Source organism: Paenibacillus sp. Negev47, from assembly GCF_058313655.1.
In genome coordinates, this window is sequence record NZ_CM177754.1 from 5995304 (window position 1) to 6110646 (window position 115343).

A 115343-nucleotide genomic window follows, 5' to 3' on the forward strand; every position below is an offset into this window, starting at 1 on the left:
CGAGCAACTGATCGACTTTACCTTTGATCGCTGCATCTGTCAGTACACGTGTAGTTTCTTGGAACGAAGCCGCCGAGAGGAAGGAGTCTGTTTCCAGGGATGCTTTCGTAATACCGAGCAGGATTGGTTTAGCAACCGCTGGCTCTTTATCACTAAGAATCGCAATTTTGTTAGCTCTTTCGTACTCATGCGTATCTACGAACGATCCTGGCAACAGCGTTGTATCCCCTGCATCTACGATGCGGATTTTACGCAGCATTTGACGGATCATAACTTCAACGTGCTTGTCATTGATTTCTACGCCTTGGTTACGGTATACGCGCTGTACTTCCTGCAAAATGTAGTTTTGTACGCCACGTACGCCTTTAATGCGCAGCATTTCTTTTGGATCGATGGAACCATCTGTTAACTCATCGCCTGCTTCAACTTCCATGCCTTCACTTACACGTACACGGGAACCGTAGGTAACGGAGTAAACTTTGGATTCCGCCTCACCTTGAATTTCGATTTCACGACGATCTTTCGCTTCGCGAATCTCTTTAACTACACCATCAATCTCACTGATTGTTGCTTGACCCTTAGGATTACGAGCTTCAAACAACTCCTGGATACGCGGCAAACCTTGCGTAATATCGTCTCCGGCTACACCACCGGTGTGGAATGTACGCATTGTAAGCTGTGTTCCCGGCTCACCAATGGATTGTGCTGCAATAATACCAACTGCTTCACCAATCTCCACGTGTTTACCAGTCGCGAGGTTGCGACCATAACACTTCTTGCAGACACCATGACTTGCACGGCAGCTGAGGACGGAGCGGATTTGCAATTTAGTAATACCTGCTTTGATGATCGCTTCTGCTTTATCGGAGTCAATCAATTCATTGCGACCTACAATGATTTCTTTCGTTTCCGGATGACGAAGAGTCTCGAAGCAGTATCTGCCTTCAATACGGTCGTAGAGATCTTCGATAACTTCTTTACCATCCTGGATACGACTTACCGTAAAGCCTTTATCTGTACCACAATCATCATCACGCACAATTACGTCTTGGGCTACGTCTACGAGACGACGAGTCAGGTAACCTGAATCGGCTGTACGCAGGGCTGTATCCGCCAAACCTTTACGCGCTCCGTGAGTGGAGATAAAGTACTCGAGTACCGTCAGACCTTCACGGAAGTTCGATTTGATTGGGAGTTCGATAATACGACCGGATGGGTTGGCCATCAGACCACGCATACCGCCCAATTGGGTGATTTGCGATTTGTTACCCCGTGCTTTGGAGTCTACCATCATCATGATCGAGTTGTATCGATCCATGGACTTCATCAGAATCTCAGTGATGTCATCTTTGGATTTTGACCAGATATCAATGATACGGTCATAGCGCTCTTCATTCGTAATCAGACCACGACGGTACTGGTTCGTAACGATTTGTGCCTTTTCCTCAGACTGTCTAAGAATTTCAAACTTCTCAGGCGGAACGATAACATCAGATACCGCAACCGTAATACCGGCACGAGTAGAGTATGTGAATCCGAGTTGTTTGATTTTATCCAAAATAACGGCTGTTTCCGTTGTGTGATAAATTTCAAAACAACGTGCAATGATGGAGCCGAGGTATTCTTTGCCGACACCGCCAGCCAGAGGAGCATTCATAATAGCTTCTCTGAGATCAGCACCTTTTTCATATACAAATGAGTGATCTGCTGTACCTTGGTACAGGTTCGCACGAGTCGCGTCATTGATATACGGGAAGCTTGCCGGGAAAATTTCATTAAAGATAATTTTACCAACAGTTGTCAGCAACATTCCTTCTTGCTGTTCATCCGTGAAGCTTGTTTTACCAAGCGCCTTAACCGGAATAGCCACACGTGCATGCAAACCAGCAGTACCACGTTGGTATGCCGATACAGCTTCGTTAACTGTACGCAAGATCATACCTGTACCCTTTTCTTCCTTGTTGTCCATAGTGAGGTAATAAGAACCAAGCACCATATCCTGGGAAGGAGTAACAACCGGTTTACCGTCTTTCGGGTTCAAAATGTTACCTGATGCGAGCATCAGGATACGCGCTTCCGCTTGAGCTTCAGCGGACAACGGAACGTGCACGGCCATTTGGTCACCGTCAAAGTCGGCATTGTATGCCGTACATACGAGTGGGTGAAGACGAATTGCTTTACCTTCAACGAGAATCGGTTCAAATGCTTGAATACCGAGTCTGTGAAGCGTAGGGGCACGGTTCAACAGAACCGGATGCTCCTTGATTACTTCTTCAAGAACATCCCATACTTCAGGACTTACACGCTCAACTTTACGTTTTGCGCTCTTGATGTTGTGGGCAAGGCCTTTATTAACGAGCTCTTTCATAACGAAAGGCTTGAACAGTTCCAGTGCCATATCTTTTGGCAGACCACACTGATACATTTTCAGGTAAGGTCCGACAACGATAACGGAACGACCAGAATAATCAACCCGTTTACCCAGCAAGTTCTGACGGAAACGTCCTTGTTTACCTTTCAGCATGTGGCTGAGGGATTTCAAAGGACGGTTACCAGGACCCGTTACCGGGCGTCCGCGACGACCATTATCGATCAATGCGTCAACAGCTTCCTGCAACATCCGTTTTTCATTTTGCACGATAATATCTGGCGCGCCCAGATCAAGCAGACGTTTCAGACGGTTGTTCCGGTTAATTACACGGCGATACAGGTCATTCAGGTCAGACGTTGCAAAACGTCCACCATCCAGCTGTACCATTGGACGAAGTTCCGGCGGGATAACAGGAAGTACATCCATGATCATCCACTCTGGCTTGTTGCCGGAGTTGCGGAATGCTTCGATAACTTCCAGACGTTTGATCGCACGATTACGACGTTGTCCTTGTGCAGTGCGGAGCTCTTCCTTCAGGAATTCAAGCTCTTTATCTATATCAAGGTCTTGAAGCAGTTTTTTAACCGCTTCTGCGCCCATGCCAGCCTGGAAACCATATCCGTATTTTTCACGGTAGCTGCGGTATTCTTTCTCGGACAACAGCTGTTTTTTCTCCAGTGGAGTTTCTCCTGGATCAGTTACAACATATGATGCAAAATAAATAATCTCTTCGAGTGATCTTGGAGACATATCCAGCGCAAGACCCATACGGCTCGGAATACCTTTGAAGTACCAGATATGCGATACCGGAGCAGCGAGCTCAATATGGCCCATCCGTTCGCGGCGTACTTTCGCACGTGTTACTTCAACACCACAACGATCACAGACAACGCCTTTATAACGGACGCGTTTGTATTTACCGCAATGACATTCCCAGTCTTTTGTAGGGCCAAAAATCTTTTCGCAGAACAGCCCTTCTTTTTCCGGTTTCAACGTACGATAGTTGATCGTTTCCGGTTTTTTCACTTCTCCGCGGGACCAAGAACGAATTTTCTCTGGGGAAGCAAGCCCGATCTTCATGTATTCGAAATTGTTGACGTCCAACAAGGAGCAACCCTCCTTAACCAATTCCTGTATTCTAGGTTACGCCCTCTCCGGCCGAAGCCGGAGCGAGACGCGAGCCTGATGAAAAACGCCGGTCATCATGCGCTCGAAGCGGTTATTCCGCTCCGACCTCTGTACCCTCAAGGTTGAGGCTGAGCTTATCGCTCGCAGCGTCATCTTCATCGTCCATTTCTCTCATTTCAATCTCTTGCTCATCTTCACTCAAAATCTTAACGTCCATACCCAAGCTTTGCAGCTCTTTGATCAATACTTTGAATGACTCAGGAACGCCTGGTTCCGGAACATTCTCGCCTTTGACGATGGATTCATACGTTTTAACCCGACCAACAACATCATCGGACTTAACAGTCAAGATTTCTTGCAGTGTATAAGCCGCACCGTATGCCTCAAGCGCCCATACTTCCATCTCCCCGAAACGCTGTCCACCGAATTGGGCTTTACCACCCAATGGCTGTTGCGTAACAAGTGAGTAAGGACCCGTGGAACGGGCATGGATTTTATCATCAACCATGTGTGCCAATTTGATCATGTGCATGACACCCACAGTAACTTCACGTTCAAACTCTTCACCTGTACGACCATCATACAGGACGGTTTTACCATTACGTTGCATACCTGCTTCTTCCATCGTATCGAAGACGTCATACTCCTTCGCTCCGTCGAATACAGGAGTTGCTACGTGAATACCCAGTTGCATCGCAGCCATACCCAAGTGAACCTCGAGTACTTGACCGATGTTCATCCGGGAAGGTACGCCCAGTGGGTTAAGAACGATCTGAACAGGTGTACCATCTGGCAGGAAAGGCATATCTTCTTCCGGCAAGATGCGGGCCACGACCCCTTTGTTACCGTGACGTCCGGCCATTTTGTCACCCTCGGAGATTTTCCGTTTTTGAGCGATATAGACACGAACGAGTTGGTTAACACCTGGAGGCAGCTCATCACCGTTTTCACGGGTAAATACTTTCACGTCTACTACGATACCGTCAGTACCATGTGGTACACGCAAGGAAGTATCACGTACTTCACGTGCTTTCTCACCGAAGATCGCGTGCAAGAGACGTTCTTCTGCAGTCAGCTCCGTTACACCCTTAGGCGTTACTTTACCAACCAGAATGTCGCCAGCGCTAATCTCAGCACCGATGCGGATAATACCGCGCTCATCCAAGTTACGCAACGCTTCTTCCCCAACGTTAGGGATATCACGTGTGATCTCTTCAGGTCCGAGCTTGGTATCACGTGCTTCTGACTCATACTCCTCGATATGGATCGATGTGTATACATCTTCCTTAACGAGTTTTTCACTGAGCAAGATCGCATCCTCGTAGTTGTAACCTTCCCAAGTCATGAAGGCAACAACGACGTTACGTCCCAGAGCCAATTCACCCATTTCCGTTGAAGGACCATCAGCGAGGATATCGCCAGCTTTTACAGCGGCACCTCTTTTGACAATCGGACGCTGGTTAATGCATGTTCCTTGGTTCGAACGCATAAATTTGTGTAATTTATATTTAACGATATCGCCTTTGACTTCCTGACCGTCCACTTCTTCAACACGACGGAGCCAAATTTCGTTCGCAGAAGAACGTTCAATAATTCCGTCATAATCGGAGACAATACATACACCAGAATCTTTTGCAGCTTTGTGCTCCATACCTGTTCCTACAAGTGGTGCTTTAGGAATCAAGAGTGGAACCGCCTGCCGCTGCATGTTGGATCCCATGAGTGCACGGTTGGAGTCATCGTTCTCAAGGAACGGGATAAGCGCTGTAGCGACGGATACAACCTGTTTAGGAGATACGTCCATGTAGTCAACTCGCTCACTCGGCATCGTAAGGATGTTATCCGACTGTTTGTTGTAACGTACAATGATCGCTTCTTCTTCAAATGTACCGTCTTCGTTCAACTTCGCATTCGCTTGCGCGATGACATAGTTGTCCTCTTCGTCCGCTGTCAGGTAATCAATTTGCTCAGTTACAATACCTGTCTTCGGATCAACCCAACGATATGGAGCTTCAATGAAGCCATATTCATTCACACGGGCGAACGTAGACAAGGAGTTGATCAAACCGATGTTTGGTCCCTCTGGAGTCTCGATTGGACACATCCGGCCATAGTGGGATGGATGGACGTCACGCACTTCCATACCTGCGCGCTCACGTGTCAAACCACCGGGTCCGAGTGCGGACAAACGACGTTTATGTGTCAACTCACCCAGTGGGTTCGTTTGATCCATAAACTGTGACAACTGGGAACTACCAAAGAACTCTTTAATCGATGCAATAACAGGACGTATGTTAATCAATGCCTGTGGTGTAATTACGTTAGCATCCTGAATGGACATTCTCTCACGAACCACACGCTCCATACGGGACAAACCGATACGGAACTGATTCTGCAGGAGTTCACCCACCGAACGCAAACGACGGTTACCCAGATGATCGATATCATCCGTGCTACCAATCCCCTGCAGAAGGTTAAGGAAATAACTGATGGAGGAAATGATATCCGCCGGCGTCACGTTTTTAACGGACTTGTCAATGATTCCATTGGCAATCAGTTTAACCACTTTACCATCTTCAGTTGGTGAGAACACATCAATCGTTTGCATAGGGATATCATTGGCATCCAAAACGCCGTTACCCACGTGATACGTGCGGAACCCAACGCTTTTCTCAAGATACGGCATGATTTCATCCAACAAGCGACGATCAACCATTTGACCTGCTTCAGCGATGATTTCACCTGTTTCAGCGTCCACAAGTGACTCAGCCAAACGCTGGTTAAACAAACGGTTTTTGATGTGAAGCTTTTTATTCATTTTGTAACGACCTACATTAGCCAGGTCATAACGTTTTGGATCAAAGAAACGCGCTACGAGCAAGCTTTTCGCATTATCAAGCGTTGGCGGCTCGCCCGGACGAAGACGCTCATAGATCTCAATGAGTGCTTTCTCCGTGGAATCCGTGTTGTCTTTGTCCAGTGTGTTGCGAATATATTCGTCATTACCGAGCAGATCCAGAATCTCAGCATCTGTGCCAAAACCAAGTGAACGCAGGAGAACCGTAACTGGTATTTTACGTGTACGGTCGATCCGGACGTAAACAACATCCTTCGCGTCCATCTCCAGTTCCAGCCAAGCGCCGCGGTTAGGAATAACTGTAGCGGTATACGTTTTTTTGGCATTTTTATCTACTTTGGTACTGAAGTAAACGCTAGGAGAGCGAACCAACTGGCTGACAATAACCCGTTCCGCACCATTAATAATAAATGTGCCCGTGTTGGTCATCAGCGGGAAATCTCCCATGAATACTTCCTGCTCTTTGACTTCGCCGGTTTCCTTATTAATGAGCCGGACTTTGACCCGAAGCGGTGCTGCATAAGTAACGTCACGTTCCTTCGCGTCGTCTACTGTATACTTCGGTTCACCGAGACTGTAATCGATAAATTCCAAAATCAAGTTACCTGTGAAATCCTGGATCGGCGAGATATCCTGGAACATTTCGCGCAACCCTTCCTCCAAAAACCAATCATAGGATTTTTGTTGGATTTCGATCAGGTTCGGAACTTCGAGTATCTCGTTAATTCGTGCATAACTGCGCCGAGTGCGTCGACCATATTGAACAAGATGTCCTGCCAACTTAAACTCACCCCTCAATGTCTACTCACTTTAAAAATTTCGTTGCGAACCTCTGTTTGTAACCTTATAATGGTACACATACAGAGCAAAGCAATGCATCCACAAATAAAGAAAAGCCCTTACTCGAAATGTCGTTCGAAAAAAGAGCAACTTTGATCGGCGGATGTCTTTCCAAATCATTCTTATCCCCAGTTTGCCCAAAATGTACATATTATACGCCAAACGTAGGCATAATAAGCCCGTTCGGCGTAAAAAAAGGTTGACATTTTTAGTTAGCTAAAGCCAAGTAGGGCATCTTAATACTGACATTTTACAATAATACCACGACCTGAATTTCAAGTCAATAGTCCTATTGCAAAAAAAATGATCCCCTGCTTACTTTACAAACTCGGATTTAGCTTTTAGTAGATGCTTCTTCCGCTTTCACCGCTTTAAAAATCCGATAGCCTTTATCCTTCGTCACTTCTTCCACTCGCCCAAACAAAGATTCCAATTTCGCTTTCGCTGATGGGGCCCCCTGCTTTTTCTGAATGACAATCCATAACGAACCGCCTACCTTCAAATGACGATGTGCCTGTTCGAAAATAGCATGAACCGTTTCTTTCCCAGCCCTTATAGGTGGATTGGTCAGTACAACGTCAAAATCTTGCTTTTTTACTTCAGCCAGTAGATTACTTTGCAATACCGTAACATTGCTGATTCCGTTTGCTTTTGCATTTTCCCTGGAAAGTTCAACGGCTCTCTCGTTGATATCGATCATGGTGACATGCCCATCCGGTACAAGCTTGGCTGCTGTAAGACCCATCGGGCCATACCCGCAACCCACATCGAGAACATGAGCTCCTGGTGGCAACTCTATCGCATCAATCAATACTCTGCTGCCATAATCGATTCCGTTTTTAGAAAACACACCGGCGTCCGTCACGAGTCGCAGACTGAATCCGCGAAGAACCGCTTCAGTTGCTCTGCGATCATGCGCTACTTGCGGTTTGTCCGAATAATAATGATTGGACATGCCCTCACTCACTTTCCATTTACAATTACAGCAACAAACCCCTTGATATAAGTCAAGGGGTTTGTTGTTTTGTTCATCTAGCTTATAAAAGCTAAATTATTTAACTTCGATTGTAGCGCCAGCTTCTTCAAGCTTAGCTTTAACCGCTTCTGCTTCTTCTTTAGCAACTTTTTCTTTCAGTGCTTTTGGAGCGTTGTCAACCAGTTCTTTTGCTTCTTTCAGGCCAAGACCTGTGATTTCGCGAACTGCTTTGATAACGTTGATTTTGGAAGCACCAGCGCTAGTCAAGATTACGTCGAACTCGGATTGCTCAGCTTCAGCAGAAGCTACTGCACCTGCAGCAGCTACTGGAGCTGCAGCAGTTACGCCGAATTCTTCTTCGATTGCTTTAACAAGATCGTTCAATTCCAGTACAGTCATGCCTTTGATTGCTTCCAAGATTTGCTCTTTACTCATGAGTGAACCTCCATATATAATATTTTTTTTTTAATTCATTTGTCGCCTAAGCGGCGTTCAGATCAAGTTGCTTACGCGCCTTGTTCTTCTTTCTCTGCAACTGCTTTAACCGCAAGCGCGAAGTTGCGCACTGGCGCTTGAAGCACGCTGAGGAGCATGGAGAGGAGTCCATCGCGGGATGGCAATTCTGCCAACGCCTTAACTTCTTCTACTCCGATTACGCGACCTTCTACGACTGCACCTTTCAATTCCAGTGCATCGTTCTTTTTCGCGAAGTCGTTCAGAATTTTAGCTGGAGCCACAACGTCATCTACGCTGAATGCAATTGCAGTAGGACCTGTAAGAACACTATCGAGTTCTGTCAGTTCTGCTGCTGCAGCTGCACGGCGAAGCAACGAGTTTTTCAGCACTTGGAATTCGATCCCTGCTTCACGAAGTTGCTTACGCAACTCAGTTACTTGGGCAACGTTCAATCCGCGATAGTCAACAACAACAGTTGTAACGCTCTCGCGCAATTTTGCTGTTACTGCATCAACGGACTCTTGTTTTGCTTGAATCACTTTTGCGTTTGCCAATCTGTACACCTCCTGATCAAATTTATCCCATTAAGAAAAGCCTCCGTAGATTCACGAAGGCTTGATATATACTCACAACCGATTTGCATCGTTCTAAGTTCTATAATCACACCTCGGCAGGAAATTAAGCCAAATGGCACCTACTGTCTACGGTAAGCATATTCAAATGTCAACGGTCAGTCACTCGGACTCACAACTTTTATATCTTATCAAAACAGGTCAACCCTGTCAAGAACTATTATCTAAAAGCTGCTGCGTTCACGCGTGCGCCAGGGCCCATCGTGGAAGAAAGACTAACATTCTTCAGATAAACACCTTTTGCTGCCGCCGGTTTAGCACGATTCAGAGCTTCCATGAGAGCTTTAAAGTTCTCATTCAGTTGCTCAGAAGAGAAAGAAGCTTTACCGATCGGTGCATGAATTTGACCTGCACGATCCAGACGATATTCGATTTTACCGGCTTTAATTTCTTGAACAGCCTTAGTTACATCGAAAGTTACCGTTCCGGCTTTAGGGTTAGGCATCAGACCTTTACCGCCGAGCAGTCGGCCCAATTTACCTACTTCACTCATCATATCTGGTGTCGCTACGCAGACGTCGAATTCGAACCAGCCTTGTTGGATTTTGTTGATCATGTCTGCATCACCAACATAGTCCGCGCCAGCCGCTTCCGCTTCTTTCGCTTTGTCACCTTTTGCAAATACCAATACGCGTTGTGTTTTACCTGTGCCGTGTGGCAAGACAACAACACCACGTACAGCCTGGTCTTGCTTACGAGGGTCTACACCCAAACGAACTGCCGCTTCGATTGTTTCATCGAATTTTGCAGTAGCTGCCTTTTTCACAAGCTCTACAGCTTCTGAAGGCTCGTAAGTTGCTTCGCTGTCAATCAGCTTAGCAGCTTCCAGGTATTTTTTACCGTGTTTAGCCATGTTTTATTCCTCCTTTGTGGTGTTAGCGGATATACCTCCCACATCAACCGGTCGCGAATCGACCGGTTTTACGAAGCCATGTTTCTTATGAAAATTAGTCTTCGATGGTGATACCCATGCTGCGGGCAGTACCTTCGACCATACGCATAGCAGACTCAACGTCAGCTGCATTCAGGTCAGGCATTTTTTGTTCTGCGATTTGACGAACCGCATCACGTTTAACAGTAGCAACTTTTTTCTTGTTCGGTTCGCCGGATCCTTTTTCAACTTTAGCTGCCACTTTCAACAGAACTGCTGCTGGTGGAGTTTTAGTGATGAAAGTAAAGGAACGGTCCTCGAATACAGAAATTTCAACTGGAATAATCAATCCCGCTTGATCAGCAGTACGAGCGTTGAATTCTTTACAGAATGCCATGATGTTGACACCTGCTTGACCCAAAGCTGGACCTACTGGTGGTGCTGGGTTTGCTTTACCTGCTGGAATCTGCAGTTTTACCATTTTAATAACTTTTTTCGCCATGATTGACACCTCCTTGCAAAATAGTGGTTAACGGGCTTTTCAACCCTCCCACAAGAAACTTGAAGAGACTATATCTTCTCCACTTGCGTATATTCCAACTCAAGCGGTGTTTCCCGTCCAAACATGTTCACGTGCACTTTTAACTTGCTTTTGTCTACCAAAATTTCTTCCACGGAGCCTACAAAATTCGCAAAAGGACCGACTTTAATACGTACGGATTCCTTAATCTCGAACTCAATTTTCGGCTTAGGTTCAACCATACCCATGTGCTTCAGAATTTGTTCCACTTCTTCAGGCAACAAGGCAGTTGGTTTGGACCCAGAACCTGTCGAACCGACAAATCCTGTAACCCCAGGTGTGTTGCGAACAACATACCAAGAATCATCCGTCTGTACCATTTCCACCAAGACATAACCGGGGTAAACTTTACGCATAACGGTTTTTTTCTTACCGTCCTTGTTTACCACTTCTTCTTCCATAGGAACAAGAACGCGGAATATCTTGTCTTCCATGCCCATAGACTCTACGCGTTTTTCCAAATTGGCTTTGACCTTATTCTCATACCCTGAATAGGTATGAACGACGTACCATCTTTTTTCCATATCAAGCCACCGGAACCCTTCTTAAATAATCGCTTCGATCACAAAGGAGATGCCAATGTCAATGACCCAAAAAAACAGCGTCATAACCACAACAGTACCAAGTACGATCAATGTGTAGTTGGTCAGCTCTTTACGATTAGGCCAGCGAACTTTTTTAAGTTCAGCCCAGCTTTCTGTGAAAAAGGAAATCAGAGATTTGAAACTTCGTTTCACGCCGACACCTCCAAAAACTATCTGGTTTCGCGATGAGAAGTCTGCTCGTTACAAAACTTGCAAAATTTCTTCATCTCCATGCGGTCGGGGTGATTACGCTTGTTTTTTGTCGTAGTGTAATTTCTTTGTTTGCAGTTAGTACAAGCCAAAGTAATAATTACCCGCATGATGTACACCTCCCGAAGACTTCCACATTCAAGCAGAGTCTCTAAATTGATCCTGAAAAAAAGCCATAAATTTAGGCCTACCTAAAACACTTTATCACAAGGGTATAACCATGTCAATGAAAGAATAGCCTTTCATTCATTGGGTATTACTTCCGTACAACTTACTCTTGTTTCAAATCTCTGTTTTCCTCTTCTCCTGCATGGACCGAGCGATTACTAGTATAAACATTCTTTGATTTTATAAACTTGAGACACTAAAAAAAGACTCGAACACCGAGCCTTTTCCGTCAACGACAACATGTGTTTAATTATCTCGAACTTCCAGGTACTTTTCAAGTTTGCGCTTAACGCGCTGAAGTGCATTATCAATGGACTTCACATGTCTGTCCAAATCTACTGCAATCTCTTGATAAGATCTCCCGTCCAGATACAACATCAATACTTTACGTTCCAGATCACTTAGAATCTCGGACATCTTATCTTCCAGGCCCACAAACTCTTCCTGATTGATGATAAGTTCTTCCGGATCACTGACCTGGGTTCCACAAATCACATCGAGTAACGTACGATCAGACTCTTCGTCATAAATAGGCTTGTCCAGAGATACATAAGAATTAAGCGGAATATGTTTCTGACGTGTTGCTGTCTTAATCGCCGTGATGATCTGTCTTGTAATACACAGTTCGGCAAAAGCCTTGAACGAAGCCAGCTTGTCCCCTTTGAAATCTCGAATGGATTTGTAGAGGCCAATCATTCCTTCTTGAATAATATCTTCCCGGTCTGCCCCAATCAGAAAATAAGATCTTGCCTTGGCGCGTACAAAGTTACGATATTTGTTAATCAAAAACTCCAGCGCTTCGCTTTCACCTTCACGGACCGCTTCGACAATGTCTTCGTCACTTTGGTAATCATACTTTGATAACATGATATCTTTGAGGTCGACACTCACAGACAATCCCTCCGGCTGCAACGCAAGGTACCCCGTTACTCTACTCTATGAAATATACGATCAGTATATATGATGGTACCTCACACCGTCAACCACGCTCTGCCTAAAAAAGAACATCAATAACATAATTGTCAAGAGTTTCAATATTCTAAAATTTGTAAATAGGAACAGTCATTCCCGTCTCCAGCGTTCAAACTCTTTCAAAACATCCGGACTTAACTTGCCTCCAAGTGTATTCCGTGTTGTCTTCGCCTGATCTTCTTCCAGTCGTTTCTTTAATTCTTTTTCGTTCTGCTCTACTTCAATCAGCAACTCCCTTGCAGATACGCGCAGCGCCCCCTGTCCGAATATGACATGTTGCTCTACCATATCGCTCGTAGCCACATAGATTTGGCGTCTTCGCATGCTTAGTTCCCGAACGAGTCTCTCAATGCATTCGTCTGCCGTCTCTTTTTCCTTTGTAAAATAAATCTGCACTTTGCTCTGTGTAAAGGATTTACCGAGTCCAGGCACGAGGTAGGCGTCAAACACAACAATGACTCGACGGCCAGAGAAGGCCTGGTAGTCAGCGAGACGAAAGAGAAGCCTGTTGCGCGCCTCTTCCAACCCACTTTCCGCCAGTCTGGTTAATTCCGGCCAGTCGCCAATCATGTTGTACCCGTCTACAAGAAGCACATCACGGGAGTCAGCCATATCTTCTATGCCTGCGCTTGACGTGACCGGAGCACTTCATACATGACAACCCCCGCTGCCACGGAAGCATTCAGGGAATTAATCTGACCTTGCATCGGTAATTTGATCAGCACATCGCATTTCTCGCGAATGAGTCGTCCCATTCCCTTGTTTTCATTGCCGATTACCAGTGCAACAGGACCGGTAAAGACGCTGTTACCAAAGACGCCTTCATGAGCAGTGACATCTGTCCCCACAACCCATACACCTTCCTCTTTGAGGCGATCAATGGTCTGGCCGAGATTACTTACACGAGCCACAGGTACATACTCCACGGCGCCTGCTGACGTTTTGGATACCGTCACTGTTACCGCTGCAGAGCGACGTTTGGGTACAATAACACCATGCGCTCCTGTGCAGTCTGCTGTCCGCAAAATGGACCCCAGATTATGAGGATCTTCAATCTCATCCAACAGGATCAGGAAAGGATGCTCATTTTTCGCTTTCGCTGCGGCAAGAATGTCTTCTACCTCCACATAAGCGTAAGGTGCCGCTTGTGCGACTACCCCCTGATGCTGAATGCCTGGTACGGTTTGATCCAACTTACGCTTGTCCACGTGTTGAATGACAATACCGAGTTTTTTAGCTTCCGAGATAATAGGTTGAGTCAGATGTTTCTGTGCTGTATCCGCTATCCATATTTTATTAATGGTCCGGCCTGAACGCAGCGCCTCCGCCACGGAGTGTTTACCGGCGATCCATTCTTCTTCCATCGTTGTTCGATCCTCTCTGTAATGCGTTGTATTGTTGAAATTTCTATTTTTTTGTCGGCAATGACGATTGTTGTTCCGCTTGCTCAATGCCAAGCCCGATCAGTTCAATCATTCGTTCATGACCACCACTACTGTAGAGATAACCAATGAGGCACTCAAATGCCGTAGCATGTCTGTATTCTAAAACATCTGCATTTTTGGGGATACTACCGGACTTGGCATTCCGTCCTTGCCGGACGATATCCCGTTCTTCTTCCGTCAGTTCAGCCTCAATACTTGTAAGTATGCGGCTCTGAGCCTTCGCTGATACCAATCCGGTTGCACTACGATGCAGATGATTGGGACGCATGTTAGCCTTTGACAACAGATACTGACGAACTGCCACCTCATATACCGCATCACCAATATAGGCCAGCGCAATCGGCGGAATCAACCTTGCAGGTCTGGAAGGGGGATATGGGAACCATCCTCCCTCTGTGACCTGCTCCTGTTGTTGTGGTGTGTTTGAATGGCCCTCGCTCATTTGCGCCGCCATCTCATCCCCTGGGCTGTATCCTCAAGCAGGATGCCACGCGCAGACAATTCATCGCGAATTTCATCCGCTCTTGCCCAGTTTTTGGACTTGCGTGCTTCCACACGTTCTTCAATCAGACGCTCTATTTCTTCATCCAAAAGTTCTGGCTCCGCGTCAGTATAGATGCGCAGTACAGCATTCAGTTCGTTGAACAATTCGAGGAGTGCACGAATGTCAGCCGCATTAACTACTTCTTTCTGCAACAGTTGGTTGGCTTCCCCAGTCCACTCAAACATAGCTGTGATTGCATCAGGTGTGTTGAAATCGTCCTGCATCTTCTCGTGATACTGCTGACGGATTTGGTCGAGTCTTGCCGCAAAATCCGCTGAGATATCCTGATCTACGGATACCGCATTCAGACGATGGTTCAGGTTACCCACGGCATTGGCAATCCGATCCACACTGTTTTGTGCCTGCTCCATCGTATCATCCGTGAAGTTCAATGGGTTGCGATAGTGGGTGGACAACATGAAATAACGAATAGCTTCGCGTTTATATTGATTCCGCAAGTCTTTAACGAGAACACCATTGCCGAGTGATTTCGACATTTTCTCATTATCGATACGGATAAAGCCATTATGCATCCAATAGTTAGCTAGTGGCTTACCCGTCAATACTTCAGACTGTGCGCATTCGCACTCATGGTGTGGGAACTGCAAATCCTGTCCTCCCCCATGGATATCCAGCGTATCCCCGAGGTACTCTCTAGCCATGGCGGAGCATTCGATATGCCAGCCTGGTCGACCATCGCCCCAAGGGCTGGACCAATAGATCTCACCTGGTTTGGCTGCCTTCCAAAGTACGAAATCTTCCGGATGTTCCTTGCGTTCATCCACTCCCACACGGATTCCAAACTGCAGTTCCTGCAGGTTTTGTTTCGAGAGTTTGCCGTATTGGCTGAATTTGCCTGTACGATAATAGACGTCACCGCCATTTTCATACGCAAATCCTTTTTCTACCAGTTCACGGATGAAATCAATAATCAGCGGCATGTTTTCCGTTACTCTCGGGTTGCTGCTTGCCTTGGGAATACCCAATCCCTCAAGGTCTTCATAATAGGCAGCGATAAACTTCTCCGCCACGTGAGGAACATCTGTCCCAAGTTGTTCTGCTTTGCGGATCAGTTTGTCATCTACATCGGTGAAGTTCACCACATAGTTCACTTCATGTCCTGTCTGTTCCAGGTATCCACGAACCGTGTCGAAAAAGATAACGGGTCGTGCATTCCCGATATGAATGTAGTCATATACCGTGGGTCCGCACACATACATTTTTACTTTCCCTGGCTCTTGGGGAACAAAATCCTCTTTTGTACGACTCATCGTATTATAAATCTGAAGCGTCATGGTCACTTATCCTTTCATCCTATACTGCCTTTATTAATTGTATCACGTATCACGTACAGTCTCATTTTCGCGGGTATTCTGCAGTGTACGTACTTCTTTCTGCAATCGTTCGAGTTCTTGTTGCATGCTGCGCAAGGAGTCAACGACCGGATCGGGCAACTGTTGACTGAGGCGATCTACACGTCGACCGTCCTGTTTAACAATTCTGCCCGGTATACCCACTACTGTACTGTTGGAAGGGACTTCCTTGAGCACTACGGAGTTGGCACCAATGTTACATTGATCCCCCACGCTAAATGAACCCAGCACTTTAGCTCCGGATGAGATAACCACATTATTACCAATGGTCGGATGTCTCTTTCCTTTTTCTTTCCCTGTTCCGCCAAGGGTAACCCCCTGATAGATAACAACATCATCGCCAATCTCACATGTTTCTCCAATAACGACGCCCATTCCATGGTCAATAAACAACCGATTTCCGATCGTAGCTCCAGGGTGTATCTCAATTCCTGTCATAAAACGACTCACCTGCGAAATGAACCGGGCAAACGAGAACCATCTTCGCTTGTATAAAAAGTGAGCGATCCTGTGTGCCCATATCGCATGCAGCCCTGAGTAGGTAAATACCACTTCAAACCATCCCCGAGCTGCGGGATCGTTTTCGAACACCGCCTGGATATCTGATCTGATCTTCTTGAACATGCTCGTTCCCCTCTTGTTCAGGTTCCCGTCCTCCGGCTTACCGGACGGCGCGTTCCTTGGTAGTGTACTGCACACTCGCCTAAACAAAAAAAAACGCCTCTGCAGCTATTTCAGCTGCAGAGGCGTTTATCGCGGTCCCACTCTGCTCGGTCCATTCTTAATAGAATGAGCCCTCAAGCGGTTTGGTAACGGAAACCAATCGTCACAACCTATCCTAACGTTTTCCTTGTCATGATCGACAAAGGCGGGGCTGGATTCGGCTATGCAGCTCACGGGCGCATTTCGACTGCTGGACAGTGGATGGCTCACAGCCACCGCAAACAAAGAAATCTCTCTTTGCTGCGGGACCATCCTCTCTGAATCTGTCCGGGTCAGTCTACTCCTCCCGATCTTTGCTGTTCTATTAGATAAATCATATCATTTAATCGTTGTGTTGTTATTATAGCGAAAAGGCCTGAGACTGACAATAACCTTCCCTCGTATCCATGGAAAATAAACCTCTGTTCAGATCCAAATAACCCGGACGTCTTGATTAAGCACCCTTAACTTGTGCAAGCAAACGTTCGATCACCGTATCACGGCCTAGCAGGACGATCGTTTGATTCAGATCCCGTCCATGCGTCTGTCCAGTCAAAGCAACACGGATTGGCATAAAGAGCTGTTTGCCCTTAAATCCGGTCTCTTTCTGCACTTCCTTGATCAATGCAGCCATTTTGCTTGGCGTGAATTCTTCGCTAGCCTGCACTTTATCCGCAAATGCCTTCAGCACCGTTGGCACTTGCTCCTCAGCAAGTACAGCTTCTCCTTCACTTTCCAGCTCCAGATTGGAACGGAAGAACACTTCTGACAATTCCACGATATCAGAGGCAGAATTCATCTGCTCCTGGTAGAGATGTACCAAAGTATATGCCCATTCTTTTTGTTCAGCAGACAGCTCGGAAGGAATCCGTCCAGCCTTTTGCAGATGCGGAATAGCCATTTCGGCAATACGTTCCGGGTCAGCATGTTTGATATAGTGGTTGTTCAAGTGAGCCAGCTTGTGCGTGTCAAATACCGCCGGGCTCTTGGACAGACGTTTCGTATCAAAAATGGAGATCAGTTGCTCTTGCGAGAAGATCTCTTCTTCCCCTTCTGGCGACCAGCCGAGCAGGGAAATGAAGTTAAACATCGCTTCAGGCAAATAGCCGAGTTGGTCATACTGCTCAATAAACTGAATAACAGACTCATCCCGTTTACTCAGCTTCTTGTGGTTTTCATTCACGATCAGCGTCATATGACCAAATTGCGGCGGCTCCCAGCCGAGCGCTTCATAGATCATCAGTTGACGCGGCGTGTTCGAGATGTGATCTTCCCCACGCAGAACGTGGGAGATCTTCATCAAATGATCATCCACAGCAACGGCATAGTTGTATGTGGGAATGCCGTCCTTTTTCACAATGACGAAGTCACCGGATTCCTTGCTGTTGAACGAGATTGTGCCTTTAACCATGTCATCAAACGTATATGTGCGCTCTTCCGGCACACGGAAACGAATACTTGCTACACGGCCTTCCGCTTCAAACGCACTGATTTGCTCTGGAGTAAGCTCACGGTGTTTGCCAGAATAACGCGGCGTTTCTCCACGAGCTGACTGTTCCTCGCGCTCTTGCTCCAATTCTTCTTCCGTGCAGAAGCAACGGTATGCCAGACCTTTATCCAGCAATTCCTGCGTATATTTACGATAGAGATCCAGGCGTTCCGTTTGACGGTATGGTCCGTATTCTCCGCCCACATCAATACTTTCATCCCACTCGATTCCGAGCCATTTCAGGTATTTCAGCTGGCTTTCTTCACCACCGGCAATATTCCGTTTCACGTCTGTATCTTCAATACGAATAATGAATTTACCGTTATTATGTTTGGCATATAGATAGTTAAACAGCGCCGTACGGGCATTCCCGATATGCAGGTGTCCCGTTGGGCTCGGCGCGTAACGCACACGAATTTCCGTGCTCATATGATCCCCTCCGTCACTAATTGGTTGATGATATCACACTCGAACAAGGCAAACAACGGATTGAGCAGCAATGCCCTCTCCCCGTCCCGGGAATCCCAGTTGCTCTGTAGTTGTTGCTTTCACGTTCACCTGCGTTACATCCGCTTCCAGTGCCTTGGCAATAACCTCAGCCATCTGTGGGATGTAAGGAGCCATCTTTGGCTTTTGAGCAATAATCGTTGAATCTATATTCCCTAACCGGTATCCGCGATCCTTCACAAGCTGCCATACATGCTCCAGCAATTTCAGACTGTCGGCATCCTTGAATTCCGGATCGGTATCCGGGAAGTGCTTGCCGATATCCCCAAGTGCCAGCGCACCCAAAATGGCATCACTAATCGCGTGCAACAGCACATCTGCGTCCGAGTGACCCAGCAGTCCTTTTTCATAAGGAATCGTTACTCCACCAATAATGCACGGACGTCCTTCCACCAGCTGATGTACATCAAATCCCTGTCCTACTCGTATCATCGCTTCTTCTCTCCCCCCAGCAAAAACGCGGCGTATTCCAAATCTTCCGGCGTCGTTAATTTGATATTGGTATAATTGCCTTCCACAACCTTGACCGACATTCCCTGACGTTCAGCCAGCATGGCGTCATCTGTCCCCAGAAATCCGTCCTGCTCGGCTGATGCGTAGGCGGAGAGCAGGGAAGAAAGACGAAAAGCCTGCGGGGTTTGAATGCTCCACAGACTGCTGCGGTCTGGCGTCGCCGTAACGACTCCTTCCGCATTCACTTGTTTAATCGTATCCTTCACTGGGACGGCCAGTACAGCTGCTCCACCGGATATGGCGGCCTCCATGCATCCCTTGATCTGCTCATGGTTCACAAAAGGACGTACCCCGTCGTGAACGAGAACCCAATCCGTCCCAAGTGCCTCAAGGCCTTTATGGACAGAATGTTGTCTCTCTTTCCCTCCGGGGATAACACGGACACGTGAATCCAATTGGTATTCTTTTACCCAATCCTGGCAGCGTTCAACATCTGTAGCTCCTGTGACCAGCACCATCTCACGGATCTCGTCCAGCGCAGCAAATACCTCAAGCGTATGTATGAAAACGGGCTTGTCCTGCAGCAACAGAAACTGCTTGCTCTCGGTCGTCCCCATCCGGGTTCCGCGACCTGCTGCCACAATGACAACGCCCCACCCTTTATTCATGCCGCAATCCCTGCCTTGTCTGTCAGTTTATCGTCCAAAGATATACAATATCATTCAACGATACACTACCCATCATACCGCTTTATTGGGCTTTTTCCAACAGTTTCGGCTTGGCAAAAATCATTCTTCCCGCTGAAGTCTGCAGCACACTGGTCACCAGCACTTCCATCATCATGCCGATATACTCGCGTCCGCCTTCCACAACGATCATTGTTCCATCATCCAGATAGGCCACACCTTGACCGTGCTCCTTGCCGTCCTTGATGATCTGTACCATGATCTCCTCGCCTGGCAGAACAACCGGCTTGACCGCATTGGCAAGATCATTAATGTTCAGCACAGATACACCCTGGAGTTCACACACTTTATTCAGGTTAAAGTCATTGGTGACCACTTTGCCCTGAAGCACTTTAGCCAGCTTAACCAGTTTGCTGTCCACCTCGGAGATTTCCTCGAAATCCCCTTCATAGATCAGGACTTTTACATCGAGTTCCTTCTGGATTTTGTTCAAAATGTCCAGTCCACGCCGTCCTCTGTTCCGCTTGAGCAGATCCGATGAATCCGCAATATGCTGCAGTTCCTCCAGAACGAATTCCGGAATTACGATCGTACCTTCAATGAATCCGGTTTTGCATATATCGGCAATACGACCATCGATAATGACGCTGGTATCCAGAATTTTATGCTCTTCTATCCGTCTATCCTCGTCTACCTCCGGATGACCCCATCGCCCAGACATCCAGAAGGCCCCCAGATCGTCTTTCTTCGCCATGGCAAGGGTGTAGCCGGAATAAGCACTAATCACCGTCAGCGCCACTTGCAGTACATCTCCTGCCGTCCCCATCCATCCCACAACAGGATAGAGCAACAAGGCCACCAGCAATCCTGCCACAGTACCTGTGGCACCTGCAGCCAGTTCGTTCATAGGTACTTTTGCCAATGAATCAATTCCACTATGCAGCCTGTCTGCCATCAACGTACCACCAATGTTACATACAGCCATAAACATTACAGCACCCAGCAGCGTCGATATACCAGCTCCCAGTAATCCTGCTGACTGAATCCACTCAGCCATCCATGGGACCGATTTTCCTGCCAGATGATATGCCGTGTAGCCGAACCATGCACCGCACAATCCTGTAAAAGTTAAAATGCCTTTTTTCCACATTAGTCCCTGCACCTCCTTCAATGTATCTTGATCTTTATATCCAGTATGATCCAATTCCTGAATTGCTAATCCCATCCGAAAGAACTTTTTGGAAATGTTGCAATCGTCAGTTGAAAGTAGGTAAATTATTGGCATATAATGAATTCAATTCATATCCCGAGGTGAGTGGCAAAATGAGTACGCTAAGTTTACAGGCTTTCCAGGATCAAGTTTCTGAACTGTTGCTGCGTCATCGCAGTCTGATTGATGTACTGTCCAAAACAGGACAAGCCGGAGCGTCTGTTAACCGTGCGGTGTCCAAGGCCATTACCGAATGCGGCTGCATCGAGCTGCACGCCACCAAGCAGAAATATGCCCCCGAGAGCGATATCGCTCAAACGAAAGGCCTGCTAGAAACGCATGTGGAAGGTGAATTGTGTGAGAACTGCAGAGAGGTAATCAGCTCTGAACTGGGGCGAAACCTGTTCTACATGTCGGCTCTCTGCAATCTGCTGGACATCAACATGGAAGAGGTCGTGAATCACGAATCACAGAAGTGTTCGACGTTAGGGATGTTTAATCTGTCGTAAGAAGATATGTATGTCGTTCGTAAGGGTTTCTTTTACGTAAATAGATCTGAATAAGCAAAAAGCACGCATTCTCCTGTTCGGGAGAGTACGTGCTTTCTTTGTATACTGTCTGTGCTCCATACTTAACGATCGGAAGGACGGGAAGATTTCTCATCCTTGCGCTTTTTCGCTCGACTACGCGAGGCCGCTGTTCGCACATTGTGCTTCATGCCATACAAAGCGTATAACACCAGCGGAATAAAGATCAATTTGGATAACTGCTCCGGGAAAATAACAGCTACAGCTATCGCAAATAACACAACCCATGGTGCGATCCAGATTGCCTTGCGTGGCAAACCCACCTTTTTGAAATTGGGATATTTAAGCGAACTCACCATCAGGTACGACAACAGTAACGTAGCAATCATCATGCTGACCGGACCGATATCCTTGTTGAACAAGGACAGTGTGGCCAACACCCCGCCGGCTGCCGGAATCGGCAGACCTGTGAAGTATCCGGGAATTCCCGGACGAACGTTAAACCGTGCAAGACGAATGGCTCCACAAATCGGAAAAGCAGCTGTTGCGACCCAAGCGAGGATCGGCATTGAATCTTGAAACGACACCATAAATATGATCAGTGCCGGTGCTGCACCAAAGGAAACCATGTCAGACAAGGAATCCAGTTCCTTGCCGAATTCGCTTTGGGCATTGAGCGCACGTGCCACTCGGCCATCCAAACCATCCAGCAGCATCGCTACAATGACCATAATGGCAGCCAAACTGTAGTTTCCATCAATCGCAAGTAAAATTGCCATCATTCCAAGAAATAGATTACCCAGGGTAAAGAGATTCGGAATGAATCTGGTTAGCATCGTTGTTTCACCTCATCCATTTCAAGCCTTTATATAGGCAAACCTTACATCTGTCTATCGATAAACATCTGCTCCTGCAAACGTTTGAGGCCTTCCTTAATGGTCCGGGCACGAACTTCACCGATACCGTCCACTTCGTCCAGTTCTTCTATTGTAGCCATAATCACATGAGGCAATTGCTCAAACTGATCCACCAGGTTATGGATAATGACATTGGGCAGGCGGGGGATCTTATTTAATACCCGGAATCCGCGCGGTGCAACCGAATCCTCAGAAGTAGCTGCTGAGGAAGGATAGCCGAGCAGACGGACAATATGATGTGCATCCAGCAATTCATCGTCTGACAATCTTTTCAGTCCCACGATAATTTCACGGATTTTGTCATCACTGTCGTCACGGGCATAGTCTTTATACAGCAACCAAGCTTCTTCTTCCGTTGTACCCACAAGTTCTTCCATTTGCATCGAGATGAGTCGTCCCTCATTCCCCAACTCATGAATGTATCGTTTGATTTCGGTTTTGATCCGCATCACCATTTCGGTACGCTGAATCACATTGACCACTTCAGGAATCGTTACCAATTCCTCAAATTCCGAAGCACTCAGATTCGTAAGGGACTGTGTTAATACCGCTTTGTATTTCTCCAGTGTTTGAATCGCTTGATTCGCTTTGGTCAAAATAACCCCGATTTCCTTGAGGGAATACCGGAGTGTTCCCTGATACAAGGTAATGATATTCCGGCGCTGTGATATGGATACGACCAATTTACCCGTTTGCTTCGCTACACGCTCTGCCGTCCGGTGACGAATCCCTGTCTCTGAAGAAGAGATAGATGAGTCAGGGATTAACTGGGTATTGGCGTAAAGAATACGCTTCAAATCCTCGCTAAGAATAATCGCACCATCCATCTTGGCGAGTTCGTACAGATAGTTCGGGGAGAAATCACAGTTAATCGAGAATCCCCCATCCACCACTTCCATTACTTCAGGGCTGTATCCTACAACAAGCAGTGCGCCCGTCTTGGCGCGCAGCACATTTTCCAGACCTTCGCGGAAAGGTGTACCTGGTGCGATCAGCCTTAACAATTCATTCATATTATCCAGTTGGCTCGAATCTTTCATCTTGTTATGCCCCCTAATCTAAAGCAACCGCTAGTGCATCTGCCACGGTATTCACACCGATCAGTTGTATCCCGCGAGGATGTTTCCAGCCCTTTAAGCTTTTTTCCGGTAAAATGACTCGCTTGAAGCCCAGCTTTGCAGCTTCCTTCACTCGTTGTTCGGCCCGTGATACGGCTCGAACTTCACCTGTCAGACCGATCTCGCCAAAGATGACGTCGTCCGGCTTGGTCGGTACATCTCTCAAACTGGATGCAATGCAGACGGCGACTGCCAAGTCTACAGCGGGCTCATCCAGCCTTACTCCTCCAGCTACATTCAGATATGCATCCTGGGTCTGTAAAAACATGCCCATTCGTTTCTCCAGCACTGCAATGATCAGATTTAACCGATGCAGATCTACCCCTGTTGCCATACGGCGGGGAGAAGGGAAATGGGTGGTTGAGATCAATGCCTGCAATTCCACCAGCAAGGGACGTGTCCCCTCCATACTTGCAACTACCGTAGAACCCGCTACGCCCAGTGGGCGTTCCGACAAGAAGAGTTCAGACGGATTGCCCACTTCACGAAGCCCATCTTCGCCCATTTCAAAAATGCCAATTTCATTGGTTGAACCAAAACGGTTCTTCACCGCACGTAGTAGGCGATACGTATGGTGCCGCTCTCCTTCAAAATAAAGCACACAATCCACCATATGTTCTAACATACGTGGACCGGCAATGGCACCTTCTTTGGTAACATGCCCCACAAGAACCGTTGCAATGCCCCTGCCTTTCGCAATCCGCATGAACCTTGACGTACATTCCCTTACCTGTGCTACACTACCAGGCGCACTGGTAACTTCGGGAAGATATACCGTCTGAATGGAGTCGATGACAAGAAAATGCGGCTGGATCTGATCCACCGCTTCCTCAACACGTTCCATATTGGTTTCACACAATACGTACAACTCGGCAGATAGTGCCCCGAGACGATCCGCCCGCAATTTGGTTTGCTTGACTGATTCCTCACCGGAAACATATAACACACGCAAACCCGAATGCGTTAAAGCATGGGACGTCTGCAACATCAACGTCGATTTACCGATACCCGGATCTCCACCCACCAGAACGAGTGAACCTGGAACGATTCCCCCACCCAATACCCGGTTCAACTCTCCGATTCCAGTCTGTACACGCGGTTCCTGACCGCTATCTATATCTATGATAGGAAGCGGTTTATCTTTACTGTCAAACAGGGGAGAATTTCTTCCTTGTGTTTTGACTACCGTCTCTGTTTCTTCCACCATTGAATTCCATGACTGACAACCCGGACACTTACCGTACCATTTGGGGGCTTCATAGCCGCATTCCGTACATTGAAACTTGGTTTTAACTTTGGCCACTTCAGCACTCCTATAATTAGTTTTATAACAGCATTTTGCATTATTCGACGAATTTTGCCTAACCTCCCTGACGTGCAGGGTTACTAAAAGTTTACCATTGTTTGAGATTTTTCGTAAAGGATTATCGCAAACTTTACACATGTTCCTGACATAATCATGTCCGTCTTCTGTCCAAAATGCAAAAAATCCTCCCCGGCCGAAACCGAGAAGGATTAAGGATCACTACAAGCTGGAGCTTAACTCCAAAGCTTGCTATATATTATTTGGTTTCGATTTCCTCATTAGAAGGAACAACCACGGCTTTTTTCGTTACAGACAGTGCACCGTTCTCTTCGTCAATGAGCAACGAATCTCCTTTGGTTACATTACCTGTGAGCAACTCCTCAGACAATTTGTCTTCGATATGCTTCTGGATCGCCCGACGAAGCGGACGCGCACCGTAAGCTGGATCGAAGCCGGCTTTGGCAAGGAAATCCTTGGCATTGTCGGTGAGCTCGAAATCAACCTCGTATTCATTTAGACGTTTCCGAAGCTCCTCGCTCATGAGGGTAACAATCTCTGCAATGTGTTTCTGTTCCAGAGAGTGGAATACGATAATTTCATCAATCCGGTTGAGGAACTCTGGACGGAAGCTTTTCTTCAGCTCATCCATGACTTTACCCTTCATGTTATCGTAATCCGCACCTGCATCCACAACCGCTGTGAAGCCGAGTGTTGAGTTACGTTTGATCGCTTCGGCACCCACGTTGGATGTCAGGATAATCAGCGTATTCCGGAAGTCAACCACGCGACCTTTGGAATCCGTCAGACGACCATCCTCAAGCACTTGCAGCAAGATATTGAATACTTCCGGATGTGCTTTCTCGATCTCATCGAGCAAGACTACGGAATAGGGTTTGCGACGAACTTTCTCTGTCAGCTGGCCACCTTCTTCGTATCCAACATATCCTGGAGGCGCTCCGACGAGTCGGGAAGTCGAATGCTTCTCGCCATATTCGGACATATCAATACGGATTACTGCATTTTCATCGCCGAACATCGCTTCAGCCAGAGCACGAGCAAGTTCTGTTTTACCTACCCCTGTAGGACCGAGGAAAATGAATGAACCCATAGGACGTTTGGGATCTTTCAATCCAGCACGCGCACGACGAACTGCACGGCTGACAGACTTCACAGCCTCATCCTGGCCAATGACACGTTCATGCAGAATCGATTCCAGATTCATCAGACGCTGTGTCTCTTCTTCTTTCAGCTTGTTCACCGGAATTCCTGTCCAGTTGGCTACCACTTGTGCGATATCCTCAGGTGTTACTTCAGAATCCGTGCGACCTTGTTTTTCTTTCCATTGGTTCTTCGTTACATCCAGCTCTTCACGGATTTTTTGTTCCGTATCACGCAGAGCGGCTGCTTTTTCGAACTCCTGGCTTTGAACCGCAGCGTCTTTTTCCTTACGGATATCTTCCAGACGGCTTTCCAATTGTTTCAGGTTTGGTGGGATCGTGTAAGAGTTCAATCTTACTTTGGAACCCGCTTCATCGATCAGGTCAATCGCTTTGTCTGGCAAGAACCGGTCTGTAATATAACGGTCAGACAGTTTAACCGCCTGTACAATCGCTTCATCCGTAATTTTCACGCGGTGATGCGCCTCATAGCGGTCACGCAAACCGTGCAAGATTTGAATGGCTTCTTCCGGCGAAGGCTGATCTACAGTAATCGGTTGGAAACGACGCTCAAGCGCTGCATCCTTCTCGATGTATTTACGATACTCATCCAGCGTTGTTGCACCAATGCACTGCAATTCTCCACGAGCCAGAGCTGGTTTCAAAATGTTAGAAGCATCGATGGCACCTTCAGCTCCGCCTGCACCAATCAAGGTATGCAATTCGTCGATAAACAAGACAATGTTACCTGCTTGGCGAATCTCATCCATGATTTTTTTCAGACGATCTTCGAACTCACCACGATATTTGGTTCCAGCTACTACTGAACCCATATCCAGGGTCATTACACGTTTGTCGCGCAATGTTTCCGGAATCTCATTCGCAATGATTTTTTGTGCAAGGCCTTCAGCAATCGCTGTTTTACCTACACCTGGTTCACCGATCAATACCGGGTTGTTCTTGGTACGACGGCTGAGTACCTGAATGACACGCTCAATTTCTTTGCTACGTCCAATAACCGGGTCCAGGTTGTTCTCTCTGGCATAAGCCGTGAGGTCACGTGCCAGACTATCCAGCGTTGGTGTGCTTACATTGGCAGGTGTTCCATTATGACTGGATACAGCTTCACTGCTGCCAAGCAATTGCAGCACTTGTTGACGTGCTTTGTTCAGGCTAATACCCAGGTTGTTGAGCACACGTGCTGCAACACCCTCGCCTTCACGAATCAATCCGAGCAAGATATGCTCTGTGCCTACATAAGTGTGACCCAATTTACGAGCTTCGTCCATAGACAGTTCAATTACTTTTTTCGCACGTGGCGTATATGCAATGTTGGTAGGTTGCTCCTGGCCACGGCCAATCAGCGTTTCTACTTCATCCTGAATTTTTTCCAATCCGAGTCCCAGGCCGATCAGTGCTTTGGCTGCGATGCCTTCGCCTTCACGAATGAGGCCGAGCAAAATATGCTCAGTACCGATGTTATTATGACCGAGACGGACAGCTTCTTCCTGCGCGAGTGCGAGCACCTTTTGGGCCCGTTCCGTAAATCTTCCAAACATCATATCTCCTGCACCTCCATGGTTTTGGATAAAACGAGGGGATTCAAACAATACCCGTCGTATTCTTCATATCATTTTTGTTTGCAGCCGTGCTGCGAATAAAATCATCTGGCATGAATATATGCCTTATTATATAAAAGCCGCGATGCGGCATGAAACCATAATTCATTTAAATGATCAGGCTACGTTAGGACTGCTTCGCTGCATTGATCGTATCACGAATCAATTGAGCACGATAGATGTCACGCTCATCTGTGCGCATATCTTCCCCGAATGTTTTCTGCAAAAATCCCGGTTGAGTCATTACATTCAGCTCATTCATTACCGTGATGGACAGTCCATCCAGTAAACCGAGATCTACGCCAAGGCGTACATCCGATAAGCGCTGCGCAGCTTCCTTTGAATCAACTATGGATGCGTGGGACAATATGCCGTAAGAACGCATGACACGATCCGTAATCCGAAGTTTGGAGTCGGTCATCAACCGTTCTCTGGCTGTACGCTCATGACCAATCATCTGTAAAACAACACCGTGCAGGTTTTCGATAACTTCCTGTTCGGTCTGCCCCAATGTAATCTGGTTAGAGATCTGGAACAAGTTACCCATAGCTTCGCTACCTTCACCGTAAATTCCTCTTACAGTCAATCCCACTTGGGATACTGCTGTTAATATACGGCCTATCTGCTGCGTCATCACCAGAGCAGGCAGGTGCATCATAACAGACGCCCTAACACCTGTGCCTACATTGGTAGGGCAGCTGGTTAAGTATCCTCTACGATCATCAAAAGCGTAATCCACGTGCGCTTCAAACGCATCGTCTATTGCGGAAGCTTTCTCCCAGGCTTCTTTCACCTGAAACCCCGGATAGAGGCACTGGATACGAAGATGATCTTCTTCATTAATCATAATACTGACTGATTCATCCTCACTGAGAATAACCGCACCATTTCTGGATTCATTCGCAAGACTTGGACTGATGAGATGTTTCTCCACCAGCACCCGTTTGTCGAGTTCGCCAATATCGGTCAGATTCAGCGTATGAAAATCTCCAAAGGCATGAACTTCATCGTATTGAAGTACTTCGCTCAGCTTATTCAGCACCTCTTCCGATTGCTCATTGGAAGCCAGCATCGGAAAGGGAACATGCTGAAGGTTGCGTGCGATCCGGACACGGCTGCTAATGACGATTTCGGAATCAGCCGCATCACTGCGCATCCAGTCGCTGAGCGCCTTCTCTGTAAAGCGCAGATTAGGCATTACGCATCCCTCCTACTCATGAAAAACTTTACTCCTGAGCTATTCCTTTTTCAAGTTCCCTGATCTGGTCACGGATCTGAGCTGCCTCTTCAAATTCCTCTTGGGCGATGCTCTCCTGAAGTTCACGCTTCAGATCGGCAATTTGTCGCTTCACCTTGATGCGACCACCAGCTCGTGCGGGCACTTTGCCTACATGGGACGTACTGCCATGAACTCGCTTGAATAATGGGTCTAGGCGGCTATCGAAATATTTATAACATGAACTGCAGCCGAATCGACCAATTTTACTGAATTGTGAGTATGTCATACCGCATTCTTCACACTGAAGGGCTTTTGCCGGTGGTGTTCCAGCAGATCCACCTTTGCCGGCTGGATCAAAATCGAGCAACCCGGACAAGAGGTTGTGAATGGAAAATCCATTAGATGTTCCAGGGATCATCTCCCCTTTTTCACGGGCACATGACTCACAAATATGGAATTCCGTCTTCTCTCCATTCACGATCTTTGTAAAATGAAGTGTCGCCGGACGTTTATTGCATTCTTGGCACAGCATAATGATGTACCTCCTTTGACCCCGATAGTTTTCATTTACCGAGCAAAGATATTAACATCGCCTTCAACATTCTGGCACGAATTTGATCCCGGTAAGGAAGTTTGACCAATATAACCTCTCTAGATACAGCAGCTCGCATCAACCCGGCTTCCCGCTTGCTCAAGAAGCGTGCTTCTTCCAGTTGATAGATCAGACCTTCGGCAGCAGTCTGCCCGATCTCATCACCAATACTATGGTGCAAATGATTATGCAGAGCTGATTGGGCCGGTAATTCAATGCGCTGTATGCGAACATAACCACCACCGCCGCGTTTACTCTCTACCAGGTATCCCTTCTCGAGGGTAAAACGTGTGCTGATGACATAATTGATCTGGGAAGGTACACATGAAAATTGATCTGCCAGATCATTACGCTGAATTTCAACCATTCCTTCGGGACTTTCATGCAAAATACTCTTCAGATATCGTTCGATAATATCAGAGATATTACGCATCCAATCATCCTCCACTGTCTGAAACGTTAAGTCAATAAGGACCCACACGCCCCCACAGAGTACACCTTCTCTACCCATTTAACCAATCAGGGAAACAGCGAATCTTGCTTCCACAGACGTCAACAGGAGAGCGAAGGAAGCACGAAGGTCCTTTAATATTCCCTTGATCCTCCGATGAAATGAATCCCGTGTATTGGCGCTCATCCATCAGATTGCAGAAAGAAAGCTACTTAAGTATTTAAACCTTTAGTTGACTTTGACTTTCTTTGACTTTGTATACATTATAGCATATTTTGTGGGTTTGCCAAGTGGGGTCACTATTCATTTTTTACGATTTTACACGAAATATTCGCCAGACACAAAAAAACCTCCCCAAAATTGCCGGAGAAGCCCATTTGTCTTTCAATAACGCTGTATTTCTATATAAGATAATTAAGCCAAATGGCGAAGAGGAAATGATAATTAAAAGAAATCAAGCAAGTAGGTTTCCCTTTCAGGAATCGCTTGTTCCAATGCCTTGATTGCTGCTTCTGGTCCTTGAATTCTTCCGATCCGTGCCATTTCCGTCGGTCTGCGATATCCCATCAACACTGCGGTAAGGGATTGAATATCCACCTTAATGGTCTGATCATCAGAGATCGGCTCGGATGTTTTCCATATGGAAGCCGTTCCGTTCATTGCGACGTTTAATTGCCATACCCCCTCATTCCACGGAGCGTGGGCATCTTCTACCTGAAGAACAATCTGCAGCGGTGAGTCCTGGTTTGCAAATGGATACTGGGATATAAACTGCTCAACACTAACGATGCGTGCCATAAAATAAGGTACAATCTCCTGTTGAATCCGTGGGTTATCCAATTGGAAAGCAAGCGTATCACTTGCTGGCGCCTGTAACGTCACTTCCTGGATCATGGAATCATGATTGGCAATAAAGGTCCATAGCCCTTGTCTAGCCTCTTCATTCAGATAGATGATCTCTTTGATGGTAAATTTACTTTCTTTCACCTCATATAGAAGATAACCTTGTGCTTCATTATTTTCATCGTAATATACAGCCTTCTGGCTGGCCCCATGAACAAGAACTGAATTCTCCCACCGTGCATCATCCCGGACCAAGGTTCCGTTATAACGCTCAGCATAGGCACTATATACTTGATTTAATATGCTAAGACCCGGATCGCCACGTCGAATCGTTCCAGTTGTCGCTTTTTTCGAAGGCAAATGCGCTGTAGGCACTTTATATCGTTTAAACTCAACATAGGTCTCCCATCCATACTTCCGATAGAAAGCAAAAGAGAAAGGATGCAAGAACGATATACTTTGTTTGTTACGGTTCATTTCTTCCAACGCATGCTTCAGCAGACCCGCTACCCAACCTTTGCGTCTATACTCTGGCCAGGTGGCTACACCAGCAATACCACCCATCTCGAAGGATCTACCATGAATATAGGTTTGAAAAGGGATAATGTGAAGTTTGGCTCCTAGTTGCCCTTCCTCGTATACACCCCATATATCCTGTGACGAAAACTGACTCCGCCGCTTTTCTTTTTGTTCTTCACTCATTACCATTTGAAAAGCATATTCGGAGAGTGCCATCGCTGGTTCAAAATCATTTACCGTCAATTTCTGAATTTCCATCTCATCCTGCACCCCGTTCTCTAGAATGTTGAGATCATTTTCATATGAAAGTCTGATACGCAATCTATGTATCCATTATGAGTGTGTCAGAGGATTCCTACAAAGTCAAATAAGAGATGCTTTTGCATCCCCTAAAATAAACAAATAAAAACCACCACCGAATAACATCGGCAGTGGTTCTTTGCTTGGCGGCGTCCTACTCTCCCAGGACCCTGCGGTCCAAGTACCATCGGCGCTAGAGGGCTTAACGGTCGTGTTCGGGATGGGTACGTGTGGAACCCCTCCGCCATCGCCACCAAACGTGATTTGTCGAAGCACAGCTTCTTGAAATCAGATATGGAATTGAAAATCATACACACGTTCTGTGATGTACCAATTTTCATTTCAGAGATCATTCTCTGAAAACTAGATTCGAAACGAAACATGCGATTTCAAACTTGCTATTGGATAAGCCCTCGACCGATTAGTACTGGTCAGCTCCATGCATTGCTGCACTTCCACCCCCAGCCTATCTACCTCGTCGTCTTCAAGGGGTCTTACATACTGGGAAATCTCATCTTGAGGGGGGCTTCACGCTTAGATGCTTTCAGCGTTTATCCCTTCCGTACATAGCTACCCAGCGGTGCTCCTGGCGGAACAACTGGTACACCAGCGGTACGTCCATCCCGGTCCTCTCGTACTAAGGACAGCTCCTCTCAAATTTCCTACGCCCACGACAGATAGGGACCGAACTGTCTCACGACGTTCTGAACCCAGCTCGCGTACCGCTTTAATGGGCGAACAGCCCAACCCTTGGGACCTACTTCAGCCCCAGGATGCGATGAGCCGACATCGAGGTGCCAAACCTCCCCGTCGATGTGGACTCTTGGGGGAGATAAGCCTGTTATCCCCAGGGTAGCTTTTATCCGTTGAGCGATGGCCCTTCCATGCGGTACCACCGGATCACTAAGCCCGACTTTCGTCCCTGCTCGACTTGTAGGTCTCGCAGTCAAGCTCCCTTATGCCTTTGCACTCTTCGAATGATTTCCAACCATTCTGAGGGAACCTTTGGGCGCCTCCGTTACTCTTTAGGAGGCGACCGCCCCAGTCAAACTGCCCACCTGACACTGTCCCCGCACCGGATTACGGTACCAGGTTAGAACCTAGATACGATCAGGGTGGTATCCCAACGTTGCCTCCACGCAAGCTGGCGCTCACGTTTCAAAGGCTCCCACCTATCCTGTACAGATCGTACCCAAATTCAATATCAAGCTGCAGTAAAGCTCCATGGGGTCTTTCCGTCTTGTCGCGGGTAACCTGCATCTTCACAGGTATTAAAATTTCACCGGATCTCTCGTTGAGACAGCGCCCAAGTCGTTACGCCATTCGTGCGGGTCAGAATTTACCTGACAAGGAATTTCGCTACCTTAGGACCGTTATAGTTACGGCCGCCGTTTACTGGGGCTTCGGTTCACAGCTTCGGGATTACTCCCTAACCACTCCCCTTAACCTTCCAGCACCGGGCAGGCGTCAGCCCGTATACTTCGCCTTACGGCTTCGCACAGACCTGTGTTTTTGCTAAACAGTCGCTTGGGCCTTTTCACTGCGGCCCCCTCGTGCTATTCACACTACCGGGGCACCCCTTCTCCCGAAGTTACGGGGTCATTTTGCCGAGTTCCTTAACGAGAGTTCTTCCGCGCGCCTTAGAATACTCTTCTCGCCTACCTGTGTCGGTTTGCGGTACGGGCACCATCACCTGGCTAGAGGCTTTTCTTGGCAGTGTGAGATCATGACCTTCGCTACTGTAATTTTCACTCCCCATCACAGCTCAGCCTTAATGATGTGCGGATTTGCCTACACATCAGCCTTACTGCTTAGACGGACATCCATCAGTCCGCGTCACTACCCTACTGCGTCCCCCCATTGCTCATAACGGCTTACGGTGGTACAGGAATTTCGACCTGTTGTCCTTCGACTACGCCTTTCGGCCTCGCCTTAGGTCCCGACTTACCCTGAGCGGACGAGCCTTCCTCAGGAACCCTTAGGCTTTCGGCGGATCAGATTCTCACTGATCTTTTCGTTACTCATACCGGCATTCTCACTTGTATAATGTCCAGCGCTCCTTACGGTACACCTTCAACCCTTATACAACGCTCCCCTACCCCTGATGCAAAGCATCAAGCCATAGCTTCGGTGGTGTGTTTAGCCCCGTTACATTTTCGGCGCAGAGTCACTCGACCAGTGAGCTATTACGCACTCTTTAAATGATGGCTGCTTCTAAGCCAACATCCTGGTTGTCTGTGCAACTCCACATCCTTTCCCACTTAACACACACTTGGGGACCTTAGCTGATGGTCTGGGCTGTTTCCCTTTTGACAATGGATCTTAGCACTCACTGTCTGACTCCCGGAAGTAAGTCTATGGCATTCGGAGTTTGACTGAGCTTGGTAACCCTTGCGGGCCCCGCACCCAATCAGTGCTCTACCTCCACGACTCTGTTTTCCGAGGCTAGCCCTAAAGCTATTTCGGGGAGAACCAGCTATCTCCGAGTTCGATTGGAATTTCTCCGCTACCCCCACCTCATCCCCGCATTTTTCAACATGCGTGGGTTCGGGCCTCCAGTGCGTGTTACCGCACCTTCACCCTGGACAGGGGTAGATCACCCGGTTTCGGGTCTACGTCCACGTACTATGTCGCCCTATTCAGACTCGCTTTCGCTGCGGCTCCGGCTCTTCACCTTAACCTTGCACGGGAACGTAACTCGCCGGTTCATTCTACAAAAGGCACGCCATCACCCCTAAAACGGGCTCTGACTTTTTGTAAGCACACGGTTTCAGGTTCTATTTCACTCCCCTTCCGGGGTGCTTTTCACCTTTCCCTCACGGTACTGCTTCACTATCGGTCGCTAGGAAGTATTTAGCCTTGGCAGATGGTCCTGCCGGATTCATACGGGGTTTCACGTGCCCCGCACTACTCGGGATCCGTCTCGGAGGGAACAGACTTTCAACTACAGGGCTTTTACCTTCTTTGGCGGGCCTTTCCAGACCTCTTCGCTTAACCGGTTCCTTTGTAACTCCATGTGAGACGTCCCACAACCCCAAAGAGCAAGCTCTCTGGTTTGGGCTTCTCCGCGTTCGCTCGCCGCTACTGACGGAATCACTATTGTTTTCTCTTCCTCAGGGTACTTAGATGTTTCAGTTCCCCTGGTATGCCTCTGCACAACCTATGTATTCAGTTGTGAGTAACTGGAAATTACCCCAGCTGGGTTTCCCCATTCGGACACCCCCGGATCAAAGCTTGCTTACAGCTCCCCGAGGCAGTTTCGTTGTTCGCCACGTCCTTCATCGGCTCCTAGCGCCTAGGCATCCTCCGTGTGCTCTTAGTAGCTTAACCTCGTGCTCCGGTTTCGACTGCTCGCTTCCCTTGTTTTGCTTACGCAAAGCCAAAAGTCGCTCCCATTCGATACCATCGTACGTGCAATCTACCGTTTTTATTGAAACTTGTTTACACAAGTTCAGCTAAAAAGGAATGTTCTAATTCGCATTTACTTTCGTTTCGATATCTAGTTTTCAAAGAGCAAGCCAAATAGATGAAATTGTTTGGTGGAGCCAAGCGGGATCGAACCGCTGACCTCCTGCTTGCAAGGCAGGCGCTCTCCCAGCTGAGCTATGGCCCCTCAAATTCCATCAAAACTGAACAAATGGATAAGTAACGGTGTTTTGCAATTCATTTCATCCACACCAAGGTGAAGGACCGAAATGAATTGCGGTCGCAGGTTCTAAGAACCTGCTTATTTGAATGTTTCCGTTACAGGAAACGATTCTCCATAGAAAGGAGGTGATCCAGCCGCACCTTCCGATACGGCTACCTTGTTACGACTTCACCCCAATCATCTATCCCACCTTCGGCGGCTGGCTCCTTGCGGTTACCCCACCGACTTCGGGTGTTATAAACTCTCGTGGTGTGACGGGCGGTGTGTACAAGACCCGGGAACGTATTCACCGCGGCATGCTGATCCGCGATTACTAGCAATTCCGACTTCATGCAGGCGAGTTGCAGCCTGCAATCCGAACTGAGACCGGCTTTGTTGGGATTGGCTCCATCTCGCGATTTCGCAGCCCGTTGTACCGGCCATTGTAGTACGTGTGTAGCCCAGGTCATAAGGGGCATGATGATTTGACGTCATCCCCACCTTCCTCCGGTTTGTCACCGGCAGTCTATCTAGAGTGCCCACCCGAAGTGCTGGCAACTAAATATAAGGGTTGCGCTCGTTGCGGGACTTAACCCAACATCTCACGACACGAGCTGACGACAACCATGCACCACCTGTCTCCTCTGTCCCGAAGGAAAGGTACATCTCTGTACCGGTCAGAGGGATGTCAAGACCTGGTAAGGTTCTTCGCGTTGCTTCGAATTAAACCACATACTCCACTGCTTGTGCGGGTCCCCGTCAATTCCTTTGAGTTTCAGTCTTGCGACCGTACTCCCCAGGCGGAGTGCTTAATGTGTTAACTTCGGCACCAAGGGTATCGAAACCCCTAACACCTAGCACTCATCGTTTACGGCGTGGACTACCAGGGTATCTAATCCTGTTTGCTCCCCACGCTTTCGCGCCTCAGCGTCAGTTACAGCCCAGAGAGTCGCCTTCGCCACTGGTGTTCCTCCACATATCTACGCATTTCACCGCTACACGTGGAATTCCACTCTCCTCTTCTGCACTCAAGTCACCCAGTTTCCAGTGCGATCCGGGGTTGAGCCCCGGGATTAAACACCAGACTTAAATGACCGCCTGCGCGCGCTTTACGCCCAATAATTCCGGACAACGCTTGCCCCCTACGTATTACCGCGGCTGCTGGCACGTAGTTAGCCGGGGCTTTCTTCTCAGGTACCGTCACCTTGAGAGCAGTTACTCTCCCAAGCGTTCTTCCCTGGCAACAGAGCTTTACGATCCGAAAACCTTCATCACTCACGCGGCATTGCTCCGTCAGGCTTTCGCCCATTGCGGAAGATTCCCTACTGCTGCCTCCCGTAGGAGTCTGGGCCGTGTCTCAGTCCCAGTGTGGCCGATCACCCTCTCAGGTCGGCTACGCATCGTCGCCTTGGTGAGCCGTTACCTCACCAACTAGCTAATGCGCCGCAGGCCCATCCCCAAGTGACAGATTACTCCGTCTTTCCAGTTCTCTTCAGGCGAAGAAAACAACCATTCGGTATTAGCTACCGTTTCCGGTAGTTGTCCCAAACTTGAGGGCAGGTTGCCTACGTGTTACTCACCCGTCCGCCGCTAACTATCAGAGAAGCAAGCTTCTCTTCAAGTCCGCTCGACTTGCATGTATTAGGCATGCCGCCAGCGTTCGTCCTGAGCCAGGATCAAACTCTCCAATAAAGATGAATCCCAGTAGCGCGGTTAAACGCTATGAAAATCATCTCAAATATTTGAAAAGAGCGATAAGCTCATTTTGAATCTGACGATTCATTGTGAATCAAAAGTTACTATCCATTTGTTCAGTTTTCAAAGAACTTGTATGTCCGTTTATGTTGATGTTTGTCAACTGGACAGGAATCTTATCATATCATGTTAACTAACTTGCTGTCAACACTTTGTTTTCGTCACCGTTCAAGTGATTATGACAACCATTCGTTTGAGGCGACAAGAAATAATATATCACGTTGCGATTTATTTAGCAAGCATTTTTAATGAACCTTCTGATATCTCAAAAATCTTTATTAACGGCACCTTGTCTCCAACCTGTATTCGACAGATTAGCACATTCTCTGAACCCATGATCGGCTACCCTTAAAGTGTATTATATATAAAAGAAACAGAGCATTACTATAAATACGACTTCTAACTATAAGGAATTAAGGATCTAGATGAGGTTTAGCTGAGTCCCGATCAGGATAACGGTCCGTGCACTCCTCTTAGTTTGGAGAATGTGATCCAAAAACTCTATAATAAGGTATATAGATATAGGGATAAGCAATCGAATGCACTTTTTCATATGGTTAGCTCTATGAACAACCGTTAATCATCTCGTATGAACCTTACTTGGATAACACGCACTCCAATCAAAGTTGGCTATTACATATCAAAGATTAGAATAAACTCATTACTAACCTACTTGGGGTGATCGCGCTTGAATGAATGGTTAAAAAATGTACGCAAAGGTTACGGCAAAAAACTGGTTTCCATCCACGCTTGGAATGCCTGGATCGTTGTAATCCTTGCAATCTCGGGACTTATGCTGGTTGGTAGCTTTTGGCGTGAGATACTCGGAATTGGACGTGTATGGTTAAAATGGCTACATATCGTCGTCGGGCTAGCTATGCTTGCTCCGGTGGTATATTACTTGATTTTGGCCGGAAAGCACTGGAAACAACTCCGTAACAGGCCATGGCAGAGGGTAAATACTATTATCGTTCTCGTCCTGTTGGTGGGATGGCTCCTCTCGGGTATTGTATTATGGCAGTTCAAGCTAGCTGGACCACGTTGGTCAAATGCTGCACTTCTGATCCATGACCTGCTAACTTGGGTAGGCTTGCCTTATATTATTTACCACTCCATCACTCGAACCAAATGGTTAAAGGATCCTGCACGTCGTGCAGTGAAAACCAATACAACTTCAACACGAGCTCAAAATCAAGCTGATCCATCTGTCTCAATATCGGAGGAAAGCGAAACTACCGCTGCTATATCTTCTTCCCAGTTTGATCGCAATTCCGAGAGAGATTCCCTCAAGCCAGAAGAGCGACCACAACCAGTTTATACACGACGAGCTTTCATTCGTTCTGCTGTGGGGGTTGGTCTCGCCGTGACTCTTGGTCCTACTTTTATATCCTGGGTAGGACGAAATCTCAAGATAGATAATAGTATTGATAGCATGCTGGAGAACGATCCTAACCGTATGGTTCCTCTGCCACAACCGCTGTCTGCCTCTTCACCTCCCATCGGAGGCGGGGCTGAAGGTCATTTCCGCGTATATACAGTTACGCCTATACCGTCCTTCTCCAATGCTAACTGGTCTTTCCGAATCGATGGGCTGGTTGAACGGGCACAGGTATGGAACTGGGAACAATTTGTGAAGCTGGCGCGTACCGTACAGGTTAGTGATTTCCACTGTGTAACGGGATGGTCTGTGTATAAGAATACGTGGGAAGGCATTTCTCTTGCACAGCTTTTGAAACAAGCCGGAGTAAAGCCGGAAGCTCATAGTGTGAAATTTTATTCCGGTGATGGTGTGTATACGGATGCCATTACGATGGATCAAGCGCAGATGGAGGATATTATGGTCGCTGTCATGCATGATGGCAAACCTATCCCTGCTGATCTTGGTGGTCCGGTACGGCTCGTCATTCCTCAGATGTATGCCTATAAATCGGTAAAATGGTTAAATCGCATTGAACTCATCGACAGTGAACATATCGGTTACTGGGAAGAACGAGGATATGACAAGGATGCATGGCTTACAGGCGCATCTCAGCGTATCCCTAACAATATTAGTTGATCTTGATCATTTAAGATTGGTGACTGTGACTCGTTGTAATAATAATCTAGATAAATAGAAGAAGCCCCCGATCACGTATTCGTGTCTTCGGGGGCTTCTGGTGTCGCCATTATGAACTCTCTGATAAAACCTTTAACCCTAGGGATTCAAAAGACGTACAAGTTCGTCCTCATCCTCAATCGTAGGAATGCCAAGATCATGGGCTTTGGTAAGTTTACTACCTGCCTTCTCTCCGGCAATAACCAAATCTGTCTTTTTCGACACACTGCCAGTTACCTTCGCTCCGAGTGCTTCCAGTCTTTGCGTCGCCTCTTCCCGCGTCAATTGGTGCAGTGTTCCGGTCAAGACGACCGTTTTCCCACTGAAGAAGGAATCTTCCACAACAACAACGGCTGGTGCCTCAGGTGCCTGAGCTTTCACGCCCAAGTTGAGCATTTTCTCAATCGCAGCCTGTGTAAACGGATCTGCAAAAAAGTTTACGATGCTCTCAGCCACGACACCACCCACGTCGGGTAACTCAACCAGTTCTTCCACGGTTGCATTCATAATGGCGTGCAGATCCCGGTAATGATCTGCGAGCATGCGCGTGGTGGACTTACCTGTATTCGGAATACCCAGTGAGTATAAGAAGGAAGCCAGATCACGATCTTTACTGAGTTCCAGCGCAGCGATAAGGTTGTTTGCTTTCTTTTCGCCAAACCGCTCCAGCTTCACCAGATCATCAAACTGTAACGTATACAGGTCGGCAGGCTCACGTACGTTCAATTCATCATACAACTGAATCGCCGTTTTCTCACTGAATGTCTCGATGTCCATGGCATCACGGGAAGCAAAATGGGAAATACGTGCCACCGTTTGCGGTTTACACGCAAGTCTATTGTTACAGAATAGATGCGCTCCGCGTTGCTCCAGCGGGAATCCACATGCAGGACACTGCTCAGGGAAGACGATCTCCTCGCCATCACTCTCCTCAGTCACTTTACCCAAAATCTCAGGAATGACATCATTGGAGCGACGAATAAAGACCCGTGTGCCCAGAGCAAACTTCAGATTCTTGCGCTCAATATCGCCGACATTGTTAAGAGTACAGTTCTGTACCGTTACCCCCGCAAGTTCAACCGGTTCTACCCGTGCCAGCGGAGTTACTTTGCCGGTACGACCTACATTCCATACCACAGCGTTAAGAACCGTCGTGGTCTCTTCTGCCTCAAATTTATATGCCACCGCCCAGCGAGGGAACTTATCGGTATAACCCAGTACCTCACGGGTGCGCATATCCGTAATTTTGATAACAGCTCCATCGATCAGATAGTCCAATTGACCCCGGTTCTCCTGAATGGCAGCCAGTTGCTCCATTACATCATCAAACTCATGGAAATACGTGATGGATGGATTCACTTTGAAGCGGTTCTCACGCAGGAAGTCCATCATCTGCTGATGATTGGCAAACTGAATGTCATCCGAGTAGCCTACGTTATAAAAATAAGCATTCAGCCTACGCTCAGCCGTCGCCTTCGGATTCAGGTTACGGAGCGCTCCTGCTGCTGCATTCCGCGCATTCTTGAGCGGCTCTGCCGCCGTCTCATTGTATCGGTCCAGGACAGACAGATTCATGATGCCTTCACCCTGTACTTCAATCGTGCCGCTTATATAAGGAATTTTGAGTGGAACAGATCGGATCGTTCTAACCTGTGCCAAAATCCCTTCGCCCACCGTACCGTTACCACGCGTAGAGGCTTGTACCAACTCACCGTTGGTGTAAGTCAGGTTCAACGTCAATCCGTCAAACTTCAACTCGATGACATAACCTGGTTCCGGTAACGGCGTATCCGGATTTTTACTGTTATAGTCATTAATCAGTTTCAGTACACGGGTATTCCAGCTCCGTAGTTGCTCAATATTCTGCGCTTTGTCCAGACTCCACAATGAGGATAAATGGCGATGTGGGGTAAACCCCTTGAGCAATTCGCCACCCACACGCTGGGTGGGAGAATCAGGCAGAACCATGCCGCTTTCCCGTTCCAGCGTAACCAGTTCGTCGTACAGAAGGTCATACTCCTTATCGCTGATCTGTGGCTGATCCATCGTGTAGTACTGATAATTATGCTGATTCAGCTCGGTAACGAGTTGCTCCATCCGGTGCATCGGGTCCATACAGGGCCATCCCTCCGTTAATTTGATCATATATGTAGAACGAACACTCCTATTGCAATTGAACTCGGAGAACAGAATAACTTTCCATCGTTGGTAACACTACATAATTTCAATGAATGAAATATCCACACTAACACTCCGATAACAGAATAACTTTCCAATCGCTGTTATCCCCAAATTTCTTTTAATTCATTTTAAAAGGTAGAAATCCGGGGATAAAGGCGAACGCTTTGCTTCTTCAAGTTATTTCTGTTCTCTCCGTTACCGTGCCGATATTACATTGAACTTATATAGACTTCTAGTCATATCAATCAAGGTTAGAAATCCCGTGACAAAAACGAGGAAGATGCTTAAGAAGCAGCTTTCCTTAGGAAAGTTATTTTTGTTCTCTCTGTTATCATGCAAAAAGAAGTTTCGTTCAAAATTATTCTACTTTGGTAATTGGGGCAAAACCGGCAAGCAGACGTTTCACGCCAACCGGAGCCGGGAATGCAATCTGTAGTTCGGTATCATTCCCTGTACCTTTGACCGCAACAATCGTGCCTGTCCCCCATTTGCCATGCTGCACTTTGTCTCCTGCCTTAAACCCTGCTTCGCCATTAGAAGCTACAGGCTTGGAAGCTGATGATGGCGTAGCATATGTTGGGCGGGAGACACTTGTAGTCACACGCGAAGTTGGCGTGGATGAAGTAGCAGACGAACCGCTCTTGCTTTGGTGATCGAACAGCTTGGTGCCACCACCAAAGTTACTTCCTCCACTGGAACCAAGTCCACGTCCACCATACGAGCCGCCTCCACTACTGCCGCGGCGGTAACGATCACGAGCCATCGAGGTGTCTTCCTTCAGCTCATCCGGAATTTCATCCAGGAAGCGGGAAGGCGGGTTCGCTGTTGTACGGCCAAACAACGTCCGCATCTGCGCACAGGATAGGAAGAGTTGCTCTTCTGCACGAGTAATCCCCACATAAGCAAGTCGGCGTTCTTCTTCCAGCTCTTCATTGTCCATAAAGGCACGGCTATGCGGGAAGACCCCTTCTTCCATACCCACGATAAAGACAACCGGGAACTCCAGACCTTTGGCGCTGTGCATGGTCATCAGGGTAACAGCGTCACTCTGATCCTCTTCATCATCGTTCATGCTGTCGATGTCAGCAATCAATGCAAGATCGGTGAGGAAGGATACAAGCGTTTTGTCTTCATTATTTTTCTCAAATTCCATGGTTACCGACAGGAACTCATCAATGTTCTCCAGCCGTGCACGAGATTCGAGTGTATTTTCATTTTGCATCTCAAGACGATATTGACTCATCTCTAGAATCTTCTCGGTCAATTCAGTTACAGACAGATACTCTACCATCTGATGCAACGCTGCGATCATGTCATAGAACTCCACCAGCGCATTCCGCGTACGACCAGCAAAACCAAGATCGTCCACGACCTGAAGCACTCGGAAAATAGAAATCCCACGCTCTCCTGCCGCAGCCGCGAGCTTCGCTACCGTTGTATCCCCGATACTACGCTTAGGTACATTAATGATCCGGGTGAGACTGATATCATCGTCGGGGTTGGATAGCAGGCGCAGATACGCCAGAATGTCCTTAATCTCTTTACGATCATAGAACTTGATGCCGCCGACAATCTGATACGGAATATCAGACTTGATCAGAATTTCCTCTATTACCCGGGACTGGGCGTTGGTACGGTACAAAATAGCATGGTTCTGATAGGATTTGCCGTTCTGCACATTTTTACTAATCTCGGAGGTGACAAAATACCCCTCATCATGTTCGGAATCCGCACGGTACACCTTGATCTTCGAACCACCCTCTTTGTCCGTCCACAGTTTCTTCGGTTTACGTCCTGTATTCAGGCCGATCACTTCATTCGCTGCATTCAGGATATTGGAAGTAGAACGGTAGTTCTGCTCCAGCAAAATCGTATTTGCTTCTGGGTAATCTTTCTCGAAGTTCAGGATATTGCTGATATCCGCCCCGCGCCAGCGATAAATCGACTGGTCACTATCCCCTACAACGCAGATGCGGTGGTGACTGTCAGCCAGCATGCGGCACAGCATGTACTGTGCACGGTTCGTATCCTGGTATTCATCGACGTGAATGTACTGGAATTTCTTTTGGTAAAAGTCGAGGACCTCAGGCACTTCTTTGAAAAGTTGAATGGTCTGCATAATGAGATCGTCGAAATCAAGCGAGTTGTTGGCTCTTAACCGTTTCTGGTACATCTTATATACCTTCGCCACAATACCCTCGAAATAGTCTCCCGACTGCTTCTCATATTGCTCCGGACTGATCAGTTCATTCTTCGCCGTGCTCATCATGGATTGAACTGCCTTAGGTTCAAACTTCTTCGTATCAATATTCTGGTCTTTCATACAGCTGCGAATAACAGATAGTTGGTCCGATGAGTCCAAAATGCTGAAGTTGGAGGTAAAACCAATACGTTCAATGTCACGGCGCAAAATACGTACGCACATGGAGTGGAACGTGGATACCCAAATGTCGCGGCCCTGAGATCCACCTACGAGTTGGGATACCCGGTCCTGCATCTCACGGGCGGCTTTGTTCGTAAATGTAATCGCTAAAATGCCCCACGGGGGTGCCTTCCGTGTTGCAATGAGGTAGGCAATCCGGTGCGTCAGCACCCGGGTCTTGCCGGAGCCCGCTCCGGCCATAATCAGCAGCGGGCCATCCGTCGCCTCGACGGCTTGCCGTTGAGGAGTGTTAAGTCGTGCAACGGCATCATGTATATTTACAGGTTGCATGCATGCATGCTCCTTTCGTTGGTTGGTCTATAAAGCAAAATTAATAGGTTACACTCGCCACTCCGATGACAGAATAATCTTCCGATCGCTGTTATTCCCGGATTTTTCGATCTACTTTTTCAAAGGTGAAAATCCGGTAATAAAGGCGAACGCTCCGCTTCTCCAGCTTATTTCTGTCCTCTTCGTTCTCGTGTAAAAATTAGTTTAGCTTATATTTAAAGGTAGTAAAAATACAAGAGAGAACACTTCGTTTCTTCAGATTGCTTCTGCACTCTACGTTTCTGTGTAAACATAGTCCTGTATACAAATCGCTTAGTAAAAGGTGAAATCCAGGAATAACGGTGAACGCTTCGTTTCTCCAGCTTACTTCTATCCTCTTCATTTTCGTGTAAACGACATTACGCTCATATAACTTCTTTAATTAGTAAGGGCAAAGTACTATTTTAACAGATCATAAGGGGGAAATGGGGGATTGGTAAACTAAACCGATTAAACGGTTCCTTTCACGGCCAACACCGTCTCAAGTGCCTTATTCAAATCACTATACACAATGTTACCTACCACGACGGTGTCTGACACCTGGGCAGCTTGCGAGGCTTTCTCCGGATCATCAATTCCGCCGCCATAGATGAGGTGTGCCCGATCCAGTTGTCTGTGCGTCTCACCAACAAGCTCCATATCTCCGAACGTTCCACTGTACTCCATATATACAATGGGAAGATTGAGCAAGCGTTCTGCAGCCTGGGCATATGCCACGGCAGCCCCTGTCGTCAGTTCGGTATCCGCACCAGTCAACCGCGCTACCGTGGAGTTCCCATTAAGCACAATATAGCCCTCGGCAATAAGCAGATCCCATGGAATGAGATAACCATAACGCTCTATGGCCTGCTGGTGATGTCCAATCAGCCATTTGCTATCCGTAGCATTCAGGACCATCGGGATCAAATATCCGTCAAACCCGGGAACAACGGCTTCCAGATCGGATACTTCAAGCACACAGGGCAACTCATAGCGACGTACCCGGGACATCAGGTCTACCGTGTTATCATAGGTAATTCCCGAAGATCCGCCGACGATAATCGCATCGGTCCCCGACATGCAGACCAGATCGAGTTCTTCGTCCGTAATTTCCCGGTCCGGGTCAAGCTTAAATACATGTCTCCACTGCTTAATCATGTCTATCAACGAACATTCCTCCAGAGGTTCTTCTGCATCCTAGAAAGCTTGTAAACTAAGTCTAAGTCAGCAGACAGTGAGTGTCAATGTTCGTATAAAAAGGGGAACAGGAAAGCAGGGCTTTTTATGGTTTCCAAGCAAAACGTGTATTCATCTCATCCAGTTCCTGCTCCGTCAGCACGTCTGAGTATACCCCGTACACGCCCCACTTCTCATAGTTAGCCACTTGTTCAGTGTCGTTGATGGTATGCACGTAGGTGACTGAACCTGCACTATTCAGCTTGGCTACGAAATTCTGGTTTACTTTATATTCCGGCATGGTTACGGCATCAATATCATTTTTTTGCACAAAATCAACAACCTGTGCTTCTGTATCCTGTGTTGCATATAACGTATAGATAATGGAAGGGAATGCATAGACTTCTTTTACCGTATCAAGCATCGGTTCGTTATAGATCTGTACCACTACCCGATCCAGCACGGAGGGATCATGTTCTTTGGCTGCATCCACCAGGGACTGTAACACCTGCTGAATGTCCTCGTCCTTCTGTTCCTTGGTGTCGGTTACAATATACATATCCGGGTACTGAGCCAGTACATCTATGATGCCAGCGGCATCCATAGGTTGATACATGCCCAAGATTGGTGTATCCATGAATTCATCATGTGTCAGCGCCCCGGCATGTTTATCCTCCGGAAGCTCTTCGTCTTGTCCTAGCATTTTGCTCATATTAGCGGTCCACTCATGTCTTGCTACGGCTTTGCGATCTGAGGTAAGCATAAAGTCGATCTCAAATACACGTGTGCCTTTCTCGTAATTGGCAATCATCGCCTCATAGGCGTTGGTGTAAGGCTGATCACGAATGCTGCCCATCGCATGGGCTATTAATCTATAAGCGGTAAATCCGTCCCGTTGTTCTTCACTCTGGCTTTCATAGGCAAAAAAGAGTGTACCTACGGTAACGATTAATAATGTTAAAACGGCGGCAATGCGTTTCATATGGCATTCACATCCTCAGTACCTTTTTAAAGATAATTGAATTTATACGTTTTCAGCGGAGCTGAACAATTCGATTATCGCAAGAAAAACTTCAGCTAAACGCGGTCTGTCTTCTGTGAGAGTACGTCGATAGACATTTTTCTTATAGCTAACTACCCGAAATGAGGAGGTGTAAAACAAAATAACCGCCCGGAGGCGGCTGTTAAATCGTGGTATGCAAGATTAAATGAATTGTGAATCTCAGTAAGCATTCTTAAGGCCTTTGCGAATAGTCTCCCATATGATTTTGATATCAAATAATAAAGACCAATTTTCAATGTAAAAGATATCTTGTTCAATTCGATCCTCGATTGAGGTATCTCCTCGTAGTCCCTTGCTCTGTGCTAATCCTGTTATTCCCGGGCGAACGTGGTGTTTGATCATATATTTCGGGATTTCGTCCCGGAATTGGTTCACGTAGTAAGGACGTTCTGGCCTAGGCCCAACTACACTCATATGGCCAAACAAAACGTTGAAAAATTGAGGTAACTCATCTAGACTTGTGCGTCTAATAAAAGTGCCAAAAGCCGTTCGTCGCGGATCATTCTTGGTGGACCACCCTGTGTCCATTGTGCCCTCAGGAATGACTTTCATCGAGCGGAATTTGAACATCATGAAGTTGCGTCGGTTAAGTCCTACTCGCTCTTGTTTGAAGATGACGGGCCCAGAAGAAGTAAGTCGTACTCCTACCGCGACAACGAGCATTACCGGAGAAGTTAAGAGGATCGCAGTGAGAGAGAAAAGAATATCGAAAGTTCTCTTCATCAATCGGTTCACCGCAATATCCAGTGGAATGTCGCGAACGTTAATCATGGGCATACCCGCAAAGTTATCGAAATGCGGCCGTGCTGGCAAGTAATCAAAGAAGTCAGGAATGATTAGAGTTCGAACTCCTGCCTTCTCACACACATTGATAATATGCGAATACTTATCATGAGCATCCAGAGGTAAAGCCAGAATCACTTCATCAACAAGATGCGTGGACAAGAACTCTTCCAGTTCGTCGATTCGGCCAAGAATGGGTTTGTATCTCTTCTGTTCACTCTGATCCCAGTGACGGTAATCATCCAGGAATCCAGTCACTTCATATCCAAGTTCGGGATAATTTCTAAGGTTGTCATAGAAACGCTTGCCTAGTGATCCAGCACCAAGGATGAGCACAAACTGACGGTTGAAGCCTTTTTTGCGCAAGCGTTTCAGTTGCACTTTCACTATATAGCGATAAAACAGTGTGAATGATACATTGCCAATCATATACATGGCAAGATATGCACGAGAGATGTTTACTTCCTTGAAAAAGAACATCAGGCTCATTAGCATGAAGAAGGCTATGCCATGAGACTGGACGATTTTCCAAAGTTCGTCTACAAATCGTTTTTTTCGCTTGGCTATATACAGGGAAGACATCAGTCCTGTGATGATAGCAAGAGCTGCGTAAACCAAGCTCCACATCATATATTTCTCTATAGGTAGTGGATTTTGGTTCGTTAACAGGTCACTCTCAAATTTCAGCCACCAGGCCAACAAAAATGAAAGCTGGATTACGCCAAAATCAGCCGCAATATACAATTGGGTTAGAAATCGTTGATTACGCCGAATCATGGGTTCACCTCGGAAGATGCTTCATTCTCCGCTCTCATGCGGGCTGTAGACTGCCCTTGACGGGAAGGAGGAGACAACTTGCTACGTAGCAAAGACAGTGTGAACTTGAGTGAAATCCCCATCCACACAGCTGTATTCGTGAGTAGATTGTACTTCTTCGCGTAGTGTTTGCGGTGGAACACCCACATCGCTCTATGAAACTCATACGTTATTTTCAAAGGTTTACGACGAGCACTGCCGCCCTTGTAGTGCACAATATATGTACGCGGATAATAAAAAATGCCCCATCCCGCCTCTTTGATGCGATAACACCAGTCAATATCTTCTCCATACATAAAGTATGTCTCATCCAACCCGCCAACCTGGTCAATCGTCTCACGACGTACAAGCATGAATGCACCGACAAGACAGTCTACCGGGTATTCGTCATCCGGACTGAGATGTCCCAGTTGGTATTGATTGAACTTCGGCCGATCGGGGAATAGACGAGAAATACCGAATGCGTAATAAAATGAAGCAGATGGCGTAGGAAATCCACGCTTACACGCCTTATCCAAGGAGCCATCCGGAAGAATTACCTTGCAGCCAGATGCTCCCATCTCAGGATTGCGATCCATGAAGTAGATCATGGTGTGAAGGGTATTCGGCTGGATGACCGTATCGGAATTGAGAAGTAGTATATAGCGGCCTTTGGCTACTTCCATTCCTTGATTATTGGCTACGGCGAAACCTGTGTTGTCACGATTTGCAATTAGTTGAACCTCTGGGTATGCGTCACGGATCGCTTCTACGGAACCATCATGAGACGCATTGTCTAAGACAATAAGCTCGTATTGGTAAGAAGTTTGGGATGCATACACCGATGCCAGACAGTCCAGTGTTAGCTGGCGTGTATTGTAGTTGACGATGATGATGCTGGCGTCAAGTAGGTACGTATTCATTTTCGATGCCTCCCGCAAAGGAGTATCTGTTGATTGAAACATTTTAAAAACTCCTGACTTCATCTCTATGTTTAACTAATGAAAGTATAGCATATCATGGGCAGATGAGTGGAAATCAAAGACAATATCTCGATTTATATTTTCCTCAACACGTATATAAGCTTAAGAACAACGTCATCTAAAAATGCTTGACGGTAAAAAGGCATTTTAACCGCATAACCAATTCTTTTAACCCCATTGCAATCCAGTTGGTTTAAAAAATGTTGCAAGTTCTTTTGCTGATGCGAAGGTAACTTATCTCTATAGAGTTCCAAGAACAATCTCGCTTGTTTACTCAAAATTGAATGATTCTTTCCATTCACGAAACGGTTCCACCTGTTCTTCCATTTTATAAACCATTTATCATTTCTCCCGCCAAGAACATTCCCTTGATGTTGCCGATACAAAATGGTTGGTTCTTCATCAAAGATCACTTCACCAAAGGAGCTAACAAAAAGATATATCCACCAATCATGCATGATGATGTGGGTTAGATCAGAAGGGACATTTGCCCTGATCTGCTCGAATGTGACCGAGTTCAAGACCATGGTACAACCAACACAACAGTTTTCTACCAGAGCATTATACATGCTGAGCGGCTTTGGAGGCAGATGAGGCCATACGTTCAGATGGTTCAAATCCTGATCTACCATTTGTGTAGAAGAACAATACATCAGCGGTACGTCTAATGGCCCCGACTGCAATTTCACTACAGCTCTACTCAGTTTGTATGACTTCCACACATCGTCTTGATCACAAAATGCATAGAAGTCGTATATAGGCTGAGTTTGTCGCATTAATTCAAAAAAACTTCCGATTACGCCTACATTTTCCCCTTCAATCATACGAATCTGATCCGGATATGCCTTGGCATACCCACGAACCTTCTGGACAGTTTCATCGGAAGAACCATCATCCCTGATATGAATGTGGAGATCTACCTGACTCTGTGCAAGAAGGCTTTCGAGTTGTTCATCAATATACTTTGCTCCGTTATATGTAGAAAGCATGACACATACTTTAGGCTGGTTCACGTTTCACCTCAAAAATTAACTTTTCTTCATTATATACGAAAACTCCCGCCCAGAAATACCAGAGCGAGAGTTACCTAAAAGGATGTTATACTTATTTAGTTTCCGACAAGGAACAAATAAACTCTTTTAGTCCGTCCCGCCATGAGCGGAAATCCGTCAAGCCATTTGTCCGAATGGACATGTGGTCCATAACTGAATTGACGGGCCTAGGAGCCGGTCTGGGAAACTGTTCGGTTGTGCAAGGTTCCAATTTTGCTTGAATGGATACCCCTCCAGTGGTTTGAGCCTCCTCAAATATAGCCTGAGTAAATTCATACCATGTACAGGTGCCACTATTGGAGGCGTGATATATTCCATACATTTCTGTAGCCATGAGTTCCATAAGGAATCTTGCCAAATCTACAGTATACGTAGGCGATCCTTTTTGGTCATGTACTACCTGAAGCTTTGGTTTTTCCTGACCCAGTTTCAGCATCGTTTTGACAAAATTATTCCCGTAAAGGCCGTACACCCAAGAAGTACGCACAACAAACCATTTGGAGGACAAAGACTGTACCAGTAATTCTCCTGCTCGTTTGGACTTGCCATACACACTTTGCGGATTCGTATCATCGTATTCCTGATAGGGATTTACCGAGTTTCCGTCAAATACATAGTCCGTACTAATATAGATAAGTTTGGCTCCAGCTTTTTCTGCCGCTACAGCAACATTGCGTGTTCCTACCGCATTCACCTTATACGCACCATCGATATCCGTCTCCGCTGCATCTACGGCTGTATAAGCCGCACAATGAATGACCACTTCAGGATGATAAGAGGAGATGACGTCATTACACTGTGCCTGATTCGTAATATCCATCTGATTCCGATCACAAGCAAGAACAGAATGTCCCTCCTTCTCCAAAAGAAGAACGACATCCCGTCCCAGTTGTCCGTTTGCTCCAGTAACCAAAACTTTCATTACTTCACGTCTCCCAATCGAGAGCCATATTGCTTGGCATAGTACTGCTGATACACGCCGGACTGAATACGGGTCCACCATTCTTTGTTATCCAGGTACCATTGAATGGTCTCCTTGATCCCGGTTCCAAACGTATGCTTCGGTTTCCAACCTAGTTCAGACATCGTTTTGGTCGGATCAATGCCGTATCTGCGGTCATGCCCAGGCCGATCTTGCACGTATTTAATTAAAGATTTTGGCTTGCCGAGTTGCTCCAAGATGGTTTTTACAATGTGCACGTTGGTTCGCTCATTATTGCCACCGATGTTGTAGACCTCACCGTTACGTCCTTGATGGATCACCAGGTCGATAGCACTGCAATGGTCTTCAACATAAAGCCAGTCCCGGATGTTCAATCCATCTCCGTAAACAGGCAAGGCTTCATCAGCAAGGGCACGGGAGATCATAAGTGGGATCAGTTTCTCCGGAAACTGATAAGGGCCGTAATTGTTGGAGCAACGGGTGATATTCACTGGAAGACCAAAGGTCTCATGATACGCACGCACAAGCAAATCCCCACCTGCTTTGGACGCCGAATATGGGCTGTTGGGTTGCAATGGTGTCTCTTCAGTGAATAGGCCTGTTGGACCCAGCGAACCATATACCTCATCCGTTGATACTTGAACGAATTTGGAGATATTGTGTTTTTTGGCTGCCTCAAGCAGTGCTTGGGTACCATTCACATTCGTTCGTACAAACACATCCGGTTCCAAAATGCTGCGATCTACATGAGATTCGGCTGCGAAGTTAACGACAACGTCCACACCTTGGCCAATCAGGCGATCCATCTCGGCAGCATCTGTAATGTCTGCTTTGACAAAAATATGGTTTTTGTTGCCTTCAAGTGATTTCAAGTTTTCTAGATTACCTGCATACGTCAGAGCATCTACATTAATAATTTCGTAATCAGGATGCTGCTCCAACATATACATCACAAAATTACTTCCAATAAAACCGGCCCCGCCGGTAACGAGCAGTTTCATAGTGTTGGAACCTCCTAATTACTTCACTTCGAAATTGAAGTTGATCTCCGCATCTTGAAGTAATGGATGCCTTTGGTCCTTATCTGACAAAGTCAGACTAGATGTAGGCCAATCAATTCCAAGTGCCGGGTCACTCCATAATATGCCACGGTCGTTCTCCGGGGAATAGTATTCGTCCACTTTGTACAAGACTTGGGTATTCGGAACAAGTGTACAAAAACCATGGGCAAATCCTTTGGGGACCAGTAACTGACGATGATTATGTTCACTCAAGATGAATCCCTCCCACTGTCCAAAGGTAGGTGATCCTTGTCGAATGTCCACGATAACATCATAAATCACACCCGAAATAACCCGAATTAACTTGGTTTGTGCTTTGGGATTAAGTTGGTAGTGCAATCCGCGCAACACACCATGCTGAGCAGATAAGGATTGGTTATCCTGAATAAAGTGGTAGTTGATTCCTTGTTGATTCATGATCTGCTCATTGTAACTTTCCATAAAAAAACCCCGGTGATCCCCGTGAACCACCGGTTCAATCAAACAGGCACCATTCAGCTTGGAAGGAGTGATTTTCAATGTTTTCGCCATCCCTTCTCTTCTATAACTTTAACTTCCCGAACTCGCCACCGAATGCAATATCTCGCGCCAATTCATTGGCCCGTGCCAACGACGCGTGAGTGCCTGCGTCTGTCCACCAACCCTTAAGTATATCGTAGGTAAGATTTCCTCGTTCAATATATGCATTGTTTACGTCTGTGATTTCCAATTCGCCTCTTGCAGAAGGCTTTAATGTCTTGATGATCTTGAAGACTTCACTATCAAACATATATATGCCTGTTACCGCGTATTTGCTTTTGGGTTTCTGCGGTTTTTCTTCAATGGATACGATGCGATCGCCATGTAACTCGGGCACGCCGAAGCGATGAGGATCGGTGACTTCTTGTATCAATATTTTAGCTCCGGATTTTTGCTCGCGGAAATTGGACACATACTCTGTAATGTCGTCCTCGAACACGTTATCACCCAGGATAACCACCATTTGGTCATCATCTGTAAATTGTTCTGCCAATCCAAGCGCTTGAGCTATCCCCCCTGCTTCATCTTGAACTCGATATGTGAATGAGACACCTATATCACTTCCGCTACCTAGAAGATTAACAACGTCTCCCATATGCTCTTTACCAGTAATCACCATGATGTCGGTAAGACCAGCTTGTTTCAATTTATATGCAGAATGGAAGATCATCGGATACTTTCCTACAGGAAGCAAGTGTTTATTAGTTACCTTAGTTAAAGGAAAAAGGCGGGATCCTGTCCCGCCTGCAAGAATTATGGCCTTCATCAATTAGCTCCTCCTAGAGTGATTAGCTTATCACAAGTCCATTTCTATTTGAAAAATCTAAAAACCTTGAATATAGCGTCTTATACTTTGAATTGAATTGAGAATAGTCAGTCATTTCATAAAATTCATTAATCCCCATTGTAAAATTCATTTTATTTATTTCTACTAAAGGAAAATCAAAGAACTCACACATCTCTCTAGTTCTTGCATCAATAGAAATAAACAATGCAGGAACTCCTTCTAAAAGAGGAATAACATTACCGTGAAATCTTCCACTAAAGGAAAAATCAATTGTTTTAACATACGCTCTCCAATCATCAATATTGAAGAACATTTTAGATTTATGAGCTAGATACCTTTCAAGCTCTTTTTCTTTTTCATTATTCTTTTTATTTGAGAACAAAAATTGAAACCAATTAGATCTGGCTTGTTCAATAAAATCCATATTATTCTTGAGGGCATAGTCGAAGAATTTCAATATAGTAGTCTTATCCATATTTTTATTCGCCCATGGAGTGATTCCAGTGGCTACAATTGGTTTTCCATCTAATTTATTCTTCTTTGTAATTTTAAAATCAGGGTTTTTACAATGATATAAAGAAGGGCAACCAATAGCTTCAACATTATCAATACCGTTTCTTCTCAAAAGCTCAGCAGTATAGAAGCCTCTACACGCAATTATAGCTTGATCTGCAATTTCTTGTAAAAATGAGATTGTTTGAGGATGATAAGTAAAGTCTGATTTATAATCAGCTGTTTGAGTACCAACGCTAATTGGTATAAATCTCTTCCCCTTTTTTTTAATTTTGGAAAACGAACTATAATAAAATTCAGGTAATGCGACATTTTCTGTAATCCACGATAAATTACCTACAATATAGGTATCGTATAAATCCATCTCTAAAGTAGTCTCTAATTGTCCATAATTCACATATTCTGCGTTATATAGATCCCTCAATGCAGTTAAATATGCATTATTGCCGGTATTCCCTCCTATTGAATCCAAATGTTGTCGATATGTCCTGTTAGCATCGTATGGCATACATTCTGTTAACAAAGCAATTCTACTCATCTATGCACCTCTAATACTTCTTTAGAATTATTTAATATCTGTGGAATATTTTAACGAGAAAAGGATCGCTTTATTCTTCGGAAAGCAGAATATACTCCAAAAACAAGTTTATGTTTTAGAGGCTTATTTTTATATCTTGCCTCAAGTTTGATTTTTAGAGTATTACGATCAAAAAGAGTAAAGTAAATTAACTTAGATATTTTAGAATGATTAATTAATAATGTTTCACTAGAATAGATTCTACTAGGTTCAATGTATCTTTCATTTTTCAAATTAAATGTTGTTCGCTGATTCCACCAGTTCAATAAATTCACTCGATCACTCCCACCATATACCTCGTCATCGGAGTATGAGTGCATGAGTAACGATCTATCTGACTGTCTTGAATTATGAAGGTACATTTCAAATGGAATAGAGGAATCAGTGTTTTGTAATTTAAGCAATTCCATATACTCACCGAAAAAGAAATGCATGTCTTTCACAAAATCCAAACTAGCCGCTTGCATTTTTTTTATAATTATTCCATTGATCCCACCAGGGATGTATTCCTCAAAAACTGGTATCACAGTCCCATGAGCATCCTCTTTGTAAGCGATGCATGATGGACCTTGTTCAGCAAAGAACTGCTCCCTTAAAATCCCGCTGACTATTGGTTTTGAGGTGTAAAACACCCGCAATTTGAAGTTATTCCTTCTCGCATATATCCAAGGTGTGTCCTGTTGAGTATGGACATAATATCCGTCACTTTGTCTGCCAATTGAATTTACAATAATGGTCTGAAGCCTACCGGAATAACCTAAGTCAAAAATTGCATCATGAGCTCCTATATTGTTTTCAAAATATTTAATTAGCAATTTCTTATAACTTTCCAATTTTTCTTGATCGATCGCCTTAGAAACAAATAGATCAAGAAACTTTTTGAATTCATATTGTGAAGAGAAATTTTTAGTTAATACAACCCCTGCTTTGGTTAAATCTTTATAATCAAAGCTGTCTTTTGTAATAGTCTCGAACTGTTTTATAAATGTTTTTGGATTATGATTAGGCAGGGAAACAAATTCACTTATCCCACAATAGTCTTTTTTTGAGAACAAGTAGGGCATCATAGATTTTCTAGAAGCATATATATACTTATAGCCCGGAGCTTTAGGATAAAGTTCTGCAATAATCTTAAAAGCTTTATGAGGAAGATATCCATCCCGAGCTAAAAAATGAATATTTTCATAGTTATTACTTATAGCATCCTCAATAAGCCATTTGCTAAGTCCAAAGACATGCATTCCTAAAGCATAATATCCAATAAAATATGGATCGATATTGAAATCAGAATTAGGGTTAAAAGTAGTATATGGGTTGTCAAAAATTTTATTTGCAACTATACCCAGCATACATCTGACACCAAAATTCTTGTTAAAATCATCTGATTTCAAAGAGTTTCGGCTAATTTCTTCAAAAAATCCAATACTATTTCCAGTTTCTTTCTCATTATAACTATTCGTTAATAACTGGGTAGCTTTAGGAAAGTAAAACGTATTCCAGCCATGCTCCTTACCTTTTAATACATCTGAGTTCCAGTTATCACCTATATGGATTATACTACTACCTTCTAAACCAAGCTCATCACTTATATATTTGTACATTCCGCCAGTATGTTTTAAAAGCCTAATTTCAGAAGAAACAAACACCCTCTCTTCTCCTGCATATCCATTATTAGACAAAATACACCTTATTGTTTTCTCAGATAAGTACATATCTGAAACAAAAATGACTTTTTTCTTAAGCATTTTCGCCATTTTATAAAGTTCAAATGCACTATCCCTTTTATAAGAGAATTTGATTTCAAGCTCTTCTTCTTTATTTTTCACTTTTTGTAAAATCTCTATAGGAATTTCATAATCTTTACTAATCTGCTCATATATTTCATCTAAATTTACATCTTCCCATGAGGGTTTGTTTAATTTCGTTAACTCTCGAGCTCTTATCTCTGCATTCGACCTAATTTTCGAAAAATTAGTAAATGAACTATCAGGAATAACTTCGTGGAAATATTCATCTAAAATCAGAAATAAATCTGAAGGCTCAAAAAAGGGTCTCTTGATTAAAGTATCAAAAATATCAAAACTCACGTATTTAATGCTCTCGCTAGCTATCGTTTGTTTCAATACTTCATACCTTTGATCCCAATCAGTCTCGATTATTGAATGAAAAGTATCTTCTTGATCAAATTCATTCGTCCCACTTAATCTTAAAGATTTCTCCAGAGCATCCTTCGCAGTCTTCTTCTCGTAGCTTCTCAATGGTAAGTTTTTTATTCTGTTTTGCCACAGCCGGTAGTATCTTTCTTTCCAATTCTTCAAATTATAAATATACTTGATCTCAAAGCCTTCTTGTAACAGATAATCTTCCACAAAGTCAAAAGCCGTCCCCATATCAGTAAAACATTTCAACATTTTTTTCAGATCAGTCTGTGCACCTGTTGCTGCTTCCGCACGAATATAGTAAAAATAGCCGTCATAGCAAACAGAACTATACTTCCTCGCATTTGAAAATAATATGGAAGAAAACACCAGATCTTCCGTCATTATTAGATGTTTAGTCTGTTTTTTAAAATGACTCATACACTTATCCCAAAGCTCTTTAGTGTATAGTTTATTCCAAATCACATGCCAGTGATAAAATAAACCTTCCTGAGAAAAAAATTTATCAATTATTTCAAGTCCAGTAATTTCATCCTCCAAGATATTGTTATTGTTTTGAATGAACCTCCTCCCTGTTTCTGTTTCTCTGATAATTCTTCCTTCAGTAATGTCAGAGTTTTTTTCTAGTGCCTTTTCAATAAGTAATCTAAAGTAATCAATTGAAACGTAATCATCGCTATCAACAAAAGAAATAAAGCTTCCACTTGCTATTTCTGAACCAGTTACTCTGGCTTTAAAAAGCCCTTCATTTTGTTTGTGCTCTACATATCTAATACGGGGCTCATTCAACATATATGATTCAGTTATTGAACGAACATTCCCTGGAGATGAATCGTTTACTACAATAATCTCCAAATTTTTATATGTTTGCCCAATGATACTATCGAGGCATTTATAGAGGAACCTTTCTGTATTGTAAACTGGAATAACAATGGAGATTAGCGGTTCTTGATTTGTTAAGTTCTCAGCAATATAATTCATCTCATACTCCTTAATAATTCATTTTTTCTTTACTAATGTTCTAAATCTTCGTAAAAAGTAGCGCATAGCTTTCTTAGGGTCTAATATTGCCTTAATCATTTTTTCCTTAACATGGCTCATATTCAAGTTAGAATTTGAATCTTTCCCTCTAACTCGCTGTGCTTCAGAGAAACTTCCATACAAAATGACAGCATTTCTCCATAAATTCCGACTTGCTTTAGTCCGAAATTCTTTTTTATTTATAAAAAATTCATTTAAAGAAGCTCTAGTTACATATCTTTGTGATTCTTCAGAAGCTCCAATCCCTACCACTGCAGAGAGTCTTTCAAATTCCACCAGATCTTTATACTTTCTCGATTCAATGAATCTATAGTAATTTTTCAAGCTAGTGCTTCTTTGTGTATTTTTTAGATACTCAAAATATTTCAAATATTGTTTGGTAACCTCAATTACACTTGTTTGAAAACTAATTGTGGACTCCTTTAGAAATTCATTCTTCTCAATATTACTTAAAACCGGGAGAATTTTACCTCCTTTATCTATGTTCAAGCCAACTAATGAACCATGAGGTGCAGAGAAAATAAACTCATACATCATAACATTATTCATTATTTTACCTGCATCTTTAAATGGCCTTCCCAGGTTAAATGCATACCCATTAACATTTTGTCGAAGATCATCATAAACATTATCCGTTGTTCCGAAATAATAGCCATTGACAACTTTACGAGTAATATCCTTTATAGCTTTTTGTGTAGATCCCCGCCAGCCTACGTCAACAATATTCACTTCTTTATAATTATATAAATTGGCCTGTTGTAAATATTTATTAAGAACATCTTTCTCTTTCTCAAGAGATTTTAGTATAATTGGGTAAATCCCCCTTAAAATTGCTTTCACAGTAGTTCTTGATTCCTCTGAATCAAGAACTAGATTCAAATCTACTTCTTTTAGTCCAAGTAATTTCTCATACCTATTTGAGTCTAAGTCCAGATTTCTGAATATTTCTCTTAATGTTAGTTTCTGACCTAGCTGATTATTATACGCTGTAATTAATTCCAGCCCTTCCTCTTCTGTCATATTTAAAATATTTGGAATTTGGTAGACTTTTCTAGAAGCGTAGATATAACGTGCCTCTGGAATAGAATCAACATGACTCTTAAACATTTCATATATCTTATAAGGTAGGTAGCCATCCCTAGATAAAAAAAATACATTATCCTTATTTTTCAAATTGTTAGTTAACCATAAAGTAAATCCAAACAATATTGGTGATACCTCACGCACACCAAATTCTGACCAATAATTATAAGTGAACTTTGTCTCACAGTAATTTATTTGGATTGCTCTCATTATTGATTCTTCAATACTCGAGGCTCTTTCTATTTTCATCCTTGATCTAGGATTCTCGTAATAATAAGCATTAACATTACTTTGTAATGCATTACAATAATCGGAAACATAATTATCACCAATATGAAGCCACTCTTTGTTTAAAAAACACCTTTCCCGTAAATGAACATACAAATGCGAAGAAGCTTTTGATAACCCCACCTCATTAGATACAAACAAATGTTCAAAACTATTATAGCCATTTAATTTGAGCAGTTGCGAAATAAAATCACTGGATAAATACATATCTGAAATAAAGTACACAATTTTGTTGTTTGCTATTGCATAGTCATATACTTTTTTTATAAAAGGATTTGTTCTTATAAATTTTTTCTCAATATTAAGTTCTATTTCTTTTATCTGATTGGAAATTGAATTTGTTTCTTTTCTTTGAAAAACGTTGTATATTTCATTCAAAGTAATATCTTCATTAATTGACACTTTTCTTGCTTTAATCTCTGCGGCAATTCTTTTCCGCTTGAAATGAGTAAGGTTTAATCCCCTTTTTTTAATCTCATGTTCAACGATATCAAAAATATCAGTTGGAAAGAGGACATCTCTTAGTAATGCTGTGTCAAATACATCAAATGAAATTACATCATTCTCCTTAATTAACCTACAAATCTCCTTAAATTCTTTATAATGTGATTCTGTCACGTTGGATCTCCTTATACGAGAATTGCTTATTTTCATCCGCCTTATTTATGATTCAATTTGAACTCGTCACATATTAATTTTGATTCCCCTATTTTTCGGACCGATCCCTTTTCCAACCATAAAACCTCATCGCATATTTTTTCAACTTGTCCTAATGAGTGAGAAACAAAAATAGCAGTTGTTCCATTATCAACCATATCTTTGATTTTCTTTTGACTCTTCTCTCTAAACTTTATATCCCCTACTGAAAGAACTTCATCAACAATTAATATATCCGGCATAGTAATAGTGGCGATTGAAAACCCTAGCCTTGCTTTCATACCGGAAGAGTAATTTTTTAAAGGTGTGTGGATAAATTTTTCTAGTTCACTGAAATCGATAATTTCTTCTACTTTGGAACGAATCGTTTTCTTTGAATAGCCTAGTAAAAGTCCATTCAAAAAAATATTTTCCATTCCTGAAAGTTCACCATCAAATCCCGCACCTAATTCAATCAAGGGAGCTATCTTTCCATTAGTCAAAACTGATCCATTTGTTGGCTTTATTATTCCAGAAACCACCTTAAGGAGAGTGCTCTTACCCGCGCCATTTAAACCTATAATCCCTAACACTTGACCTTTTGGGACAGCAAAACTGACATCATTTAATGCAAAAAAATCTGTATAACTAATTTCTTGTTTCATCTTTTTTATAAAATAATGCTTAATCGAATCTATTTTCTCGTTGTGCAGTCTGTAACGCATAGAAACATTGTTAACTTCAATTGAATACATGTATCCTCCTAATAATAAATATCATAAATAAAATATAAATTTATCTTGTTTCTTATAAAAAACAAAAATCCCCACTAAGAAGTATGCTACCGCATAAATTGAAGCAACTAAAAAATCGGATATCTCGAACATTTGATTGTTCATTAATAGATCCCTAAACAAAACTAAAACTGGATACATAGGATTCAATTCCATTATCCATTTGTACTGGACAGGTATAATTTCAATAGGGTAAAAAATTGGAGTCATGTACATTAAGACCATCAATAAGACAGAATATAAATGTCTAAGATCATTGAAAAAAACCGCAATTGTAGAAATAATTAGACCTACGCCTGCCGATATGAACAATATTTGAATTAATGGTATAAAAAACAACAAATTATAAAATGATAACGGCATTCCTGTTACAACCATCACAATTAAAATAGGCAACAAAGACACAAGTGAAGTTAAAAATGAAGAACAAATCTTTGAAAGAGGAAAGAAATATTTAGGAACATATACTTTCTTCAAGAGTTGGCCATTATCATGGATAGAATTCATAGCAAAATTAGTTGCCTCGGAAAAAAAACTATACACTAACCTTCCAGTTAGTACATAAACAGGAAAGTTCTCAATATTGTGTTTGAACACTTCTGAAAATATTACAGTTAGAACGATCATCATTAACAATGGGTTTAAAAAGCTCCAAAGGACACCCAGATAAGATTTTTTGTATTTGAGCTTAATATCCTTTCGGACTAGCTCGACAAATAAATCTCTGTATTTTATAAAGTTAGTTACTCTTTCCTGCATATTTACTCCTTATATTTTTTTTATAATACATCATAATAAATTCATAAATTGGCCGTATGTGTTTTTAATATGCTAAAATATTGTCGTATCTATAAGAAAAGGAGAATCAAACCTTGTCGAATCCAGTATACGGTAAACAAAAGAAGACGTCGAGCAAGACAAGTAGCGGCTCAACCTCGCCGCTGTTGTGGACGTTGACAATAGGACTCATCTTATTTTTACTCTGGTCCTCATTTCAAGTTGCGTTATTTAACGGGCAGTTGCTTCAATTCGAAGGTCCCATTTATTGGGCTCTTGTGTTTACAACCCTCCTGTTCATCGTCTGGGTGGTAGTCTACTACAAAAATATCACACTAGAATCCCAACGAGATTGGCTAAAATTAGTTGTTCTCCTGTTACCACTTACCTACATATTGTCGCTAATTAGTGCAGCGTCAAATTATTTGGCAGTTAACATGATTCTGATTCAGTGCATATATACGATGATATTTGTAATGACTATGTACATGCTCAAAAACAACAAAATCAATCATATCATACAATCTTCCTTAATAGGAATTGCATATGTAATTGTAGGTTTTGGATTGTTGAACTGGCTGGGAGCCTTCAGTTTTGCGGGCAAGCTGGTTGGCTGGTTTTCTTCTGGCGTAGTTAATGGGGTATACAACCAGGCAATCTGGAATGATGCCAATGGTCCACGGCTTGCTTCCGTATTCCAGTACCCGAATACATACGCAGCGTTCCTGATGGCATTTCTATTCATTAGCATCTTTAGCTTGATTCGTACGAAAAAGCTATATATGCAGTTAGTTCATGGCTTCATGCTTGTTCCCATCTTGTTGTCCCTGTTGCTTACATTGTCGCGGACAGGTCTTGTGATGATGCCGATCGTGTTCGTGATCATCCTTTTGTTACTTAAACCAGCAAAACAGATTTTATGGTTCATTTATCTTGCCATATCAGGAATAGGTACAATTTTCATCCTGAATCCGGTCAATAACGCTGGACTCGAATTACAGCAACAATTCACTGCTGGACTTGCATCCAAAGGCTGGATCTACTTGATTGCCGCTTCCATCGTTGTTGCAGTCATTATCTGGGCTCTTCAACACTGGATCGCTCCCAAGTTGGAAGCAAAGCTCCAATCCTGGGGGAATCGCAAAGGCGCAAGCCTCTGGATCCCGCTTGGCTCAGCACTCTTCGCCATTATTGCAGCAGTGCTTCTGTTGGGTACCAGTGTTCGAAACATTCTGCCTGATAGTATCAGTACGCGTCTAGAAAACATCAACTTCCAGCAGCACAGTGTCCTGGAAAGGCTAACCTTCTACAAAGATGCCGCCAAGGTCATAGCGGACTATCCTTTGATTGGTGCAGGTGGTGGGGCTTGGACTGCACTGTACGAGAAGTATCAGAACAATCCATATGTTAGTGCGCAGGCACATAACTTCTTCATGCAGTACCTGGTTGAAGTCGGAATTATCGGATTTATCATTTTCATGGCATTTATTCTGTATATCTTCTATCAATTCGTTCGTAGCTACTTGCGAAGAGATGAAAGCGAAAGAGAGTCGCATTTTGTATTTTTCATTTTGTCCATGACCATTCTGGTACTGAGTCTTCTCGATTTCAACATGAGTTACGTCTTCATCGGCATGCTGGTGTTTATCGGGTTTGGGGGAATGGCGGCAGCGATCGAACCACGGCCCGTACAACGTTTGAAAGTAAGCCCATCGGCTGCACGAGGTATCTATACAGCAATCGCCGGAGTATCGATCATCATACTTTTGATTGTATCTGTGCGCTTTTTGCAAGCAAATCAATATGCGAATGCAGCAAAGGAGGTTGCGCAAACCAGCCAATCTTTTGAAGAGATTAAGGCCGCTTTGGATAAAGACCTGGCCATACGTAGCACACACGCTGACTCTCTCTTGACGCTATCTGCTCTCAATCAGCAAGGTTTCGAACAGACGCAAGATGATCAGTTCTATATGGCCGGCATAGATCTCCTTCAAAAAGGACTACAAGCAGAGCCGTATAACAAAAGTATGGTTAAACAACTAATGCAATTTTATGAGCTTAAGGGTGAATCAGACCAAGCCTATACTTTCCAAAAGGAATATGCCAACAACTATATCTGGAATATGGAATGGTATGAGCAGTTGATCAGCCGTTCGTTTGATCTCGGATATCAGGCACTAGGACAAGGCGATACGGCTAAGAAAGAATCCTACTTCAATTCAGGTCTGGATGCATACCAACACGTTGTGGATGGAGTAGAACATCTGAAGACTCTCCCTGAAGGGCAGCTTCAAGGACAGCCATTTGAGCTCACTTCAACAATGATTCTGAATGCGGGGAAAATGAAATACATGCTAAATGATTCCGCCGGAGCTGTAACGACTCTTAAGGGTGGGATTGCAGAGGATCTGTCCGATGCTACCAACCGTGAAATTGCCCGTTGGTACCTTGCTGCTCTGACTAAAGACGGACAACAGGATCAAGCTGTATATGATAAGCTCATTGCTGTCGCACCGAACGAAGCAAACGAGATTAAACAAATTGCCGAACTGAGCTTCTAATTAATAAACTTGTCCAAAGTTAAATCAAAGCAAAAAGGTTTATCCTTATGAGGGTAAACCTTTTTTTTGTATATGAAATCTCAAGTTAATATTATTTCGACTCCACAATCTTCTTCAAATAATTCATCAAATCTTCCCGCAGATCGTCATGCTGAAGTGCATAATGAATCGTTGTCTCAATAAAACCCAACTTCTCTCCCACGTCATGACGAAGGCCTTCAAAATGATAGGCCAGTATTCTTCTCTGCTCATTCAGACGTGACAATGCATCGGTCAGTTGAATTTCCCCACCGACACCTGCGGATTGTTGACCAAGAATCTCAAAGATATCCGGTGTAAGAATATACCGTCCCATAATAGCAAGATTCGAAGGAGCATCTTCAGGCTTCGGCTTTTCAACCAAACGTTTAGAGCGGAATACTCGATCATTTGTTTTCAGGATTTGTTCGCCATCCACAATCCCGTAACGTGAAACTTCTTTCCAATCCACTGGCTGAACACCAACGATCGGAGACTGGTACTCATCATATACTTCCATCATCTGCTGAAGACAAGGCTTGTTCGCCTCAACGATATCATCCCCAAGCAGCACAGCGAAGGGTTCATCTCCAATAAACTTTCGGGCGCACCAAATCGCATGACCAAGTCCTTTGGGTTCCTTTTGACGGATATAGTGAATATCTGCCATTTCAGAAGACTTACGAACCTCATTTAACAGATCCCATTTCTGTTTATTAACCAGATTTTGCTCCAGTTCAAAAGAATAGTCAAAATGGTCTTCAATCGCCCGTTTGCCTTTACCTGTCACGATAATAATATCCTCAATACCTGAGGCTACAGCTTCTTCAATGATGTACTGTATCGTTGGCTTGTCAACGATAGGCAGCATTTCTTTGGGCATGGCTTTGGTTGCTGGCAGGAAACGAGTTCCCAGACCCGCTGCTGGAATAATGGCTTTACGAATTTTCATAATTTAAATCCCCCTTTATAGATTAGATGATATGTATATCCCATTCTTTCATTTCATCGAAATTGCAAAAAAACAAAAATCATCAGGCTATGTAATCTAAAAAGTATAATTATAATATATCAGATATGTAAATGCATGTTTTGGTATGGTCAACATTACTTTACTAGTATTCTATTCATACTGTATTAAACAGGTTACACTTTCTCGTCTATATCAATCTTCTTTTCTATAAAATGATAGGGTGATACAAGTTAACAAATCTTGCACCACCCTATCACACCAAAACAGCATACTTATACCATTAACAATTCGCGGATATCCTGTTCGGACAAGGTCGTCGATCCCCCGTCTCCTGGTTCGATTACTTCGGCAATTAAGTCCTTCTTCCGCTGCTGGAGCTCCAAAATCTTCTCCTCGATCGTACCTTCGGTAACCAGACGGATGACTTGCACCACTTGTTTCTGTCCCATGCGATGGGCTCGCCCAATGGCCTGTTCTTCCACCGCAGGATTCCACCACAGATCATATAATATAACGGTATCTGCACCTGTTAAGTTTAGCCCTGTTCCTCCAGCCTTTAGGGAAATCAGGAATAGTTCAGCTTCTCCCTCATTAAATCGGCGGCACATCTCAACGCGGCTCTGTGCAGGTGTCTGACCATCGAGGTAAAACAGGTTTCTTCCCTGTGCCGTGAGCGTCTGACGAATCAGGTTCAACATGCTCGCGAATTGGGAGAAAATAAGAATACGTTTGCCTGCGGCCAAACAATCCTCGACCGTTTCAAGCAACTGTTCCATTTTCCCAGAATCGCCTTGATAGCCTTCGACAAAGAGGGCCGGATGACAACACAACTGACGCAAGCGCGTGATGCCTGCCAGAATTTTGATACGATTCTTCTGGAATCCATTATCCTCCATGTCCTTTGATGCTTCATCCTGAAGCTGGGAGAGGTATGCGGCGTACAATTTTTTCTGTTCAACCGTAAGCTCTGACCGCTGTACCGTTTCAATTCGATCAGGCAATTCTTCCAGCACATCCTTCTTCAGACGGCGCAGAATAAACGGCCGTACCATACGCGATATCCGTTCCGGAGGAAGGTCACGGAATCTTCTGTAACTTGGAAACAATCCAGGGAATACGGCTTCAAAAATGGACCACAATTCATCCAGCGAGTTCTCCACAGGTGTACCTGTGAGTGCAAAACGGCGCGGGGCTTGAATTTGTTTGACTGCCTGCGCAGTCTGGGAAGAAGCATTTTTGATCGCCTGAGCTTCATCCAGAATGAGCGTATGGAATGTTCGGCCTAGATAGGTGTCTAGATCCCGGCGCAACAAAGGATAAGACGTCACAATTACGTCTGCCTCATCCATGCCTGAAAGCATGCTGGCTCGTTCTTCTTTCTGACCGGCAGCGATCAAAACTTTCAGATGCGGGGCGAACCGCGTAAACTCATTGGCCCAGTTATAGGTTAGCGAGGCAGGCGCCACGACAAGTACCGGAGGGTGAATGACCCTCGTTCGGATCGTCAGTCCATCCTGCTGCATCGTGGACCATAGGCCATCCGTATTCTCTGAGGCCATCCTATCCAATGGGAGACCAGTTTCGGGGTCGATGCCGGCAGTAGCCTCCGTTGTACCGCCCCATAGCGATCCGCTCTCCCGGTATTTATTAACGTCCGTATTGTCCATATTGTACTCGGGCTTTTCCTCAAGCACCGCTGTAATATAGGCGATGCTTTGCAATGTTTTACCAAGTCCCATATCATCCGCCAGAATGCCGCCAAAACGATAATAAGCGAGGGTACGCAGCCACTGGTATCCACTGTTCTGATAATCCCGCAGGATGGGGGTCAGCGCTTTTGGCAATGCAAAATCCATCCGTTCGGGATCCCGGAGGTCATCGAGGAAACGTTTCAGGGAGCCTCCCCACTTCACATGTCCGGAAACCTCATCCCTGCCTGGCAATTGTAACGCCCGAACAGCTGGCAGCCGGATATGGCTGCCTTTGATGTCATCTGCTCCAAGTCCCAGTGAATCGGCCATGTGAGCGAAACTGTCTGCACCTTCATTTTCAAGCGACAGAAAGACACCGCTCTTGAGACGGAAATACGGTTTCTTTTCCACAATGCGACGCATGAGTTCCTGAAGTTCCTGCTCGTCCACACCTTCCATCTCGAATGAAATCTCCAGCCAGTCCAACCCTCTCCCCAAGTCTGCCCGGACTTTCGGCGGTGTAGGATAGGATTGCACCATCGCCTTCACGGCGTTCGGCATATAGATATCTACCTGTTTCTCAAGCTCAGGCAACAGATGATACATAACATCATAGATCGCATCTTCCCGTTCACTCGCCCAGACGCTACCATCACGTTCCATGAAAGAACGATCGAGCCGTTCAATCAGATTCCGCTCTTTGTATCGATCACGCACCAAAATAACCTTTTTCTCTTCTTCATCTATCAAGTACTCTGCAAGCGGATTAATAACCATGACCTCATAGTCGAATTCCAGACGCGCTGTAATACGCTCACGATAGAAGTCGATGTACAGCTTCGGTGAGAGTTCCGGTTCCGCGATCTGTTCACGCACCTGTGAATCAATAGACAGATGGCCGAGCGTACGCAGTTCCGGCACGACATGCTGTACGAACTCATCCACCTGCTGGGTCGAAATATCGATACTTTCCTTGATCCCATATGATGTGAGCGCCCCACTCAAGTCCTCCAGACTTCGCATCTGCATCGGCTCCAACATATGCAACTGTCCTTCCACCACAGCGGCATCATAAGCAGGGAGAAGAATCAGCTCACGCAGTCCGGAAATTTCAAGCTGATATCCTTCATTCGCCCCCTGGGCAATCCGGTAAAATAAAGGCAGTACCCCCTCACCCAGTGTGAGTGGTCCATTGGCGAATCCCGTGCCCTCCATCCGGCTGTCAGCCTGTAGCAGCAATTCCAGCAATGGCTTCCATACGAGCGGAGCAATCAATATATCCCGTCCGTCCGAAGCTCCCAGATAACCGGAGATGGATTGGCGATAAGCCTCCTCACTCTGTCTCATTCGAATAAGCATCGAGAGAATGGCCTGATCCTGCGGAGTGAAAACATGCATTAATGGATCATAGTGGAATAGTTTGGTAAATGACATTGGCTCGCCCTTCTCGATGCAGTTCAGGAATTGTTTCACTTTCTGCACCACATACAGACGTTTGTTACCCACTTTCAATTCAAGAGCGAGTTTCCCACCACCCTTGTGAACCTGTGTCAGCTTACATATAAACTGAACCTGCAATTCTTCCCGCAGGGTGGATCGGCTGACAGGGGCCGTGTATTTTCGGTCATTTCCATGCAGCGGTCTGCGATCTTTGGCAAACATGGACAGAATCTGATCCGCCGTACGATATGAAGGTTTATCTACCGAACGGCCCCAACCTGAAGCTGAGCTTGGGCGACCTGCCTGGGCAAAGTGAACGGGTGGACGCTCTGGAGCATCATTGAAGTGCTCTGGTTGTGAAGGAGACTGTGGTCGCTCCCACATGTTCTCTTCGACCAGCGTTCCGACTCTGGACTTGGAACCTGTGCTGGAGGTATTGGCTCCTTGGCCTGTAGAAGACGGAGAGGGCTTCCCAGAAGCATTAGCTGCATTGCGCTCCTGCTGCTCTCCCCATTCGTGAATAGCCAGCAGGACGGCAGCCACATGTTTGCAATAGTCATAATGTCTGCCGTCACCCGGACAACTGCAGCCTGCCACAATCTCTCCTGCTCCATCCACATCCACCGTCACCTGGTAACGCTCCGTTCCACGTACCTGTGCTTCATAATGAAGCTGATCCTCACTGACAACCAGATTAGTCACCCGGCCAGATTGGTTATAATCTTCTCCACGCTTAAATGCCGTGACTCCGCACAGCAATTTAATATCCATGATTGTGAATGGCGCCACGCTTCTTCGCCTCCTGTGCCATGATGTAAAAAAACCCCAAGAGCTCCGTAAAGCAGAGTTTGGGGTTGCTGTTTATTTCACCAATTGGCCACGTGTAACGCCCAGTTGGTTCGTTGCTTTTAGGGTTTTCCACACTTGTGTACCACTGATCTCGCCGCGCAGTGCACGGTTGTACAGATCAATCACCTCGCGTACCTGCTCCGGTGTCTCTTCCAGGAATTCCACACGGTAACGGGATACACCCAGATCCATAAAGTTCGTCAGATACTCGGCACCTGACTGCTCCACTGCATTGTATACCGTATTACGACAGCCTTCATCCACACGTACCGGGTGGGACATACCGATCCGGTCTTGCAATGATGCACGCTGTTCCTCACAAGGACGTCCACAGTTCGTAAAGTCCGTTCCTTCACTCATAAACGTACAATACACGCAGTGCTCGGTGTGGAACATCGGCAGATGCTGATGGATAACCACTTCGGTCTGACTTGTACGGGAGTGGCCCAGCAAATCAACCATTTGTTGAATGTTCAGGTCATAGGATGGCGTAATCCAGTCACAGCCTGCTTCCAGGAACAATTCAACTGCTTTGTGATTGGCGATGTTCAATGAGAAGTCGCCGATCAGTTCAGGGTGCTTCGCATCCGGGTTTTCCATCCTGTGGCGAAGGTAGAAGTACAGTGCACCTGTATTACGCACCAATACCGCATCTGGCTTCAGACGCAGGATGTTGTTATGATATCCGTTCTCCCCAGGCATATGAATACGCGGCGTTGCCAGCGCGATCTTGCGTCCAGCGGCATGCACAGCTTCCACGGCTGCCGGGAACTGTTTGATAAACTCGAAGTCGGCATAGATCATGCCGATCCCCGCTTCAATCGCCGCCTCCACTTGTGGCAGGCTGCGGCAGAGCGCGGTCAGCTCCGCTTGACCGCGAGCGACTGGCGATGCCGGTTTAACCGAATCGCCGTACACATCTACCGCCCGTTTCACGTAGACGGGTGGTTTAGGACGCTCGCCCGCGAGTTGTTCTACCGCCTGACGGCGAATGTTATTCAACTCGCGCATCGGGATGATAACGTCGCCGTGCAGGTTGACGTCCATTCCTTCCAACTGGAACACGGTGCCTCCCAGACGTCCGAACTGCTCTTCGAGCAATTCATGCGTCATTGGACGCTTCTGCGCGATGTCCAGTTCCATCTCGGAATCAATGCGGACGGTTGTGCCTTTCTGCACGTCAGTCCACCACGTGCTAAGCGGCTGCCCCGGGCTGCCGATGACTTTCACCTTCACCGGGAATACGCGGTATGGCTTCTCGGTCTCGAAGCTTTGACGCAGACGTTTGTCCAGCGCCGGGTCATTCGTTTTCCACACTTTGTCGCCAACCTTCACGCGTCGTAGATCCACGTCACTGCGGCCTGGCACGACATCAACGATCCAGCCTTCTTCGGCTTCGCCTTCGAGTTTTACGCCTTTGCGACGTACATCGTATACGCGTCCGCCCTCTTCCTTCTGAGTCGGGTCTCCGGCGTCAAAAACAATCCCGTCTCCACGTTTCACGGGTGCGTCCAGCTTCAGAACCACACCATCGCGCAACACTTGATCCACACGACCGAGGTAGACACCACGGCTTTTCGGGAATGTTCCATCCACCAGTTCTTTGTTGTTTGTACCACTCAGGAAACCATGCGTGAATCCACGGGAGAAGCTTTGCTGTAATTCGCGAACTTCTTCCTTGCTTGGCGGCGTGTTATCTCCATCAAAATAACGGTCAATCGCTTTGCGGTATTTGCTTACCACGTTCGCTACGTATTCCGGCGTTTTGAGACGTCCTTCAATTTTGAAAGAAGTCACTCCTGCTTCGATCAGTTCCGGCATCAGGTCAATCGCTGCCAGATCCTTCGGAGACAACAGATAAGCTACATCACCCATCGGCTTGTGCACCCCATCCACCATCAGGTCGTATGGTAGACGACAAGCTTGCGCGCACTCCCCACGGTTCGCCGAACGCCCTCCCCACATTTCGGAAGTAAGACATTGCCCCGAGTAGGATACACACAGCGCGCCATGAACGAATACTTCCATTGGAAGTTTCGCCTGCTCACCGATCTTTTGGATCTGCTTCAGATTGTTCTCCCGTCCCAGAACGACACGTTCCATATCAAACGGCTTTGTAAACTCGACCGCTTCCGGTGACGTAATCGTCATCTGTGTTGAACCGTGAATCGGGAAATCCGGCGAGATCTCGCGGATCATCTTCACCAAACCCAAATCCTGAACAATTACAGCGTCCACACCTGCATCGACACAAGCATCAATGAGTTCTTTGGCATCCGTCAATTCATTTTCAAAAATCAATATATTAAAGGTCAAAAAACCTTTTACTCCATAGCTGTGCAAAAACGCCATAATCTCTGGCAACTCGTCCATGCGGAAATTGTTCGCCCGTGCCCGTGCATTAAACTTTTCGACTCCGAAGAAAATTGCATCTGCGCCATTGGCTACCGCCGAACGCATACAATCCCAGTCACCAGCGGGTGCCAGAAGTTCAACGTCTTCTCTTCGTATTGTTGCTGTTTTCATGTAGATCCTCCCCATAGCCGGCTATCCGCCGGATTTCATCCCTATATCCTTTAAAGCCTGAACACGTCAGGCTTAAGCCTGTACCTTATCCGGTACACCTGCATTGTCATTGAATTGCTATATCTATACATTATGTCTGTATTGCCTGAACTCCAAGCTTACAGTCATCCATATTCATCAGATCAGCAGTCATAACTCCTGAACTAGTATAGTGTACCACTTCTGCACCGACTCTTCTACGCTTTCCTGAAAAAACCGTTTACCATTTCCATTTCCAGCATGACAAATAAGCCGGAAGGTCCTCCGACCCTCCGGCTCCACTACAATTATTTAATAAAAGTAAATGAGTTCACTGCTTTCTCCAATGCCGCTGCCTGGACTTCTGTCTTGTTGGCATCATTCAGACCACTTGTAATCGTATAGGTTGTACCGTCCTTTTCAAACACAATCTGACGACCCGCATACGGCACACCGTTGTCCAGTTCATGATACGTAAAGGAAAACGCTGGCACACCCGCAAACGTCATCTCCTCACTGCGAAGCAACTTGAAGTTCTTACGCGTTTTGGTAGCTTCGGCATATGCCTCTCTCAGTTGACTGACTGTCATCTCGATGGACTTGTCCTCGCTCGCCGCAATGGAGAACTCCCCGCCCGTGAAGGTGTACACTACAGGTGAGTATTCGAATTGATCACTATACGGCGTCCAGTACCGCGGAATATCCACACTGTAATGATAACGTTTGGACGTGCGTGTGATTGTCTTCGTTTTGTCTGTTAAATAGGGATCTTCGCCCAGCTGACCGAAGTTATCGGCAACCGTATCAAAATCAATCTCTACACTCTTCATGATCCGTTCAAACCATGCCCGATCTGCAGCCTGCTCCTCCGGGAATGTGTATTCTGCATAATAACGATACCCATTCTTCTGCAAAAGAACATCAAACTCGGTCTGCCAGCCCCCGCCAAAGTTATAACGGAATTCATTCACCTCGGCAGTCTCTCCCGAGATATCCATCGTATATGAGCCAACCGGCTCGTAACTCTCTGGCGTAAATGTCTCGCGCATCCACTTATCCAGTTGACCGCTCCAGCCTTTTACCGTTGTACCGGCCTTCGCCGAAGTGATACGCCATTGCAGATACGCACCATCCTTGGCTTCATAGATCATCTGATTGTTGTCCATCGACCAGCCGGCAGGAATCTTCAATTCAATGCCATAGTCATCATTCCACGCGGAGCGCATGCCATTATCTACGGTGGACAGATCCTTGATGGTTCGATCCGACTCCGCATAGGTTGGCTGGAATGAATTGAGCAGCGCAGCACGTTTGCCCAGATCTTTGTAATTCAAGGCTTGATAATCAGCGAGGTATACATCATATTGACGACCTTCATTGAGATACTGGCGCATCTCCCACAACATGCCGTCAGCATCTTTTACAATAATCCGTGCATATAGCGTTTTGCCTTTTGACACCGCTTCACGATCCAGCACGGTATCTCCCGATTGTTTGGCTTCCTGTACGAGTTGTTGCAACAAATCATCCGAATCCAGAGCCACATCCTGGTCGCTGACGTACACTTCAAGATAATAACTGTTGTCCGCTGCACCAAAAGTCATCATGCGCTCCTGCTCACCGCTCTGGAAAACCATGAGATCCGCAGGATAGTTAATAGACCAGCCGTAAAAGCTGTTGCCGATTCTTGTTTTGCCTTCATCCGGATGAAGGCTACCCTCATCGTCCACCGAATCATCGGTTTGCAGTAGACGAACCACCATTTCTCCGGAACTGCTTGGAGCAAGCGTCGCTCCGATACCGGCAGCAACCGGACGAAGTGGAACCATGAGTACGCCATTCACCATCTTGGGAGCGGCACCCATCTCATGTTTCACACCATCCACCCAAGCAATCGAACTGCCAATCGTTAGAGTCACCGTGTGAGGACCTTCCTTGATTTTGACGACATCATTTTTCTCCAGCCGAATTTCACTGCCAAATGCTTTCTTGAATACGCCGACAGGCACCATCGTAACACCCTTGACCTTGTACGGTTTGGCTATGGCCTGTTTATCGCCGTTGATGTAGGCGCTCGTGCTACCTGCTTTGATTCGCATTTCACTTGTCGTCAGATCAGATGCCCATGCAGGGAATGCCGCACCAATGGTCAGCATCCCGGTTAATACACCTGTGCTCAGCACACGTATGAAAGACTTTTTCATTCCGCTCTTTCGTCCTCTCTCCATCCGGGTTGATCGCCGGGCTTTATTGTTCTTCATCTACAAGGAAGGCCTCTTCTTCAGCGTCCTGAATATCTGCTCGATCAGCAAGCACCAACGTACGAGTGACGATATCGCCATCCGTTTGCATCAACAGCTTTACCTTTTGCCCGGGCAGATACTTTTTGAGCAACTCATTGATATCGACGACAGAGGACACACGTGTGCCCGCCACACTATAGATGACATCGCCCTCTTTGATTTTGGCTTTTTTTGCTTCAGGAGACAGTACACCCGTGATCGTTAATGGATCATCTGTAGGCAGACCCACTATGGCAGACCAGCTTTCTTCCAGCTGTAGTCCCAGACTCGCACGTTTTATTTTGCCGTATTCAAAAAACTGATTGATAATATATTGAACGGTATCCACCGGAATCGAAAATCCCAAGCTTTCTATACCGACCGCAGAGAATTTCATGGAGTTAATACCAACGACCTCACCCTTCAGGTTGACCAGCGGTCCTCCGCTATTCCCTGGGTTAATGGCCGTATCGGTCTGAATCAACCGGTAGGTCTCCTCTACACCACGATTCAAGCCGCTGATTACCCCTACTGTTGCCGAGTTGCGCAAGGAAAAGGAAATTGGCGTACCTATGGCGATCACCGTCTCGCCAACAGAGATGTTTGAAGCTTTGGCGAAGCTCGCCGGTTTGAGTGATTTGGCATTGATTTTGATCAGCGCGAGATCACTTAGTGCATCACTGTATGTTTTCGTAATTTTGTATGTATTGCCATCCGTCGTTACGACCACCGGATCTGTTAATCCGTCAATCACGTGAGCATTCGTCACGATCCATCCATTGGACCGGATAATGACACCTGTACCATGTGCAAGATTATAACGGTCTGATGATGCACCTTCCTGCACTTCGGTAGATTTCCCAATAATGCCTACGACCGAAGGGGATACCTTTTCGATCACTTTGGGAATGGCTTCATTTCCTTTGTACGTATACGTTCCGGATTTGGCATCATATTGCCCACTTCCACCAAATGCCTTAACCAGATCCTTGGTGCTCACGTAGACTTGACCATCTACCACTTTAGCTTGCATTCCCGCTTTGGATTCAGCCGCACCAGCCGTTGCCGCCACACTAATCGAGAGTACAGCAGCCATCAATATGGCTATCCCCTTTTTACCCAACACACTCATATTCTCACCTGACCCTCTCTATACATCCTTCTTGCGCGACTCGACATCGGATTCATTGTTGAATCTATTCTCTTTTTCTCTCATCTGCAATTCAGGTATCCTTCAATGTATCATACAAAATCTGGATATACAATTGTTTTAAGTCCCTATTTTAGTAGAGAAGATAGAATCCTATTCAAACGTTCAAACTAAATAAAAAAAACACCCTCCATGTCTCCGTGGAAAGTGTTCGTCTGTACTTCTTGTAGAGGTTATTCCATTCACTTCAGTGGCATTCCTACTCACCAAACCAACCGGTTATCATCGCATAATCCGTCATCAGAAATACCAGCAGACTGACTACTGCAAATCCGATCGCAAACAGATTCTTCTTCGGTGCCCGAAGGAGGCGAACGACTCCGATGAAAATCAGGATCGTAAATAAGATGACAAAAATATCAAATGCATTAAAATTCGATGTGCTCGCCGTGGCAGCTTCTGCAAACAGCATGGATAGACAGACCTCCTCACCATAGTTGAACAGCTAACGCATACCCTAATATCTTCCTCTATGTTATCTGTACCCTGCTAGTAATGCAAGCCCTATCATCCATAAAAATGAAAAAAATCCAATTTGGCTGGATATCCCTGCAATGCTTGCCCCTACATATATGTAAACACTTTCACGAAAACATTCTAGTACAAGGAATGACTCTACATATTCCAAAAATAAAACCCTTCCTTTCGCAAGCAGAGCACATCAGATCGTAATCCAATGTCTCACACCTCTCGAAAAGAAGGGCTTGTTAACTATCGTTTCTCGTTCAAAAATCTCTGACTACAGGGCCTTAGTCCACCAATTGCAGAGCCTTACTCCGCTCGGTATCCCGCTCCAGAACTGGCTTCAAGTACTTGCCGGTATAGGAAGCTTCCACTTTAACGATATCCTCAGGTGTTCCAGTTGCAACAATGGTTCCTCCACCGCTACCGCCTTCTGGACCAAGATCGACAATATAGTCAGCTGTTTTGATCACATCCAGGTTATGCTCGATTACCAACACCGATTCCCCGGAATCCACCAAACGGTGTAGTACGTTCAGCAAACGGTCGATATCATCCACATGCAAACCGGTTGTCGGTTCATCGAGGATGTAGATGGTTTTCCCCGTACTGCGGCGGTATAGCTCGGAAGCGAGCTTCACACGCTGGGCTTCACCACCAGACAATGTGGTTGCAGGTTGTCCCAGATTGATATAACCCAGACCTACATCCATCAGCGTCTGCATTTTACGATGGATCTTCGGAATGTTCTCGAAGAACTGGGTTGCATCTTCAACTGTCATTTCCAACACATCGGAAATATTTCTGTTTTTATATTTCACTTCAAGCGTTTCCCGGTTGTATCGTTTGCCTTTGCAGACTTCACAAGGAACATAAACGTCGGGCAAGAAGTGCATCTCGATCTTGATAATGCCGTCTCCACGGCAGGCTTCACAACGTCCGCCTTTAATGTTGAAGCTGAATCGGCCTTTCTTGTATCCACGTACTTTGGCTTCATTCGTCTGAGCGAACAGATCCCGAATATCATCAAAGACACCGGTGTACGTAGCCGGGTTGGAACGTGGTGTCCGCCCGATTGGCGATTGGTCAATATCGATGACTTTATCGATATGCTCCAGACCACGAATTTCTTTATGCTGACCCGGACGTACCCGAGCACGGTTCAGATCACGTGCCAGTGTTTTGTACAGGATCTCATTGATCAATGTGGATTTACCAGATCCAGATACACCGGTTACCGCGGTAAATACACCTACAGGAATCTTCACATTCAGATTCTTCAGGTTATTTTCTTTGGCTCCGCGTACTTCCAACCAGCGTTCTCCTACACTTCTACGTTCTGTACGAATAGGAATGAATTTGCGACCACTCAGATATTGACCGGTTAATGAGTTCTCATCGTTCATGATCTCTTCCGGCGTACCCTGTGCCATGATGGTACCTCCGTGGATACCTGCACCAGGGCCAATATCAATAATGTAGTCGGCAGCCATCATCGTATCCTCATCATGTTCGACCACGATCAGAGTATTACCAATGTCTCGCATGTGCGCAAGGGTTGAGATTAGACGGTCATTATCCCGTTGATGCAGACCGATACTCGGCTCATCCAAAATGTAGAGTACACCCATCAGGCTGGAACCAATCTGTGTAGCCAGTCTGATCCGCTGTGCCTCCCCACCGGACAATGTTCCGGCAGCACGACTCAGTGTAAGGTAATCCAGACCAACATTTACCAGGAATCCGAGACGGCTGTTGATTTCTTTCAAAATCAGTTTGGCAATTGTCTGCTCTTTCTCCGTCAATTCCAGCGAGTCGAAGAATCGGCCCGCTTCACCAATGGACAGACTAGTCACATACGCCATGTTGTGATCATTGATCGTAACCGCGAGACTTTCCCGCTTCAGACGCTGACCTTTACACGTACCACAAGGCTTCGCACTCATGTAACCTTCGATGAATTCACGGATACCTTCAGATGCTGTATCCCGGTAACGACGCTCCAGATTATTCACGATGCCTTCAAAGGTAACCAGTGCTTCCTTGCGTTGTCCAAAATCATTCTCATACCGGAAACGGATTTTCTCCGTGCCTGTACCCTGCAACAACTTATTCATCTGTTCAGCTGGCAGATCTTCGACAGGCACATTCTGCGGAATGTTGAAGTGTTCACATACCGACTTCAGAAACTGCGGATAATAGGTCGATGTTCCACCTGTCCATGCATCAAAAGCGCCATCTTCAATGGTCTTAGTCCGATCCGGTACGAGCAGATCCGGGTCAACGATCATTTTGACACCCAAACCATCACAATCCGGGCAAGCGCCGAAGGGACTGTTAAAAGAGAACATCCGTGGTGCAAGCTCTTCAATACTGAATCCGCACACCGGGCAGGCAAAGTTGGAACTGAAGCGAAGCTCTTCTTCACCCATAATATCCACCAGGAGTTGTCCTCCGGATAAATTAAGGGCTGTTTCAATGGAGTCGGCCAGACGTGCCTGTACATCATCCTTAACAACGATCCGGTCAACGACCACTTCAATCGTATGCTTCTTGTTTTTCTCCAATTGAATATCTTCTGACAGGTCACGCAGCTCCCCGTTCACCCGTACACGGACAAAGCCCTGCTTGGACACATCGGCAAATACACTTTTATGCTCGCCCTTACGGCCCGAGATAATGGGTGCCAATATCTGCAACCGGGTACGCTCTGGGTATTGCATAATGCGGTCAACCATTTGTTCTACGGTCTGGGAACTGATCTCTACGCCGTGATCCGGACAATGTGGATGACCCACGCGTGCAAATAACAGACGCAAGTAATCATAGATTTCCGTCACGGTTCCAACCGTGGAACGCGGGTTACGGCTTGTTGTTTTCTGATCTATTGAAATGGCAGGAGACAACCCTTCAATGGAATCGACATCTGGCTTCTCCATCTGTCCCAGAAACTGCCTTGCATAGGCTGACAATGACTCTACATAACGCCGCTGTCCTTCGGCATAGATGGTGTCAAAAGCCAGTGAGGACTTACCTGAGCCACTCAGGCCGGTCAATACAACAAAGCGGTCACGCGGGATGGTAATGTCGATGTTCTTCAGGTTATGCGCTCGTGCACCTTTAATGACAATATTATCGCTCGCCAATAGTACTCATCCTCTCAGTGTGTTAATCCAAACCTTTTAAAAGGCTTTTCGATCCCTCCCAAACCCTCCCTTCCAAGGGAGGGCCCCAGAGGGGCTCAGCCCTCTGGACACCCGAAACAAGCGGTGCAATGGTGAGGGGTCGGGTCTTGCTATGTGAAGGGTTGTCGTGTGCCCGCGGCTCCACATAAGGTTCCGGCTCATTGCCGGAACCTTATGTGGCCGCTCTACTGCGAGGTGACGCTCTCAGCTTCGCCCTGTTCGCGACTAGGTCGCCATTGCCTTCGGCTCGGCTCCAAGTCAACACCGTGAACGCTCTCGGCTTCGCCCTGCTCTCGGCAGGTCGCCATTGCCTTCGGCTCGGCTCCAAGGTCAACACCGGGGACGCTCTCGGCTTCGCCACGTTCGCGGCAGGTCGCCATTGCCTTCGGCTCGGCTCCAAGTTCAACACCGGGACGCTCTCGGCTTCGCCACGTTCGCGGCAAGGTCGCCATTGCCTTCGGCTCCCAGAGGGACACGACTCCCAAATGCTTTCTATAAACCTTTTAACCAATTTCAACTTTTCTATCAGTATAGACCTGATTTCAAGATTTCAACATCTCTTATTATCGGTAGATATGGACGATTTCCTTACTCAACAAGAGAACGGCCAATTGGCCGTTCTCTTGTTACCTCTCTCTCTTTACTGGAGCATATGAATGAGCAGTGTCTTATTCAGCGCGAAGTTCCAGCAACGCATCGCGAAGCTCGGCAGCACGCTCAAACTGCAGGTTTTTGGCTGCATCTTTCATCTCTACCTCTAGGCGCTGAATAAGCGCCTGGCGATCTTTCTTCGACATCTTCTCGGCAGCACCTGTGAGATAGTCTTTCTTGGATTCGGCAACCTTGGTTGCCTCAATAACATCACGCACTTTTTTGCGAATCGTCTGTGGTGTAATGCCATGTTTCTCGTTGTACTCGATCTGAATCGCACGACGACGTTCGGTTTCTTTTATCGCCTTATCCATCGAATCAGTCACTTTGTCACCGTATAGAATAACGCGACCCTCGCTGTTCCGCGCGGCACGACCAATCGTTTGAATTAGTGAACGTTCGGAACGTAGGAATCCTTCCTTATCGGCATCCAATATGGCTACCAAGGATACTTCGGGCAGATCGAGACCTTCCCGGAGCAAGTTGATTCCGATTAGGACATGGAAAACGCCCAGTCTTAGATCACGTAAAATCGCCATCCGTTCCAACGTCTTGATCTCGGAATGCAGGTAACGTACCTTGATTCCAATCTCCTTCAGATAATCCGTCAGATCCTCAGACATCTTCTTCGTTAATGTTGTAATTAACACACGCTCGTCTTTGGCAATCCGGTCGTTAATCTCACCGATCAAGTCATCGATCTGTCCCTTCGTTGGTCGCAGTTCAATAATAGGATCAAGCAGACCGGTTGGACGGATAATCTGTTGCACCATCGTATCCGTATGCTCTATCTCATATGGACCTGGTGTGGCCGATACATAGATAATCTGATCCATCTTGCCTTCGAACTCATCGAATTTGAGCGGACGATTATCCAATGCTGACGGCAGACGGAAACCATGCTCAACCAATACCGTCTTCCGCGCTTGGTCACCATTGTACATCGCACGGATCTGTGGCAGAGTCACATGAGACTCATCGACCACGATCAACATGTCATCCGGGAAGTAATCCATCAGTGTATATGGCGTATCGCCGCGTTCGCGGAAGGTCAGCGGGCCGGAATAGTTCTCAATCCCCGAACAGAAGCCGACTTCCTTCATCATCTCAATATCGTATCGTGTCCGCTGTTCCAGTCGCTGAGCCTCCAGCAACTTCCCTTGTTCACGCAACACTTCAAGTCGTTCTTCCAGTTCACGCTCGATGTTCACCAGCGCAACCTTCATCGTCTCTTCTTGCGTTACGAAGTGAGATGCCGGGAAGATGGCAATATGTTCACGTTCGCCAATCAATTCACCGGTTAACACGTCAATCTCCGTAATTTTCTCGATCTCATCACCGAACAATTCAACCCGAATTGCGTGTTCTCCCTTGGAGGCAGGGAAGATCTCTACGACATCCCCACGGACACGGAATGTACCCCGTACAAAGTTAATGTCATTCCGCTGATACTGAATCTCTACCAGTCGGGACAAAATCTGATTACGTGGTTTCTCCATGCCTACCCGGAGTGACAGCAACATGCTGGAATACGAATGCGGTGAACCCAAACCATAAATACAGGATACACTCGCTACAATGATGACATCCCTGCGCTCAAACAACGAACTGGTCGCTGCGTGACGCAGTTTGTCTATCTCTTCATTAATACTTGAATCCTTCTCGATATACGTATCGGAAGACGGGATATATGCTTCTGGCTGAAAATAATCATAATAACTGACGAAATACTCAACCATGTTGTTAGGAAAAAAATCTTTGAACTCACTTGCAAGCTGTGCTGCCAGCGTTTTGTTGTGCGCAATAACTAGCGTTGGCCGTTGCAGCTGGGCTATGGTCTGTGCAATGGTGAATGTCTTACCCGTACCCGTTGCACCCAGCAGTGTCTGATACCTTTTCCCCTCTTGAACACCCTTCACCAGTTCTTTAATGGCTGCAGGCTGATCACCTTGGGGAGTAAACTCTGACTCGATTTCGAACGTTTTGTCGCTCATTATAATATCGCTCATTGCCGTATCTCACCCTATCGTCTAAAATAATAGTCACAATATATTGTCGAAGTTCCCCGAATTTTCATATGGGAAAACTTATAGTAATAGGAATATTTGTTCCCGTTCAATTATACCTTGTTCGTTTTAGTGATGCAAACGTGAAATGAAGATAGGAGTGGGTTAATTTATGGATCTTGCGACACTTATCGGTATTATTGCCGGAATTGCCGCAGTCATTAGCGGTTTTTTGTGGGAAGGCGGTCAACTGTCCGGTCTCATGCAAAAAACGGCTGCTTTAATTGTATTCGGTGGAACGATTGCTGCTGTGGTTGCCAGTTTCCCTGCACATCGCCTGCGTACGATTCCGGCTGCTCTGCGTATGGCTTTTGGACGTAACAATAATGAATCCGGTTTATGGGTTGAAGAATTGGTCGAGATGTCTTCGATCGCGCGCCGCTCAGGTGTGCTTGCATTGGAACGCAAAGTTATGGATCATCCGCATCCATTTTTGCAAGACGGTATTCAGATGGTTGTCGATGGTACGGATCAGGATGTGGTTCGCCAGATTCTGGAGATGGAGATTGACTCGATTGAACAAAAACATGAGGGCTACGCCAAAATATTCGAATCTGCTGGTGGTTACGCCCCAACCATGGGCATCATCGGAACCGTGATGGGACTCATTCAGGTCCTTGGCAGTTTGACCGATCCAACCGGACTCGGACCTGCCATTGCTGTTGCTTTTACCGCAACCCTGTATGGGGTCGCCAGTGCCAACCTTATCTTTTTGCCCATTGCCTCCAAGATCAAATCCAGAGGTGCTGATGAAGTGCAGACCATGGAAATGCTTCTCGAAGGTGTACTTGCCATTCAGAACGGTGAGAATCCCCAGCTTGTACGCAAAAGACTGGAGTCCTTCACGCTCACGCATCGTCAGCTTATACGCCCCCTAGCAAAGGAGGGATTGGATGAGTCGGCGCAGTAAACGGCGCGGAAAACGTGAAACTATCGATCATCGGGATCGCTGGATGATTACCTATGCCGATCTCATTACCCTGCTCTTGATATTTTTTGTCATCATGTATGCCATGAGCAATCTGGATTCCGGTAAATATGACGTCGTTACTCAATCGTTACAAAATACATTCAACGAGTCTGACTCTATACTTGAGCTTGGGGAGGGGCTCGGTGAGAAGCCCGGACAGACGCTTACAGAGACCCCACCATCCGAGGTTCAGGGTGAAGACCCTGCAACTGGTGAAGGAACCCCTTCCGATTCCGGGACAGCAGCACCAGAAGATGACAACAAGCCACTCACAGAACGGGAAGAACAGTTCAGATCACAGGAGCAGGAATTGCAAAATCTGTTCAATGTGATTACCCAATATATCGAGGATAATAAACTGGAAAACCAGATTTTTGTTGCGGACAAGCCGCAGGGCCTCTCCATTACACTCAGTGACCGATTCCTGTTTGATCAGGGACAAGCTGCCCTCAAAGGGGATGCTGCACCCACACTGACCAAACTGGCGAGTCTGTTTCGGGACCTGAATACCGTTGTCAGTATCGAAGGACATACGGATAATATTCCGGTCGGGGCCAACTCCACGTATAAAGACAACTGGGAACTTTCTGGCGAACGCGCACTGTCTGTATTGCGATTTTTCTTGGATACAGAAAATCTCAACCCTGACGGGTTCCAGTATGCCGGATATGCGGATACTCGCCCAACGGGTGACAACACCACAGCGGCTGGCAGACAAAAGAACCGTCGGGTGGAAATCACCGTACTGCGCCAACTCCAACCTTGATCTTCGACTATTTCGCAAAATACATCATAATTTATAAGAAAAAGCACGTTCCTACTGAATTCGATTCAGACAGAACGTGCTTTTTTATGTCAGCTATTTAGTAAATTGGAACTCATATATTCGTTATTCCATTTATCCATCTACCCCTGGCTGACTTGGACGCAGAATCGCAGAGCCTATGGTCAGCAAAATGACAGCCATACCAAACAAAATCAATAGCGGCATTGTAATATCCGATAACGTACCGCCAGCGGAGATCGTTTCCACCGCCTGAATGGCCCATTTCTGCGGAACAACGTTAGCGAGCTTCTGCATATAGTCCGGCATGAAACTGATCGGCCAAAAACAACCACCTATCATACATGTTGGCATAATGATAAGTGAATTTAACATATTCGCATTTTTGGAATTCCGGATCAATCCTGCAACCGTACTTGCGATTCCCATGGAGACCAGCATGAATGCCGCCAATATCATGAAATGAATTCCAAAAGGAATGCCGGCATCATAATGCAGCAGCCATCTGCTGACTCCCAAAACCATCACAATCTGAATCATACCAATGACAAAGCTCCCCAGGAAATTACCAAGCGCAATCTCATATGCGTGTACGGGTGCCGTGTACACTCTAGCCATCGTCCGTTTCCTGCGATCTTCCATAATCACAGCTACTGCACTGGTCAGCAGACCCATCATAAACATAATTGTAAATCCAGTCACATTGTTCAGGCCTGGCTTGGGATAGATCCGCAGATCGGTGACTTCACCAGCAACCTGTTGCTTTCCTATCTCCTGTAATAACCGTTTAAACGGCTTCTGTGTGCTCTCCAGTACGTCCATCTCACTTGAGACTCGACCTGCCGCCACCGTAACAGCTGAAGCAGATTGTTGCAGGCCGCTCGTCAAACCTTCAACTGCTGCTCGCAGTGTATAAGAACCTTCACTTATACGCAGTTCCACCAGTTGAATTTCGGTTGCCTTACCTTGTAACAGATCCTCTGTATAATGTGCCGGAATGATGATGCCAGAACTTCCTTTTTGCTGAGCGATAGCTTCCTTCACTTCGGCTTCGTTGTTCATTGGCTTGAGCAAATATTCCTCTTTGCCAGCAAGTTCATGAATCATCCATGCCCCTGCCACCCCTGTATCCTCATTGACGTAGGGAATGACCGTGCGTGTACTCTGCTCACTTCCAAAAAGAGCTACCGCACCTGTAACCACCAGGCAAGGCAGAATTAGAAACGTAATGAAGCCCATTTTACGGCCAAGTGTACGTCTGATCATCAACCAGGCTATGTGCAGACTATTCATATCGATATCCTGCCTTTCTATAGATCAATCCTGAGATGGCCAGTAAAACAGCGCATACCACGCCTAGCATCAGTATGTTATATATTATCTCTCCTACAGGTGCATCCAGCATCATTCTCAGAAAACTTTGTAGCGCCCAGTGGTTAACCGTAAATTCGCTAAGACGTTGCACCAAATCAACCGGAATGGGCCTGAACCCACCACTGATGAATGTCATGACAATAATGATGCCTTGTAAAGTTGCACTGGCCGATGCCGTGCTTTTGCATACCAGGGATACAATAATGCCGAGGGTCATAGATGCCAAAGTGATGAGAACACAAGTTAGCACAATATACCCAGGATACGTTCCCCAATCTACACCGTAGAACCAATATGTCATAAGGATGATCGTCGTTGCCTGTAAAAAAGCGAGCAGACTATTGCCGGCAACTTTCCCGGCAAAGATCACTCCGTTACCTATCGGCGCAGCCTGAAGGCGGATCAGCGTTCGGTTATCACGCTCTCCAAAAAGGCTGGTACTTGTTGTCATTCCCGAGTACAACATGAACATCGCCAGCATGGATGCTGCATAGTATTGGGAGGCGCTGTAGGACGTCCCTGTTTTTCCGGGATTAATGACAGTAATGGCAGTCGAGTTCGCTCCATTAGAATCCAAGCCAGAGGTCATGGCAGCAGTTACTTCCGGACCTAGCACTTTGGTAATCGCCATCTGTCGATTCCATTCATCCGTAAAACGTGTGAACAAGGTTTCGCCCAAGGTATTGAGCGTGCTGTCCTTTCCACGTATCCATTGCAACCGAGCCTCTTTTCCCATCATCACGTTCTGTTCAAAATCTGAAGGGATCATTACGGCAAAGTCGAGCTTGCCAGTGCGCAGCAAATGGACAGCCTCTTCTTCTGTCGTAATGTTCTGTACCTTGACCCTCTCAGCTACCGATGGAGCATTCACAAATGTATCCAACGCTTGACTAACCGTATCTGATCCTCCACCTGATTCCGAATTCATATGGATTATCCCTACACGTACTGAATCCGGAATGACATCTTCCGCCGTCCCCATCGTACTGGAAAGGGCCGTACCCAATATAAAAATCAGTAACAACGGCAGAATGAACAAGTTCAACACCACAGATCGAATCTTAAGAATACGTCTTAACTCAAAGATGCAAATATGCCATATATTCATCTCTTGCTCCCCCTAGTCCCGAAGCGTACGCCCGGTCAGATTGAGGAACAATGTTTCCAGATCAGGCTCTTCAACCTTGAGTGACTGAATGGATATTTCATGTTTGCTGCAAATGAAGAGCAGATCCTGTAGATCCTGCTGTGCCGAAGGCAGCGTAATGATCAGTGTATTCTCTGAAACGTCTACCATTCGCACACGAGGGTGAAGTTTCAGTTCTTCCACGACGTCGGGACCGATACCGGAAGTGGAGAGCACTACTTTTTCCTCCGATGCTACCCGTTCTCTCAGCTCTGCTTCAGTGCCACAGGCAATGATTCGTCCCTGATCCATAATCGCGACCCGGTGACTAATCGCAGCCACTTCCTCCATGTAATGACTTGTATATATGATCGTTGAACCCATCTTGTTGAGTGTGCGTACCGATTCAAGGATATGATTCCGAGATTGCGGATCAATGCCGACTGTCGGTTCATCCATAATAATTAGATCCGGGCGATGTGTAATCGCACATGCGATGTTTAACCTGCGTTTCATACCGCCAGAGAAGGTTGAGGGGGTATCCTTTGCTTTATCCTGTAACCCTACAAATTCAAGGGACTCCTGCACTCTTTCCTTAAGCAATTTTCCACGCAGTCCATACAGTCTGGCAAAAAAGGTCACATTCTCCGCAGCAGACATGGTTTCGTATAACGCCAGATCCTGCGGAACGAGTCCAATCTTGCGCTTCACTTCGAGCGGTCGCTCCTTGACCGATATACCATCTAATCTGATTTCACCCTGATCCATATTCAGGAGCCCTGCAATCATGCTGATGGTGGTACTTTTCCCTGCTCCATTGGGACCGAGCAATCCAAAAATCTCGCCTTTGCCAACACTAAGATTCAAATGATCCACTGACAGCCTGCTGCCGTATCGTTTCACGACATGATCCACTTCAAGTATGCCCATCTCTTTTACGCCCCTTTTCCGGTTCGACTTCCGCCGCTGGATTTCATAATTTTATTGTAACGGATCGCCATCTATGGCGAAGGTACGAAAAGTCATGAATCGAAGGTGACTTAAGTCATCTGCTGATTCGAATGCTGCTTATGGTATAATCAAGGGCGCATTACCGAGAGATTCTATTCCACTTTTTATATAAAGGATGTCACTTACATATGCCGATGCGGTTCCTGCAATACGGATTAATTATCGTTCCAGCAGTGCTGTACCTGTTGATGCTCCCCTTGGAAAATGAAGCCGTCTACACCCTGTATGTCATCATCGCGCTTGGACTCTCCGTGTGGAAAGATTTTACCCGTTCAAGTACACAGCAGTGGTTGCTGTTTCTGGCCCAAATACTCTGGAACTGCTGGCTGATTGCTTCGTATGGACCATTTATGGTATTCCTCTCTCTATCCATGCTCTACGTGTATATGTACAGACTGGAGGGGAGCCCGCGGTGGTTGATGTTTGGAAGTCAGCTTGTGGCAAGCAATGTGGCATTGCATTGGCATTATTCTAACCCACAGGCATTGCAGCCAGGGTTAACCACACTATATACAAACGCCGATACTCAATTCTCCGCAGAGACAACAGCGATGGTTCTTGGCAACCTGCTTTTGCTCATCATAGCGGCTCTGTCCTGGCAGGGATCAAGAACGGCGAGCAGCCGCGGACAACTGGAACAAGTCTACGACGAGCTTCGCAGCAAACATTACGAGCTACAGGAAGCGCGTGCGCAACTCCTACTATTTACAAAGCAACTTGAAGGAGCGGCTCAGGCAGAGGAACGAACCCGTATCTCAAGACAACTTCATGACGATATCGGACATCGACTGATTCGCACCAAAATGATGTCAGAAGCCGCCCTGCTGACCCTCCCTCGAAATAGGGAACAAGGAACGGAAATGGTGAGACAGATTCGCGATCAATTGGCCAACAGTATGGATGATATGCGCAGCACCCTGCACAAACTGCAACCGGATTCCTATGTCTCCACTACCTACGCACTGGATCGTCTCCTTGAAGAAGTAGGTAGAGATACCGGCGTGAAGACAAATTATGAAGTTCATGGCCCATCTCATGTGCTGTATCCCAGCATACAGATTGTTTTGTACAAAAATGCCAAAGAAGCCCTGACCAATGCACTGCGACATGGAAATGCTTCTTCGATCACTGTGGAGTTGGTATTCGGGGATCAAGAAGTGTGTATGAGTGTAAGTAATGATGGCAAAATTAATGCCCATTCTTCCAAGAGAAATGGCATAGGACAGGAAAGCATGCTTCTGCGCACACAAATGGTGGGAGGAGCCCTCGAGATTCAATCGGCTTATCCATATACGGTGATTACACGCATTCCAATAACCAACCAAATGCATATACTCTGAAAAAGGAAGTGAACGTTCTCATGCCCGAACAGAATGATGTGAACGTAAAGAATGATTCAGCCCAGCCCCCACTTATTCGGCTGATTCTCGCTGACGATGACTACTTCATTCGCGAGAGCCTTAAAGTGCTGCTCGGACTGGGATCCGGCATTAGCGTTACAGGCACAGCCTCAAATGGACAGGAAGCGTTGGCATTGCTTGAGGCAGGTACGCCTGCGGACGTGGTCTTAATGGATATCCGGATGCCGGAATGTGACGGAGTCGAAGGCACACTTCGCATCAAGGCACGTTTTCCTGAAATCCAGGTGCTAATGCTGACTACGTTTGACGACGATGAGTATATTATTCAAGCATTGCAGAATGGCGCAAGTGGTTATTTACTCAAAAATGTGCCCCCCGAGCGGATCATTCAAGGCATCAAGACCGTACATAACGGCGATATGTTAATTCATCCGGATATTGCCCGCAAGCTCACAGGCCTTCTTCGTCCTTCTCCAACTTCACCGACACATCATCCAATCGAAGCCTATGGACTGACACGTATGGAGCTGACGGTTGCCGAGGCCATATCGGAAGGACTATCCAATAAAGAAATTGCAGCCAAACTGTTCCTCAGTGAAGGCACGGTCAAAAACTATGTCACGGATATTCTCGGTAAGCTGAGCTTGCGTGATCGGACCCAAATCGCCATTTTTATGTTAAAAAAATAACAAAAAGGTATTTCCCTTGCCTGCGACGGCGCTCGGAAATACCTTTTTCATTGCTTGATTTATGCAACATACTTCATCACGTATGCTTAGTTACATCTCTATGGACCCTTTATCACTGGCCACAGGGGCTGGCGGTAACGCCAATGGAGCTTCGTCCCTTTGTGGTTTTTTCAGGCGGGCAAACAACTTGAGATTAATGATATGGAATAGCGTCAGTGGACGTAACCGAATCGCCCAGACCTCGTGATTGTCCGGTGCCATAATGACCCCAAGCTGGTGATGCTCCCCTTCATAGATCGCTCGTTGCATGAACTTGCTTTCTCCTTGGTGATTGCGCACCTCAAGTTTGCAAAAAGCCGGGTTCATCCGCAGTGCACGATGCAACTCTTCCGGCGAATGAACCAACTTACCATTCACCTTGTACAACGTCTCTCCGGCTTCAATCCCCAAATCTGCAGCAGGACTCTCCGGAATAACAGCCAATACTTTCAACCCGTGCTGCGGATGAACAAATATCGGACTGCGATTTTGCTCTTCAAACGCGCTGTACCATACCAGAAATTCATGTCCAACAAATGCAATCAGCGCTGCAACCACCATGAGTGGAGACCACCATGCTGCAAGCAAACTGAACACGAGCAAGGTTGTCCCATAGAGCATCAATCGTTTTGACGAGATCTGCACCTTCTGGCCTGGAAGCATACTCTGCGTTACCTCACCAAATCCGAGCATGATCGGCAGCGCAACCAGCATGTAACTATGTCCTGCATTCATAAGCGGATTCCATGCCAGCTCTGCGCCCCCTCCTGTGACTGGAACAAGAACCAGTAGGGGAATGGCCCAGAACTGTTGCAGTTGATATCCGCCAACCAGTTTCCCGCGTTTTCCCTCGAAGAGAAGCGGTGATGCCATCGATACCCCCTGCATGCGTACCAGCATGGCTTCACCCATATGTAGAAGAGCCGCCAAGACAAGCAGTGCAGGCATATCCAGAGAACGTAGCGTCTCCGTGATACTGCCCAACCCACCCGATGGCTGCCAGCCTGAAGCCAGATTCAAACCAAATTGCAACACACCCAGCAACCCGGCCGCGTAGGCCAAGCACAGATATCGGATACGGAACAAGGACAGAACTAGCGTTGCAGCCCATATGCATATGAGACTTCCCAGTGTAAGATGTGCACCGAGAAATAGGGACACGATCGAGACAATGGTACCGATGAGTATGCCTCCGAGTACCGCACGAATCGTCTGTGTTATCGAGCTTTGCAAACGGACATGAAACAATTTACGCTCCTGCAGTAACTGACGATGATAGATCAGCGCAATCAGGATCACCGCAATATAATAAAACGGCTGAATAAACAACTGCAACAAAGCTTCCCCTAATGTAGTTAACCACGGCCATACCCATTCCATTGTGGTCGGTCACCCCTCTCCTTCAGCCGGTTCAGAAAAAAAGAAGGCTGAAAATCAGCCTTCTTTATGGCTTCGACACTGCGGACGAAATATCCTTTGAGACATTTTCGATCGCGCGTTTCAGCTGTGCATCATATTGAGGATTGGCAATACGTTCAATCAGAGCCGCTTCGAGTGATTCAGCGGTTTTCTCATCAATCTGGCCTGTAGCCTGAATGCCTTTTTGCTTCTGGAATGCCTTGACCGCTTCTTCTGTCTTCTGGTCGTAGTATCCGTCCACACGATCCGGTTTGAAATCGAGTCCTCTCAGCATCGTCTGCGCACTTTTCACATCCGTGCTATTGCTATCATATTTAAGTGGTAACTTCTCTTTGTTAATCGGTGCCACCGAGAAGTAATCCGGTTGGTCTACCGCAATATCCGGTTTGATTCCTTTTTCATGAATCCAGTCCCCGTTCGGTGTGAGCCACTTGGCAATGGTAATTTTCAGCAAGCTGCCGTCACCCATTTGCTTGTCATAACTCGTCTGTACGGTTCCTTTACCAAAGGAATTTTCACCGATCAACTTAGCGCCTGCTGACTGTTGCAATGCACCAGCCAAAATTTCCGACGCACTCGCGCTACCTTTGTTCATCAGGACTGTGATTGGATATGCTTTGGCTGATCCATTCGATTTACTTTGTTCCTTTTTGCCGTTCTTGTCTTCAACTTGCACAATAACCTTGCCTTTAGGAACGAACTGTTCAGCAATATCAATGACGACTTGCAGTACACCGCCTGGGTCATTACGTACATCGATGACCAGACCTTTCATGTTCTGCTTCTCAAGCTTCGCCAATTCTTCCTTGAAGCGATCACCTGTATTGAGAGAGAATTGGGTAATCGCAATAACGCCAATTCCGCCATCCTCCATGTGCGCATATACGGTCTCCAGATCAATGTCATCCCGTACAATAACAAATTCAATCAGTTCTGAAGATCCAGCACGTTTGACTTGTACCTTCGCTTCACTGCCCTTTGGACCTCTGATTTTGTTAACAGCCTTGTTCAGTTCCAAACCTTGCAGGGATTCTCCGTTTATAGACATAATCATGTCTTTCGCACGAATACCCGCTTTCTCGGCAGGTGATCCTTTGATCGGGGAAACAACAACGACGTTTCCGTCCTGTGAGGATACCTCTGCGCCAATACCGGTAAATGAACCTTCGATCGACTCTTCAAACTGGGCAGCCGTTTCCTGCCCCATATAGTTGGAGTATGGATCACCAAGGGATTCCATCATGCCGTTGATCGCACCGTCAACCAATTTGGTCTGATCCACGTCTTTATAATAGTTGCTTGAGATCAGATCCATCGCGGTTTCAATCTTCTTCATATCGTTCTTCTGCTGCGTATTGCCGGTTACACTGGCCAGCAAACCTTCGCCCGCTGTAGTCTGGCTCGCTATTCCTGGATAAGTCATCAATACCAGGGTTAGCATACTACCGCCAAGGAGACCCACAATGACAAGCAGTAGCGCCGATCTTTTCTTCATCATCCGTTTGTCACCGCCTTTAGTTTTGAAGCGTGTCAGATTCCATTGTTGCCGGAATCCATTCCCTAAACATGCCAGCTTAGTATATGTCTAGCTTGTACGGAATATGTTTTTTCCATTCGGTCTGGGGACAAGGAATTTACAGATAATTCATTGGATTGACTGCTGTACCATTGTCTCGTACTTCAAAGTGCAAGTGAGGTCCAGTAGAGTTCCCTGTGTTTCCTGACTCAGCAATGGTATCACCCTTGCTCACGGTGTCACCCTTGCTGACTTTAAATCCACCTTCGCGCAAGTGACCATATAACGTCCATAACCCGCCGCCATGGTCCACAATAACCGTATAGCCATAGCCGCTATACCATTCAGCCATAATTACGATGCCGCCAGAAGCAGCATAAACTGAGCTTCCCGTTGGAACAGCGAAATCAACACCGTTATGCATCTTACCCACTACCCCAGTAATTGGATGTGTACGGGGACCGAATGGAGAAGAAATGCGTCCTCCAGATACCGGTCTTGAGAAGATACCGTTACCGGATGAATATGTGACCTCACTGCTGCTATCCGAGCTGACTCTGGTTGGCGTCTTCGCTGCAGCTTTCGCCCGAGCGGCGGCTGCGGCTTTTGCTTTGGCTGCGGCGGCTGCCTGTTGTTCACGCAATTTATTTTTCTCTTGAAGAAGTGCCGAACGTTTGCTGGCAATCTGCATCAATACATCTTCCTGCTCTTGTGTCAGCTCTTCTGATTCTTCAATCTTAGCATCATATGAAGCGAGAAGCACCTGCTTTTCCGCTTCTTTTTCATTCAATTGGGACTTGCGCTGTTTCTTCTGTGCATACAGACTCTTGGCTTCTGCATATTGCACATCCAGTTCTGCCTTTTTGTCCACAACCAGTTGCTTGTCCGCTTTATGTTCATCCAGCAGATGCTGATCCTGATCCACGATCGTTTTGAGTGAATCCGCACGGGTCAGAAAGTCAGTGAAGCTGGTGGAGGACAACAATACATCCAGATACGATACAGCACCGTCCGTATACATCAGACGCACACGTGACTCCAAAAGTTTCTCCCTTGCAACAATACGTTCTTCTGCCGCTTGAAGGTCTTTCTTGGTTGTACGGAGATCTTCCTCCGTGTTCTCGATCTGCAAGGATACGCTGGCCAGTTCATCACTAACGACATTGATCTGTTCCATGACAACCTTCAGATAAGCATTGGTTTTGTTCTTATAATGCTGAGCTTCCTTTTTGTTGGAAGCGGCTTTTTTCTGCTCCTGCTTGGCAGTAGCTGCCTTGTTCTCCAGTTGCTGAATCTGCTGGTCAATATCACTGATGCTACTCTTGGCATATCCGTCAGAAGGTTGAAGCGTCATACCGGCCAATAACGTAAAGGCCAGCAGCGAAGCGGTTTTTTTCAAAATGATGATCCCCCATCCTATGATTTCACAAGAAAGCAACCTGCACAGGTGGTGAACAGCATGTTCTTTGCTTTCTTCAATCTTAAACGACTCCGTCTTTCCTACATATCGTCAAACAGCGTCCATGAATGAACCTGCTTTACCATTCTTTTCGACATATTCTGCAATTCGATCGTTGAAAACAAGTTTAAACGTTGAGTGATTTCCGAATGGACAGTGTACTTCCCAAAATACCTACCAGCACACCGAGTCCGATCAACAATGTTCCAAACAGTAGCCAGATTTCGCCGAGCGGAATCAAGTTAAGCATCTGCATGAATACATCCTGACCAAACGTGGCCATCAACTGGCTGTATCCAACGAACAGCACCCCAACCGTAATGACCGAGCCAATAAATCCAATGAGTGCACCTTCAATAAAGAAAGGCCAACGAATAAAGGTGTTGGTTGCGCCAACCAGCTTCATAATGCCGATCTCCCGGCGACGGGCCAGAATCGTTACGCGAATCGTATTCGAGATCAGGAACATCGACATCAGACCGAGTCCCCCGACAAAAATAAATCCGATATTACGGACTAGTTTCGTAAATTTGAACAATACTTCCACCGTTTCCTTGCCGTAGTTCACTTTCATGATCGGCTTCTCCGGGTGCTTTTCGTTCAAGGCTTCGATTTTTTGCGCCACAAAAGTCACGGTTTCCGGTTCAATGACCTCAACTTCAATGGTCTCCGGCAGTGGATTGTTATCCACATCGAAACCGCTAAGCACGTTATCTGCACTCTCTCCAAGACGTTCACGGAACTCCTTGAGTCCTTCTTCCTTGGAAACAAAACGGATCTCACTTACTTCTGGCATCGCGCTGATTTCTTCCTCCAGTGTGTTACGCAGGTTATCGTCCACATTCAGTTCGAGGAATGTGCTGATCTCCACCTGGCTATCAACCTGGTTCGCCATGGAATTTACATTGAGCACCAGCAACATGAACACGCCAAGAATCAACAGCGACACAATAATGGACATGATGGAGGCTACAGACATCCAGCCGTTGCGGAATACGTTTTTGAATCCCTCCCGCAGATGGCGCAAGAGAGTGCTAAAATTCATAACCGTATTCCCCTCTCATCTGATCCCGTACAATCTGTCCACGTTCAATGGCGATTACCCGTTTACGCATCGTGTTTACGATATCTTTGTTGTGGGTCGCCATAACAATGGTTGTCCCCCGGAAATTAATCTCATCCAGCAATTGCATAATGCCCCATGACGTCTCCGGATCGAGGTTTCCTGTAGGCTCATCCGCGATAATAACCGATGGGTTATTGACGATAGCCCGTGCAATGGCAATACGTTGCTGTTCTCCACCCGAGAGCTGTGAAGGTTCGCGATTTGCCTTACTCCGCAGTCCCACCAAGTCGAGCACTTCCATCACCCGTTTTTTGATATGACGCTTCGGCGCTTCAATAACTTCCATCGCAAATGCCACATTCTCAAATGCTGTCATCCGTGGCAGCAGACGAAAATCCTGGAACACAACGCCGATGTTACGACGCACATAAGGAATCTTTCTTGGCTTCAACTTACCAATATTAAATCCGTTAATGGATATTTGTCCTTTGGTCGGAACTTCTTCTCTGTACATCAATTTCATAAATGTCGATTTGCCTGCGCCGGACGGACCGACGATATAGACAAATTCATTGCGGTCGATCTTCACCGACACCCCTTGTAATGCGTGGGTCCCATTGGCGTAGGTCTTCCACACGTCCTGCATTTCTATCACATCATCACTTCCTGCTCACATAGTTAGCCATTATCATTTCGACACAATCCCGGCATTTCCTTTAAAAAGACCTGAATTTCATCAGGAAAAAATCCACGTCGTCCCTGTTTTGATGGTGAAGCATGGATTCATATGAAGTTTATTGTAACAAATTTGTTACCTATTGAGTACCCGAAAGTTTTCCTGCATTGGATCATATATATAGAAAGTGTTACAAAGTCGGGAACAACTGAAGTATAAAGGAGCGTACGGTTATGAAAAAAATACATCTGACGGTCATTATTCTATTCTCCATCCTCTTGATCGGCTCCGCGTCCTATGGATTGTTGTATATGTATGTGAATCAGCCTGCCATGCCCAAAGACGTCCATGTTGGTGGCTGGGCGGTAGAAGGGAAGGACCGTAAGGAGGTTTTGCATGCACTCGATGAACGAATCCAAAAGCTGGAGGACTGGCCTGTCACCCTTGAATTGACTGAACCTGACCCTAAGGCCATGACGTACAACGCAGCTCAGGTGGGAGTAAGCTACAACGTTAACCACTTTGAGTCCGCAATACAGCAGCTTCAGGAAGGTGATATATGGGAACGTGCATATGCACGATATCATTTTGCGAAAGAGTTCTCTCTGGATATGACCTACAACTTACGACCACTGCAAGAACATCTCAGCCCTGCCTGGGAAAAAGAAACCTTCGGTACACCTGCGAACGCTGTTCGCCGCATTACCGCAAGTGATCAAGTCCAGTATATCCCGGAAAAGGGCGTCCGCCGGATTGATTGGGATACACTTACAAGTCTCATTCAGACGGAGCTACATCGGGATTTCAGCGTACTGAACCCGGATGAGAAACCCGCCCCACTGCTGATCCAGATACCGCTGTATACGCTGAAACCCGAAGTAACCCTTAACTCCCTGCGCCAGGAAGGCATTGACCGGAAGATCATCCAGTTCTCCACGGGTCTTGGCAATAGTAGTGAAGGCCGCATACATAATGTCAGCGCAGCCGCGGAAGCGATTAACGGTATGATTTTGCCCCCGGATGCCGTGTTCGATTATGAGAAGGTCGTCCGTCAAGCTGAAAAGGATTATGGGTTTCGTGAGGCCCCGGTCATTATGAACGGAAGACTGACCCCCGGGATTGGGGGTGGAATCTGCCAGGTATCCAGTACGGTGTATAACGCAGCACTGTTGACGGGTCTCGATATTGTTGAGCGTCGCAACCACTCCCTGCCCGTCAAATACTTGCCGAAAGGATTGGATGCCACCTTTGCCTCGGGAGCCATCAATTTTCGCTTCAAAAACAATACAGGCAAGTCTTTGCTGATCCATGCCGAAGTGAAAAACCGAAGTTTGATGGTGAAATTTTTCGGCACATTCCCGGAAAACGTCAGCTATGCCCTTGAATCTCGCACCATTGAAACATTAAGTATTCCAGTAAAGTATGTATCCAGTAATGTACTGCCTGATGGTGCACAGCAGGTACTGCAAGACGGACAGCCTGGATATATTGTTGAGACGGTACGAACCAAGAGTGTAGACGGCAAAGTGGTCGAATCCAAAACGATTACACGGGATACGTACAAAGCCCAGGATCGTCTGATTGCCCGCTCTGGTCATAGCAGCTTGCCTGATCCACAAGGGCCTTCTGTGGTCGAGGACGGCATTAGCGATACGAAACAGCCTTAGGCTCAATCCATAATTCAGTCATTCAAGGATAAGCTGACCCTACTGAAAACAAAAAGACACACTTCTCGTCCCTTTTGAGGATACGCCAGAAGTGTGTCTATTTATGGTTTAAGATAGAAGATAGGTTATTCGAGTTGTAATAAACTACGATTAGCCGCTGTACCGTAACTTACAGTTTGCTAAATAAAGGATCAGTGACCTCCTGTGTATTCGCCCTGCTCTTCCCCTACGACCATCTTCTCTTTCCCCATGAAGAAGGACGCAATCAATGCGAGGGCAGCCGGGATCGTTGCCCAGGCAAATAACTGCACGATGGAAGAAGACAGTGCATGTGTGATGGTATCCAGCACCTGAGGCGGAATCGCCTGTCTGAGTTCTGGTGAGAGCAACGCATGTGGATCGGTCAGATTCACTCCCTGAGGCATACCGCCTGCTTCAGCAGCTGAACCGGCGAGGGCATCATTCATTTTGCGTGTAAATACCTGACTCTGTACGATACCAAAGATCGTAATGCCCATTGTCATACCGAGTGACCGCAAAAAGTTAAGTGTGGAGCTTGCTGCTCCGCGTCTTTGCGGTTCAAACGCATTCATGGCTGCATTGCTAAGTACGGAGAACGAGGCACCGACACCAAGACCAACCATCACCATGTATATGCGTATCGTCCAAAGGGAAGAATTCTCATCCAGCGTAGTCAGCAATCCAAGTCCAATGACAAGCAAGGCCAACGTAGGGATCATGATATTGCGATACTTGATTTTGGTCATCAACACCCCGCCCAAGGACGCGGTCACAACAGACCCCAGCATCATGGGCAAAAGTACGAGACCGGAGTTGGTCGCTTTACCACCAAGTACTCCCTGTATGAAGATCGGAATGTACACGGATGCTGTAATGAACGCCGCACCACTGAACATACCAATAACGTTACTGGACCAGTAGACCCGGTTGCGGAACATGCCGAAAGAGATAATCGGTTCCTTGGCTCTCGTTTCTGCAAACAGGAAAAGCAGCGCTAGTGCTACAAATCCGGCAAACAAGCCAAGAATCTGCCAGGAACCCCAGGCAAACGTCTTGCCGCCCAGTTCCAGGCCAAAGATCAGGCACACAACAGCACCGATCAGCGTTACAGCACCCAGCCAGTCGATCTGTTGAGATTGATGCTGATGAGACTCCTTGTAGAAGAATGCGATAAACACAAATGCAATCAAGCCGAGTGGCAAGTTGATATAAAATACCCATTCCCATGTCGCATACTGGGTAATGTAAGCACCGAGCAGGGGTCCAAATACGCTGGACAGCCCAAAGACGGCTCCAAACAATCCACCCAATTTGCCGCGTGATTCTGGTGCAACAACATCAAACATAATTGTAAACGCAATCGGCACAAGGGCACCTGCACCAATACCTTGAATCGCTCTGTACATCGTCAATTCCACAATAGACGTTGCCGTTCCGCACAGCGCCGAGCCAAGCATAAATACAATAATACCAAATACAAAAAACTTCTTCCGGCCATACATATCTGATAGCTTACCGAAGATCGGCATTCCGGCCATCTCAGCCACCATGTACGCGGAGGTCACCCAGACGAACTTGTCGAGCCCGCCCAGTTTCCCGACAATATCCCCCATAGCTGTTGCCACGATGGTATTATCCATCGAGGCCATGAGTATGCTGAGCAGTAACCCTGCCAGCACCAATCCAATACTGTTTTTACGTGCAACCATTGTACTCAATCTCTCCATTCACGCTCTATTCATATGACTGCATTAGTATATCCGAAAGGAAGTCTGCGTTAATCAGTCCAAAGACCGATTGCTTTGCGCTCGCTCTGTCAGGGTAAATGAAGGCGTACCGCCCAGGCCAATACTTTTCCAGAACCCATTCTGTTGTTCCTTACGACGAATATCAATACGCTCTCCGCCAATCTCTTTGGCCGAAGAAGAGGTATAAAGCCTGATTTCCACCGTTCCTGCATTTAGAAAGCCGCTGATCTTCATATTACCCTGTACATTCAGGGACTCGCATTGCACATCGCCCTCAATATCGATCACGCCGCCAATATCAATGCGCTCCCCATCCACTCTTCCACGTACAGTGCACATCCCGTTAATCGTTGCACTCTCGGAGCTCAAAGCACCGTGCATCTTCAATGTTCCATTCACTTCCATAGAGGTGCAGTCCAGGTTACCGTTCACCTTAGCCATGCCATCAATAGATACACGGTGAAACTCCCCGCCTGCCGTTTGACTTATGCCCGCTACGTTCAGATCATTTCGCTTATTTCGCTCTACCATAGATGACCCTCTCCTTATCCCAATTTGAGTTTTAATTCCTCCATAAATGTTCCCATGGGCTGCCTAAGAACCACCTTCACACCATTGTCAAAATAAAACTCCGTTCCTGCTGTCACCAGCATGAATGATGGGATACCCATCTTACGGGTAAGCACCAGTTCGCTGGGTTTGCCTGTGAAACGATAATAATGTTCAGACATGACATCGATCAGCAACTCACCCTCTTGCCGCGTAATGTCTCCACTCATTAACAACTTATCTAGAACATACAGCATCATAATCTGCTCCAAAGCATATTGCGGTTGTTCCCGACCTGCTTCTTGTAACAGATCCAGTGAGGTTTGTGAAACAATGTTTCGCTCTAATAGTTGTGAAGTAGACATCTCCACTTCGCCCAATGTAGGTGAGAACACGTCTGCCAGTTCATCCAGTGACAATCCGTCTTTCATGTTGAGAATCTTATCAATACGAAGCAATATCTGCTGTTTAGGAAAAAAGGTCTCTTGTCCGGTATAGGACGACTTCCGAATGAACCATTCTTCTGGAATGAGATTTTTCCGCTTCCAGCGGTATAACTGGCCGTACGAGATCCCTGTCAGGTCCAGCAGTTCTTTTTTGGAGATCAAATCATCCGTCATATATGGTCCCCCTTTATATTGAAATCAGTGTAACATAACATTGTTACGCTGTAAACTGATCTTGTTATTGCAATGGAAGAGCAATGCGTATAACCTGTTACATATAAACACTTTGGAGTTCTAGACATCCGAACTTCATCCCATCGTCTCATGTCAGAACACGTGGTTAACGAACTTATGAAAGGGGTTTCTTATACTCATGGCACTAATTAAATGTGATTTTTACTCCGATACGCTTGGATTAAGTACCAGCATGCATGTCATTCTACCGCAACAAACCCACAATCAGATCGGCATGGAGAATGTGACCGGCAAAGGACTGCACCCAACCCTGTACCTGTTGCACGGTCTGTCTGATGATGATTCCATCTGGCTGCGCCGGACTTCCATCGAACGTTATGTGGCCAACCTCGGGATCGCTGTTGTTATGCCACAGGTACATCGCAGCTTCTATACAGATATGGTAGAAGGCGGACGTTACTGGAGCTTTATCAGTGAAGAACTGCCCGCACTTGCTCGTTCTTTCTTCCCGCTGTCAGATCAACGGGAGGACAATTTCGTTGCAGGATTATCCATGGGTGGCTATGGCGCGTTTAAGCTGGCCCTTCGTAAACCGGATCAATATGCTGCAGCTGCCAGTTTGTCTGGAGCACTCGATATGTCTGCACATATGGATAGAAACGCATCCTCAGCATTGCAACAGACTGAGTTACAACGGATTTTTGGACCGCAAGTGGCTGGCACTGAGAATGATCTGATTCATCTGTTAAAAGAAAGCCAAGGCCAGCGGCCTCTGCTCTACCAATGTTGCGGAACGGAAGATTTCCTGTATGAGGATAATCAAACCTTCCGTCAAGCCTGTGAACAGACGGATTTCGAACTGACGTACGAGGAAGAACCAGGTGGGCATGACTGGGGTTATTGGGATGCGAAGATTCAGGATGTATTGAGATGGTTGCCTTTGCCCAAGCGGGACTAGTGGAGCATTGAGAGCTACTGCGGATAATGAAGACTGATACTCCAATGACAGAACAACGTTCCGCTTGCTGTTTGAATTGAATGTATCTAGATCGCTGTAATACAGAAAAAGCAGGCCGTTGAGAACGAAGTTCTCTGGCCTGCTTCTTTGTTGTACTGTCGTATCTGTAAGGATACCTATAATAGCGGTGGTATTAACCGCGGTTTGTAATCCATTGCTCAGTAATCTCCAGTACCTTCTCACTGCGTCCAATGGCATCAGCAACCTGACCTGCAGCCGTTCCGCCGTAAACATTACGAGCGTTCACTACCGCTTCCGGTTGAAGCACGTCATAGATCCGGTCATCAAACAGTGGTGAGAATTGACGGAATTCATCAATCGTCAGATCCAGTAAATACTTGCTGTTCTGGATGCAGTACAGCACCGTTTTACCAATCACTTCATGCGCCTGACGGAAAGGCAAGCCTTCGCCTACGAGGAAATCGGCAATATCCGTAGCGTTGGAAAAATCCTGGTTGACCGCTTGACGCATCCGATCTTTGTTCACTGTCATTGTCGCGATCATTGGAGCGAACAGTTGCAGCGCACCCTCCAGCGTCGCTACCGTGTCGAACATGCCTTCTTTGTCTTCCTGCATATCCTTGTTATAAGCCAGTGGAAGAGATTTCAGTACTGTCAGCAATCCGATCAGGTTGCCGTACACACGTCCTGTTTTACCACGAACGAGTTCAGGAACATCTGGGTTTTTCTTCTGTGGCATGATGCTGCTGCCTGTGCAGAATGCGTCATCCAGTTCAACAAAACCAAACTCCGTGCTGCTCCACAGTACCAACTCTTCGCTCAAACGGGACAAGTGAGTCATGATGAGGGAAGCGGCTGCCAGGAACTCAACGATAAAGTCACGGTCGCTTACTGCGTCCAGACTGTTCTCATACACGCCATCGAAGCCCAGTTGTTCCGCCACAAAATGACGGTCAATCGGGAATGTTGTACCCGCAAGGGCACCTGCGCCCAGTGGCAGGATGTTAATGCGTTTATAGCTGTCCATCAGACGCTCCGCATCCCGTTGGAACATGGATACATACGCCATCAGATGATGGGCGAACAGGATCGGCTGTGCCCGCTGAAGATGCGTATAACCCGGTACAATCGTATCGAGGTTATCTTTCGCTTGTCCGATCAGTGCTTCCTGCAAGGAATGCAACATGCCCACAAATCCAACCACGCGCTCGCGCAGGTACAAGTGCATATCCGTTGCAACTTGATCGTTCCGGCTACGGCCTGTATGTAATTTACCGCCTACAGGGCCAATCGTCTCGATCAGGTTTTTCTCAATATTCATGTGGATGTCTTCGTCCGATACGGAGAATTCCACTTCACCCGCACGGATTTTATGCAAAACGGTGATCAGACCTTCTTTGATGGTCTCTACATCTTCAGCCGGAAGAATGCCGCATTTGCCCAGCATCGTCACATGGGCCAGACTGCCCTGAATGTCTTCTTCAGCCAAAGCTTTGTCAAAATTGATCGATGCCGTATATTCCTCAACCAAATGATTGGTTTGTTTCGTAAAACGTCCTCCCCACAGCTTGCTCACGGTGAGTACTCCCCTTTCGCTCATGGACAAAGCCGCTCCTGCCAGATGTGCAAGAACGGCCTGCCTTATCATTTATATTGGTGTAGCTCTATGATGCAGGTTAAAATTAGTTCTTGTTTTGCTCCACGCCAGAGTTTACTTTCAAACGCAGTGCATTCAGGCGGATAAAGCCTGTTGCATCGCCTTGATCGTAGGCTTGCGTTGGATCAGCTTCCATCGTTGCGATGTCCGGATTGTAGAGGCTGACAGGACTTTTCACGCCTGCGCCGATGATGTTGCCTTTATACAGTTTCACACGAACCGTACCTGTAACGTTCTTCTGGCTTTCAGTCACCAGCGCTTGCAGCGCCAGACGTTCCGGTGCGAACCAGAATCCGTTGTATACCAGTGTGCTATAACGTGTGATCAGGCTATCACGCAGGTTCATCACTTCACGGTCCATCGTGATCGATTCCATTTTGCGATGTGCTGTGAACAAAATTGTTCCACCTGGTGTCTCGTATACGCCACGACTCTTCATACCAACAAAACGGTTCTCGACCATATCTACACGGCCAATACCATGTTTGCCACCCAGCTCGTTCAGTTGCTCCATCACTTGCAGTGGGCTCAAGCGCTCACCGTTCAGTGCAACACAGTCGCCTTGTTCGAACTCCAGTTCAACATATTCTGCTTGATCTGGTGCATCTTCAGGTGCACTGCTCAGCAGGAACATGTCTTTGTTCTCGTCAGCACTAGGATCGAACCAAGGATCTTCGAGCACACCGCTCTCATAGCTGATATGCAACAGGTTACGGTCTGTCGAGTACGGTTTAGCCGCAGATGCGGTTACCGGAATACCATGTTTCTCAGCGTAAGCGATCATCTCGGCACGTCCCGGGAACTGGTTACGGAATTCTTCCAAACGCCAAGGTGCAATTACGTTAATGTCTGGTGTCAGTGCAGCCGCGTTCAATTCAAACCGAACTTGGTCATTTCCTTTACCTGTAGCGCCGTGAGCGATGGCTGTAGCGCCTTCTGCACGAGCGATATCCACCATGCGTTTAGCGATCAGTGGGCGAGCGATACTTGTACCGAGCAGGTATTGTCCTTCATAGAGGGCACCAGCCTGGAACATCGGGTAGATGAAATCTTTAGCGAATTCATCGCGCAGATCGTCGATGTATACTTTGGAAGCGCCTGTTGCCAGTGCTTTTTCCTCCAAACCGTCCAATTCATCCTTTTGTCCAATATCCGCTGTGAATGCGATAATCTCTGCATCATACGTTTCTTTCAACCATTTCAAAATTACAGATGTGTCCAACCCGCCTGAATACGCGAGTACAATTTTTTCCTTAGCCATGTGTGGTGGTCCTCCCCAAGATCAGTTAAGTTAAACAGAGCCTTCATACACTGAATCCTACGAGCCAGAAAACCCTTCCGATCACTGTTATCCCCAGATTTTTTCATCCCTTTTATGACAAAGGGTAAAATCCGGGGATAAAGGTGAACACTTCGCTTCTTCAGGCTTTTTCTGTCTCTCCGTTTTTGTGTATGCTTCTTGTTTAATTAACTTTTTAAATTACATTATAGATGAATCTATCATCGCGAAATCTGCGCCTAAAATCAACCCATAAAGACAAACAGCATCTATTCGCTCATTAATGCAGCCATTAATGCTTTCTGTGCATGCAAGCGATTCTCCGCCTGATCAAAGATCAGAGAGTTCGGTCCGTCAATTACACCAGCACTCACTTCTTCGCCGCGGTGTGCTGGCAGACAGTGCAAGAACATGTAGTCCGGCTTCGCGCCTTTCATCAGTTTCTCGTCCACTTGATATGCCGCAAATGCCTGCTCACGAATCTTTTGCTCTTCCTCAAATCCCATGCTTGCCCATACATCCGTATACACGATATCTGCATCTTTGGCTGCTTCCTGTGCACTGTACGTTACAGTCACTTCAGAACCGCTCTCCTGTGCTATAATGCGCGCCTGCTTCACAACTGCGCTATCCGGCTCATAGCCTTCTGGCGTTGCTACAGCAACATGCATACCCATCTTCGCTGCACCAAGCATCAGGGAGTGCGCCATATTGTTGCCATCTCCGATGTAGGCCATTTTCAGACCTGCCAGCTTGCCTTTGTGCTCCAGCACCGTTTGGAAGTCCGCCAGTACCTGGCAAGGATGCGCCGCATCGCTCAGGCCGTTAATGACTGGAACATCAGCATGCTCTGCCAGTTCAGTTACATTATGGTGTCCAAAGGTACGGATCATGATGCCGTCCAGGTAGCGGGACAATACTTTGGCAGTATCATGTGTTGTTTCCCCGCGACCCAGCTGGATATCATTTTTGCTCAGGAAAAGTGCGTGTCCACCCAATTGGAACATGCCCACTTCAAAGGATACACGTGTACGTGTGGATGATTTTTCAAAAATAAGTCCGATCGTTTTGCCTTTCAATGGTTGAAAGGGCACACCGCTTTTTTGCTTGCCTTTAATCTCAATCGCGAGATCAAGCAGATAACGAATCTCCTCGGCTGTGTAGTCCGTGAATTCGATAAAGTCCCGGCCTCTCAGATCAATCTTTTGAATCTTTTCCGTCTGTTGTGCTGTCATCTATAACGTCCTCCTTATTTCCGGTTCCCTGCACCCGCATGGGCAGAAGAGAGAGCAGTATTCTCATCTTGTCTTAGTGCTTCTCAAGTTTATCTTCCGCAAGTTCACCGCGCGGCTACAGGGATTCATCATCTCATTCTGCTTCGAGGCCGGTAATGGCCCCGAGACAGAAAGGTTCTCATTTTATGTTAGGCTTTCGCCGCTACGTGCTCTTCGATCAATGTGGCTACCAAGGATACCGCCTCGTCGATCTCTTCTTTGCTCACGTACAGGTTCGGAAGCAAGCGAATCACATTCGGTCCTGCGGAGACAAACAGAATACCGCGTTTTTGCCCAGCAAGTACAATATCGCCTACCGGCTCAGCACATTCGATGCCGACCAGCAATCCCAGGCCACGAACTTCCTTCACAAAGGAATTACCCGCCAAACGATTCCGCAGGGAGTTCATCAGGTATTCACCCATCTCCGCTGCACGCTCTGGCAAACGATCTTCCAGCATCGTTTCAATTGTCGCAATGACAACGGACGAAGCGAGCGGTGTTCCGCCAAATGTTGTCGCATGACTGCCTGGCGTGAACGCATCCCGCAAGAAGCCTTTACCCAGCATCGCTCCCACAGGGAAACCACTGCCGATGCCTTTGGCAACAGTGAACACATCTGGCTCAATGCCGTAGTGCTCGTGCGCAAACAGTTTGCCTGTACGTCCCATTCCAGTCTGTACTTCGTCGACAATCAGCAGCAACCCGTGCTCGTCACACAATCTCCGTACATGTTTGACGAATTCCGGTTCGACCGGATATACACCACCCTCGGCTTGAACCATCTCCAGCATAATAGCTGCCGTATTAGGTCCAATTGCCGCTTCCAGTGCAGGAATATCATGCAAAGGTACAGTTACAAATCCGGCTGGCAATGGCAAAAATCCTTCTTTCACCTTATCCTGTCCGGTTGCTGTCAGTGTTGCGAGCGTCCGTCCATGGAAGGACTGGGCAAAGGTAATTACTTCATACCGATCCGTGCCTTTCACCTTCTGGTGATAACGACGGGCAACTTTGATAGCTGCTTCGTTCGCTTCGGCACCACTGTTACAGAAGAACACCGCGTCAGCGCATGTATTGGCTGTCAACAATGCTGCTGCTTTCTCTTGGCCCGGAATCTGGAATAGGTTGGACACATGCCACAACTCATCAATCTGAGCTTTCAGCTTAGCTCCGACTTTCTCCGGTGCATGGCCCAGACTAGTTACAGCGAGTCCGCACATGAAATCGAGATAGCGATTGCCCTGGTCATCCCATAACCAGCTGCCTTTACCTTTAACCAGACTGATTGGATAACGTGCATACGTTTGGAAAAGCGAGCTTTCCGTCTGCGCCGCTGCACCTGTTGCTGTTGCGCCCGCTACCGCTGTGCCAGAACCTGGCTGTTCGTTGCCTTTTGCCATCACCATATCACTCCTTATTGGTTGGTGCACGCCTAAGGTGAATTAAACATAACACTAAACCACTTCGATTGCCGTCCATCTTCCGAACGTATGCATACTTCCACTTCGATGACAGAACAACCTTCCGATCACTGTTATCCCCAAATTTCTTTGATTAATTGTTTAAATGTAGAAATCCGGGGATAAAGGCGAGATGATGCTTACGAAGTAGCTTTCTTTCAGAAAGCTTTTAGCTCCGCTTCTTCAGGTTATTTCTGCCCTCTCCGTTCTTGCTTTTTTTCTTCAGATTGGCTTTGCACTCTTCGTTATCGCGTTATGCCCAGATTCACAAAAATCGTGCACATATTTTTATATATAATATAAGGCTATTAAGAACCTAGCGCATCGAGAGCAAATTACTGCATACGGATAATTCTTGTTCCGATGATTTCTCCACCTAGCACACGGCTCAGGATTTGAGGTTCGCTGCCATCTACGATGACGACCTCACGTACTTGACCATGGATACATGCGATTGCAGCACGCACTTTGGGAATCATGCCACCATAGATTTCTCCGGTCTGGATCATGTCCTCAATCTCTTGTACAGATACGGATGGCAGTACTTTTTTCTCGCCGCCTACGTTCTTCATGATGCCAGGAACGTCAGTCACAACAATCATACGTCTGACTCCGAGATGAGACGCTACTGCACCCGCAGCTGTATCTGCGTTGATGTTATAGCGTTGTCCAGTTGCGTCTACACCAACTGGTGCAATAACCGGCATGTACCCCATGTTCACGATGCCTTGGATCATCTCTGCGTTCACACCAGTGACATCGCCTACCCAACCGATCTCTGCGTGGTTCGATACGGGCTTCGCCTGAATCAGACCACCGTCCACGCCGGATACGCCTAGTGCATGACCACCAACACGTTGAATCAAACGCACGATCTGCTTGTTGATGCTGCCTGCCAGGACCATCTCTACTACGTCCAGCACAGGTTCAGTCGTCTTGCGTAGGCCGTTAACGAATTCGGTTTCGATACCAAGCTTCGCCAGGTTATCCGAGATTGCAGGACCTCCACCATGTACGATAACTGGCTGCGTACCTTGAGACTGCAAATCACGCAAATCCGCAAAGAACGATTCTGGCAATGCTGCAAGCGTACTGCCTCCACATTTCATGACAAACATATGCTTCTCAGTGCCCGCTTCCGTCGCGGAACTATCATTTGGCAATGTTGAATTCATGAGGGCAAGCTCCTTTCGTTCATTTTTTTAAAAACAGATTTAACACTTAATAGATGCTTGACTGAAAGCGGCTGAACGTTACAGATCCGGATCGTTCTTTTGATCGCTGTTGTCTCCAGGTTTTTTTGATTCCCTTTTTAAAGGGAAAACCCGGAGACAAAGGCGCACGCTTCGCTTCTACAGAATCGATTCCGACTCCTCCACTGCCTTCGCCAGTTGTCAAACACAAAGGATGAGTTTAAATCTTATATATAATTTTCAACATATTTTACGAAGCAGCTTCTCTTAGGAAAGCTGCATTCTCCGTACCGTGTAAAAGTAATAATTCTTATTACGTGCGGTATGCCGCGTTAATTCGTACGTAGTCATACGTCAGGTCACAGCCCCAGGCTGTAGCCGTTCCTTCGCCGTGGTGCAGATCCACCACAATGCGAACTGTATCAGTCTGCAAATACGCCAGTGCCACTTCTTCGTCGAATACGACTGGGCGGGACTGCGCGAGTACCGAGATCTCTCCCAAACGGATATCCACCGTATCCGGATTCACCGGCTGTCCTGCACGTCCTACGGCTGCAATAATCCGTCCCCAGTTGGCGTCCGCGCCGAACATGGCGGATTTTACCAGACTGGAACCGATGACGGTTTTGGCAATCGCTTGGGCGGACTCATCACTTACCGCACCTGTAACTTCTACCTCAACCAGTTTGGTTGCTCCTTCGCCATCGCGAGCAATGGCTTTGGCCAGCACTTGGCACACATAGGTGAATCCGGCTGCAAATGCGTCCCAATCCGGGTGATCCATCGTCAGCTCTTCATTGCCTGCATATCCACTGGACATGGCTACCAACATGTCGTTCGTACTCGTATCACCATCGACGGTAATCATGTTGAATGTATGATTCGTTGCCTGCCGCAGCAGGCGCTGCAACGCTTCTGCACCAATGACCGCGTCAGAGGTCATGAAAGCGAGCATAGTCGCCATATTCGGATGAATCATACCCGAGCCTTTGGCGGCACCCGCAATCGTAACCGTCTTGCCGTTAACCATAACGGAGACGCAGGCTTCCTTTTTCACCAAATCCGTTGTCAGAATCGCTTGTGAAAATTGCTCCGCTTCATTCGACTCCTTGCCCAGTTGCTCCGGAAGCGCCTTGATGCCTGAATGCACAGCATCCATTTTGAGCAATTCCCCAATGACACCCGTAGAAGCCACAGCAACGTCCTCTTCTGCCACACCCAACTCACGTGCAGCGGCTGAACGCATTGCATAAGCATCTTCTTCACCTTGTTGCCCTGTACATGCATTGGCATTGCCGCTATTAACGATAACAGCTTGAAGGCGTCCATTGCTCAAGCTTTCGCGCGTTACTTTGAGTGGCGCCGCCTGAAACACATTCGTTGTATACACAGCTGCAGCTGTAGCTGGTACATCACAGCGGATCGCTCCAATGTCATTGCGAGATGTTTTTTTCAACCCGCAGTGAAGTCCACCCGTAGTGAATCCCGCAGGAGTTACAATTGTTCCATTCTCAACCACGGTAAAAGTCTGTTGCTCCACATTCGTTCCCATATCATATCCCCCGTATGCGTTCAGCTATATGCTGATGATCGCCTGCTTAACCTGGTCCGATCTCCCTAAGTGACTCCGAGAATGCACTTTTACATCGAATGTTCCAGTACCCTCATGAATTCCATTCCTTATGGATATACCGGTGTCATGTTCAGCCCGAGGTTCTCCTCCCATCCCATCATCAGGTTCATATTTTGAATCGCTTGCCCGGAAGCACCCTTCACCAGGTTGTCGATGACTGAAATAATCGTCAAACGCCCTGTGCGAGGATCCACCGCAAATCCGATATCACAATAGTTGGATCCATACACTTCCTTGGTCGAAGGCCAGATGCCCGGTTCACGTACACGTACGAAAGGTTTATTTTCATAATATTTGCGGTACAAATCCACGATCTCTCGGTCACTGTGTTCCCCAACGAGACTTGCATACATTGTACTCATGATTCCACGTGTCATTGGCACCAGATGTGTTGTAAAGGTAACCGTAACAGGCGTTCCCGTTATATTGCCGAGTACTTGCTCAATCTCAGGTATATGTTGATGTTTGTTGAGTTTATAGGCTTTGAAATTCTCGTTCATCTCTGCATAATGGTACGACAGATGAGTTCCCCGTCCTGCACCGGATACGCCTGATTTGGCATCAATGATAATGGTGGATGGATCAATCCAGCCTGCCTCTACTGCAGGAATCAGTCCGAGAAGTGTAGCCGTTGGATAACAGCCCGGGTTGGATATAAAATTCTGTCCCTTCACTTCTTCGCCATACACCTCAGCCATGCCATATACCGCCTGTTCCAGCAAATCCGCTGGGGGCGCCGGATGTTTATACCACTCTTCGTACACTGCCCCATCTTTCAGTCTGAAATCACCAGACAGATCAATGACCTTAAGCCCTGCTGCCAGCAGGCTTGGTACGAGCTTTGCACTTACGCCGGACGGGGTCGCTGTGAATACCAGATCCGCACGACTCGCAATTTCAGCTGAATCGACGCCGTCGAGTGGCCTGTGAATCACGTCCGTCAAATGCGGAAACCCATCTGCGATGGACTCACCACTGCTCGATGATGAGATCACCGATGTGATTTCAACCAGCGGATGGTTCTGGAAAAAACGAATCAGCTCCACCCCGCCGTAGCCGGTGGAACCGACGATTGCCACTTTTAATTTGTTATTCACTCTCGCTCCCCCAATCTCGATGTATGCGCTACTTGTGCTATGCCGATCCCTTAATAAGATCGAACACAGCAATTCCGTCGCTTATATGCATATTTGTGTATTATTATACGACTATGGTTATATAAATACAACACTCTATCATCAATTTCACATGGATTTCCATCCATTCCGACATATCTTTCTAACATCCGGGACGAATAGGTATACATCTGTTAAAATACGTATTAGTAGGAAACATTACAATCAGGGTCTCATTCATAACTAACCTGCTAATCAAGGACATATGAATAGATTCATGATGGTCATTATGAGACGTGGGGGACTATAGTGCATATCGAATCCATTTTACTTATTGTACTCCTGGGCCTGAATATTATTTTTGCCGCAGCAGTCGTTTTCTTCGAACGGAAGGATGCTAGCGCTTCCTGGGCTTGGCTGCTCGTCTTGAACTTTATTCCGGTATTTGGGTTTGTACTTTATCTTTTAACTGGTCAGAACCTGACCCGATATCGGCTTTTCCAGTGGAAAGAACGCAAGAAACTCGGGCTTGAGGAACGTATCGAGAACCAGCTTGCGCAGTTGCAAGATAACCGTACACCTTTCCGCAACCAGGCCACCGAGAGCAGTCAGGATATGATCTATATGAATCTGAAGCAGAACGGCGCTCTGTTAACCGAGGATAATGCAGTCGAGATTATTACGGACGGAACGGACAAATTTCAGCGACTCCTGGACGACATCGAAGCGGCTCAGGATCACGTGCACGTTCAATACTACATTTATAGAGGCGACCGTCTGGGCAAAAGAATTCGAGATACACTCATCCGCAAAGCGCGGGAAGGCATCAAAGTCCGATTACTGTATGACGCGCTCGGATCACGCCGTATATCAAAACGCTTTTTTAAAGAATTGCGCGAAGCAGGCGGTTTGGTTGAAGTCTTTTTCCCATCCAAATTCAGTCTGATCAACTTGCGTATGAACTACCGGAACCACCGGAAGATTGTCATCATCGATGGTAACCTTGGATACACGGGCGGGTTTAATGTTGGAGATGAGTATCTTGGCTTGAACTCGAAATTCGGTTACTGGCGTGACACACATCTGCGTATTCAAGGGAACGCCGTTCATGCGCTGCAGACCCGTTTTCTCCTGGATTGGAATGAAGCGTCCAAGCAACACGACACACCCTATGTTCCCGCGCATTTCCCTCATATCGAGGGCACAGGAAAGATTGCCATGCAGATTGTCTCCAGTGGACCGGATGCAGAGATCGAACATATCAAGAACAGTTATCTCAAGATGATTAACGGGGCCAAACAATCGATCCTGATTCAAACGCCTTATTTTATCCCGGATGCCAGTGTATTCGAAGCTATTCGTCTCGCGTGTCTGTCCGGCATTGATGTTCGCATCATGATTCCAAATAAACCCGACCACGCCTTTGTATATTGGGCTACGCTATCTTATATTGGTGAGTTGTTAAAGGTTGGCGCAAAAGTATTTATATACGACAATGGTTTCATTCATGCCAAAACGCTTATCATTGACAGCTTGGTTGCATCCGTGGGAACCGCCAATATTGACTACCGCAGTTTCCGGTTGAACTTTGAGGTTAATGCTTTTATGTACGATGAGACGATTGCGACAGCACTTGTACATACCTTTGAGCACGACCTGCATGTATCGCGAGAGATGACGCTTGAGGAGTACAAGAAACGCAGTCTGATCATCCGCTTCAAAGAAGCAATTTCCCGTCTGCTGTCTCCGATTCTGTAATAGTAAAAAAACAGGCACATCCTCTCCCGCCATTTCGGAGAAGGATGTGCCTGTTTTTTACTTGTCTTGAACTTCCAAACTTATGAGCCTACACGGCTCACTCGCTATTTTCTTACGTTGTCACACATGTTCTCCCCGCTTAAAGCCTTCGCCGAGCACTTCGTGCGCGTTACTGATAATAACAAAAGCTCCCGGGTCAACAGACCGGATCAACGCTTTGAGTCTAGGAACCTCATTTTGCCCAACCACTACCATCAGTACTGTTCGTTGATCGTCGGTGTAACCGCCTTTGGCTTCCAGTTTCGTTAATCCACGATCCAAGTCATCCAGAATCACTTTGCTAATCGCTTCCGTCTGGTTGGAGATAATATAAGCCACCTTGGAAAAGCCTAACCCCATCTCAACGGCATCGATCACTTTACCAGTAACATACAACCCAATCAGCGCATAGAGAGACTGTTCCAATGACAATACAAAAGCAGCCATAATAATAACAGTGGCATCCATAATCACAACACAGAGAGAGTAACTAAGTCCACTGTACTTCTGCACGATTCTGGCAAGGATGCTCATGCCACCTGTTGATCCTCTACCTCGATATACAATTCCGATCCCAAGACCGACTCCAATTCCCCCATATAGTGAACCAAGTAACGGATTCGTTGTTGGAATCGCCCAATCTTTCGTAAGATAGACTAACAGTGGCAGGACAATACTTCCCAGTACTGAACGAACACCGTACTGCTTCCCAATGAGCAGGAAACCTGCGATCAGGAGTGGAATGTTAATCGCCCACTGGGTGTATGCCGGCTCCAGATTGAGCCACTCTTTGCCCAGGATGGATAACCCGGACACCCCACCCGAAGCGATCTGATTCGGTAATAAAAATAAATTAAAGGCCACTGCGATTAAAAACGAACCTACAATGATGGATACCGTATCCACTACGTTCCTCCATGGGCCATTGAGTGGAATAAGGCTAGTTATCCTCTTTTTGCGGTTATTGTGAAGTTGTGATCGTTGTTGCATGTCATCTTGCTCTCCTTTTGTCTGTAAACTCAAAAAAAGCTCCTGTACACACCAGCATACGCCTACACGTATGGGTCCATACAGGAACTTATATTAGTCGGTTTCCACTTTAATCTGGCTGCGCAAATAACCATCGATGAATGCATCGAGGTCGCCGTCCATTACTGCTCCTGTGTTTCCAGTCTCTACACTTGTACGGTGATCCTTTACCATACTATAGGGATGGAACACATAGGAGCGAATCTGGCTACCCCATGAAATATCCGATTGATCTCCTCGGATTTCATCCAGCTGTTGTTTTTGCTCTTCAATTTTACGCTCATACAATTTCGAACGGAGCATCGTCATCGCACGCTCACGGTTCTTGATCTGTGAACGCTCATTCTGACACGTTACAACCACACCTGACGGAAGGTGAGTAATCCGCACGGCAGAGTCGGTGGTATTGATATGCTGTCCACCCGCGCCACTTGCCCGATACGTATCGATCTTGAGATCCTCTGTGCGGATGTCCAATTCAATCGTATCATCAATCTCCGGTACCACATCACAGGATACGAAGGACGTATGTCTACGGCCCGATGAGTCAAAAGGAGAGATCCGCACCAATCGGTGTACACCCTTCTCGGCTTTCAGATAACCATAAGCGTTATGTCCTTTGATCGACAACGTAACACTCTTGATCCCAGCCTCATCACCTGGCAGATAATCCAATACCTCAACCTTGAAACCACGCTTTTCGGACCAACGTGTATACATCCGGAGCAACATCTGTCCCCAGTCTTGAGACTCGGTACCACCCGCACCCGGGTGAAGCTCCAGAATCGCATTCATTTTGTCGTACGGTTGATTCAGAAGCAGTTGAAGTTCGAACTCTGCAACCTTGTTCACGATCGCTGTAATACTGTTGCCAATCTCGCTAGCCAAGTCATCGTCGCCTTCTTCATCGGCCAGTTCTATCATCATCACCGCATCATCATAATCTTGTTGAAGTTTGGTGTATTGATCCACAGATCCCTTTACTGCGTTTAGCTCAGCGATTACGGATTGTGCCTTGTCACTGTCGTCCCAGAAATCCGGGGCAGACATCTTCACTTCGAAGTTCCCGATCATCTCTTGCTTCAGATCTAAGTCAAAGAGACCCCCTAAGGTTTGTTAGTTTCTTGCCTATTTCACGCAGGTCATGCTTCACGTTTGGATCGATCATGTGCAATTCCTCTTTTCATTAAGATAAGCTCCCCGCATCCAGGGCATTCCTCCAGATCAAGTATCTGATGCGCCACCCTGGTGTTGAGATTACTGGTGTATCAGTATATCTCTTCTCCGTGATTATGGTCATATTATTATAACTATGCACCATTAACCGGTTTTGCATCCTTCACTTCATCCTATGGAACACCCGGCTGCGAGGAGCCGTTCATGTCATTCGTGTATAGAAAAAACCTTTAACTACTCTTGACCGTGGCAGTGTTTGAACTTCTTGCCACTACCGCATGGGCATGGATCGTTACGTCCGATTTGGTCAGAAACCTTCACTGGACGTTTCTCAGCAGGCTCACCGCTTGTCGAGATCTGACTTTCCTCAACAACCGCTTGACGCTCCTGATTGCTCTCGATCTGTGCTCTCATCACATATGTTGCTACTTCTTCCTGAATCGAAGCAATCATCTGATGGAACATCTCGAAGCCTTCGAACTGGTACTCACGCAGTGGATCTGTACCACCGTAGGCACGAAGGTGGATACCTTGACGCAACTGATCCATCGCATCAATATGATCCATCCACTTGCTGTCTACTGCACGGAGCACAACCACTTTCTCGAACTCACGAACCATCTCTTCGCCAATTCGCTCTTCACGTGCATTGTACTTGTTCTGAACTTTCTCAAACAGGTACTCGATAATCTCTTCTGCTTCCTTGCCCCACAGATCATCTTTCGTTACCGAATTGTCATCCAGCAATTTGCTGTTCATGTAATCGGCAACTTCCTGTAGCTCCCAGTTCTCCGGAATATCGTCACTGCAATGTGCCCCAACGATACGTTCAATGGATGGCTTGATCATATCCATAACGATCTGTTTGATATTCTCGGATTCCAGTACCTCGCGGCGCTGTTTATATATAATTTCACGTTGTTGGTTCATTACATCATCATATTGGAGAACGACTTTACGTACGTCAAAGTTGTTACCCTCAACACGTTTCTGCGCCGATTCTACTGCACGGGTAATCATCCGGCTCTCGATCGGTTGGTCTTCTTCAAAACCAAGGCGCTCCATCATGTTCAATACATTGTCTGCACCGAAACGTCTCATCAATTCATCACCGAGTGACAGGTAGAATTGTGTTGAACCCGGGTCACCTTGACGTCCTGCACGACCACGCAGCTGATTATCAATCCGGCGTGATTCGTGACGCTCTGTACCGATGATATGAAGGCCTCCTACTTCAGCTACGCCTTCACCCAAGATAATATCCGTACCCCGTCCAGCCATGTTGGTTGCAATCGTTACTGCACCCGCTTGTCCAGCTCCTGTGATGATCTCTGCTTCTTCAGCGTGGTACTTGGCGTTCAGTACCTGGTGTTTTACACCACGGCGTTTGAGCATGTCAGACAGGCGCTCCGAGTTCTCGATGGACACTGTACCTACCAGAATCGGCTGGTTCTTACTGTGGCGTGCCACGATCTCTTCCACAACGGCATTGAACTTGCCATCGATGCTCTTGTACACGACATCTGCCATGTCATCCCGTTTGTTCGGACGGTTGGTTGGAATTTGCAGTACTTCGAGACCGTAGATTTTTTTAAACTCTTCTTCCTCGGTTTTCGCTGTACCCGTCATACCCGCCAGTTTACGGTACATCCGGAAAT

Annotated in this window: 83 protein-coding genes, 1 tRNA gene, 3 rRNA genes and 1 other annotated feature (2 of these 88 running past the window's edge); of the genes, 10 read left to right on the forward strand and 77 right to left on the reverse strand. The window is 46.4% G+C overall.

Annotation, left to right across the window (positions count from 1 at the left end; genetic code table 11):
• The 20 genes from rpoC to AC4G47_RS27185 form a co-directional block, all read right to left on the reverse strand.
• Positions 1–3478, reverse strand: partial view of a DNA-directed RNA polymerase subunit beta' gene (rpoC, locus tag AC4G47_RS27090; RefSeq protein WP_491103627.1) — the 5' portion only. 137 nt of this gene lie to the left of the window's left edge; the window shows 3478 of its 3615 coding nt (coding positions 1–3478); its start codon is at positions 3476–3478; its stop codon lies beyond the left edge, outside the window.
• A 112-nt stretch (positions 3479–3590) separates the two neighbouring features.
• Entirely contained in the window at positions 3591–7136 is a 3546-nt protein-coding gene (rpoB, locus tag AC4G47_RS27095; protein WP_145326572.1) for a DNA-directed RNA polymerase subunit beta, read from the reverse strand.
• 394 nt (positions 7137–7530) lie between these two features.
• Positions 7531–8151, reverse strand: a complete 621-nt coding sequence (locus tag AC4G47_RS27100; protein ID WP_458124245.1) for a class I SAM-dependent methyltransferase — start codon at positions 8149–8151, stop codon at positions 7531–7533.
• 96 nt (positions 8152–8247) lie between these two features.
• Positions 8248–8607 carry a 50S ribosomal protein L7/L12 gene (gene rplL, locus AC4G47_RS27105; RefSeq protein ID WP_145326574.1) on the reverse strand — a complete coding sequence of 120 codons (360 nt, stop codon included), beginning with the start codon at positions 8605–8607 and terminating at the stop codon, positions 8248–8250.
• Between the two features lie 71 nt (positions 8608–8678).
• Complete coding sequence (rplJ, locus tag AC4G47_RS27110; protein ID WP_017692064.1) at positions 8679–9182, reverse strand: 50S ribosomal protein L10; 504 nt, start codon at positions 9180–9182, stop codon at positions 8679–8681.
• Between the two features lie 23 nt (positions 9183–9205).
• Positions 9206–9353: a sequence feature (ribosomal protein L10 leader region), on the reverse strand.
• Positions 9354–9420: 67 nt separating this feature from the next.
• Positions 9421–10113: a 50S ribosomal protein L1 gene (rplA, locus tag AC4G47_RS27115; protein WP_017692063.1), complete on the reverse strand. Its 693-nt coding sequence runs from the start codon at positions 10111–10113 to the stop codon at positions 9421–9423.
• Positions 10114–10207: 94 nt separating this feature from the next.
• On the reverse strand, positions 10208–10633 hold the full coding sequence (rplK, locus tag AC4G47_RS27120; RefSeq protein ID WP_056697655.1) for a 50S ribosomal protein L11: 426 nt from the start codon (positions 10631–10633) through the stop codon (positions 10208–10210).
• 68 nt (positions 10634–10701) lie between these two features.
• Positions 10702–11235, reverse strand: a complete 534-nt coding sequence (gene nusG / locus AC4G47_RS27125; RefSeq protein WP_145336484.1) for a transcription termination/antitermination protein NusG — start codon at positions 11233–11235, stop codon at positions 10702–10704.
• 21 nt (positions 11236–11256) lie between these two features.
• The gene (gene secE, locus AC4G47_RS27130; RefSeq protein WP_105406954.1) at positions 11257–11448 is read right to left on the reverse strand and encodes a preprotein translocase subunit SecE; all 192 of its coding nucleotides are present in this window, start codon (positions 11446–11448) and stop codon (positions 11257–11259) included.
• 17 nt (positions 11449–11465) lie between these two features.
• Positions 11466–11615: a 50S ribosomal protein L33 gene (gene rpmG / locus AC4G47_RS27135; RefSeq protein ID WP_072735843.1), complete on the reverse strand. Its 150-nt coding sequence runs from the start codon at positions 11613–11615 to the stop codon at positions 11466–11468.
• A gap of 304 nt (positions 11616–11919) precedes the next feature.
• Complete coding sequence (sigH, locus tag AC4G47_RS27140) at positions 11920–12564, reverse strand: RNA polymerase sporulation sigma factor SigH (protein ID WP_024633601.1); 645 nt, start codon at positions 12562–12564, stop codon at positions 11920–11922.
• A gap of 171 nt (positions 12565–12735) precedes the next feature.
• Positions 12736–13257: an NYN domain-containing protein gene (locus AC4G47_RS27145; protein WP_062836174.1), complete on the reverse strand. Its 522-nt coding sequence runs from the start codon at positions 13255–13257 to the stop codon at positions 12736–12738.
• A 5-nt stretch (positions 13258–13262) separates the two neighbouring features.
• On the reverse strand, positions 13263–14009 hold the full coding sequence (gene rlmB, locus AC4G47_RS27150; protein ID WP_491103628.1) for a 23S rRNA (guanosine(2251)-2'-O)-methyltransferase RlmB: 747 nt from the start codon (positions 14007–14009) through the stop codon (positions 13263–13265).
• A gap of 43 nt (positions 14010–14052) precedes the next feature.
• A complete protein-coding gene (locus tag AC4G47_RS27155) occupies positions 14053–14532 on the reverse strand; it encodes a Mini-ribonuclease 3 (RefSeq protein ID WP_491106810.1) in 480 nt (159 codons plus the stop codon).
• Entirely contained in the window at positions 14529–15929 is a 1401-nt protein-coding gene (gene cysS, locus AC4G47_RS27160) for a cysteine--tRNA ligase (protein ID WP_491103629.1), read from the reverse strand. Before cysS ends, AC4G47_RS27155 begins: the two co-directional genes overlap by 4 nt.
• A 42-nt stretch (positions 15930–15971) precedes the next feature.
• Positions 15972–16631 carry a serine O-acetyltransferase gene (gene cysE / locus AC4G47_RS27165; RefSeq protein ID WP_482071388.1) on the reverse strand — a complete coding sequence of 220 codons (660 nt, stop codon included), beginning with the start codon at positions 16629–16631 and terminating at the stop codon, positions 15972–15974.
• 532 nt (positions 16632–17163) lie between these two features.
• Entirely contained in the window at positions 17164–18627 is a 1464-nt protein-coding gene (gene gltX / locus AC4G47_RS27170; protein WP_491103630.1) for a glutamate--tRNA ligase, read from the reverse strand.
• A 33-nt stretch (positions 18628–18660) separates the two neighbouring features.
• Entirely contained in the window at positions 18661–19137 is a 477-nt protein-coding gene (ispF, locus tag AC4G47_RS27175; RefSeq protein WP_076254730.1) for a 2-C-methyl-D-erythritol 2,4-cyclodiphosphate synthase, read from the reverse strand.
• Positions 19134–19826, reverse strand: a complete 693-nt coding sequence (gene ispD, locus AC4G47_RS27180) for a 2-C-methyl-D-erythritol 4-phosphate cytidylyltransferase (RefSeq protein WP_491103631.1) — start codon at positions 19824–19826, stop codon at positions 19134–19136. Before ispD ends, ispF begins: the two co-directional genes overlap by 4 nt.
• Positions 19827–19908: 82 nt before the next feature.
• On the reverse strand, positions 19909–20994 hold the full coding sequence (locus AC4G47_RS27185) for a PIN/TRAM domain-containing protein (RefSeq protein WP_482071392.1): 1086 nt from the start codon (positions 20992–20994) through the stop codon (positions 19909–19911).
• Positions 20995–21167: 173 nt separating this feature from the next.
• On the opposite strand from AC4G47_RS27185, the gene AC4G47_RS27190 reads away from it, so the two are divergent.
• Positions 21168–21563: a nucleoside triphosphate pyrophosphohydrolase family protein gene (locus tag AC4G47_RS27190; RefSeq protein WP_017692049.1), complete on the forward strand. Its 396-nt coding sequence runs from the start codon at positions 21168–21170 to the stop codon at positions 21561–21563.
• A 122-nt stretch (positions 21564–21685) separates the two neighbouring features.
• On the opposite strand, the gene pssA is transcribed toward AC4G47_RS27190, so the two are convergent.
• From pssA to AC4G47_RS27250, 12 genes are all read right to left on the reverse strand, one after another.
• Positions 21686–22417, reverse strand: coding sequence for a CDP-diacylglycerol--serine O-phosphatidyltransferase (gene pssA, locus AC4G47_RS27195; protein WP_145326580.1), 732 nt, complete (start codon positions 22415–22417; stop codon positions 21686–21688).
• Between the two features lie 44 nt (positions 22418–22461).
• Complete coding sequence (disA, locus tag AC4G47_RS27200) at positions 22462–23538, reverse strand: DNA integrity scanning diadenylate cyclase DisA (RefSeq protein ID WP_062836168.1); 1077 nt, start codon at positions 23536–23538, stop codon at positions 22462–22464.
• A 13-nt stretch (positions 23539–23551) separates the two neighbouring features.
• Positions 23552–24919 (reverse strand): DNA repair protein RadA, encoded by a 1368-nt coding sequence (gene radA / locus AC4G47_RS27205; RefSeq protein WP_413407089.1) that lies wholly within the window; start codon positions 24917–24919, stop codon positions 23552–23554.
• A 259-nt stretch (positions 24920–25178) separates the two neighbouring features.
• Positions 25179–27641, reverse strand: coding sequence for an ATP-dependent Clp protease ATP-binding subunit (locus AC4G47_RS27210; RefSeq protein ID WP_491103632.1), 2463 nt, complete (start codon positions 27639–27641; stop codon positions 25179–25181).
• 184 nt (positions 27642–27825) lie between these two features.
• Positions 27826–28896: a protein-arginine kinase McsB gene (gene mcsB, locus AC4G47_RS27215; RefSeq protein WP_491103633.1), complete on the reverse strand. Its 1071-nt coding sequence runs from the start codon at positions 28894–28896 to the stop codon at positions 27826–27828.
• A 28-nt stretch (positions 28897–28924) separates the two neighbouring features.
• Positions 28925–29449: a protein-arginine kinase activator protein McsA gene (mcsA, locus tag AC4G47_RS27220; protein WP_491103635.1), complete on the reverse strand. Its 525-nt coding sequence runs from the start codon at positions 29447–29449 to the stop codon at positions 28925–28927.
• A gap of 31 nt (positions 29450–29480) precedes the next feature.
• A complete protein-coding gene (locus tag AC4G47_RS27225; protein ID WP_062836165.1) occupies positions 29481–29942 on the reverse strand; it encodes a CtsR family transcriptional regulator in 462 nt (153 codons plus the stop codon).
• A gap of 462 nt (positions 29943–30404) precedes the next feature.
• The gene (locus AC4G47_RS27230; protein ID WP_491103636.1) at positions 30405–31580 is read right to left on the reverse strand and encodes a GNAT family N-acetyltransferase; all 1176 of its coding nucleotides are present in this window, start codon (positions 31578–31580) and stop codon (positions 30405–30407) included.
• Between the two features lie 183 nt (positions 31581–31763).
• Positions 31764–31880 (reverse strand): 5S ribosomal RNA (rrf, locus tag AC4G47_RS27235).
• Between the two features lie 143 nt (positions 31881–32023).
• Positions 32024–34952 (reverse strand): 23S ribosomal RNA (locus tag AC4G47_RS27240).
• Between the two features lie 207 nt (positions 34953–35159).
• Positions 35160–35235: transfer RNA gene (locus AC4G47_RS27245), tRNA-Ala, on the reverse strand.
• Positions 35236–35389: 154 nt separating this feature from the next.
• Positions 35390–36942 (reverse strand): 16S ribosomal RNA (locus AC4G47_RS27250).
• Together the 16S, 23S and 5S rRNA genes with 1 tRNA gene alongside form the textbook arrangement of a ribosomal RNA operon.
• Positions 36943–37693: 751 nt before the next feature.
• Between AC4G47_RS27250 and AC4G47_RS27255 the strand changes: the two genes are divergently transcribed.
• The gene (locus AC4G47_RS27255; RefSeq protein WP_491103637.1) at positions 37694–39061 is read left to right on the forward strand and encodes a molybdopterin-dependent oxidoreductase; all 1368 of its coding nucleotides are present in this window, start codon (positions 37694–37696) and stop codon (positions 39059–39061) included.
• 138 nt (positions 39062–39199) lie between these two features.
• On the opposite strand, the gene ligA is transcribed toward AC4G47_RS27255, so the two are convergent.
• From ligA to AC4G47_RS27335, 16 genes are all read right to left on the reverse strand, one after another.
• The gene (gene ligA / locus AC4G47_RS27260; protein ID WP_491103638.1) at positions 39200–41215 is read right to left on the reverse strand and encodes an NAD-dependent DNA ligase LigA; all 2016 of its coding nucleotides are present in this window, start codon (positions 41213–41215) and stop codon (positions 39200–39202) included.
• Positions 41216–41639: 424 nt separating this feature from the next.
• Entirely contained in the window at positions 41640–43994 is a 2355-nt protein-coding gene (pcrA, locus tag AC4G47_RS27265) for a DNA helicase PcrA (protein WP_491103640.1), read from the reverse strand.
• 489 nt (positions 43995–44483) lie between these two features.
• Positions 44484–45179: a heptaprenylglyceryl phosphate synthase gene (pcrB, locus tag AC4G47_RS27270; protein ID WP_491103641.1), complete on the reverse strand. Its 696-nt coding sequence runs from the start codon at positions 45177–45179 to the stop codon at positions 44484–44486.
• Positions 45180–45294: 115 nt separating this feature from the next.
• Complete coding sequence (locus AC4G47_RS27275; RefSeq protein WP_491103643.1) at positions 45295–46170, reverse strand: phosphatidylinositol-specific phospholipase C/glycerophosphodiester phosphodiesterase family protein; 876 nt, start codon at positions 46168–46170, stop codon at positions 45295–45297.
• 240 nt (positions 46171–46410) lie between these two features.
• A complete protein-coding gene (locus AC4G47_RS27280; RefSeq protein WP_491103644.1) occupies positions 46411–47811 on the reverse strand; it encodes an undecaprenyl-phosphate glucose phosphotransferase in 1401 nt (466 codons plus the stop codon).
• Positions 47808–48752: a glycosyltransferase family 2 protein gene (locus AC4G47_RS27285; protein ID WP_491103645.1), complete on the reverse strand. Its 945-nt coding sequence runs from the start codon at positions 48750–48752 to the stop codon at positions 47808–47810. The genes AC4G47_RS27280 and AC4G47_RS27285 overlap by 4 nt, the downstream gene beginning before the upstream one ends.
• A gap of 134 nt (positions 48753–48886) precedes the next feature.
• On the reverse strand, positions 48887–49825 hold the full coding sequence (locus tag AC4G47_RS27290; protein WP_491103646.1) for a glycosyltransferase family 2 protein: 939 nt from the start codon (positions 49823–49825) through the stop codon (positions 48887–48889).
• A 91-nt stretch (positions 49826–49916) separates the two neighbouring features.
• Entirely contained in the window at positions 49917–50786 is an 870-nt protein-coding gene (gene rfbD, locus AC4G47_RS27295) for a dTDP-4-dehydrorhamnose reductase (RefSeq protein ID WP_491103647.1), read from the reverse strand.
• A complete protein-coding gene (rfbB, locus tag AC4G47_RS27300) occupies positions 50786–51808 on the reverse strand; it encodes a dTDP-glucose 4,6-dehydratase (protein ID WP_491103649.1) in 1023 nt (340 codons plus the stop codon). The genes rfbD and rfbB overlap by 1 nt, the downstream gene beginning before the upstream one ends.
• Before the next feature lie 18 nt (positions 51809–51826).
• Positions 51827–52399 carry a dTDP-4-dehydrorhamnose 3,5-epimerase gene (rfbC, locus tag AC4G47_RS27305; protein ID WP_491103650.1) on the reverse strand — a complete coding sequence of 191 codons (573 nt, stop codon included), beginning with the start codon at positions 52397–52399 and terminating at the stop codon, positions 51827–51829.
• A gap of 10 nt (positions 52400–52409) precedes the next feature.
• Entirely contained in the window at positions 52410–53153 is a 744-nt protein-coding gene (locus AC4G47_RS27310; protein ID WP_491103651.1) for a sugar phosphate nucleotidyltransferase, read from the reverse strand.
• A gap of 22 nt (positions 53154–53175) precedes the next feature.
• Complete coding sequence (locus AC4G47_RS27315; protein ID WP_491103653.1) at positions 53176–54225, reverse strand: polysaccharide pyruvyl transferase family protein; 1050 nt, start codon at positions 54223–54225, stop codon at positions 53176–53178.
• Positions 54226–54275: 50 nt separating this feature from the next.
• A complete protein-coding gene (locus tag AC4G47_RS27320; RefSeq protein WP_491103654.1) occupies positions 54276–57404 on the reverse strand; it encodes an HAD-IA family hydrolase in 3129 nt (1042 codons plus the stop codon).
• 18 nt (positions 57405–57422) lie between these two features.
• On the reverse strand, positions 57423–59453 hold the full coding sequence (locus AC4G47_RS27325) for an HAD family hydrolase (RefSeq protein ID WP_491103656.1): 2031 nt from the start codon (positions 59451–59453) through the stop codon (positions 57423–57425).
• A 41-nt stretch (positions 59454–59494) separates the two neighbouring features.
• Positions 59495–60226 (reverse strand): ABC transporter ATP-binding protein, encoded by a 732-nt coding sequence (locus AC4G47_RS27330; RefSeq protein ID WP_491103658.1) that lies wholly within the window; start codon positions 60224–60226, stop codon positions 59495–59497.
• A gap of 21 nt (positions 60227–60247) precedes the next feature.
• Complete coding sequence (locus tag AC4G47_RS27335; RefSeq protein WP_491103660.1) at positions 60248–61024, reverse strand: ABC transporter permease; 777 nt, start codon at positions 61022–61024, stop codon at positions 60248–60250.
• Between the two features lie 113 nt (positions 61025–61137).
• Here AC4G47_RS27335 and AC4G47_RS27340 point away from each other — a divergent pair, with 113 nt between their 5' ends.
• Positions 61138–63603: an O-antigen ligase family protein gene (locus AC4G47_RS27340; protein WP_491103662.1), complete on the forward strand. Its 2466-nt coding sequence runs from the start codon at positions 61138–61140 to the stop codon at positions 63601–63603.
• Between the two features lie 91 nt (positions 63604–63694).
• On the opposite strand, the gene galU is transcribed toward AC4G47_RS27340, so the two are convergent.
• From galU to uvrB, 8 genes are all read right to left on the reverse strand, one after another.
• Entirely contained in the window at positions 63695–64573 is an 879-nt protein-coding gene (galU, locus tag AC4G47_RS27345) for a UTP--glucose-1-phosphate uridylyltransferase GalU (protein WP_491103664.1), read from the reverse strand.
• Positions 64574–64866: 293 nt separating this feature from the next.
• Entirely contained in the window at positions 64867–68514 is a 3648-nt protein-coding gene (locus AC4G47_RS27350; protein ID WP_491103665.1) for a DEAD/DEAH box helicase, read from the reverse strand.
• Positions 68515–68586: 72 nt separating this feature from the next.
• Complete coding sequence (locus tag AC4G47_RS27355; protein ID WP_017692029.1) at positions 68587–71100, reverse strand: U32 family peptidase; 2514 nt, start codon at positions 71098–71100, stop codon at positions 68587–68589.
• Positions 71101–71426: 326 nt separating this feature from the next.
• A complete protein-coding gene (locus tag AC4G47_RS27360) occupies positions 71427–73379 on the reverse strand; it encodes a stalk domain-containing protein (protein WP_491103667.1) in 1953 nt (650 codons plus the stop codon).
• The gene (locus tag AC4G47_RS27365; RefSeq protein ID WP_491103669.1) at positions 73366–74532 is read right to left on the reverse strand and encodes a S1C family serine protease; all 1167 of its coding nucleotides are present in this window, start codon (positions 74530–74532) and stop codon (positions 73366–73368) included. The genes AC4G47_RS27360 and AC4G47_RS27365 overlap by 14 nt, the downstream gene beginning before the upstream one ends.
• 277 nt (positions 74533–74809) lie before the next feature.
• A complete protein-coding gene (locus tag AC4G47_RS27370; RefSeq protein WP_215074381.1) occupies positions 74810–75022 on the reverse strand; it encodes a hypothetical protein in 213 nt (70 codons plus the stop codon).
• A gap of 337 nt (positions 75023–75359) precedes the next feature.
• Positions 75360–78218, reverse strand: coding sequence for an excinuclease ABC subunit UvrA (gene uvrA, locus AC4G47_RS27375; protein ID WP_491103670.1), 2859 nt, complete (start codon positions 78216–78218; stop codon positions 75360–75362).
• Positions 78219–78925: 707 nt separating this feature from the next.
• Positions 78926–80917, reverse strand: coding sequence for an excinuclease ABC subunit UvrB (gene uvrB, locus AC4G47_RS27380; RefSeq protein WP_458124270.1), 1992 nt, complete (start codon positions 80915–80917; stop codon positions 78926–78928).
• Between the two features lie 169 nt (positions 80918–81086).
• Between uvrB and AC4G47_RS27385 the strand changes: the two genes are divergently transcribed.
• The gene (locus AC4G47_RS27385; protein ID WP_491103672.1) at positions 81087–81884 is read left to right on the forward strand and encodes a flagellar motor protein; all 798 of its coding nucleotides are present in this window, start codon (positions 81087–81089) and stop codon (positions 81882–81884) included.
• Positions 81868–82710 (forward strand): flagellar motor protein MotB, encoded by an 843-nt coding sequence (locus AC4G47_RS27390; protein ID WP_491103673.1) that lies wholly within the window; start codon positions 81868–81870, stop codon positions 82708–82710. Before AC4G47_RS27385 ends, AC4G47_RS27390 begins: the two co-directional genes overlap by 17 nt.
• Positions 82711–82842: 132 nt before the next feature.
• Here the strand turns inward: AC4G47_RS27390 and AC4G47_RS27395 are convergent, their stop codons facing one another.
• Genes AC4G47_RS27395 through AC4G47_RS27405 form a run of 3 tightly spaced genes read right to left on the reverse strand, consistent with a single transcriptional unit; the run spans position 82843 to position 86158 of the window.
• A complete protein-coding gene (locus AC4G47_RS27395) occupies positions 82843–84021 on the reverse strand; it encodes an ABC transporter permease (RefSeq protein WP_491103674.1) in 1179 nt (392 codons plus the stop codon).
• Positions 84014–85210, reverse strand: a complete 1197-nt coding sequence (locus AC4G47_RS27400) for an ABC transporter permease (protein ID WP_491103675.1) — start codon at positions 85208–85210, stop codon at positions 84014–84016. The genes AC4G47_RS27395 and AC4G47_RS27400 overlap by 8 nt, the downstream gene beginning before the upstream one ends.
• Positions 85211–85222: 12 nt before the next feature.
• Positions 85223–86158: an ABC transporter ATP-binding protein gene (locus tag AC4G47_RS27405; protein ID WP_491103677.1), complete on the reverse strand. Its 936-nt coding sequence runs from the start codon at positions 86156–86158 to the stop codon at positions 85223–85225.
• Positions 86159–86367: 209 nt separating this feature from the next.
• Between AC4G47_RS27405 and AC4G47_RS27410 the strand changes: the two genes are divergently transcribed.
• Entirely contained in the window at positions 86368–87579 is a 1212-nt protein-coding gene (locus AC4G47_RS27410) for a sensor histidine kinase (protein WP_491103679.1), read from the forward strand.
• A gap of 20 nt (positions 87580–87599) precedes the next feature.
• Positions 87600–88289: a response regulator transcription factor gene (locus AC4G47_RS27415; protein ID WP_491103680.1), complete on the forward strand. Its 690-nt coding sequence runs from the start codon at positions 87600–87602 to the stop codon at positions 88287–88289.
• Between the two features lie 90 nt (positions 88290–88379).
• On the opposite strand, the gene AC4G47_RS27420 is transcribed toward AC4G47_RS27415, so the two are convergent.
• The 5 genes from AC4G47_RS27420 to ftsE form a co-directional block, all read right to left on the reverse strand.
• Positions 88380–89708, reverse strand: coding sequence for a PDZ domain-containing protein (locus AC4G47_RS27420; RefSeq protein WP_491103682.1), 1329 nt, complete (start codon positions 89706–89708; stop codon positions 88380–88382).
• A 64-nt stretch (positions 89709–89772) separates the two neighbouring features.
• A complete protein-coding gene (locus tag AC4G47_RS27425) occupies positions 89773–91245 on the reverse strand; it encodes a S41 family peptidase (RefSeq protein WP_491103683.1) in 1473 nt (490 codons plus the stop codon).
• Positions 91246–91381: 136 nt separating this feature from the next.
• Positions 91382–92662 carry a murein hydrolase activator EnvC family protein gene (locus AC4G47_RS27430; protein WP_458124280.1) on the reverse strand — a complete coding sequence of 427 codons (1281 nt, stop codon included), beginning with the start codon at positions 92660–92662 and terminating at the stop codon, positions 91382–91384.
• A gap of 187 nt (positions 92663–92849) precedes the next feature.
• Positions 92850–93767, reverse strand: a complete 918-nt coding sequence (gene ftsX, locus AC4G47_RS27435; RefSeq protein ID WP_458124281.1) for a permease-like cell division protein FtsX — start codon at positions 93765–93767, stop codon at positions 92850–92852.
• Complete coding sequence (gene ftsE / locus AC4G47_RS27440; protein WP_024631580.1) at positions 93757–94443, reverse strand: cell division ATP-binding protein FtsE; 687 nt, start codon at positions 94441–94443, stop codon at positions 93757–93759. The genes ftsX and ftsE overlap by 11 nt, the downstream gene beginning before the upstream one ends.
• A 254-nt stretch (positions 94444–94697) precedes the next feature.
• Here ftsE and AC4G47_RS27445 point away from each other — a divergent pair, with 254 nt between their 5' ends.
• Positions 94698–96131, forward strand: a complete 1434-nt coding sequence (locus tag AC4G47_RS27445) for a VanW family protein (protein WP_491103684.1) — start codon at positions 94698–94700, stop codon at positions 96129–96131.
• A 191-nt stretch (positions 96132–96322) separates the two neighbouring features.
• On the opposite strand, the gene AC4G47_RS27450 is transcribed toward AC4G47_RS27445, so the two are convergent.
• The 3 genes from AC4G47_RS27450 to AC4G47_RS27460 form a co-directional block, all read right to left on the reverse strand.
• Positions 96323–97861 carry an MFS transporter gene (locus tag AC4G47_RS27450; RefSeq protein WP_491103685.1) on the reverse strand — a complete coding sequence of 513 codons (1539 nt, stop codon included), beginning with the start codon at positions 97859–97861 and terminating at the stop codon, positions 96323–96325.
• 72 nt (positions 97862–97933) lie between these two features.
• Positions 97934–98431 carry a polymer-forming cytoskeletal protein gene (locus AC4G47_RS27455; RefSeq protein WP_491103686.1) on the reverse strand — a complete coding sequence of 166 codons (498 nt, stop codon included), beginning with the start codon at positions 98429–98431 and terminating at the stop codon, positions 97934–97936.
• Positions 98432–98445: 14 nt separating this feature from the next.
• On the reverse strand, positions 98446–99069 hold the full coding sequence (locus tag AC4G47_RS27460; RefSeq protein WP_491103688.1) for a YhbD family protein: 624 nt from the start codon (positions 99067–99069) through the stop codon (positions 98446–98448).
• Positions 99070–99268: 199 nt separating this feature from the next.
• Between AC4G47_RS27460 and AC4G47_RS27465 the strand changes: the two genes are divergently transcribed.
• Positions 99269–100048 carry an alpha/beta hydrolase gene (locus AC4G47_RS27465; protein ID WP_491103689.1) on the forward strand — a complete coding sequence of 260 codons (780 nt, stop codon included), beginning with the start codon at positions 99269–99271 and terminating at the stop codon, positions 100046–100048.
• 193 nt (positions 100049–100241) lie between these two features.
• Here AC4G47_RS27465 and argH read toward each other — a convergent pair whose 3' ends face one another.
• The 7 genes from argH to argC all read right to left on the reverse strand — a co-directional run bounded on the left by argH (position 100242) and on the right by argC (position 109665).
• The gene (gene argH / locus AC4G47_RS27470; RefSeq protein ID WP_491106811.1) at positions 100242–101645 is read right to left on the reverse strand and encodes an argininosuccinate lyase; all 1404 of its coding nucleotides are present in this window, start codon (positions 101643–101645) and stop codon (positions 100242–100244) included.
• Positions 101646–101751: 106 nt separating this feature from the next.
• Positions 101752–102987 (reverse strand): argininosuccinate synthase, encoded by a 1236-nt coding sequence (locus tag AC4G47_RS27475; protein ID WP_017692004.1) that lies wholly within the window; start codon positions 102985–102987, stop codon positions 101752–101754.
• A 287-nt stretch (positions 102988–103274) separates the two neighbouring features.
• Positions 103275–104240 carry an ornithine carbamoyltransferase gene (gene argF, locus AC4G47_RS27480; RefSeq protein ID WP_491103691.1) on the reverse strand — a complete coding sequence of 322 codons (966 nt, stop codon included), beginning with the start codon at positions 104238–104240 and terminating at the stop codon, positions 103275–103277.
• A gap of 188 nt (positions 104241–104428) precedes the next feature.
• Entirely contained in the window at positions 104429–105682 is a 1254-nt protein-coding gene (locus AC4G47_RS27485) for an aspartate aminotransferase family protein (RefSeq protein WP_491103693.1), read from the reverse strand.
• Positions 105683–106077: 395 nt separating this feature from the next.
• On the reverse strand, positions 106078–106917 hold the full coding sequence (gene argB, locus AC4G47_RS27490; RefSeq protein WP_491103694.1) for an acetylglutamate kinase: 840 nt from the start codon (positions 106915–106917) through the stop codon (positions 106078–106080).
• A gap of 331 nt (positions 106918–107248) precedes the next feature.
• Entirely contained in the window at positions 107249–108487 is a 1239-nt protein-coding gene (argJ, locus tag AC4G47_RS27495) for a bifunctional glutamate N-acetyltransferase/amino-acid acetyltransferase ArgJ (protein ID WP_491103695.1), read from the reverse strand.
• Positions 108488–108615: 128 nt separating this feature from the next.
• Positions 108616–109665 carry an N-acetyl-gamma-glutamyl-phosphate reductase gene (gene argC, locus AC4G47_RS27500; RefSeq protein ID WP_491103696.1) on the reverse strand — a complete coding sequence of 350 codons (1050 nt, stop codon included), beginning with the start codon at positions 109663–109665 and terminating at the stop codon, positions 108616–108618.
• 327 nt (positions 109666–109992) lie between these two features.
• On the opposite strand from argC, the gene cls reads away from it, so the two are divergent.
• Positions 109993–111441 (forward strand): cardiolipin synthase, encoded by a 1449-nt coding sequence (cls, locus tag AC4G47_RS27505; RefSeq protein WP_491103697.1) that lies wholly within the window; start codon positions 109993–109995, stop codon positions 111439–111441.
• A gap of 120 nt (positions 111442–111561) precedes the next feature.
• Here cls and AC4G47_RS27510 read toward each other — a convergent pair whose 3' ends face one another.
• The 3 genes from AC4G47_RS27510 to secA all read right to left on the reverse strand — a co-directional run.
• Positions 111562–112470 carry a YitT family protein gene (locus AC4G47_RS27510; protein WP_145324344.1) on the reverse strand — a complete coding sequence of 303 codons (909 nt, stop codon included), beginning with the start codon at positions 112468–112470 and terminating at the stop codon, positions 111562–111564.
• A gap of 93 nt (positions 112471–112563) precedes the next feature.
• A protein-coding gene (gene prfB / locus AC4G47_RS27515; protein ID WP_491103698.1) for a peptide chain release factor 2 occupies positions 112564–113677 on the reverse strand; the annotation gives its coding sequence in 2 pieces (ribosomal slippage) (positions 112564–113604 and positions 113606–113677; 1113 coding nt in all).
• A gap of 242 nt (positions 113678–113919) precedes the next feature.
• Positions 113920–115343 carry the 3' portion of a preprotein translocase subunit SecA gene (secA, locus tag AC4G47_RS27520; RefSeq protein WP_458124292.1) on the reverse strand. The gene runs 1081 nt beyond the window's last position, so 1424 of the gene's 2505 nt are visible here — the last part of the coding sequence; its start codon lies off the right edge, out of view — the gene reads right to left on this strand; its stop codon occupies positions 113920–113922.

Bases quoted from the DNA above. Each gene is read 5' to 3' on its own strand.
- AC4G47_RS27100 (WP_458124245.1), bottom strand. From the start codon at position 8,151: ATGTCCAATCATTATTATTCGGACAAACCGCAAGTAGCGCATGATCGC.
- rplL (WP_145326574.1), bottom strand. From the start codon at position 8,607: ATGAGTAAAGAGCAAATCTTGGAAGCAATCAAAGGCATGACTGTACTG.
- rplA (WP_017692063.1), bottom strand. From the start codon at position 10,113: ATGGCTAAACACGGTAAAAAATACCTGGAAGCTGCTAAGCTGATTGAC.
- rplK (WP_056697655.1), bottom strand. From the start codon at position 10,633: ATGGCGAAAAAAGTTATTAAAATGGTAAAACTGCAGATTCCAGCAGGT.
- nusG (WP_145336484.1), bottom strand. From the start codon at position 11,235: ATGGAAAAAAGATGGTACGTCGTTCATACCTATTCAGGGTATGAGAAT.
- rpmG (WP_072735843.1), bottom strand. From the start codon at position 11,615: ATGCGGGTAATTATTACTTTGGCTTGTACTAACTGCAAACAAAGAAAT.
- AC4G47_RS27145 (WP_062836174.1), bottom strand. From the start codon at position 13,257: ATGGCTGACTCCCGTGATGTGCTTCTTGTAGACGGGTACAACATGATT.
- rlmB (WP_491103628.1), bottom strand. From the start codon at position 14,009: ATGGAAGAAGAATGGATCGCCGGTAAACACTCCGTGGCGGAGGCGCTG.
- AC4G47_RS27155 (WP_491106810.1), bottom strand. From the start codon at position 14,532: ATGAGCGAGGGCCATTCAAACACACCACAACAACAGGAGCAGGTCACA.
- cysS (WP_491103629.1), bottom strand. From the start codon at position 15,929: ATGACGCTTCAGATTTATAATACGATGAGTCGTACAAAAGAGGATTTT.
- cysE (WP_482071388.1), bottom strand. From the start codon at position 16,631: ATGTTCAAGAAGATCAGATCAGATATCCAGGCGGTGTTCGAAAACGAT.
- gltX (WP_491103630.1), bottom strand. From the start codon at position 18,627: ATGAGCACGGAAATTCGTGTGCGTTACGCGCCGAGCCCAACGGGACAC.
- ispF (WP_076254730.1), bottom strand. From the start codon at position 19,137: ATGATACGAGTAGGACAGGGATTTGATGTACATCAGCTGGTGGAAGGA.
- ispD (WP_491103631.1), bottom strand. From the start codon at position 19,826: ATGAATAAAGGGTGGGGCGTTGTCATTGTGGCAGCAGGTCGCGGAACC.
- AC4G47_RS27185 (WP_482071392.1), bottom strand. From the start codon at position 20,994: ATGTGGAAAAAAGGCATTTTAACTTTTACAGGATTGTGCGGTGCATGG.
- AC4G47_RS27190 (WP_017692049.1), top strand. From the start codon at position 21,168: ATGAGTACGCTAAGTTTACAGGCTTTCCAGGATCAAGTTTCTGAACTG.
- pssA (WP_145326580.1), bottom strand. From the start codon at position 22,417: ATGCTAACCAGATTCATTCCGAATCTCTTTACCCTGGGTAATCTATTT.
- disA (WP_062836168.1), bottom strand. From the start codon at position 23,538: ATGAAAGATTCGAGCCAACTGGATAATATGAATGAATTGTTAAGGCTG.
- AC4G47_RS27210 (WP_491103632.1), bottom strand. From the start codon at position 27,641: ATGATGTTTGGAAGATTTACGGAACGGGCCCAAAAGGTGCTCGCACTC.
- mcsB (WP_491103633.1), bottom strand. From the start codon at position 28,896: ATGCCTAATCTGCGCTTTACAGAGAAGGCGCTCAGCGACTGGATGCGC.
- mcsA (WP_491103635.1), bottom strand. From the start codon at position 29,449: ATGCTGTGCCAAGAATGCAATAAACGTCCGGCGACACTTCATTTTACA.
- AC4G47_RS27225 (WP_062836165.1), bottom strand. From the start codon at position 29,942: ATGCGTAATATCTCTGATATTATCGAACGATATCTGAAGAGTATTTTG.
- AC4G47_RS27230 (WP_491103636.1), bottom strand. From the start codon at position 31,580: ATGGAAATTCAGAAATTGACGGTAAATGATTTTGAACCAGCGATGGCA.
- ligA (WP_491103638.1), bottom strand. From the start codon at position 41,215: ATGGACCCGATGCACCGGATGGAGCAACTCGTTACCGAGCTGAATCAG.
- pcrA (WP_491103640.1), bottom strand. From the start codon at position 43,994: ATGCAACCTGTAAATATACATGATGCCGTTGCACGACTTAACACTCCT.
- AC4G47_RS27275 (WP_491103643.1), bottom strand. From the start codon at position 46,170: ATGAAACGCATTGCCGCCGTTTTAACATTATTAATCGTTACCGTAGGT.
- AC4G47_RS27280 (WP_491103644.1), bottom strand. From the start codon at position 47,811: ATGATTCGGCGTAATCAACGATTTCTAACCCAATTGTATATTGCGGCT.
- AC4G47_RS27285 (WP_491103645.1), bottom strand. From the start codon at position 48,752: ATGAATACGTACCTACTTGACGCCAGCATCATCATCGTCAACTACAAT.
- rfbD (WP_491103647.1), bottom strand. From the start codon at position 50,786: ATGAAAGTTTTGGTTACTGGAGCAAACGGACAACTGGGACGGGATGTC.
- rfbB (WP_491103649.1), bottom strand. From the start codon at position 51,808: ATGAAACTGCTCGTTACCGGCGGGGCCGGTTTTATTGGAAGTAATTTT.
- rfbC (WP_491103650.1), bottom strand. From the start codon at position 52,399: ATGGCGAAAACATTGAAAATCACTCCTTCCAAGCTGAATGGTGCCTGT.
- AC4G47_RS27310 (WP_491103651.1), bottom strand. From the start codon at position 53,153: ATGAAGGCCATAATTCTTGCAGGCGGGACAGGATCCCGCCTTTTTCCT.
- AC4G47_RS27315 (WP_491103653.1), bottom strand. From the start codon at position 54,225: ATGAGTAGAATTGCTTTGTTAACAGAATGTATGCCATACGATGCTAAC.
- AC4G47_RS27320 (WP_491103654.1), bottom strand. From the start codon at position 57,404: ATGAATTATATTGCTGAGAACTTAACAAATCAAGAACCGCTAATCTCC.
- AC4G47_RS27330 (WP_491103658.1), bottom strand. From the start codon at position 60,226: ATGTATTCAATTGAAGTTAACAATGTTTCTATGCGTTACAGACTGCAC.
- AC4G47_RS27335 (WP_491103660.1), bottom strand. From the start codon at position 61,024: ATGCAGGAAAGAGTAACTAACTTTATAAAATACAGAGATTTATTTGTC.
- galU (WP_491103664.1), bottom strand. From the start codon at position 64,573: ATGAAAATTCGTAAAGCCATTATTCCAGCAGCGGGTCTGGGAACTCGT.
- AC4G47_RS27355 (WP_017692029.1), bottom strand. From the start codon at position 71,100: ATGAAAACAGCAACAATACGAAGAGAAGACGTTGAACTTCTGGCACCC.
- AC4G47_RS27360 (WP_491103667.1), bottom strand. From the start codon at position 73,379: ATGAAGAACAATAAAGCCCGGCGATCAACCCGGATGGAGAGAGGACGA.
- AC4G47_RS27365 (WP_491103669.1), bottom strand. From the start codon at position 74,532: ATGAGTGTGTTGGGTAAAAAGGGGATAGCCATATTGATGGCTGCTGTA.
- AC4G47_RS27370 (WP_215074381.1), bottom strand. From the start codon at position 75,022: ATGCTGTTTGCAGAAGCTGCCACGGCGAGCACATCGAATTTTAATGCA.
- uvrB (WP_458124270.1), bottom strand. From the start codon at position 80,917: ATGAGCGATATTATAATGAGCGACAAAACGTTCGAAATCGAGTCAGAG.
- AC4G47_RS27385 (WP_491103672.1), top strand. From the start codon at position 81,087: ATGGATCTTGCGACACTTATCGGTATTATTGCCGGAATTGCCGCAGTC.
- AC4G47_RS27390 (WP_491103673.1), top strand. From the start codon at position 81,868: ATGAGTCGGCGCAGTAAACGGCGCGGAAAACGTGAAACTATCGATCAT.
- AC4G47_RS27395 (WP_491103674.1), bottom strand. From the start codon at position 84,021: ATGAATAGTCTGCACATAGCCTGGTTGATGATCAGACGTACACTTGGC.
- AC4G47_RS27400 (WP_491103675.1), bottom strand. From the start codon at position 85,210: ATGAATATATGGCATATTTGCATCTTTGAGTTAAGACGTATTCTTAAG.
- AC4G47_RS27405 (WP_491103677.1), bottom strand. From the start codon at position 86,158: ATGGGCATACTTGAAGTGGATCATGTCGTGAAACGATACGGCAGCAGG.
- AC4G47_RS27410 (WP_491103679.1), top strand. From the start codon at position 86,368: ATGCCGATGCGGTTCCTGCAATACGGATTAATTATCGTTCCAGCAGTG.
- AC4G47_RS27415 (WP_491103680.1), top strand. From the start codon at position 87,600: ATGCCCGAACAGAATGATGTGAACGTAAAGAATGATTCAGCCCAGCCC.
- AC4G47_RS27420 (WP_491103682.1), bottom strand. From the start codon at position 89,708: ATGGAATGGGTATGGCCGTGGTTAACTACATTAGGGGAAGCTTTGTTG.
- AC4G47_RS27425 (WP_491103683.1), bottom strand. From the start codon at position 91,245: ATGATGAAGAAAAGATCGGCGCTACTGCTTGTCATTGTGGGTCTCCTT.
- ftsX (WP_458124281.1), bottom strand. From the start codon at position 93,767: ATGAATTTTAGCACTCTCTTGCGCCATCTGCGGGAGGGATTCAAAAAC.
- AC4G47_RS27445 (WP_491103684.1), top strand. From the start codon at position 94,698: ATGAAAAAAATACATCTGACGGTCATTATTCTATTCTCCATCCTCTTG.
- AC4G47_RS27450 (WP_491103685.1), bottom strand. From the start codon at position 97,861: ATGGTTGCACGTAAAAACAGTATTGGATTGGTGCTGGCAGGGTTACTG.
- AC4G47_RS27455 (WP_491103686.1), bottom strand. From the start codon at position 98,431: ATGGTAGAGCGAAATAAGCGAAATGATCTGAACGTAGCGGGCATAAGT.
- AC4G47_RS27460 (WP_491103688.1), bottom strand. From the start codon at position 99,069: ATGACGGATGATTTGATCTCCAAAAAAGAACTGCTGGACCTGACAGGG.
- AC4G47_RS27465 (WP_491103689.1), top strand. From the start codon at position 99,269: ATGGCACTAATTAAATGTGATTTTTACTCCGATACGCTTGGATTAAGT.
- AC4G47_RS27475 (WP_017692004.1), bottom strand. From the start codon at position 102,987: ATGGCTAAGGAAAAAATTGTACTCGCGTATTCAGGCGGGTTGGACACA.
- argF (WP_491103691.1), bottom strand. From the start codon at position 104,240: ATGACAGCACAACAGACGGAAAAGATTCAAAAGATTGATCTGAGAGGC.
- AC4G47_RS27485 (WP_491103693.1), bottom strand. From the start codon at position 105,682: ATGGCAAAAGGCAACGAACAGCCAGGTTCTGGCACAGCGGTAGCGGGC.
- argB (WP_491103694.1), bottom strand. From the start codon at position 106,917: ATGAATTCAACATTGCCAAATGATAGTTCCGCGACGGAAGCGGGCACT.
- argJ (WP_491103695.1), bottom strand. From the start codon at position 108,487: ATGGGAACGAATGTGGAGCAACAGACTTTTACCGTGGTTGAGAATGGA.
- AC4G47_RS27510 (WP_145324344.1), bottom strand. From the start codon at position 112,470: ATGCAACAACGATCACAACTTCACAATAACCGCAAAAAGAGGATAACT.